Genomic DNA, 115,343 nt, shown 5'->3' with positions numbered 1-115,343 from the left:
TCCGCGCTCTATGCGCCTCGTCGAGGCCCAGGGCGACGGCTTCACCTTGTCGAAGACGACGTCCGGCAACTATACCAATCTCAACATGCGACTGGATATGGAGCCCGGCAACAAGCGGGACTTCATCGAGGGCATGAAGTATCTCGTCAACCGCGAACAGATCGTCAAATCGGCGCTACGCGGCCTCGGTGAAGTCGGCAACGATCAGCCCGTTTCACCTGCGAACTTCTATCATGACGCAGAGCTGAAAGCGCGGGCCTTCGATCCCGACAAGGCGAAGTTCCACTTCGATAAGGCCGGCGTGCTTGGCCAATCCATCCCGATCATCGCTTCCGATGCGGCGAGCTCGTCGATCGACATGGCCATGATCATCCAGGCGGCCGGCGCCGAAATCGGCATGAAGCTCGATGTGCAGCGGGTACCTTCCGACGGCTACTGGGACAATTACTGGCTCAAGGCGCCGATCCACTTCGGCAATATCAACCCGCGTCCGACCCCTGATATCCTCTTCTCCCTGCTCTACACCTCGGACGCTCCGTGGAACGAAAGCCACTACAAGTCGGAGAAGTTCGACAAGATGCTGATCGAGGCGCGCGGCTCTCTCGATCAAGACAAGCGCAAGACGATCTATAACGAGATGCAGGGCATGGTCGCCCAGGAAGCTGGTACAATCATTCCGGCCTATATCTCGAACGTCGATGCCACGACCGCCAAGCTCAAGGGCCTGGAAGCCAACCCGCTAGGCGGCCAGATGGGATACGCTTTCGCGGAATATGTCTGGCTTGAAGCCTGATACAGCAAAGCAGACTGGGGCTGCAGCCGCGCCCCAGTTCCTCCATCAGCATTGGTGGAACTCAACTCGAACGCAAAGGGAAGACGCCCGTGAACCGCCAGGTCTTATCCCTTGTACTGAGCAGATTGTTCGTCGCCGTGATCACCCTGGTGATCGTCTCCTTCGCCGTCTTCTTCGCGACAACGCTGTTGCCTGGAGATACGGCGACGATCCTGCTCGGCCAAGCCGCCACGCCGGAAGCCGTCGAAGGCCTGCGCAAGGCCATGCATCTCGACGAACCGGCGCTCTTTCGTTTCCTGCGCTGGTTAGTCGGGCTGCTGCAAGGCGACCTCGGCACGTCCTATGCCAACGAAATGCCGATCGCCGCTCTCATCGCCGGCCGCTTCGTCAACACGCTGAAACTTGCCGGCGTCACCGCGCTTTTCTCCGTACCGATCGCGCTGACGCTCGGGATCACCGCGGCGATGCTGCGCGGCACCCTTTACGACCGGATCGTCACCGTGATCACCATCGGCGTCATCTCCGTGCCGGAGTTCATGGTCGCGACCTCCGCAGCGCTCATCTTCGCCGTCTATCTGAAATGGCTCCCGGCGCTGTCTTTCGCCAATGAGGTCCACAGTCTGACCGACCTGTTGCGCGTCTATGCCATGCCGGTGATCACCCTCACCTTCGTCGTATCGGCCCAGATGATCCGCATGACACGCGCCGCTGTCATCGAGACGCTCAACACACCCTATGTCGAAATGGCATTGCTCAAGGGCGCCTCCCGGCCGCGCATCGTCTTTCGCCATGCGCTGCCCAATGCGCTGGGCCCGATCGTCAATGCCGTTGCGCTTTCGCTGTCCTATCTGCTCGGAGGCGTCATCATCGTCGAGACCATTTTCAACTATCCCGGCATCGCCAAGCTGATGCTGGATGCCGTCGCAACCCGCGACCTGCCGCTGATCCAGAGCTGCGCGATGATTTTCTGCCTGGGCTATCTGCTGCTGATCACCATCGCCGATATCATCGCCATCCTTTCCAATCCGAGGCTCCGATGACCATGACCAGTTCCAAAACCACCTCCGGCCGGCTGTCCGGAACCCGGTTTGGCTATCGCTTCAACATCGTCGGCGCGATCGGCTTCACTGTCATCCTCTTATGGGCGCTCGTCGCGATCTTCGCGCCATGGGTCATCCCCTACCCGGTCGGCGAGATTATCGATCTCGACTATTTCGGCCCGATGAGCCGGGAACTCTGGCTCGGCTCCGATTATCTCGGCCGCGACATGCTCTCGCGGATTCTGATGGGCGCGCGCTACACGGTCGGCATCTCGCTGGCGGCGGTCACGATCGCCTGCTTCAGCGGCGTGGTGCTCGGCATGATCGCGGCGGTCGCCGGCGGCTGGCTGGACACCATCCTCAGCCGCTTCCTCGACGCCCTCAACTCCATCCCGAGCAAGCTGTTCGGCCTGGTGGTTGTCGCTGCCGTCGGCTCCTCGGTCCCGGTGCTGATCATGACGCTGTCGGTGATCTACATCCCTGGCGCTTACCGTTTCGCCCGGGCGCTCGCGGTCAACATCAATGCGATGGATTTCATCACGGTCGCGCGCATCCGCGGCGAAAGCACCCTCTATCTCATTCGCTCGGAAATCCTGCCGAACATCGTCGGACCGGTACTTGCCGATCTCGGCATCCGCTTCGTCTTCATCGTTCTGCTGCTTTCCGGGCTTTCCTTCCTCGGTCTTGGCGTCCAGCCGCCCTATGCCGATTGGGGTGCGCTCGTACGTGAGAATATCGGCGGCCTACCGTTCGGTGCGCCGGCGGTGATGTTTCCCTCGCTTGCCATCGCCAGCCTGACGATCAGCGTCAACCTGCTGATCGACAACCTGCCGCAGAAAATTCGCGACCGGAGCACGTCATGAGCAATTTCATCGAAATCCGTGACCTGAAGGTCGAGGCCACCACCGATTCCGGCCGACGCGTCGAAATCATCAAGGGTGTCAGCCTCGATGTTGCCGAGGGCGAGATCGTTGCGCTGATCGGCGAGAGCGGCTCGGGCAAGACAACCATTGCCCTGACCCTGATGGGCCATACCCGTGCGGGCTGTCGTATCTCCGGCGGCAGCGTTTCGGTCGGCGGCAAGGACATGGTCACGCTCAGCGAGAAGCAGCGCGCCAAGGTGCGCGGTACCGAAGTTGCCTATGTGCCGCAATCGGCGGCTGCCGCCTTCAACCCGGCCACATCAATCATGGACCAGGTGATCGAAGTCACGCGTATTCACCAGCTGATGTCGCCGGACGAGGCGCGCGCCCGCGCCGTCGAGCTCTTCCGGGCGCTGTCCCTGCCGGACCCCGAGACGATCGGCAGCCGTTATCCGCACCAGGTTTCCGGCGGCCAGTTGCAACGTCTGGCTGCCGCCATGGCGCTGATCGGCGACCCGACCCTCGTCATCTTCGACGAGCCGACGACGGCACTCGACGTGACGACCCAGATCGAAGTGTTGCGGGCTTTCAAGTCGGTCATGAAGAAGGGGGGCATCGCTGGCGTTTATGTCTCGCACGACCTTGCCGTCGTCGCCCAGATCGCCGACCGCATCGTGGTCTTGAAAGGCGGAGAGACCCAGGAAACCGGCACCACCGACGAAATCCTCAACAATGCCAAGCACCCCTATACCAGGGAGCTGCTCGCAGCCTTCGAACCGAAACCGCGGGGCGCAACTGGCCTCGCCGAACCCGCGACGGCTCCCCTGCTGAGCATCGAAGATCTGGTCGCGGGCTATGGACAGCGCCAGGCTGATGGCCTGCCGCTCGTTCGCGCGGTCGAGCATGTGAGCCTGAAGGTGGAAAGAGGCCGTAATCTCGGCATTATCGGCGAATCCGGTTGCGGAAAGTCGACGCTCGCCCGCACAATCGCCGGCATCCTGCCGGCGGCCGTCGGCAAGATCGTCTTCGACGGCACGGAACTGCATCGCAACGCGCGCGAGCGCTCGCGTGATGAGTTGCGCGAGATGCAGATCGTCTTCCAATATGCCGATACCGCACTCAACCCGGCAAAATCGGTTGAGGACATTCTCGACAGACCTCTGGTCTTTTACCACCGCATGGATCGAAAGGCGCGGAACGCCCGGATCGATCAACTGCTCGACATGGTACGCCTGCCCCGCAACCTGCGCCATCGCCGGCCGGGCGAACTCTCGGGCGGGCAGAAGCAACGTGTCAACTTCGCGCGGGCGCTCGCCGCCGATCCGAAGCTGATCCTCTGCGACGAGATTACCTCGGCACTCGACACGGTGGTCGCCGCCGCGGTCATCGATCTGCTCAAGGAATTACAGCGCGAACTCGGCCTTTCCTACATCTTCATCAGCCATGACCTCTCGGTGGTAGAGGCGATCTGCGACGAGATCGTCGTGATGTATGGCGGCCGCAAGGTCGAGGAAATCACATCCCTGACGGTGAAGGCGCCGCAACACCCCTATTCGCAACTGCTCTTCTCATCGGTGCCAACGCTCGATCCGGCCTGGCTCGACGGGCTCCAGCAGGATCCGGAACTGGTGCGGGCTTATTGCCGGCACTGAGCGCCGATTCCACTGCGAAATTTTTCGGGTCGGATTTGCTTCAAGAAATTGTGCGGCAAACTGCTCTGCCCTCTTCGAAACCAAGAGTTGGGCGCTTGCCAGATCAAGCGCACCGGGTCAGGTCGTGCTCGAAAGCTTCGACTCCGCGGCAGGAACCCAGCAAGTGGTAGCGAACATGGCTTTGGAAGGTACGGCCGAAATTTTGTCGCAAGTCCTTCCAACTAGTAGATGCTTACAGTTATAGGGAGAACAACCTGCGACAGAGAGAACCTGTATCCACGCAGGACTGACGAGTGACGCAAAAACTGCGCACTTTTGCTAATGCGGAAATAGGGTGGTCAGCGGCATGTGGGCCTTGATGATCGGCGATTTCAGGACGACGAAGCTGAAATATTTGTCGATGCCGACGTCCATATCGGTGAGCCGCTCCATGATCGTCTGGTATTCGTCGATGCCGGCGGTGACGAATTTCAGCATATAATCGTAGCCGCCCGAAACCAGGTGGCATTCGATCACCTGATCGACTTTTTCGATCGCCGCCAGGAAGCGGGCGAAGTCGATCTGCCGGTGGTTCTTCAGGGTGATCTCGGTGAACACTGTCAGCGTCTGTCCGAGTTTGCTGACGTTGATCTGAGCCGAATAACCTTCGATGTAGCCCTCCGACTGCAGCTTCTTCACTCGCATCAGGCAGGGGCTTGGCGACAGATTGACCAGTTCGGCGAGTTCCACATTCGTGACGCGGCCATTCTTCTGCAGTTCGTAGAGAATTTTTACGTCGATCCGGTCGAGTTTCATCTCACACGCCCTCACTTGCTCGAGATCGCCAATCACACAGCATATTATGCTGCTACTTTCTGGCGCCAACCTTAACACATGATGCTGGCCTGTCGATCGCGTTGCGAGACAGGCCGAAGCACAAACGGCTGCTGGCATCCTCCCAACACGGAATCTTCTGCTGCCACCAACCGATCTCCGGCAAAGCCGTGGCGTCGGATCAGCTACACTACGGTTAAAACGGAGATTCTCCCATGCCCGCACCGCTCAATCGCATCGACACCACGCCGGAACTGCCTTCCAATGCTGATGTCGTGGTCATCGGCGGCGGCATCGTCGGCGTTTTCGCGGCCTATTATCTCGCCCGGCGCGGATTGAAGGTCGTCCTCGTCGAGAAGGGCCTGATCGGCGCTGAGCAATCAAGCCGCAACTGGGGCTGGTGTCGCCAGCAGAACCGCGACGCGCGCGAATTGCCGATGTCGACGAAGAGCCTCGACCTGTGGGAGCGCTTCGCCATTGAGACCGGGGAGGACACCGGCTTCCGTCGATGCGGCCTCTTTTATCTCAGCAATAGCGACGAGGAACTGTCCGGCTGGGCCCGTTGGCGCGATTTCGCCCGCTCGGTCGGCGTCACGACGCATATGCTGAGCAGCGCCGAGGCAACCGAACGCGGGCATGCCACCGGCACATCATGGAAAGGCGGGGTCTTTTCGCCGACCGACGGCACCGCCGATCCGGCGAGCGCTGCGCCGGCCGTCGCCCGTGCGATCCTGAAACTCGGCGGCACGGTGCATCAGTCGTGCGCGGCTCGCGGCCTCGACGTCGAAGGCGGCCGGCTCTCGGGTGTCGTCACCGAGCATGGTACAATCCGGACAAAGATCGCGGTGCTCGCCGGTGGGGCCTGGGCCTCCTCCTTCTGCCGCCAGTTCGGCATTCGATTTCCGCAAGCCTCGATTCGCTCCTCGATCCTATCCGTATCTCCAGGCGCAAGCAGCCTGCCGGATGCGCTGCACACATCAGCCGTTTCGGTGACGCGACGCCGCGATGGCGGCCACACACTGGCGATCAGCGGCCGCGCACGCGTCGATCCGACGCCACAGCAGTTCCGCTTCGCGCGGCAGTTCCTGCCGATGTTTGCCCGGCGCTGGCGCAGTCTCGCACCAGGCGGGCTGGAGGGCTTTCGCTCCGGCCACGAATCTCTGGCACGCTGGCGGCTCGACAGGCCGACGCCGATGGAGCGCATGCGCATCCTCGACCCGACGGTCGACGAGGCCACCATCGCCCTCACCCATGCGCGGGCGCTCGAGCTTCTGCCCGCCTTGAAGAAGACCGCCATCAGCGCGACCTGGGCGGGCTATATCGACAGCACGCCCGACGGCGTGCCGGGGATCGGCGAGATCGCCGCCTTGCCCGGTTTCATCCTCGCTGCCGGCTTCAGCGGCCACGGCTTCGGCATCGGGCCGGGCGCCGGCCATCTGATTGCCGATATCGTCACCGGCGATGAGCCGATCGTCGACCCCAGGCCCTACCACCCCGACCGGTTCGGGGGATCCGCCTGGGGCAAAGTGGCCGATTTTTGAGTGCGGCTCGGCTAGCCCCACTCGAACCTCGAACTGCGGCAGAAATGATCACTACCCGGATCGCACCGTGGACCCGTCATCCCGTGTTGCCTTGAACCAGCAGCCGAGCGCTTCCTCCAATCCGTCCATGCTGTCTTCCTCTTCAACCCAAGCAATACAGGCATCGGGACGGATCAGCAGCCAAGGCTCTTTATCGACGGCGACGCAATGTGTCCTCTGTGTAGCGGCTGCAACAAGTTTGGACGCCGCGCCCTCAGGTGAGGCGTCGAGAAAAACACCCGTGCCATCCAGCATCGGATCTTAGAGCGATCCGACAGCATCCTAGACTCATTGCCGCCAATAGCTTGTGCTCAGACCCAACCGTCTACATCCCAAGTCCCAAGGTTCTGCCCCGCTTCAGTGAGCGCCTCAACTCCATCTGCTTCGTGAGTTCTGCACGATGACTGCGCTCGACAAGGCGGGCAACTTGGCGCTGCGCGTCCTCTAAACATGCACCGGCGAACGTTGCAGCGAATGCTATCCCGCGGACGGCCGCGGAAATGAAATTGCTGGTATCGTCAACAGAGTTGAAACGATTCTGATCTGCCGGAGCTGTTTGACGTAAAACATCCGTTCCGAGCGGAAGTCCTACCCGCGATCGGACCGGCTCCGCACCCCAGGAGCTGATGCGGACCCGAGTTAGGCCCGCAGGGGGTCGGCGCCGCATCCGCCGGCCCCTGTTAAGTCAGGGAAGGAGCAGATCGTGAATTATGAGTATGGAATGACGGTTTTCTACGATCCGGTGACCAAAAATGTCATTGTGGTCTTTCGTGGCAAAACCACAATTCTTGAAGGCCCCTTTCAAGACCTCCGAACAGGGGTAACTGCTGGAGAAAAGCTATGCGAGGAACTCGGATGGCGATCAGGTATTGAAGAAACGCCAGACAAGTCGATCGACTGATGTTGCAATAGAAAGCCGGGTTATCTACATCTTCGGCAGAAGCACCTTGTCGATGACGTGGATGACGCCATTCGACTGCTTGACATCTGCGATCGTCACAGTTGCTGTTCCCCCTATCTCGTCAGCAAGGGTAATCTTGCCCATGCTTTCCTTGGCCCTGAGCACACAGCCGCCGACCGTGCTCGCCATCGCATCGGCAGCAACCACGTGGCAGGTCAGCAGCTTTGTAAGCTGAGCCTTATTCTCCGGCATCAGAAGCGTTTCCACGGTGCCCTCGGAAGCGCTTCGAACGCTTCGTTGGTGGGCGCGAAGACTGTGAACGGTCCTTTGCCTTGGAGCGTTGAAACCAAACCCGCAGCCTTCACAGCGGCGACGAGTGTCGTGTGATCCTTGGAGTTGGCGGCGTTCTCGATAATGTTCTTGTCCTCGTACATTGCGCCGACCTTCGGGTTTGCCGCGAGTGCCGTCACGGGAATGAATGCGGCCATAGCGAAGGCGAGTGCTGAAATGATCATAGACTTGTTCATAATACGTCTCATCTCGATGCCGGCCTTCTTGGCGCGGTGTCGATTTTTACGCACGAGTTGGCTATTGGTTTAGTACTTTATAACAAGATCGTTATTTCAGATATTTACGATCAAAAGGCGCTTTTCTGTGTGCTTCTCGATGTCGTGATTTCTATTGACGATCAGATGCCCAACAAAGGTTGCAGCCAGCGCACAAACCTGCTTTTAAAGCGCAGAGGCGCGTCAGTGACGGCAAGACATATGCAGTCTTTTCCGGCGCTGGCTCGTGGCTGATGCATGAGATCGCCATCTGCCATTTCGACGTCGCCTCGCGCGAACGTCGAGACTTCATCGCTGAAGCTGCCATCGAGAACAAGCGTCAGTTCAGAGCCCTCGTGGGAATGTTCCGGAACGGGCTGACCGGCAGGAATCTTCAGCAATCGAACGGTCGTCGTATTGTCGTCGGTCGGTATAATCATCTGCGCTGCGCCGCGGCCCAGTCTGCGCCACTTCAACCCGCCAGCTTGCTCGATATAAGACCTCAGGGGCTCGGGGTAAGTGTTGTTGGCGGTCGTGTGCTTCTTGATAGGCACGACTTTCTCGATCTCACCAGCTTCAATCCGCGCTCGGAGGCTTTGCCAACTTGCTGTCACATCGTCTTTGCCCGCGTCTTGGGATTCAAGAAAGTAGCCCCCCACGTTTTCGAGCATCGCAAGATTCGCGCGGCATGACGGGCAAAGTGCGAGGTGGGTCGCAACTGCGACGCTCCAACCCTCCGCCAGAGTCCCGGCGGAGTAGTGGAGGAGCATATCGTCGTCCAGATGATGTTCAATCATTTGGCATCGACCTGAATCGCCATCCGCAACTTCTCGCATGCAAGCCGTATCCTCGATTTTACCGTTCCAATTGGGAGGTTTAGTCTTTCTGCTATCATTGTGTGGGTCAGACCGTCGAAGAACGACATCCGAAGGACCTCCACGTACTTCTGTTTCAATGTGAGCATCGCATTATGCAGCTCCTGCGCGTTCTGTTGCCGCTGAATCTTGACGTCCGCCGCTTCCATCTCATCTGGCACAAATGCGGGGTCGTTAACGTCGAATTCGGGATGGGCACCTTTGCGGGCAGCATCGATCATTTGATTTCTCGCAATCGCAAATATCCAGGTCGATGCCTGCGCTTTTGATGAATCGAACAGCGCCGCCTTATACCAGACCCGCATCATGGTTTCCTGAGTCAGTTCCTCAGCGAGTATGCGATTGCCTCTCGTCAGACGGACCATGTAAGAACGGACGCGTGGGTAAAAGTGCCTGTACAGAATTTCGAATGAGTCGATGTCGCGCGATTTTCCTACGGCCGACATCAATGAATTGATCCGCGCGGCATCCAATTTTTGCTTCTCTTCCTCCAAGGCGCCGACCTTTCGTTCCAAACCCGGCATGTGCCAGGCGACTGCCTTAGCACGGGTCCCTCGACGTAATCCGGATCGGAACGGTAATCGCATGTTCATGAGGTGGATTACGCGTGAGAACCTGAGCGGATCAAAAAAGCGACATGAAAAATTTGAACAGGCGACGGATCATCTGCCAATGCGAAGTCAGCATATCCCCTACGGAACCTCATCACATCTTATCCAGTGTTCCCACAACGCGCTGCGTAATCCAAAAAGCCGCGCCGGCTGAAGCAGCCGATAAGGCACTACCCCAAAGCAAATCGGCCATCGTTAAAGTGGTCGACCAATTTTTAAGCGTTGACTGGTTTGTTAAGTCGTAGGTTGCGTACGCTGTGAAGCCAACGGCGGCGCCGTATAGAGCCGCCGTGACCACGGAGCCTGACATCAAGCCTGTCCTGACAGCCAGAAACGTCAGCCCGGCCGCGTAGATGAGGTAAAAGGCGACGGCCGGAGCGAGCCTGAATTCAGGGGCCAGCATTTCGCCCAAAGTCGGGCGATAGAGGCGATCTGCCATGCTGCCAAGCCAGACGAAATCAATTGCGACGAAAATGATCAGCGTTGCAAGATAGGCGACAATATAGGTTTTCACATTTTTTCTCATTACAAATTCTGCACCTCAGTCAATGCGCGTCCAGTCGATAGCTTTGCAAAGCAAACCGGCGACCACACAGCCTTTCGTGGTCATCTTGTTGCCGTCGACGGTGACCGTCAGCTTGTAGCTCATGTCACGTTGCGGATCGAAAGCAGTGCCCGAATAGCTACCCTCGGCGTCTGGTCTTATCGACATCACAAGCTTGTCGCCTTCCTTCTCCTTCGGCGTCCCCGGCTTGATCCAGGTGTTGACCGCGCAGAGATCCGAACCGCACGGTGCGATCTTCACCTTTGCATTTCCGTCTCCTCGCGCCCACTGACCGTTGATGTCAGCAGCCCCCGCCATGCTTGCAGCTCCAATAGCTAAAACTGCAACCATCGGCATCATCGGGTTCATACCATTTCTCCTTAAGGTGCGATTCAAGCATGTTCGATGCGCCCGAACATGGATGACTCTTAACGATGCGCGTTAGCCTGTGCCGTGCGTGACTTAGGTGGGTAAAAGCCGGATGACTGGGACTTGGTCGAAATTCCGGTGTCATGCGAGCACTGGCCCGTCGATCGGAACATCGATGGGCCTAATCAGCGGCTTGCGAATAATCCGGGCACTTTCCTGCGCCACCTGCCAGGGCCGGCGCAGGCCGCCGAGATCTTCAGCGACCGCGAGCCCGGCTTGAATGCCGTCTTCATGAAACTCTGACCCGAAATGCGCGCCGCAGAACCAGGTATTGCCTACCCCTTGCAGCGACCAGACTTCGTGCTGAGCTCTGTCTGTTCCAAGGTCGAAGACAGGGTGGTCGTAGACTTCACGCAGAATAACGCTGTCAGCGCGCGGCTCGCGACGTGGATTGAGGGTCACAAATATTGGAGGCGCTGCGCCAAGTGGCTGCAGCCTGTTCATCCAATAGGTGATCGACGGCTGTGCGGGTGCATCCTCGGTGTCGGCGATATAATTCCAACTTGACCACGCGCCGCGCCGCCTCGGCATGAGGCTGGCATCGCCGTGGAGCACGGCCTCGTTGCGCGAATATTGAAACGCACCAAGGATGCGCCGTTCGTCGTCCGTTGCATCAGTCAGCAGGCGGAGCGCCTGATCCGCGTGCGTGGCAATCACGACGTCGTCGAAGACTTGGTTTGCACCCCCCGCATCCCGGACTTCCACTCGCCCCGGCAACCGGCGGATGGCCGTCACCGGGGTCGAAAGCCTTATCCGGTCGGCGAAACAGCTGGCAATGCGCGACACATATTCACGGCTGCCACCCTTGACCGTTCGCCAGATTGGCCGGTTCCAGAGTTCGAGAAGGCCGTGATTGCGACAGAATTTCACGAAGCTGGCAGCAGCGTAGTTGCCCACCTCCATGGCCGCCGTCGACCAGATTGCCGCGGCCATCGGATAGAGGTGGTCGTCGCGGAAAGGTCGACCATAGCCGTTGCGGCACAGGTAGTCGTGAAGCGAGATATTGCCCATCATAGCAAGATCGCGCGGTGCGGTGCGATAGAAGCGAAGTAAATCCCGTATCATCGACCAGAAGCGCGCGTTGACGAGATTTGATCTTTGAGCAAATAAACCGAGGCGGGTGCCGCCGGAATATTCGAAGGCACCATCGTTCAGCGAGACGGCAAATGACATGTCGGACGCAGCCGTCGGCACGTCGAGCAGGCGGAACAAAGCTGCCAGATTCGGGTAGGTGACCTCGTTATAGACGATAAAGCCAGTATCAACCGCAACTGGCCCGCTCGCGCTCTCGAACTCCACCGTATTGCTGTGACCACCAATCCGGTTCGCAGCCTCGTAAACAGTAACATCGTGGCGGTGAGACAAAAGCCAAGCTGCCGAAAGGCCTGAAATGCCGGTTCCAACGACGGCTATATTCAGGCGCCGTCCGCCAGCGTTCCGATTATCAAATTCCATATAACCTCTCGGTGTGAGCCGTTGCCGGCTCTCAATGCAGTTGTTTTCAGACCGCCTCTACGAAGAGGAGCTCAGGTTAGTTTTGCTGGCTGCGCAATTTTTTGAGGAATTTCCAGGCGCGCGGAAAAACTGATCTGTGTGCAAGGCCGTAGAGAAGCTCGTTAACAATCCACCCGATGGAAAAACGATGGATTTGTCTCTTTTAGTTCTCATCGCGATCTTGTTGTCGCTTGCGATGGCCATCGCCTGGGCGATTCAGCGTGTTACGGGCTTGAGTGGCTGGATCGATACGATCTGGACCGCCGCGGTAGGCGTCGGCGGTATGACCGCGGCGCTTTTTTCGAATGGGGACGTTGATCGTCGCATCGCCCTCATGATTATCATCGCCGCCTGGGCACTGAGGCTCGGCGGCCATATCGGGTCACGTACCAGAGGCGGTAGCGAAGATCCCCGCTATGCAAGACTTATAGCGGAGTGGGGTGATAGCGCCGAATGGCGGCTATTCCTCTTTCTCCAGATCCAGGCGTTAGCGGCATTCGTGCTCATGCTGGCCGTCTATCTCGCAGCGAACAATGATATCGTGTTCCCAAGTTTGCATGATGGGGTCGCTGTCTTGATCGCTGCTGTTGCGCTGGTCGGCGAGGCGATCGCCGACGTGCAGCTGGCGCGCTTCCGGAAAACACCGCAGGCGAAGACAGAGGTCTGCGAGGCTGGCCTATGGCGCTATTCGCGCCACCCCAACTATTTCTTCGAATGGCTCTTCTGGTGTTGCTGGCCACTTTTCGCGATTGCAGCGCCAATCTCGAGCTGGCTGTCGATCTTCGCACCGCTGCTGATGTATTGGCTGCTCGTTCATGTCTCCGGCATCCCCCCGCTCGAAGAGCACATGCTGCGCTCGCGCGGCGAAAAGTTCCGCGCCCTACAGAGCCGCGTCAACGCCTTTTTCCCAGCACCTCGAAGACAGCGCCCACAAGGAGATGAGCGATGAATGTGATGGCTTTCGCTATCAAGACTGCCGAGCGAGCCCCGCTCAACGACAGCATGACGCTCGCAGGCATCGAGCTCCTCTGCAACCGCACCAAGCGCAGACTGGCGGCGACGTCAGCTGAGGCCGAGAGGATCTTTGTCGACACGATGGGGCATTTTCCGGTCGCCACGCATACTGACCAGGCCAACCGCCAACATTATGAAGTGCCGGCCGCCTTTTTCGCGCTGGCGCTCGGGGCGCAGAGAAAATACTCATGCTGTCTATACCCGACAGATACCACGACGCTTGACGAGGCCGAAACCTTTGCTCTTGCCGAGACCGTGAACCACGCCGCCATCGAAGATGGCATGAGTATTCTTGAACTCGGCTGCGGCTGGGGCTCGCTGTCGCTCTACCTCGCCACGCATTTCCCGAATTCGCGCGTCACCTCCGTATCAAACTCCGCCTCTCAGCGCGCATACATCCTTGCCCGCGCCGAAACACTCGGATTGATCAACCTGAGCGTCATCACCGCCGACATGAACCACTTTGCCACCGACCAGCGTTATGACCGCGTCGTCTCCGTGGAGATGTTCGAGCACATGTCGAACTGGCGGGCGCTTTTAGAGCGGGTGCACCGCTGGATCCAGCCTGACGGCAAGCTGTTCCTGCACATCTTCACGCACAAAGACCGATCCTATCGTTTCGACCGCGCCGACCCTGCCGATTGGATCGCCCAGCACTTCTTCACCGGCGGCATCATGCCGGCCCATGACCTGCCGCACCGTTTCGGCGATCTATTCCAAGTGGAAATGGAATGGCGCTGGTCGGGCACGCATTATCGCCGCACTTCTCTTGACTGGCTTGCCAATTTCGATCGGCGCATCGATCGCATCCAGCCAATCTTAAGGCAGATCTACGGCCGGGACGCGTCTCTATGGCAGCGCCGTTGGAGACTGTTCTTTCTTTCGACGGCTGGCATGTTCGGCCATGACAGGGGCGATATCTGGGGTGTCGGCCACTACCTTCTGGGACGAACACCATGATGGCAGTTGCACCTGCAAATCTTGATCCATTGACAAAGGCGTCCGTGACGGTCGCTTGGGTCATCCTCCTGAACAAGCCGTTTTACCCGCTCTACATTTGGTATTTGGTGGGTGATGGCGTGGCAGCTTCGCTTGGCACATTAGCCGCAGCGCCGCTCTTTCTGGCGATCCCTTTGATAGCCCGGCGTTCGCCGCTGTCGGCAAGGATCGCGCTTCCGCTGGTCGGTACGTTTGACACTCTGTTCGAAACGAAGCTCTTTGGCCAACACTCCGGTACTGAGTTGTTTCTGGCGGCCTGCTTAATGCTCGTTGCAGTCTCCTTTCGAGAAGACGAACACTGGTGGCAACGTGGAATGGCTGTCCTCGTTTTTGCCGCCTTCGTGTTTTCACGGGGTTTCATCGGCGCGCCGCTGCACGTTTGGACGCAAACAGACCTTGCGATACTCCTCAACTTGAACGCGTTCGCCGTGGCAAGTCTGATGGCCTTCGTAACGCTGCGATATGCGGGAACTTCACGCCAGTCGAGGCTTTATTCAGCGGTGCCTGAGCACCCGACACCGGGGAGGTATTCATGAAACATTGTCTCAATCGTGCGGGCCGGCTTCTGCTGGCGGTGCTCTTCATCCTTAGCGAAGCCGCCGCTGCGTACGCCACACCCAACGTGATTAAAGTGGGACCGGATCACTATCGCGGGACATGGCTGGAGGTCGGGCGGACACCGATGTTCCTGACCGACGGCTGCGTTGCGGGCTATTCGAGCTACCGACAAGGCAAATCGCCAGATGAGATTCTCATCGAAGACGGTTGTAGAGTCGACACGCCCCAAGGTCGACTGAAGACCGTCCGCGGCACCGGGACCATCCAGGATTTCGGGACAACAAATGCGAAGATGCAGGTTCGATACCCCTGGCTAATCACTTTCAACTATTGGGTTTTGTATAAATCTCCTGACAAATCCTGGTTTATCAGCGCCAACCCGTCGATGACGAACCTGTGGATTTACTCCAGGAACGTTCCCTCGAAAAACAAGCTGCATCGCATGATCAACAAGGCGAGCGAACTCGGCTACGACGTTCGCAAGCTTGAGTTTCCGCAGCAGTAAAGAGAAAACACAGACTGGCAATATCCCTTAACGCGCTGATGGACTTCCAGGAGAATTAGATACAATGCCCTCCTACCGCACAACCAGCGCAATGATGCTGGGCTTCTTTCTCCTTGTCGTGATCGGCGCCGGGCTGGTGATCGGTCTAACCATTCAACCAGGGGCCTGGTATGCCTCGTTGAACAAGCCGTTTTTCAATCCGCCAAATTGGATTTTCGGTCCGGCATGGACCACACTCTATATCCTTATTGCAATTGCGGGCTGGCGCACGTGGCTTATCGAGGGCGTCAAAGGCCGGGGCATCAAGATCTGGATTGGGCAGATGATACTGAACTGGCTGTGGACGCCACTATTCTTTGGGGCGCATGCAATGTCTTTAGGCCTGGCGGTCATCCTATGCCTACTGCTTCTCATCCTTTATTTTATTGCGATAGCAAGAGATAAGGTCGCGCGTTTTTGCTTCTTTCCCTATGCGCTATGGGTGGGATTTGCTTCCGTCCTGAACGCGTCTTTGCTTTGGCTGAACGGCTGAAACGTCATACCAAAAGATATCCGACAGGTGGCTTGAGCACTGGTTGCAGGTGACGGAACAAGTTAACAGGGTCCGCACTAAATCGACTGTCGCAATCACGACCTCTTCACCAAATCCAGGCCACCAGCGTATCCAGAACCAATCTGACAGTTGCGCTACTTTGCAGATCGGCAGTTTTGATCCGGAACCCGGCAAGGGACGTAAGCTAAGTCGCTTATTAATTCCGGAGAGATTTATGGATGCCATTGTCACCAATGCATGCCCGGTGGCTGCCTCGGAACGTCCAACTCAACACCAGGCTGAGGAAGCGGTGCGTACGCTAATACGCTGGGCCGGAGACGATCCATCACGCGAAGGTCTGCTCGATACTCCGAAGCGGGTGGCAAAGGCCTATCGCGAACTCTTCTCCGGATACGCGACGGAGCCTGAGGATGTGCTTTCGAAGACTTTTTCCGAAGTCGGTGGCTACAACGAGATGGTGCTCGTCAGAGGCATCGAGTTTCATTCCCATTGCGAGCACCACATGGTGCCGTTCCATGGGATTGCTCATATCGCATACATTCCCGAGCAGGGCGTGCTCGGTCTTTCAAAAATGGCAAGGCTTGTCGATCTCTATGCCCGCAGGCTGCAGACCCAGGAAACCATGACTGCTCAGATCGCGAGAGCTCTTGAAGAAAGTTTACGCCCGAAAGGTGTCGCCGTGATGATCGAGGCGGAGCACATGTGCATGGCGATGCGCGGCATTCGGAAGCAGGGAGGCAAGACGCTCACAACCGCGTTCGCCGGACAGTTCGAAGCATCTGTATCGGATCAGGCGCGTTTCATAATGCTGGCCCGCGGTTGAAACCGGCCTCCTGACGACAATGAATCGCAATCTGGAGAACCCCGGATGACCGAAACACTGATGCGATCATTAGATGCAGGGTATTCTGCCTTGGTCACTGGAGCCAGCGGAGGAATCGGAAATGCGATTTCGAGGCAGTTGGAAATGGACAGCAACTGCGCCAAGGTTGCCCGCCTTTCTCGTCAAGAGAACGGGTTCGACCTTACGGACGAGAATTCCGTGCAGCGCGCGGCGGACATGCTCAGGTCGAATGAGTTTGATCTCATCATCTGTGCCACAGGTGCTTTGACCATTGACGGCATGGGACCGGAGAAGTCGATACGCCAGATTTCGCAAAATGCCATGATGGCCCAGTTTGCCGTCAACGCCGTTGGACCCGCTCTCGTCGTGAAGCACTTCGTTCCGCTGCTCGCAAAAAAGAAGCGGGTAATTTTCGCCCTCCTATCGGCGCGGGTGGGATCGATCGGCGACAATGCGCTGGGAGGCTGGATTTCATATCGCTCGTCGAAGGCTGCGCTCAACCAGATCGTTCACACAGCCGCAATAGAAGTGGCCCGGGCGAACCCATTGTCCTTGATCGTTACAGTGCATCCCGGGACCGTCATAACTCAGCTTTCCGATCCATTTTCATCGGGTCACCAGCGTTCCGAGCCTGATGAAGCCGCCAAGCGCATCTTGCGGATGCTGGACGATTTGACACCCCACCATACAGGCGGGTTCTTCGCATATGATGGAACAACCATTCCATGGTAGCCACGATTGGTCCGACAGTCGCGCCACGGGCCAAACACCTCTTCAAGTACATAAGCGATCGCCATCAATCCGGAGCTCGGCACGACGTAGCTCTCGGACGACATCGACTGAAGCTCGATATCGATCCGGTCGTGGTGGCTGCGTGGTATGACCTTGAACACTTTTTCGGTCTCAGCGGCGAACATCGCAAGCTCTCCGGTATAGTCGTCGCAAAAGTCGTCCAGCGCCGGATCAAGTTTCGTCTTGAGTTCCATGAACTTCATTGCGTCCCGCACGCACCAAATCTCCGAGGCCGACGCTACCGCTGACTTTTCGTGCCACGAGCGCTCTCTAGCCATCGAGAGCTGCCGGCCGGCCGGTATTGTAGCCGCGACCACGTCGGTGCGGCAGCCACCCTTCCCGACAGACCAGCAATCGTTAAAGCGCACAACAAAATCGCAATCGTCGATGATAGCGGCTTCACGGCAACCGAAAGATGCGTTTCCAACGATGGATATCATTCGCGGCATGCGGCCCTCTTTTGAATAGTCAAAGTTTACGGGCGGCTGGTCAAAGCAGATCAAAACGCCGGTACACCAGAAAACAAAAAGCTTTTGATCCAAAGCTTCAATCCAGCGTAGTCACTACGACATATTTTGATTATCGATCGCGGTAAAAAGCAGCCTTTGATCGCCATGAGGAGGCAATGTCGAAGATACAAACGCTGGGACGGGGCCTCGCAATGATATGGAGGAAGCAGATGAACGCTGTGCAGAAAATCGCCATAATATCGATAATTTCTATTATATTCTCGGCGTGCTCGACCTATAACGGATCTAGCGAAAGATCTGTTGCACCCCATAGTACTTCTCCTGATAAAGAATCCGTAGAAAGACAAGGATGTCGCAGTAAGCCAAATTTTGAGGGAATGATGCGGACATTATGTTACTAGTCGGATAGATTTGATAGCATACGCATCCATCGCGCTGAAGCTTTATGAACCTCAGCCGTCTAATAGCTTAATCGAATTTTCTGTTTTTAGCTTCGTTATGCGATGATTGGCGGAAGTCTTGCGAAGATGATCTCTTATCATCGCGCAATGTTCGAAACCCGATGTGCTGCGCAAATCGGTGAACCGTCGTTTGAGAAACCTTGCAATTGCGCGCAATCACAGCGGCACTTTCGAATACAATCATTTCCGGCCGTTCTATAATCTGCCTCGCGAGCTGTTCGAGACTGTTTGGAAATACGATCTGCCGTTTGGCGATCAGGCACTTCAGTTCCTGCAGTGTCGCGGGAGGACGATGGCATCTATCCTGTAGCATTGCGCTTCACCTTCCAAAGATCCGTCTTCCGGCAATCTCGGTGCGACCCGGATGCATATTGGAAGGCGGCGCGTTATCCCCGATGGCGATGCGACAGTGTGAGGACATAGCCGCATCGCGTCGAAGCTTGCTAATCGACCTGCACCGGCCTGCCAGTCTGCCAGCTTACGGTGGCGGCCTCCGCCAGTTTCTGAGCCTGGAGGCCATCAACTCCGCCGGGCTTTGGCGAACGGTTGCCGCTGTCGATCGCATCGATGAAGGCATTGATCTCGTTGGCGTAGGCCTGGGCGTAGCGTTCAAGGAAGAAATATTGGACGGGATCGCCGCTGACACCATTCGCATTGGAAAGCTCGACGCTGGTTGCTTGGATATTCCTCGCCGCAAGCATGCCGGCAGCTCCGTGGACTTCGATGCGCTGGTCGTAGCCGTAAGTCGCCCGGCGTGAATTGGTGATAACGGCAATGCGCCCGGAAGCCGTCTGCATCTGCACCGCTGCAGTATCCACATCGCCTTCGGCGCCGATCGCCTTGTCGACGAGCGAAGATCCAAGTGCATTCACGACGACGAATTCTTCCCCTATGAGGAAACGGGCCATGTCGAAGTCATGGATCATCATGTCGCGGAACAGGCCGCCGGAGGATTTGACGTAATCAGCCGACGGCGGCGCGGGATCTCGGCTGGTGATCGTCACGATCTCGATTTCGCCGATATCCCCGCGGCGTAGGCGCGCTTCCACACTGGCGAAGTTCGGGTCAAACCGGCGATTGAAGCCGATCATCAAAGTCGACTTGTTCTTCTCGACGATGTCGAGGCAGGCATTGATGCGCTCGACCGACAGGGACACCGGCTTTTCGCAGAGAATAGCCTTGCCGGCCTTCGCGGCCGCCTCGATGAGATCGGCGTGGCTGGGGGTCGGTGTCGCAATCAGGATCGCATCGACACTTGAGGACTTGATGACATCCTCCGCATCGGCAACCTCGGCGCCCGTCTGCGCGGCAAGCGCCTCTGCCGATGCCTTGAAGGCATCCGCCACATAGACGAGCTTCGCCTTCGGGTTCGCCGCAATGGTCGCGGCATGCACCTTGCCTATCCGGCCGGCGCCGATCACTCCAAACCTGATCATTGATGTCTCTCCATGACGTGTAAGTGTTGACTATCGAAATCTTCAAACCGTGAAGGCGTCGCGGAAACGGGCAAGCGCCGTCTCATCGTCGCCGGAAGCCCAGGCCTCCATGCCGATCGTGCCGCGATAGCCCATATCCTTGAGTGCACGAGCAATTGCCTTGTAGTTGATCTCTCCGGTACCGGGCTCCATGCGGCCCGGAACATCCGCCACCTGGATTTCGCCGATATGGGGCAGAGCGCGCCGGCATAGCTCGATCAGGTTTCCTTCGCCGATCTGAGCGTGATAGAGGTCGAGATTGAGCTTCAGCGCCGGTCGGTTTACCGACGAAACAAGCGCAAGCGTATCTTCGGCCTTGGCAAACGGTGTCTTGGGGTGATCGACTGCTTCATTGAGGTTTTCGAGCACGAAGGTGACGCCCTCTTTCTCGCCGAGGTCGGCGATGCGGCTAAGCGTGTCGTGCGCCTTGAGCCACATGGCGCCCGTCACTTTGTCGGCCTTGACCACCGGCAGGCCCTGGCCGTCGAGACCGGTCCCATGCAGGTTGAGACGCGGGCAATTGAGCTCCCTAGCAATCGGGATTGATTGCTTCGCAGTTCGCAGCAATTCATCTGCGCCCTCGTCATCGGCAAGTGTGCCGGCCACATAGCCCGTCATCGACGTGAAGACTGCTCCAGATTTCGCCAGGGCGGCGATGTCATGTTTCGTCCAGTCCCAGATCTCGGCGTGAAAGCCAAGTTCTGTGATGCGCTTGAGCCTGTCGAGAACAGGAAGCGACTTGAAGACCATCTCGGCGCAAACTGCGAGCGTGAAGGGGGATGAGGCATTCGGCGAGCCGTCGTTCATGACCGTATTCCATGATTGATGATTGAGTGAAAGGCGGCGACGGCCCGTGAAAACCAATCGAACGCCGCCTCGGAAGCAAGCCGACTAGATCGTGCCGCCGAGTTCTTCGGACAATTGCTGCAGTTCCTTGCCGCCGGCCATGAGGTTCTGAAGCTCATCCATCGCGATGTCCGCTTTACCAAAGGTGCCAAGCGTCTGGCCGCGATTGAGGATGGTGAAACGGTCCGCGACGGCATAGGCATGGCGGACATTGTGGGTGATGAAAATGACGCCCAATCCTCTCTGTCGAACCTGGTGGATGTATTTCAGCACCATCGAGGTTTGCGCCACGCCGAGCGCCGAGGTCGGCTCGTCGAGAATGAGGATCTTGGCGCCAAAATAGACTGCGCGAGCAATGGCGACGCACTGGCGTTCGCCCCCAGACAATGTGCCTACCGCCTGATTGGGATCGCGGATATCGATACCGATCTTGTGCATCTCCTCACGCGTGACGTTGTTGCAGTGCGTAAGGTCGATGTGACGGAAGGGGAAGAAGCCCTTACGGGGCTCACGCCCCATGAAGAAATTGCGGGTGATCGACATCAGCGGGATCATGGCGAGATCTTGATAGACGGTCGCGATGCCAGCATCGAGCGCGTCGCGCGGGCTGCTGAAATTGACCGGCTTGCCTTCGACCAGGAAGGCACCGCCGCTTGGGCGGACAACGCCGGAGAGCGTCTTGATCAAGGTGGATTTGCCCGCGCCGTTGTCTCCGAGGAGGCAGAGCACCTCTCCGGCCGACACATGCATTGATACGCCGTTGAGAGCAATCACGGAGCCGTAGTGCTTGACAATCTCGGTCACTTCAATGATCGGCGTTCGATTGTTGACATCAGACATGATCAGCGCTCCCCGGTAACCTTGCGGCGGATGAAATTGTTGAAGAGAACGGCCAGCAGCAGCATCGAGCCCAGGAAGACCTGAAACCAGTCGGAATCGAACTTGGTGTAGGTCAGGCCGATCGAGACCGAACCGAAGATGATCGCGCCGAAGAAGGCGCCAATCGCCGAACCATAGCCGCCTGTCAGCAAGCACCCACCAATGACGGCGGCAATGATCGCCTCGAACTCTTTCTGAAAGCCGCGTCTGGCGTCAGTCGAGCCAGCATCGAGCACGGTGATGATGGCAACCAGAGCTGCCGCGCATGCTGTCAGCGCAAACAGGCCGGTCTTAACTCTGTGAACGGGGACGCCGGAGTTTCTCGCCGCATTGGGATCGCCACCGGCGGCAAAAATCCAGTTGCCCATGCGGGTGCGAAGGAGGACCCAGGTTGCAGCCAGGGCAAGCACGACAAACCACAATACGGAGACCGGGACGCCCGTGACCTTCGGCATGCCGTTGGGGAACTTGTCGATCAGATCGTGATCCGCGAGCCAGACAAATGCGCCCTTCAACGCATCGCCGGAAAAAAAGCCAAGCAGCGGACTGTCCTTGACACGGTCGCTGATGCCGCGAAGCTGCGTCGAACCGCCCGTTGCCCATTTCAGGCCGACGAGCGTCAGGCCACGGAGAATGAAGAGGAATGCCAGGGTCACGATGAAGGACGGAAGGCGCGTGTGAATGACGATCTGCCCATTGATCGCCCCCATGAACGCGGCGAAGAGCATCGTCATGACGATGGCAACCGAAAGCGGCTGGCCGAAATTCGTGAGGATGACGCCGAAGATCAGTCCGGCAAAGGCCACCATCGAGCCGATCGAGAGATCGAACTCTCCTCCGATCATCAGAAGCGCTGCTGCAATGGCAAGGATTCCCAATTGCGAGGCCGGCGCCATGATGGTCATCAGGCCGGAAAGCGAAAACATCGTCGAATCTGCGGTGAGAAAGAAAAAGACGATGACGAGAACAAGGCCTGCCACGGCACCAAGCTCGGGCCGCCGCATCAGATGCGTCAGAAAACTCACTTGTTTGACGCGCTCATCGGCCTTCGGCGCGGCCGCCGTTCTCTGCTCAAGCGAAGCCATAACTCCTCCCACGGATCATAATTTAGGGTAGCGTTAGCGCTGTTCGGCAGCGCGCTCGGTCAGCCAAAGCCCCTCCCCCATCAGGGGGGAGGAGATTCTGGGAGAATGCCTTTCGGCAATTCCGCTTAGCGAATGCCCTTGGCGGAAAGATCCACGACTTGGGCGGCCTTTTCCTTGGTGATAAGGTTCGGGCCGGACGGAACATTACCCCCCGGGATAAGCCCGTATTTGGCGTAGTTGGCCAAGAATACGACCGGCAGATAGCCCTGCAGGAACTGCTGCTGATCGATCGCGAAAGCAGCCTTGCCGTCGGCCACGGCCTTCAGGAAATCGGCTGAAAGGTCGAATGTCGCCACCTTGATCTTGCCAGTCATTCCGACATCCTCGACAGCAGCCAGGGACGGCTCGCCAGCAGTGCCGGCACCGAGCGCCATGACAGTGTCGACGGCAGTATTGGAACTCAGCGCCGCCTTGACCTTCGCACGGACATCAGCCGGATCGTTGCTGACGGGTAGAACCGTGACCTTGCCGCCGAAACCGTCGGCAAAGCCCTTGCAGCGCAGATCGAGCGAAACATTGCCGACCTCCTGGTTCACGCACAGGCCTTCCTTGCCGCCCAGCTCATGCAGTTTCCCACCGGCGGCTTTGCCGGCGGTATATTCGTCCTGGCCAACATGGAGAAGCGCTCCCAACTCCTTTGAAACGTCGGAACCGGAATTGATGGAAATAACCGGGATACCGGCGGCGACAGCCTTCTTGATGGATGGACCGAGTGCTGAGGCGTCTGGAATGGAGACGATGAGCCCATCGGGCTTCTGATTGACGGCAGCATCGATGAGCTGCCCCATCGACACCATGTCGAAAGTCTCCGGAGCGCGATAATCGACGCTAATACCCATGTCCTTCGCCGCTGCGTTGACGCCGTTCTTGACGACGGACCAGAAAGGATCATTGGCCTGGCCGTGGGTGACGGCGACGATGCGAATGTCAGCGGCATTGGCGATTGCCGAAGAGCACATGAGCGCAGCAGCAACGGCCGCGCCCGCGAGAAACGATTTCAAACCGAATTTCATTTTACCCTCCCAAAATAGTCCGCATTACGCGAACTTCCCAATGCTACCGATTGCAACTCCATTTGCACCCGGTAGCAAGCTCGATAAAACTACTTTATTGTCGACAGAAATCAAGCATCCATTCCATTTTTATTTTTTTGTGGAATATTCATTCCAATCAGGAGGAGACGGCCATGCGCAAACGGGCGACGGCGAAAGAGGTGGCGGAAGCCGCCGGCGTGTCGAAATGGACCGTCATTCGTGCGTTCACGCCCGGTGCGTCGATTACGGAAGCAAGCCGACAAAAAGTGCTTCAGGCGGCCGAGGTTCTGAACTATTCGCCTAACCTGCTTGCCCGCAGTCTTGCGACGAACACCACCCATCAGGTGGCCGTCTTCGTCGACGACTTCGCCAATCCGCACAAGCTTCCGGTTCTGGAGATGTTGACCGAGCGCCTGCAGGCGGAGGGTCTGCTGACCGTATTGATCAACATCAACCGCCATTTCGATCACGTTCACGCGTTGATCAACGCCGACCAACGACAATTCGACGCTGTTATCCTATTCGGTACCGCCTTTCGCGAGGAAACACTGGGTGATCGACGGCTTGGCCGAGGTTTCCCGCCGATGTTCGTTCTTGCGAGAGACAGCCAAATCCCCGGCGTTCCCGCGATTGCCTGCGATGCAGAGCTCGCTCTCAGCGAGATCGTCGATTACCTCTTCGACAAGGGCTATCGCCGCCCCGGCTTTATGACGGGGGCGAGAACCCTGTCGACGGCGCTGGGCAGGCGCCATCATTATGCAAGTTTCTGGCGAGGGAAAGGTGTCGAAGGCGTCATAGAATTGGCCGCGGAAAGATACAGCGCCCAGGCCGGCGCCGAAGCGGCACGTACTTATTTGAGTGCAACTTCGCCCGCGTCGCGCATCGATGTATTGATGTGTGAAAATGACATTCTGGCACTGGGAGCAATGGATGTCGCCCGGAGCGAATTCGGTCTTGGGATTCCGCAAGACTTGGCAGTCGTCGGCTTCGACAATATCGAACTCGGCGGGGCTCCTGCCTACGAACTAACCAGCTACGAACAGCCCACCGACGAGATGATCAACGCCATGGTCGCAATGATAGCGGGCAAGCGCGATGCCGAAATGGTTGTCATGCAGGGGCGGCTTGTGCCGAGGTCATCGGCATGAGTGTCCCCAGGATCGTCCGCCTTACGCCTGAGCAATCACCCTCTGCCTGCTTTCATTGAGCACGCAGATTCCATTGCATATTGGGGATGATTTCCGAAGGTATTCCCTCAGGAGACCAGGGACATCGGCGGGCGGGCGGCGGGCGATGCCTTGCGGATATCGGCGGTCTGAAAGTGGGAGATTCTTTCGTTCAACGCTTCCACCTGATGCCGGAGCCGATGAATCTCCGCGGTGTTTTCCTACACCATGGCGGCATTGTGCTGGGTGATGTGCTCGACATCGCGAACGGCGTTGTTGACCTCGTCGATCCCCTTGTATTGCGTGGTCGTCGAAGACGAGATGACTTGCACCAGCCCATTGATCGAGGTGAAGTGGTCCATGATGGATGACAGCGCCTGGCCGGTCTCCTCGACGAGCCGGACGCCGGCGCCGACTTGCGATGCGCTGGTGGAAAAATGAGGTGCTCAAGACCTTGGTATCGAGAAAGTCGACAAACGAGCGACCGAAGTCGCTAAGACGCGGCACTTCGGGACGGTATCGCCGCCCCCCTTGCTCCGCTACGCAATCCATGCGTCTATTTAACCTTTGAGGGGTGAGCTTCAACGTCATGGCATCACGCACGAAGATAGCCGCTTCGCGGCAGCTCGGAGCTGGGGTCGACCTCCATCCCCAAGGGACAACGGAAGACTTGAGGATGAGTGTTTTGCGCAAGAATTCAACTCGGGTTGGCCCCGGCTATCCACAGGTCGTTGTGCTTGTCGGCGCAACGGGCGATCTCTCACGGCGCAAGCTACTGACCGGGCTGTTCCACCTCACCAATGCGGGCTTCATTCCAGGGTGCCGCATTATCGGCGTCTCGCTCGACGACATCGACGCGGATGCCTTCCGCACCATCGCCCGTGACTCGCTGGACAAGTTCTTGACTCGCAAGTTCTCGCAGTCCGAATGGGAAGCGTTTGCCGCAACGCTCGACTATGTCCCGCTCGCAGCAGGCGCCAATGCTCTCAAAGAAGCGGTCGACAGGGCCGAGGAAGCACTGGGCGCCGAGACGCGGCGCGTGCATTATTTATCCGTGCCACCAAGTGCCGCCCTTCTGGCCGTGCAACTCCTCGCCCAGGCTGAGCTGACTGAACGCTCGCGTATCATTATGGAAAAGCCCTTCGGCACGGACCTTGCCAGTGCCGTTGCACTGAACAAGAAGCTGCACGAGGTGTTCGACGAGAAGCAGATCTTCCGCATCGACCATTTCCTCGGCAAGGAGCCGGCGCAAAACATCCTGGCCTTCCGATTTGCCAATGGCCTGTTCGAACCAATCTGGAACCGCAACTTCATCGACCATGTGCAGATCGACGTCCCGGAGACGCTCGGCCTTTCCACCCGTGCCGCCTTTTACGAGACCACCGGCGCCTATCGTGACATGGTGGTGACCCACCTCTTCCAGATCCTCGCCTTCATGGCGATGGAGCCGCCCACTGCCCTTGAGCCTGCGCCAATCTCGGAAGAGAAGAACAAGGTGTTCCGCTCCATGTTGCCGATTGAGCCGCGCGACGTGGTGCGCGGTCAATACATTGGCTACCGTAATGAGCCTGGTGTCGATCCCGAAAGCGACACTGACACCTTCATCGCCCTAAAATGCGCCATCGACAACTGGCGCTGGGCCGGAGTGCCCTTCTACCTGCGTACAGGCAAGCGCATGGCCGAGGGGCAGCGCATTATTTCGATCGCATTCCGCGAGCCCCCGAAATCGATGTTCCCTGCGGGATCTGGCGTGGGGGCACAGGGCCCTGACCACCTCACCTTCGACCTCGCTGATGCCTCCAAGGTCTCGCTTTCCTTCTATGGCAAGCGCCCTGGCCCTGGCTTCCGGCTCGACAAGCTCTCGCTGCAATTCGCCATGAGCGAAACCGGCCTGATTGGCGAAGTTCTGGAGGCCTATGAGCGTCTGATCCTCGACGCCATGCGCGGTGACCACACGCTGTTCACTACGGCCGAGGGTATTGAGCGGCTCTGGGAGGTTTCCCAATCTCTCCTCGATAACCCGCCGCCCGTACGCCTCTACGACCAGGGCGGCTGGGGGCCGAAGTCGATCCACCAACTCATTGCCCCCCACGCCTGGCGCCTGCCGTTCGAGCGCGCCTGGAGGGATGCGGCAAAAGGGTGATTGACGGTCAAAAGTTGGATCGATGCCGGCGACCGGAATGGCGCCGACCAATTGCGAACAATCCCAATAGAATGACGTTGTCAGAGATGTGCAGGAAACCGAGTTTCGACCGTTAATGCTCAGTTTCGGAGTGGCATTGGTGCGTGGACCTGCATTTGTGCTGATCTCGGTCTTTTGATACATCGTTTATTTCGTCGCCGCCGTTGGTACCTTGCAGCGAACGGATTTCGGGCGCAGGCGGGTGTTCGGTTCAGTATTGCAGCCGATCACAGCCTCTGTTTGCTGAGCGGCGAACGAGCTATGCATCCCGCTGCAACGTCGTCCTGGCAAGTGCTCGCTTCAGAGCTTCGATACAGGACAGATCGTGCGAATGCCCTCCCGTCCCGTAGGATCGCTATTGCCTTGCTGATTGGCATGGCAACTTGATACCGCCGGTCGGCCGCCTGGGTAAATTGGCTGGGCTGTGGTGATCGCGTCAGGACTCAATGATTGGGATTGCGGTCACGAAGGAGACCCTGCAAGCGGCCGCTCCGCTTTTAAGGGGCATGTCTTTGAACAACCGCGATATGAGGCGCGGTTGCAATCCTTGCCTCTCATCGATGAGGAGGAATGACATCCTCTTTATCTCGATCGTGATCACGCCTGCGTTGTCATGGCGACGATAATTCCCCGAATCCATCGCATGGAATCCATTTTCCACCGCCCAGGCGGCTATCATATCCGCGTTCATCAAGATCCTGCTTTACGAGAGCCGGACGTGCTGTCTCTAGCTGTCCCGCTCGCGCAAATCGCTTCGCAGTCCTACGGATACCGTAACGGAAACGCTCTAATCCAGCCAAATCCGTCCGTGATTCCAGTTCCCCACATAGGTGTTACGAGAAAGACCCGCAGCAACCGGTACGACTCAGCCGTAAGCCCCGCCCGTTTGGCGCTCTTGAAGAAATTCAAACCGTGGCAACAGACGCCGCGCAATTGGCCAATTGGATCAACTGAAGGGCCGAACACCCAAAACCAAGACGTCGCAAGGCTGGATGGCACCGGAACCGAACCGCGCCCGTCAATTGACGGACGCGGCTCAGCGGGAGGCGCCGGAGATCAACCTATCCGATTGCCTCCGGCGGAGAAGAGGTGGATTTTCTCGGATTTGGGCGCGAGGTGGATTTGCTGGTCGGGTTTTAAATCCACCCGCCGGTGCAGCACGATGGTTGCCGTCTGCGTGCCGACACGCACCGAAAGATGGGTCTCCGCGCCGGTCGGCTCGACAGTCAGCACGGTGGCCGGAATGCCCGTCTCGCCAATGTCGAGATCTTCCGGGCGGATGCCGTAGGTACGTGCCGCGCTTTGGCTCAATTGCGGCGGAAGCGGCAGGGAAACACCGCCTTCGATACGGAAGCTGCCGTCGCTGATGCCACCCTCGAAGAGGTTCATCGACGGCGAGCCGATGAAGGCGGCGACGAAGGTGTTATCCGGGCGGTCGTAGAGATCGAGCGGCTTGCCGATCTGCTCGATGCGGCCGGCGCGCATGACGACGATCTTGTCGGCCATGGTCATCGCCTCGATCTGGTCGTGGGTGACGTAAACGATGGTCGTGCCAAGGCGCTGATGCAGTTCCTTGATCTCGCTGCGCATGGTCACCCGCAGCTTGGCGTCGAGGTTGGACAGCGGCTCGTCAAAGAGGAACACTTTCGGATGGCGTACGATGGCGCGACCCATGGCGACGCGCTGGCGCTGGCCGCCGGAAAGCTGTTTCGGCAGGCGCTCCAGCAGGGGTTCAAGTGCGAGAATGCCGGCGGCTTCGTTCACCAGCTTGTTGATTGTCGCCTTATCGCGCCCCTGCAGCTTCAGGGCAAAGCCCATATTTTCGCGCACCGTCATGTGCGGATAAAGCGCGTAGGACTGGAACACCATGGCGATATCGCGCTCCTTTGGCGCGACGTCGTTCATGACGCGCCCGTCGATGCGGATTTCGCCGCCGCTGATATCCTCTAGACCCGCCAGCATGCGCAGAAGCGTGGACTTGCCGCAACCGGACGGCCCGACGAGCGTGACGAACTCACCGTCCTCGATATCTGCGGAAACCCCGTGGATAACGGAGGCCGCGCCGTATTGCTTCTGAACCCGGTCGATTGCTACCGATGCCATTGTCTGTCCTCCCTCACAATTTCAATTGCCAGACGCCGGCCTCGACGACGGCGCCGGTGAGCGTTGCCGAACGTGCGGCGGCAAAGCCCGGAATGCGTTTGGACCCCGTCCAGCGGCCGTTGTCAGCGAAGACCTCGATGGAGCCGGCATCGAGGAAGATGCGCAGGCTCGACGGTTTCGCGCCGGCGGCGACGTAACGTGGCGGCGTCAAACCGGTGCGGGCGTCGAAGACAATCGCCAGACCATCGGCATCGAGTTTCACGCCTAGATCGACATCCGGATGATCGAAGGTGAGATCGAAGGCGGCGCCCGGCGCGGTGAGATCAAGCACGATCTCGACGGCGCCGGTGCCGAGCGGCACGGTCTCACCGGCGGCAAGCGCGGTGTCGTCCAGCAACTGATGACGCAGGCTTTCGACGGCTGCGACCGGCGGGGTCAGCACGGTGTCGCCGTCGAGAAGCATGCGGCGCGGCAGGGTCATGGCCGTCGGGAAGTCGTCCTTCCTGGAAAAATCCGTCCAGTTGGCGAGCCAGGCGATGCCGACCGGCTCGTCGCCATCAACGAAGGCCTGGAAGGCATAGGCATCCGAACCGAAATCCAACTCCTGCACGAACTCCGCAGTGAAGGTGCGGCCATCGAAGCCGCCGACGGTGACAGAGGTGAGGTTGCGGCGGCCGGTGGGCGGGTCGCGGCTGGTGAGCAGACCGAAGATCAACGCCCAGCGGGTTTCTGCGTTTTTGCCGGAAAGCGGCACCATGCAGGGGCATTCCGCCGCCGTCATGCCGAAACCGTCCTCACGATGGAGGATGCCGAGGAAGGTCCAGCCATCGGCGCCTTGCGCGTCTGCCGTTTCATAGAGCAATACGACGCCGCCCTGCCTGTCGCGGCTGCCGAGCAGCATCTTCCAGCGCCCGTCCGGGCCTTTGAAGACATAGGGGTCGCGGAAATCGGTGGTGAGGTTCAAGCCTTCCGGGCGCAGCGGCATCACGATTTCCGACGGCCCGGCGACGATGCCGTCGCGGCTGACCGCGGAAAGCTGGATTTGCTCTTCCGGTTGCCGGTCACGAACATGCTCGGTGTAGAAGACCCGGATCTCCTCGCCTTTCGGGCCGGAGCCGGGGATCGCCGAGCCGGAGAAGGCACCGCCGCGGCCGTCGTCCTTTTCCGATAGATGCGCTGCCGGGAAGAGGAACATGGGCAGATGCCTCCAGCGGACGAAATCCTTCGAGACGGCATGGCCCCAGTGCATAGTGTTCCAGCGCGGCTCATGAGGATAATGCTGGTAGAAGAGGTGAGCGTTTCCGCCGAACCGTCCAAAACCGTTCGGATCGTTCATCCAGCCGAAGGGCGGGCGGAAATGGTAGCTGTCGGGCACCTCGGGGGCGGCGGTGCGGGCATCGCTGTACAGGACGCGGATGCCCTCCTTCATCACGGTTTCCGGCCGGAAGGAGTAAGCGACGGAGAGCGCTGTGGTTGTCGCATCATAGGACAGCGTGGCACGACCGCCTTTCGCGAGCGTCACAGCGAAGAACTCAAATTCCCCTGTGCGGCGGGTCGAGGGCTCGCCGATGTCGTTGCCATCAACGGCGACGAAGAGCTTCGCCTCGCCGCCGGCATGGCGCGCCTTCAGCCAGAGATGCAGCACCGTGCCTTCGGGCAGTTCCGCTTCAATGGTTTCAGGTGCTGACGTTTCGGATTTTGCCTGCAGAGACATGATCAACCTTTCACGGCGGAGCCGACGAATGAACTGACGAACCAGCGCTGGAAAGCCAGATAGAGAATGAGGACCGGGATCATCATCAGCACCGAGGCGGCCATGGCGCGGTCCCAGTAGATGCTGTCCTGTCCGAAGAAGGTGGCGATGGCGACGGCAATCGGCCGAGCATAGTCGGTCTGGGTGACCAGCGTCGGCCAGAGATACTGGTTCCAGCTTTCGATGCCCATGAGGATCGAGACCGTGGCGAGTGCCGGCAGGCTGAGCGGCATGTAGATCGACCGGTAGATGCGGAAGGCCGATGCGCCGTCCATTTCCGCCGCTTCATAGAGTTCTTTCGGCAGCTGCGCGAAGAACTGGTAGAAGAGGAAGACATAGAGCGGGCTTGCCACCCACGGTAGGATCTGCACCGCGAAAGTATCCGTCAGCCCCGCCCGCGACATCATGACGACGAGCGGCATGATGATGCTTTCCTGCGGGATGACATAGAGCGCGACGACCAGCGCCAAGAGCGCCGCCTTGCCGCGCAGCGAACCCCAGGCGAGAACGAAGCCCGCCATGGAATTGATGACCAGTCCCGAGACGACTGTGGCGACGAGGATCGCCAGCGAATTGAAGAGATATCGGCCATAGGCCAACTCGCCGGAGAAATGGGCGATCTCCTTATAGTTCGACAGCGTCGGGTCGCTGACCCAGAAGGCGCGGAAGCTGCCCATGTCGGCGAGGATGCGGAAGCGGTCGTCCTTCAGGCTGGCGATCAGCAGCATGAACAGCGGTGAGATCATCACCAGCGCGATGACCAGGATGCAGAGGCTCTGCACGATGCGCAGGCTTCTCTTGCCGTTGCCCCGTGCGATTGCCAGCGGGACGGGCTGGGTCAAAGCGAGATCAGACATCGAAGCGCCTCAGGAGTTTGCGTTGCAGGAGCGCGATCAGAAGAACGATGACGAAGAGGATGACGGACACGGCCGATGCGTAGCCGAGTTTCTGCTCCTCGAAGCCGGCGCGCACCATGTAGTGGACAACGGTTTCGGTGCTTTCGTTCGGGCCGCCCTGGGTGAGGATCGCCACCTGCGTATAGAGCTTGAAGGCCTGGATCGTGGTGATGACCAGCACGAAGACATGGGTCGGGCGAAGGCCGGGCATGGTGACGTGCCAGAAGCGGCGCAGCGCGCTTGCTCCGTCGATGCGGGCGGCATCGTATAGTTCTTCGGGAATGCCCTGCAGGCCGGCGAGATAGATGATCATCTGAAAGCCATAGGCCTGCCAGGCTGAAAGCAACACGATGGAGAACATCGCCCAGTTGGGGTCGCCGAGCCAGTCAATCGGCTGAATCGTGCCGCCGGAAAGGAACCCGACGATCTGGTTGAGCGGGCCGCTCGGGTACTGGAAAAGCGTGCCCCAGATGACGCAGACCACCACCATGGAGGTGATCGCCGGCAGGAAGAACAGGCCGCGCAGCAGGTTTTGCATCGGCAGCTTCTGATGCAAGAGTAGCGCGGTCAGGAAAGCGAGGCCGCACTGCAGCGGCAGCACCCAGACGGTGAAGCGCGTGACGTTCCACAGCGAGGTCCAGAACAGCGGATCGGTGAAAACGCGCTCGAAATTCAGGAGGCCGACGAAGCGCACCGGCGTCGGGCGCGGCACGAGCGGCTGGTTGGTCATCGCCGTCCAGAAGGACAAGAGGAACGGCGTGATCAGGAATATCGCCATAAGCAGAAAGGCAGGCGCGATCATCGCCATTTCCTGCCAGAGCCGCTTGTTGTCGCGGCGTTTCGCCGGACGTCGCAAAGCGGGCGTGGAGGTCTGTTGCAAAGTCATTGTTTCCTCCTCATCAGTCATCCTCCCGAGATAGTCCAGGGCCGGCAGGACGAGCCGGCCCCGTCAAAACCCCTCACTTCTGCTCGTCGAAGGGTGGGTAGCCGGCGTTGTCCTCGATATCCTCGTCGATCTTCTTGGCGGCGGCCGTCAGCGCTTCCTGCGCGTCACCACCGTTGAAGATCTTGTCGACGGCCTGCATGAAGGCCGAGGTGATCGTCGGGTAGGCCGGGTGCGGCGGCCGGGCGATCGCGGTCTTGGAAGCCTGCTCAAAGGCGACGGCGAGCGGACCGCCTTCCGCATAGAGCGGCGATTCGGCGGCGAAGCTCTTCAGGCCCGGATAGGCGGACTGGCTCTTGGCGTACTCCCGGTACTCCTTGTCCTTCAGCAGGAAGCTCAGGAACTTGCCGGCGATCTCAGGGTTTTCCGAGGTCGCGGAAATGCCCCAGATCCAGGTTCCGTTCGGGCTCACGCCCTTGTCGCCGATCTTCGGCAGCGGCATGACGACGATATTGTCCTTCATCGCTGCCGATGCCTCCGCGTAGAACCAGTGGCCGCCCATGGCGAGCGCGGCCGGCTGTCCCTCGGCGTAGAACTGGTTGGTGCCCGACGAAGTCGGTACGACCCAGCCCTTCTTCACCCAGTCCTGCATCATCGTCAGCGCCTTGACGCAGGCCTCGCCATCGAGCGTGCCGCTGGCCTTCCAAGTCTTGCGGTCGATCAGGTCGCAGCCGGCGCTTTCGAGCAGGGGGCCGTAGGCATAGGTGATCCATTCGGTCTTGATGCCGTAACCTCGGAAGGTGTCGATCGGCCACTTCACGCCTTCGAGCTTGGAAAGCTTTTCGAGATAGCCTTCGAATTCCTCGCGGGTCCAGGCATCATCGACCGATTTCGGAATGCGGGCGCCAATGGCTTCAAGATATTTCTTATTGCCGTAGAGCACGACCGAGGAGTCGGTGAGGCCGATCGCATAGAGGTCCTTGTCGATCGGATAGGTGCCCTGGGCGATATTCGAATCCGTCATGTCATCGAGCAGATCCTTGTCAATGAGCGGCTTGACGGGCTGCAGATAGCCGGACCAGACATAATTGGCGAGGAACGGAGCATCGAGTTCCATGATATCGGGCAGCTGCTTGGCCATGACGGCGGCGCTGAACTTTTCGTTATAGGCATCGTGCGGCGCGTAGATCATCTCGATGTCGACATCGGGATTGGCGGCCTCGAAGCGGGTGGCAACGTCGCCATAGGCCTTGACCCAGCCGGGATCGCCCTGGTGCATGACGTGGATGACGGTCTTCGCCTCGGCGAAGCCGGCGGTCGCGACCAGGGCAGCGGACGCTAAGAGTGCGGAAAGTAAACGATTACCCACAAAAATCCTCATTTCGTATTCTCCTCCTGTTTGGCACTATTCGATGTTCAGACGGATGCCCGTTCGACCAGATGGAACGGCAGTTTATGCAGATGCGGCGGTTCGGGCTGCTCGGCCAGGAGGATCTCCATGGCAAGGCGGCCCATGGCGCGGTGCGGCAAGGCCATCGTCGTCAATGGCGGGTCCAGCCGCGAGGCCAGCTCGACCTGGTTGTCGAAGCTTGCCACCGCGATATCGTCCGGAATGCGAAGGCCGGCGCGGGCAAGCGCCGCATAGACTTCCATCGCCACGCGGTCGTTACCGCACAAGATGGCGTCAGGCCGTTGACCGGATTTCAGAAGCGCCTCCACATGAGAGGCAACAAGGCTTGGCGCGCGGTCGCTGTAGACGCTGCGGCGCACCGCCGGCAACACGCCGACGGGGTCGATGCCCGCCTCCTCAAGCGCCGCACGAAACCCCATCTCGCGTAGCGTGCCGGCGAGAATGCCCGGCAGGTTGATGAAGGCGATGCGCCGGCGGCCGGCGGCGAGGAGATAACGCACAATCTCCCGTGCGCCGCCCTCTTCGTCCGGCACCAGCGCGGTGACGCGGCCGGCAGCCTCGCGGCAGTTGATCATGACGCCGACGGAGCCCGCCAATCTGTCCGGCAGGGCGACATCCTTGTGGTACATGGCGGCATAAGCAACGGCGCGCGGCCGGAACTGCTGCACCTCGTCGAGCACCGAGCCGATAGACTGGCCGCTGCGGTGGTTGACCGCAAAGACCGCCATGCCGGCACCGCGGGCCGCCCCGTCGAGGCCACGTACGATCTCGGTGGCGAAGGGCGAAGTGATGAGGCCGTCGGAGACGACGCCGACCAGCGGCAGCCAGCCCTGACGCACGCCACGCGCCGCAAGGTTAGTCACGTAGCCGAGCTCTTCCGCAATGGCCTTGATCTTCTGGCGCGTATCGTCCGACATGCGGGCGGAGCCGCCGTGCAATGCGCCGGAAACCGTCTTTGCCGAGACTCCCGCACGTTCCGCGATGTCAGAAAGAGATACTGCCACGATCCTCGCCATCCTCCTTGGGTGATCGATTACCCAATACTCGCGGCGGACGCGTTTTGTCAAGCGGCTTTTACGCGCAGTGCTCGCTGGCATTTGATGGAGGACACCAGCCTTTCTCGACGCGGTGCGCAAGTCGATGCGGCAGGTCGCCGCCCGCCTCGGGTAATCGATTGGCTAACTTCGGTTCTCCACGCGGTTTGTTTTGCGCCACTCTTCGTACTCTCCGCGGGCATCGTCATGCAGCGGATAGTAGCGCTGCAACGACCCGCCCTCCATAAGCTTCACTCGCGAGAACTCCTCCCAATCGTGGTGCTTTTGCGACTCTTCGATTACCTTCGAGGCCATTGCGACTGGAAGCACCACCACCCCATCATCGTCGGCGACGATGATGTCGCCGGGGATTACCGTGACACCGCCGCAGGCGATCGGAACGTTGACCGCATTCGGATAGATGCTGGTCTGCACATGATAGTTGGGAGTCCAGCCTCGTAGCCATAGGGGGAGATCTAGCTTCTCGACATTGGGCCGATCACGCATGCACCCGTCGATTACGATGCCAGCGCCGCCTCTGCCTTTGAAATAGGTCGACATCATATCGCCAAAGACGCCCGAGCTCATGTCGCCGCGCGCGTCGACCACGACCACATCGCCCTCCTGCGCGTGATAGAGCACGTGCCGGTGCAACTGCGTCTCCGGATCGGCATATTCTCCCTCGTTGAAGAGGTCTGGCCGCTGCGGCATGAACTGGAGCGTCAGCGCCGGCCCGACGATCGACTTCCCGCGGTTCTGCGGCACGGGACCGACCATGTGCGGATTGCGGAAGCCCATGTGGCCAAGCGTGCCGGCAACCGTCGCGGCGCCGATTTCCTTCAGTGCGTCGATCAGCTCTTTGGGGGGTCGCGTAATATCGGAAGTATGGGTCATTTTAGACTCCGGTGGATGAACTACCAGTTCGTAACAGAACCGTCGCGGCGCTTCAGGTGAGGCGCTTCCCAGAAACGAAAGCTCTCCGCCTTGACCGCCTCTTCGTTGACCTCGACGCCGAGCCCCGGCAGATCGCTGACCGGATAGTCGGGGCCGTCGAGCCGTGGTTGCACGGGGAAGAAGTCGGAATTGTCGAAGCCGAGCTTTGCTTCGGGCGCCCTGGTCTCGAGCCAAGCGAAATTCGCCACCGCGGCGGCGAGATGGATGGTCGCGGCCGTGCAGACTGGCCCGAGGGGATTGTGCGGCATCAGGTCCACATAATGCGCCTCGCTCCAACCAGCGACCTTCATCGCTTCAGTGAGCCCGCCAACGTTGCAAACATCGAGCCGGTTGAACTGATGGATGCCACGCTCGATATAGGGCAGGAATTGCCACTTGCTGGCAAATTCCTCGCCGATGGCGAACGGGATGTCGGTCATCGTGCGCAGGGATTCGTACGCCTCCGGTGTCTCGTCTCGTATCGGCTCCTCGAGGAAATCAAGCACGCCGCGGCCGAGCTTGTTACAAAAGCTCGCCGCCTCTGCCACCGACAGCCGATGATGATAGTCGATGCCGAGGACGACCTCGTCGCCCAGCGCCTCGCGCGCCTTGTTTAGCATGCTTGCTGTAGCGCCGATCGATTCGCGCGGCTCGAAGATGTCCTTGCTGTTTTGCCCGATAGGAAAGAAGCGGATCGTCTGCCACCCCTGTGCGCGTAGTTCGCGGGCCCGTTCGATGGCAACGTCGCCCTCGGCCTCGTCACCGGTCGAGGCGAAGGTAGGAATGCGGTCGCGCTGCTTGCCGCCCAACAGATCGTAGGCCGGCACCCCCAGCGCCTTGCCCTTGATGTCATGAAGGGCAATGTCGATGGCCGAAATCGCCGCCTGCAGAACGCGCCCGCCTTCGAAGTATTGGCTACGATAGACTTCTTGCCAGATCCGACCAATCTGCATCGCGTCGCGGCCGATGAGAAACTCGCGATAGTGCTCGATCGCGCCGGCCACCGCCTTCTCGCGACCGCTCAAACCGCTCTCGCCCCAGCCGAAGATGCCGTTGTCAGTCTCGACCTTGACCAGCATCTGGTTGCGCGTTCCTACCCATACCGGATAGGGCTTGATCGCCGTGATTTTTAGCTTCGTAGTCATCCACGCCCTCGTTTCACACGCATCCGCTTGGTCTCAGTTGGCCTTGAGGGCCATTTCTGTTTCGCCGTCGAACAGATGCATCCGCTCCTGGTCGAACTCGAGCCAAATCTGCTCGTCGGGCGCAACGGCAATGGTCGGCGGCACGCTAACGTTGACGATGGCGCCAGACAGCAACGCCTGTACGAAGGTGACGTCTCCGGTCGGCTCCACCGTATAGGCCTTGGCAGGTATGCTTCCTGGCACCGCACTCTTGTGCAGCTTGATCGCCGAGTGACGTGCGCCGAGCACGACTTTCTTGGTTGTTGCCCTTGAGACCTTCTGGGCGTTGTGTGGCGAGAGCTCGAAGTGCCAGCCCTCCGCGCTGGTCAACACAGTGTTGCCGCTTGCCGTTGATGCCTCCAGCGGAACAAGGCTCATCGCCGGGCTGCCGACGAAGCTGGCGACGAACATGTTCACCGGATCGGCGAAGACCTGCGCCGGCGAATCGTATTGCTGCAGGTAGCCGCCGTTCATCACCGCCATCCTGTCGGCCATAGTTACCGCTTCGAGCTGGTCGTGCGTCACGTAGATGATCGTCGCCTTGAGGTCCTGGTGGAAACGCTTGATCTCTGACCGCATCTGCACGCGCAGCTTTGCGTCGAGGTTGGAGAGTGGTTCATCCATCAGAAATACCGCCGGATCGCGAACGAGGGCACGGCCGAGCGCCACGCGCTGCTGTTGCCCGCCCGAAAGTTCGCGTGGCTTGCGCTCGAGCAGCTGCGTCATGTCGAGCACGCGCGCTGCTTCCTTGACCTTCCTGTCGATCTCGTCCCTTGGCAGTTTGCGCATCTGCAGCGGGAAGGCCAGGTTCTTGTAGACCGATTTCTGCGGATAGAGCGCGTAGTTCTGGAACACCATTGCGATGTCCCGGTCCTTGGGGTCGAGGTCGTTGACCACTCGGTCGCCGATGACGATGTCGCCAGATGTGATGGGGATGAGCCCCGCCACAAGATTGAGCGTGGTTGTCTTGCCGCAGCCTGAAGGGCCGACGAGCGCAACGAATTCGCCGTCGTTGACCGTCAGCGAAACGTTGTTGACAGCTTTGAAGCTGCCATAGGTCTTGACCAGATCGTTAAGAACCACGTGGGCCACCGTCAACTCCTCTAATGCTTGACTGCGCCCTCCGTGAGGGCGCGTACGAAGTATCGTTGCAGGACGAGGAACAGGACCACGACGGGCACGCTCATCATAAAGCTGGCCGCCATCAGGCCCGGAAAGTCCGTCGTATTTTCCGAGAAGAAGCGCTGGATGCCGACCGGCAGTGTCAACTGCTCGTTCTTGGAGAGGAAGGTGTAAGCGTAGATGTATTCGTTCCACGCGCCGATAAAGGAATAGATCGCCGTGGCGATGATTCCTGGCGTCGAGAGCGGCATCACGATCAGGACAAAGGCCTGGAACCGCGTCGCGCCGTCGATGCGCGCCGCCTGCTCGAGCTGCACCGGGATGTTGTCGTAGAAGCCCTTAAGGAGCCAGATTGCCAGCGGCAGGCCGAATGTGAGGTAGGTGAGGACGAGCGACGCATGCGTGTTCACCAGCCCGATCGCGCGCATCAGGATGAAGAGCGGCACGAGAAAGATCACGGCCGGGAACATGTTGCGAAGCAAGACGGCGAAGAACAGAAAGTTTCGGCCCGGGAAGGTGAAGCGCGAAAACGCGTAGGCCGCAGGTACTGCCACGATGACCGAAAGGATGGTCGTGGCGGTGGAGACGAAAAGGCTGTTCCAGAAGAAGCGGAGGAAGTCCTGGCCGACGCTGTTTTGCGGATCAAGCAGTTTCTGGTAGCTGGCAAGGGTAGGTTGATCAGGCCACCATTGCGGCGGGAATTGCATGGCCGCGAAGCCGGACTTGATCGAGGTGATCAGCATCCAGATCATCGGCAACGCGGTGTAAAGCATCATGAACACGAGGAAGATGCGTCCGCCCCACCGCCATCCGTCGATGCGCATACGGCGACGGGCCTTGCCTCGAGGAGCAGTCTCGGCAATCGTGCTCATGCGCTCCCATCCTTCCGCTCGTTGCCGCTCAGAGCACGGACGTAAAAGTAGCCGAACGACATCAGGATCAGGAACAGCAGCACCGAATAGGCCGATGCCACCCCCCAGCGCTGGCGGCCGAAGGCGAGCTCATAAATGTGGGTGATCCAGATATGCGATGCGTTCGACGGCCCACCGCCGGTCATGATCCAGGGGATGATGAATGAATTGAAGTTGGCCACGGCCAGCAGAAGGATCGTCACCGTCGAAACGTTTCTCAAATGCGGGAAAGTGACGTGCCAGAACCGCTGCCATGCATTTGCTCCGTCAACTTTTGCGGCGCGCAGCAACTGATCGGGAACCGTCTGCAGGCCGGCCATCATCATGATCATGGCAAACGGAAACTCCCGCCAGATATTGACGACGATCAGAGAGGGCAGCACTGTGCTGACGCTGTCGATGAAATTCGGAGGCCTGTCGGCCAATCCGAGGCCGACCAGCACCGCCCCAATGATTCCAAAGTCCGAATGGTAGATCCACTTCCAGATATAGGACGCGGCGACCGCGCTGATGACCCAGGGAATGATCAGGATGGCCCGCAGGAGGCCGCGACCGACAAAGTCGCGATGAAGCGCCAGGGCGCAGGCAAACCCCAGGACAAATGAGATCAAAGTGGATCCTAATGTCCAGATCAGAGTGTTCGAGGTGACTGTCCAGAACACCGGACTTGTGAGGATGGCGGTGTAGTTGTCGAAGCCGATAAAAATCTTGTCCCGGAGCTGCAGGCCCGGCGGTGTGTTGAAGAACGACAGCTCGATCGTGTAGTAGATCGGATAGGCTATGACGATGAGCATCACGGCGATCGCGGGAAGCACGTACGCGTAGTCAGCGCGATGCTCCCAAATCTTTCGCAACACGCCGTGCCCGTCAGGTTGCAGTCTTCGGCGCGCCTCGGCCTTGCCAGTCAAGATCGTCACTGTGCCCTGCCCCTATTCTTCGGAAGAAACCGGCTGCGATGGAGGCGCAGCCGATTAGTCGGCAGGCGCGGACTAGAGTCCGCCGTCCGTCAGGTCTTTGACCTTCTTGGCTGCGTCGTCGGCTGCCTGGTCGACAGTCATGGCTCCTGTGAGGGCATTCTGCAGCATGTCCGGGACGATGATGTTCATGATCTCGGGGGACTGTGGCAGCGCCGGAAACGGGATGCCGTATGGCAGCATCGAAGTCGTGACATCAAGGAACTTGATGTTGTCCAGACGCTCCTTCATCCATTTGGTCTTGAAGCCGTTGAGGTTCCCCGGGTTTGAGCCGGCATAAGCCATTTTCAGCGACCATTCGGGGCTCGCCCACATGCAACTGATAGCCTTTGCAGCCGGCTCGTCGACCTTGCCGCCTTCGACATATTCGGGCTTCAGGATGTGAATGTTCGAGCCGCCAAACACGACGGCACGCTTGCCGTCGGGGCCAGTCGGAATCAGGCCGTAGCGCATATTATCGATGACGGTCTGCGCTTTGTCCTTGTCGCTGCCCGTCGTCTTTTTCTGCAGGTCGAGCATGACGTTGTAGTCGGAGGGGTGCGAGACCATCATGCCGAGCTGGCCAGCGAGGAAGAGGGGTTGGTTATCTGCCTGCTGATTGGTGAGCGCCGAAACCGGAACCGACTTGTCGCGAACATACATATCGTAGGAGGCTTGCAATGCCGCTTTGCTCTGCGGGCTATCGAGCTGGACCTGCTTGTAGGTCGGATTGGCGGTGGCTTCGTCGAAGACGCCGCCGCCATAGGCCCACAGCTGCGGCATGAAGCGATACGGCGTATTGCCGGCGTTCTTGCGCGCCACGAGGCCGTAACCGGCAATGCCGAGCTTGTCGTGGATCTGCTTGGAATATTTGACGACGTCGTCCCAGGTTGCCGGAGCCTTTTCCGGATCGAGGCCTGCACGCTTGAAGACGTCGGCGTTCCAGATGAACGCCATCGTCTCGTTGTTGGTCGGGATGCCGTAGGTCACCCCCTCCCAGGTTACGGCCTTCATTGCACCGGGCCAGAAGTCCTCGGTCGAATACCCTACGTCCTCGGGCTTGAGGGGTTCCAGATAGCCCTTGGAGGCGAACTCGGTGCCGCCCAGGATTTGCAGACGCACCGCCATTGGCGCTGCATTGCCAAGGAGGGCGGTGCGGAATTTGTCCAACAGGTCGTTATAGGTAAGGGCTTGTTCCTCAAGCTGGATGTTTGGATAGGTCTTGCGGAAAGTCTCGAAGAACTCCTTGTAATACTGGCGCAGGAGGTCGGGGTCACCCTCGAACACGCCCTGATACCAGAACGTGAGTCGCCCCTTGTAGTCGAGGGGGGTGACCTTGGCGCAATCGCCCGCCGTGTCAAAGTCCTGTGTGCCGGCGATGGAGCGCACATATTCCGGCGACCACTTGCTCAAGTCGACCGGCGCACCCAGAGCGGACGCGGACATCAACGATACCATCAAAGCAGTGCAGACAGTGCCGCGCAGTACCGCACGGCCGAGTGAAATCCTCGTCATAAGGTATCCTCCAGCTTCTCCCATGCCGCTCTGCGTCGAGGCGAGCGGTCTTGCTCCCTGGCCGCGGGACTTTCCACCCAATGTATCCCTTTGGCCTAATCATACGTTTTCAGATTGTAGATTGCCTGTCAATTGATTAAATCGTACATTGTTTTGAGAAGGCTGGCGTGATATCCGAGCAATGTGTGTATTAATTTGGGGACAGCCTTGGCCGAAGCAAGCGATTTTAAAGCAAAGCCGCCCGAAGGGATCGACGCTATCGGTGCCTCCAGCGAGGGCGCGTCGCTTTATCAACTGATCAGGGAAGACATCATCGAAGGGCGGCTCGCTGCCAACGAGCGGCTTGTGGTCACCGATCTCGCCCGGCGCCACGGCACCTCAACCAACCCCGTGCGCGAGGCTCTGCAGCTGTTGCGTGGAGAGGGTTTTGTCACCCTTGTTCCCAACCGGGGAGCGCGCGTGCGGCCCATAGATCAGGATTTTGTTCGGGACATCTACGAGATCGGAGTCTTGATCGAGCCGGCACTGACGCGATGGTTCGTGAATATGGCCACCGTCGAGGACATTGCTGAACTCGAACGCATCCAAGGCCTCATTGAAGAGAACAACTTCGCCGACACGTTCAGGCACAGCGAGCTGGACACCGCCTTTCACACCGTCATGTACCAAAAGCACTACAACCGCCATGCCGCCGAGCTTTGGTGGAAGCATCGCGAAGTACTTCGAGCCGTGAGCCGGCGTTTCAACTTCACGCTCGCCCGGCGTGCCGCGATCCTTAGCGAGCATCGCGAGCTCATCGCGCATGTAAAAGCGGGAAATGCGAACGAGGCAGCCGAGCTCATTGCACGCCATGTCGAGGGCTCCGGCCGGCACATCCTCGAACACATGCGCGCGCGTAGCGCCGCTCGGGCAGGATAGAATACATAGCCTGAATTATCGCTATCCCGACCATTTCAGTAAAGGCAGTCGAGATGAAAATCACCAGCGTTCGGCCGTGGCTAATCAGATCCGATGCTTCTTATTGGGGAGAGTTTTTGTTCGTCGAAGTGACGACCGACGAGGGGGTGAGCGGCTGGGGAGAGATCACCACCACGACAAGGCTCGCCAATCGCGCCCTCTGCACGATCCTGCGGCAGATCGGTGCCGCTGTAACAGGCGAGGACCCGGCGCGTATCGAGTATCTATGGCACAAGATATTCCGCAGCTTCACCTACATGGGCAGTCGCGGCGCTGCAGTCGAATGCGTAAGCGCCATCGACATAGCCCTTTGGGACATTCGAGGCAAAGTCTTGGGCAAGCCGATTTACGAGCTGTTGGGCGGACCGGTACGGGATGAAATCGCGCTCTACACCCATCCCAACCAGGCCAAGTTCACCAGCAAAGACGCTGTGGTCCGGGAAATTCGAGACATCGTCGAGTCCGGCCATACTGCGCTCAAGTTCGATCCTTTCCCCCACCAGGGCCGCACCGCCGATGGACAGTCCCGCGAGCAGCGGGACGGCTACCTCGATGGCAGCATGACCCGCAAGGACGAGCGCGAAGCCGCCGAACTCACTGCTCTGATCCGCGAAACAGCGGGGGCTGATGTTGACATTCTCATCGATGCGCATGGCCGGTTCGACGTTCCCACCGCCATTCGCCTTTGTCGGAGCCTCGAGGAAGCTGGTCAGATCGACTGGTTCGAGGAGCCCTGTCCACCGGAGAGCCTCAACGCTCTCAGACAGGTCCGTGAGAAGGTCAGCGCCGCTATCTCGTGGGGCGAGCGCGGCCACACGAAGTGGGATTTCGTGCCGGTGCTCGAAAACAAGCTCGCCGACTACATCATGCCGGATGTCACCTGGACCGGCGGCATTACCGAACTGAAGAAGATTTCTGCCCTATGCGAAGCCTACTACATCCCGGTCTCGCCGCATGACGCCGCGGGACCGATCAACGTGGTTGCGGGAGCGCAGGTGATGATGACCGTTCCTAACTTCTACAAACTCGAAACGTCGGAGTGGAACCTGGACAAATACGATCACCTCATCGACAGACCACTCGATGTTTCGAACGGCAGCCTCAAGCTTGCGCCCAAGCCTGGCCTCGGCGTCGAAATGAACCGCGACTACCTTCAAAACCACGAGATAGAGCTGGATTAGCAACGCTCTATGCCGCCGCAGCCATGCGCGGAGACAAACCCAGCGACAGAACGAGGATAGATCATGCCAGAGGCAGATGGAGCCGACGAGGCGCTCAATCGGGTGAACACGCATTCCAAGCCATCCGACCTTCGCATCATCGACATGCGGGTAGCCGAAATTGTCGGCGCGCCGTTCACCTCAGCGCTGCTCAAGATTTACACCAACCAGGGCATCGTCGGGCTTGGCGAGGTGCGCGACGGCGCCAGCGCCACCTACGCGCTGATGCTGAAGAGCCGGTTGCTTGGCGAGAACCCTTGCAACATCGACCGGCTGTTTCGGCGGATCAAGCAGTTCGGCGGGCACGGCCGGCAAGGCGGCGGCGTATCGGCCGTCGAAATCGCGTTGTGGGATCTTGCCGGCAAAGCCTATGGCGTCCCCATCTACCAGATGCTCGGCGGCCGGTTTCGGGAAAAAGTGCGCGTCTACTGCGACACCGACGCCACCGTGCCGAGCGGCACCGAGACCGGTAGGCGCCTCAAGCAACGCATGGAGCTTGGGTTCACCTTCCTCAAGATGGATCTGGGGCTGATGCAGATCGCGGATGTGCCCGGTGCGGTCGTGTCTCCTGCCGGCTCACTTGAAGGGTACCGCGACCACCCCGGCCGCGGCCCGCTGAAAACCATTGAAGAGCGGCGCGTCCGCAACGCTACGTATGATTTGCATAACGTCCCGCACCCGTTTACCGGCCTCCACTTTTCCGACAAGGGCCTCGACTTCCTTGAGCAATACATTGCCGAGGTTCGTGAGGTCATCGGCATGGATATTCCGCTCGCCATCGACCACATCGGCCACATCTCGGTGCAGAACGGCATTCGTCTTGCCAGGCGAATTGAAAAATACGTGCCAGCCTGGCTCGAGGATGTGATCCCATGGCAGTATACCGAGCAGTACCGACAACTGCAGGACTCAACCACTGTGCCGATCTGCACCGGCGAGGACATTTACCTCAAGGAGGGCTTCGAGCCTCTGCTCAAGAGCGGCGGTATCTCCGTTATCCATCCGGACCTGCTCACCAGTGGGGGCATCCTCGAGACCAAGAAGATCGGCGACATGGCGCAGGACCATGGTATCGCCATGGCTATTCACATGGCAGAAAGTCCAATCGCCGCAATGGCCGCCGCACACGTGGCGACGGCGACTGAAAATTTCATGGCGCTGGAATACCATTCCGCCGATGTCGACTGGTGGGACGATATCGTCACCGGCCTTCCCAAGCCGCTGGTGAAGGACGGCTTTATCACTGTTTCGGATAAGCCGGGCCTGGGGATTGACGACGTCGTCGACGAGGTGATCTCGCAACATCTGCAGCCGGGCGTCACCGGCATTTGGCAGCCCACGGATCGCTGGGACGATGAATATTCCTGGGATCGCACCTGGAGCTGAGGCGAAAAGGAACGAAGATGAAGATCACCGATCTGCGCTGTGCCGTTATCGGCAAACACCCGATCGTCCGCATCGTCACGGACGAGGGCCTCCATGGCTTGGGTGAAGTCGAATTCACCAAGTCCTACCTCAAGCCCTTTGTGCTGCATTTCCGCGAGGCGCTGATCGGCGAGGACCCGACAGACGTCGAGAGAGTCATGCTGAAGATACGCCAACGCGGCTCTTTCAAGCCCTACGGCGCGGCGGTGAGCGCCATCGAGCATGCGCTGTGGGATATTGCCGGCAAGGCCGCGGGCGTGCCCGCCTATAAACTGCTCGGCGGCAAGGTGCGCGACAAGGTGCGCGTCTACAATGGCTCGATTCGCCAGAAACGCACGGGCGACCGGCCGGAGGATTACGCCGCTGACGTCAAATGGATGATGGAGCAGCCGCAGAACTTCTTCATGGTCAAGCAAGGCATCTCGTTCCACTCCAACATGAAGGACACCATCGAGGACTTCCACTACGGCGTGACGCAGAAGAAGGCCGGCTATCACGGTGCCATGGATCAGGGCATGATCAGCGAGCGCGGTTTCAATCACATGCTTGACTGCGTGATCGCGATGAAGGAAGTGCTGGGCGACAAAGTCAGCCTGGCGCTCGACTGCGGTCCGGGCTGGATGCTGCCCGATGCGATCAAGTTCGCTCGCGCGGTCGAGAAGTACAATTTGATGTGGCTCGAGGACATGCTGACTGGCGACTACGTGCCGTGGGTCAATCCGCAGGCCTATCGGGAACTGACCCTCTCCACCTCGACACCGATCCACACTGGTGAGCAGATCTACCTGCGGCACAATTTCAAGGAACTGATCGAGACGCAGGCGGTGCGCGTCATCGGCCCCGATCCGGCAGATATTGGCGGCATTGCCGAGCTCAAATGGGTCGCCGAGCACGCCTACATGCACTCGATCCTGATGGCACCGCACGGCACAGCCAACGGCCTGCTGGGGCTCGGCGCGTTGATCAATGTCTGCGCCACATTGCCGGCAAATTACGTCGCCTTCGAATATCCGAGCGCCTCCGACCCCTGGTGGGAGGAACTGGTAATCGGCTTGCCGCCGCAGATCGTGAAGGACAGCATGGTGGACCTACTGGAAGCGCCGGGTCTGGGAATCGATATCGACGCCGAAGCGGCCAGGAGATATCTCAGGGAAGAGGATGCGGGCTTCTTCGACTGAACCTCCCTCCACCTGCATGAGGTGAATCATCTACGCAAATGACTGGAATGACCCCCTTCGGGTCATGCAGCGCTCAGTAAGGCGCGCCGGATTGGGAAGAGGCCCTCTTTTCCGTCTGGAGTTTCGAGGACGCATTTTCAACGCCCTCGTCTTGTTACTCAGCCGATGGCCATGAGGCTTGCATTGCCGCCGGCAGCCGCGGTGTTAATCGACGTCGACACTTCCTCCAGCAACCAATTGAGGCAGTAGGCTTCGGGATCGCTCGCCAATTCCTCGGTCGTCGCGGCCTGGACCAGCAGAAGCGGACCGGGCAGGTGAGCGATCTTCTGATTGACAGCCAGAACCCTGTCGCGGTCCCCTTCGACGAGGGCACCCGAGAACGGTCCGTCCTTTTCCCAATCCGAGGTCCAGGAAATCCGGCCGGCGACAGCCGCCGGAAGATCCGCCAGGACTGACTTCGATAAGGAACCCGTGTCCACGACGATGTGGTTGCCGGTCGATAGGGCTGCGGCGATCTGGCGATGAAGCCCGCCCTCTGTCTGCGGCACGAGGAGAATACGGCCGCGGGGATGGAGCGCGTAGAGATTGAGCTCCCCGACCGGACCGGTGAGTTCGCGTTCGAGCCCGAGCGCCGAGCGGCTCGCATATCCACGCGCCACTTCCCCCTCGCCCGACAAGCCCTTCTTGTCGAGCCAGACGATGTAGTCGCGAAGAGCGAGGTCCGTATGAACGGAATCCTGCTGCGGCGGCACGGGCGCACGCTGCACCAGCCGGCCGATATAGAGCGGACCGCCGGCCTTCGGACCCGTTCCCGACAGGCCGCGGCCGCCGAACGGCTGCACGCCGACGACGGCGCCGATGATGTTCCGGTTGACGTAGAGGTTTCCAGCCTTGATGCGGCTGGTCACATGCGCGATCGTTTCATCAAGCCGGGTGTGAAGCCCGAATGTCAGACCATAACCCGATGCGTTGATGTCGTCGATCAGACGGTCGAGCCCGTTTCGCTTGAAACGGATAACATGCAGGACCGGGCCGAAGATCTCCCTCGTCAGGTCCGACAGCGACTTGATCTCAATGATCGTCGGCGGAACGAAGGTCCCCGCCGCAGCACTTTCGGGCAGCGGCAGCTGATCCACCTTGCGACCTAAGCCGCGCATCTGTTCGATATGCTGGTCGATCTCCGTCTTTGCGCTGTCGTTGATGACAGGGCCGACATCGATGCTCAGCTGATCGGTACGGCCGATCGTCAGTTCGCGGAAGGCGCCCTTCAGCATGGCGAGGGTCCTGTCGGCGACATCGTCCTGAAGGCAGAGAACCCTGAGGGCCGAGCAGCGCTGACCGGCGCTGTCGAAAGCAGAGGCAATGACGTCGGCCACCACCTGCTCGGCCAACGCCGAGGAGTCGACGATCATGCCGTTCTGGCCACCGGTTTCGGCAATCAGCGGAATCGGTTTCCCGGTCGCCGACAGCCGTTCGGCCAGTTGCGCCTGGATCATGCGGGCAACTTCGGTCGACCCGGTAAACATGACGCCTGCCGTCTCCTCCGCCCCGACCATGCCGGCGCCGAGACGGCCGCTGCCGGGCACGAACTGCAAGGCACCGACAGGCACGCCTGCCTCGTGAAGGATCTTCACACTCTCCGAAGCGATGATCGGCGTGACGCCCGCCGGTTTGGCAAGCACGGGATTGCCTGCAACCAAGGCTGCGGCGACCTGTCCGGTGAAAATCGCCAGCGGGAAATTCCACGGGCTGATGCAGACGACCGGACCGAGGGGGGCATGCGAGGGGCCGAGGGTCTTGCGAGCCTGTTCGGCATAGTAGCGCAGGAAATCGATGGCCTCACGCACCTCGCCGATGGCATTGGCCGCGGATTTGCCGGCTTCGCGCATGACGATCCCCATCAGCACCTTGATGCGGGCCTGCATGATGTCGGCGGCCCGCTCCAGGCAGGCGGCACGCTCGGCCGGCGGCACGGCGGCCCATTGCGGCGCATGCTCGGCCGCCATGCGAACGATGCGCGCAGCCTCCTCGACCTTCACTTCGGTCACCGTGCCGACAACATCCCGGTGATCGGCAGGATTGAGAACCTCCCGCGTCACCCCATCCGTCGAGCCGTCGGCAAGGATGGGAAGCGCATGCCATAGGCCCGCAGCCGTGGAGGCGAGCGCCTCAGCCAAATCCGAAAGCGTGGCCTCGTTCGAGAGATCGAGACCATCGGAATTGGCCCGGGCGTTGCCGTAAAGAGCCTTCGGCGAGGCGATCTGCGCGTGGGGCGCGCCAACGACAGGCATGGCTGCGACGATTTCGGCGGGATCTGCGATCAGAGCCTCGACCGAGACATTCGGATCGGAGATGCGGTGAACGAAGGACGAATTGGCGCCATTTTCCAGAAGGCGTCGAACCAGATAGGCGAGCAGCGTCTCATGGGTTCCCACAGGCGCATAGATGCGGCAGGGCCGGTTCAGTTTTTCCTTTCCGACCACCTCGTCATAGAGCGGTTCGCCCATGCCATGCAGGCATTGGAACTCGTATTTGCCGACAGCGAAATCAGGACCCGCCAGACGATAGATCGTGGCGAGCGTCTGCGCATTATGGGTAGCAAATTGCGGGAAGACCGCATCCGGAGCATCGAGCAGCTTGCGCGCGCAGGCGACGTAGGCGACATCGGTGTAGATCTTGCGGGTATAGACCGGATAGTCGTCGAGACCATCAAGCTGGGCCCGCTTGATCTCGGCATCCCAGTAGGCGCCCTTGACGAGACGGACCATGACCCGGCGCTCCGAGCGGCGTGCGAGATCAATGATGTAGTCGAGGACGAAGGGGCAGCGCTTGCCATAGGCCTGCACGACGAAGCCCAGCCCGTTCCATCCGGTAAGATCAGGGGCAAAGCAAAGCTCCTCGAGGAGATCGAGCGAAAGCTCCAGCCGATCGGCCTCCTCGGCGTCGATATTGAGGCCGAGATCATAGGTCTTGGCGAGAACGGCCAGCGCCTTGACCTTCGGCAGCAGCTCGCTCATCACCCGGCCGGCCTGCGACCTCACGTAGCGCGGATGCAGGGCCGAAAGCTTGATCGATATGCCCGGGCCGTCATAGATGCCGCGCCCGTCCGACCCCTTGCCGATGGCGTGGATCGCCTTTTCGTAATCTCGGTAATAACGCTCGGCATCGGCGCCCGTCGTCGCGGCCTCGCCCAGCATGTCGTAGGAGTAGCGGAAGCCGCGCGCTTCCAGCGGCCGGGCGCGTTTCAGCGCCTCCGCGATCGTTTCGCCGGTGACGAACTGCTCGCCCATCATGCGCATCGCCATATCGACGCCGCGACGGATGACCGGCTCGCCGGCGCGCGCGATCAGCCGCGTCAGCGCTGCGGACAGGCTTCGGTCGTTGACCGTCGACGTCAGCTTGCCGGTGACGACGAGACCCCAGGTGGCGGCGTTGACGAACATGGATTTTCCGCCGCCGATATGGGAGGTCCAGTTGCCCTCGGCGATCTTGTCGCGGATCAGCGCGTCCCGGGTTTCGGTATCGGGAATGCGCAGCAGCGCTTCGGCGAGGCACATGAGCGCCACGCCTTCCTGGCTGGAAAGCGAATATTCCTGCACCAGCCCTTCGACACCGGTCCCCTTGTGCTTGGCGCGCAACGCCTCGATCAGGCTGCGGGCCGTACTGCGAATGTCATAGCGTTTTGCCTCGGAGACACGCGCCGCGGCAACGAGCGGCGGCAGGCATTCGGTTTCCGGTCGGCGATAGGCTGCCGTGATGGCCTGGCGAAGTTCGGATTGCGGCCGGATCGGCGGCGCAAAGGCCGAGAATGGCGCGCCGTCGGCCGGATCATTGGAGGAGGCGGGGTCGATCACTGCGTTCAACATGAAAGTACCTATCAATCGAAATCTGGTTTAACGGATGAACGAGATGCCGGGCTCGTCGTCCCACTGTGCATCGTCCGTGCAGGCGGGGCCGGAATATTCCGTCTCTCGCAGCGGGCGCGCATCCGGTCTGTCGCGCTTGAGGGTGAGCGCCGCAGCCACGGCCCTGATCGCTAGCGGCCGGTAGTGAGCGAGCAGGTCCAGCGTCCGATCGTCATCCGCTTCTTTGTTATGCATGTATGATCCCCGTTTTGAGCGCGGCGCCGATACCGATTTCATCACTCTTCTGCCCGGCCTACAATCTACCACAGCCTCAAATCGCGATCTCACTTGATTTCAGCCGTTTCCAGGCTGTATGAACTTATTAATTCATCCTTGAGAGTTCGAATGGCCGCTGAAACCGACATCTTTAGTGAATTGGACCAGTTCGACAGAAAGATCCTCGCTGCACTCGCCGAGGAAGGAAGGCTGTCGATCACCGATCTTGCCGCGCGTGTCGGATTATCGAAGACGCCGTGCCAGATCCGCTTCAAGAGGCTGATCAGCGAAGGATATATCGAAGGTTTCAAGGCCATCCTCAATCCGTCGAAAATGCAGCTCGACCATATTGCTTTCGTCGAGGTGAAGCTTTCCGATACCCGCGAGGACGCGCTGAAGAGCTTCAACGATGCCATCAAGAAAATCAGCGAAGTCGAGGAGTGCCATATGATCGCCGGCAGGTTCGACTATCTGCTGAAGATCCGCACCCGTGATATCGGCCGCTACCGCCGCGTCCTCGGCGAGCGCATCTCGACACTGCCCCACGTTGCCAGCACATCGACGAATGTCGCCATGGAGACGATCAAGGAAGGCTGGGACAAGTCCGGTTCGAGTTTTTCGTGAATGTGATCCTTGAGATGACGAACTGCCGGTGAGTAGCCGCCGGACGAACTGCGATGTCTTCATTGTCGTCGCTTCGACAATGGCTTCGAGCCGTTGCTGCTGCGCGGCGAGTATCCGGTCCGCATAGAACGCATATGACAAGGGCTTTATGGCCGGAGATAGCAATTCGCCTTCCGCCCAAGCATGAAAGAACCCAATAAGACGAATTACCGCAATGGCCTATCAGAACCAGAAAGCCGCGGCAGGCTTAAGCCAGCAGAGGCGCTCGACGAGGCGCCTCCGTCTATTCAATGATCTCGACGCAGAAATCTATGAAGGCCCTGACCTTAGCCGGAACATGCTGACGCGAGGGATAGAAGGCGTAGAGCGGGAAGGTCTCGTCCGACCAGTCGGGAAAGAGGTTCACGAGCTGCCCATTGTTCAGATAATCCGCCATCCCGAGTGAGAAGACCTGCGCGATGCCTATCCCCGCAAGGCAGGTCGCCAAGGTCGTGCCGGCATCGTTGACTAAAATGCGGCTGCGGGTCTCGATCGAGACGACCTTTTCACCCCGCCGAAGCTCCCATTCGAAAGGCCTTGCCGTCAGCGGGTCCTGGAACTGGATACAGGTATGCTCGCTCAAATCCTGTGGACGGCTCGGCCGACCATATCGCTCGATATAAGCGGGAGCCGCAATCGTGATCACGCGCGTCTGCATCAACAGGCGCGAAATAAGCGACCGCTGTGCAGGCTCGCCAAAACGCACCGCGACGTCCATGCCATCAGCAACAAGATCGCCGATCTCGTTGCGGGTGATGACCTCGATCTGGATATCCGGATAACGATCGAGGAAGGCGCCGAGCCGCGGGCCGAGCACAAGGCGTGAGAAATATGGGTCGACATTGACTCGCAGTCGGCCACGCACCGCCTGTCTGGCGCCAACAGCTGTCTGCGCAGCCTCTTCGATGCCGCTCAAGAGTGGGGCCACCTGTTCGTAGAACCGCGCGCCGTCATCGGTCAGCCGCATCGTGCGTGTTGTCCGGTCGAGGAGCCGCAGACCGATCCGCCCCTCCAGTCGAGAAATGGCGCGGCTGACGCCCGACGCCGATAGTCCCATTAGCTCCGCCGCCCGCGCGAAGCTTCCGCTCTCGACAACGGCGGCCAGTACGCTCACGCCATTCAATAATCGTCCGTCAAACATCGCGCATCCGTGATTTTAAGTCACCAATCATGTGACAGAAGCGCGCTTCAGTCAAAGGCTGCCAAGGGACATGATCAGCATAACAAACCGCCAACATGCTGGCGGCGGAGGCGGCAAAGGAGTTTAGCCATGTTTATGATCACCGGAGTAACAGGCCAAGTCGGCGGCATTGTCGCCGCGCGTCTGCTGGAGGCGGGTGTGCCGATACGCGCCGTCGCGCGCAATGCGGAAAAAGCAGCGGAATGGAAGGACAAAGGCGCGGAACTGGCCTTGGCCGAGATGACCGACGCCGATGCGCTCACCAAGGCTTTCGCCGGCGCCGACGGTGTCTTTCTGTTGATCCCGCCGACCTTCGATCCGAACCCCGGCTTTATGGAAGTGCGCGCTGTCATTGCGGCCCTGAAAACCGCGCTTCTTTCGTCTCGTCCTGCCAAGGTCGTTTGCCTCTCCACCATCGGCGCGCAGGCCAGAGAACCTAACCTCTTGAGCCAGCTCGGTCTCGTCGAACAGAAGTTATCTGCCTTGCCAATGCCGATCGCCTTTCTGCGTGCCGGCTGGTTCATGGAGAACACGGCCTGGGATATCGCGCCGGCGCGCGAGACTTGTGTCCTCTCGAGTTTCCTGCAGCCGCTCGATCAGCCCTTTCCGATGGTTTCTGTCTTCGACGTCGGAGCCAAGGCGGCAGAACTGTTGCAGCACGAGTGGGTGGGCAAGCAGGTCGTCGAGTTGGTGGGGCCAGAGGGCGTCACGCCCAACGATATCGCCGCTGTTCTATCGTCCATCCTTGGCAGAACCGTCCGGGCGGAGCCGGTCGCCCGCGACACCTGGGAGCAGATTTTCACCGATCAGGGCATGCAGAACCCCCTCCCGCGGATGCGTATGATCGATGGCTTCAACGAAGGCTGGATCCGGTTCGAGGGCGAGCCGGTGAAGGGCACGACCACACTGGACACAGCCATCGGACGTCTGATTAGCCCCGTCCGATAAACAGCCGAAAGGCCGTGGCGAAGAGCAACCACGCCCTTTCTCATGCAGCCTCTGATAGGTTCGCCCCCGGATTTTGAACTTAACGGACTAGCCGAAGACTACCGGATTGGACGGCAGACATGCGGCCTAATGCGGTTTTTGAATTTCACAGTAGACAATGCTGCGGTTTGAGCCGGGCCAAACAGACACCTTCACATCCGCCCCAGTCACGCTTTCACTGGCGATCAAGCCCATCTCTCGTTCTGACCGCAACAGCAGCGCCCAGTTCATAAATGTCTCCATATAGCCATCGACGTCCGTCTCCGGGGAGAAGTTGGCGAATAGGAATGTGCCGCCAGGCTTAAGCATGCTGACGCACTTCTTGGTCAGCTTTACGGCTACCGCGTCCGGCAAATAGTCATAAAGACCGGCGGCATAAACGAAATCGAACATTCCCAGCGCATGCCTTCCACCGAGCAGGGATTTGACCGACCCGTTCACCGCTTCGACGGACGTGCCGGCGAAATCGCGGGCGACAGTTCCAACGCTTATCGGGTCTTGATCCAAAGCGACCCAGCGTTTGATCGCCCCGGCGCTGAGAGCGCCCGACAAGGGGCCTTCACGAAGATGCCCGGCGGCGATGGCGAGGACGTCGGTAGAACCGGGCCGGGCCGAAGCGATTTCGTCAACGCGGCGAGCCAGAATGTCTCGACGCTCCCTCACCGCGACGGATGACGAAGCATTTCGAGTGTAGGCGTAGATCGAGCGTCCCAAAGTGCTCGCTGATAAGACGGCGTCCTCAATCTCAGGTCGGCCGTAGATGAAGTCGAGAAGGCGTGCGTCGCCAGAATAGCCGCGCGGCTTTTCGAACGACCAGCGGGTCAATGGATCTTGATGAAGATAGTGAGCAACCGGATGAGATTGCGCGATCGGCACGATGACGTCCCACACCTCCGGATGAAAGCGCCGCCGTATCTGATGCAAGGCGTCGGTAAGACGCTCGATGATCGCATTAGGCTCGACGCCGGATTTGAACTGACGGATCGACACGTCAAGGCTGAGGGCAAGCTCGGCTCTGGCAACGATCAGGTGGCCGGGATCTGGGGTAGCAACCCTCCTTGCGACCCGAATTTCGCCGGGCGCAACAAGACTTTCACCGTCCAAGACCAGGCTTTGTGCCATTTCGAGACCCCCTTGATATAGCGTTAAGCATAATCAACCTCGAAATAGGATGCGACTAGAATCCACACGGGATAAGGGTAATTCTACTCTTGCGGGTCAGATGCTACCCCTCTAACAAAGCTAAGCAATAAGACAAACCGGTTGCAGATTGCCGAACGCGATTTTGGAGGGCGCCGAAGTATGGCTTACTTTTCAACATACTTTAGATGGTTGTCAGGCCGGTGTTATTGCATGATCGCGCCTTACGCTAATGTCCAACACGACGAATCCACCGCCAGTTTTTCATTCGCCGAGGCCCTCAAGTCTCTGAAAACTGAAAATGATGCTGTCCGAAGGCGGAGCTCACGGCATGGTCTTTGGATCGCGGTTGCCGTTTATGTGGCCTTCGCACTTCCCGACCGATGGCTGATCCCCGATGTTGCCCCTGTGACGATCGCCGCGCGATTCGCCATTGCAACGATCGCGCTGCTGGCGTTCGAAATCTTGCGACTGGCAAATGCGAAAACCGTCTGGCTTGACATCACATGCGCCGCTGCACTGCTTGTGGGCTATGTAGGCTGGCTTTACCCGGCGATTGCCACCCGCGACGTCACCGCCATGTCATACTACATGATATTCGGCGCCATCTTCATGATGGGCGCCAACCTGTTTTTCAGTTTCCCGTTTCGGCTTTCGGTGATCACCTCGAGCCTCGTTCTATGCGCATTTTTCATTACGATCGTGGAATTTTTTCCTTCAAGCGAAACTTACAAGCTTGCCTTCGGGATGTTCTACATTTCGTGCTTTGTCTTCACGTCTTTTGTCAATTGGCGATTGAACGTGGAGCGTCGAAACGTGTTGCTGAACGCGGCAGAAGCTCGCCACCAGCACTGGGAGGCGTCCGAACGCGGAAGGTCACTGCTCGAGCTTTCACATACTGACTACCTGACAGGCATAGGCAACAGACGCGCGCTGGATCGGCGGCTCGACGAATGCTGGGCCGCCTGGAAAGACGAACGCCGCGACTTCTCCGTTTTCCTCATCGACGTCGACTTTTTCAAACGCTTCAATGACCGCTACGGACATCAGGAAGGGGACCGATGCCTGACTGTCATCGCCAATGCGCTGAAGGCGGTTGTCGGGTCGTCCGATGGCATGATCGGCAGGTATGGTGGTGAGGAGTTTATCGTGGTCTTGCCGGCTGCCCTTCCCAAGGTTGCGATGACTCTCGCCGAGAAAATCAGAATGGAAGTCGAGTCTCTTGCGATTGCTCACGACGAACGACCTGATGATATGTCGACCGTAACCGTCAGCATCGGCGTCGCCTTCACCCGCGAGAAAGTTGGAGAGAAAGTTGAACGAATAGTCCGTGAAGCCGACCTCGCTCTCTACAATGCCAAAGCAAGTGGCCGAAACTGCATTCGCAGTTTTGATCCGTTTTTGCCTCGCCCCGACGACCATGCTGGCAAACTCGTCCCGCTGCTGGCGGCCGCCATCGATCGCAAACTGGTCTCGCTCGTGTACCAACCGATCTTCGACGTGACGAACGGGAAAGCAAGAGCTGTCGAGGCTTTGATGCGCCTCAGGATGCCGGACGGCACCGCGGTTTCGCCGAAGACATTCATTCCCATTGCGGAACGAAGTGGAGCTATCCTCGAACTGGGCAGGTGGGCGATCGAGACGGCATGCCGGGATATACTGATGACCGATCGCATGGCGACCGTCAGCGTCAACGTGTCGCCGATACAACTGCGTTCCCCTGGCTTTGCTGCCAGTGTCGCTGATATCCTTGCTCGGTGCGGGGTCTGCGGGTCGCGACTAGCCTTGGAAGTCACCGAGGGCCTGGATATGGATATGCAGGCCGAGGTGCTTAAATGCATTGCCGATCTGCGGGCACTCGACGTCGAAATCTGGCTCGACGACTTCGGCTGCGGCTTCGCGGGCCTCTCATGGCTGAGGGCAATCGAGTTTCAGACGGTCAAGGTCGATAGAACCTTCCTGCACGACTGCTCGAACCCACGCGGTCTGATGATGCTTCAGGACATGATTGCTCTCATCCGCAATCGTGGGAATACGATCCTGGTGGAAGGCGTCGAAACTGCAGCACAATTTTCCCTTCTCAAGGATCTTCGCATCGACCGCGTCCAGGGCTTTCATATGGGAATGCCGGTTAGCGCTGAACTTCTGAGCGCGGCATAACTCGACCTCAAGATTTCCAGATGGCTCAGCACGTTGCCGATGATCGGTGCGTGGCGCATGACGTCGCTGCGGAATGCGAATTCGGGCGCCTCGGCCGAACCGACTACCTATACGGCAACCAAAGCAACTGGAGCCATCGCAACGGGGGCTGTGCCACCATTGTCAGAAGTCTTGCTTTTAGACGGATCACGCCGTCTGATGCAGCGAGGCAACGGATCGCTGAAGGCTGACGAATATTCGGCGGTTGAACCTGACAATGAGGATCGAGATGGATCACGCCAACAGCCCGCAAGCATCGGCGAGCGAAGATAAGGAAGCGCGCAGGCTTCAATACCTGACCTGGGAACATGTTGCGTCGGACCTTGATCATCCCGCTCACCTCTCTCGCAAGGCGGGACTCAGGAGATCATGCGGTGCGGAGTTGGCTGAGACGTCCTATATCGCCGAGCATGCCGCAGTCTTCACCGAAAGCCTGACGATGGGCGAGCGGTCCTGGATCGCCGGGCACGCGCTCGTTCGCGGCCATGTGATCCTCGGCGACGATTGCACCATAAATCCCTATGCCTGTGTTTCCGGGAAGGTCACGTGCGGCAATGGCGTGCGGATTGCTTCGCATGCCTCGATCGTCGGCTTCAATCATGGCTTCGACGATCAGACTATCCCTATTCACCGCCAGGGTGTCGTCAGCATCGGCATCGTGATCGGCGAAGATGTCTGGATCGGCGCCAATTGCGTGATCCTCGATGGCGCTACGATTGGAAATGGTGCGGTGATCGCCGCCGGAGCGGTGGTCACGGGAGACATTCCCGCCATGGCGATTGCCGGTGGCGTACCCGCCCGGGTGCTGCGGAGCCGGGGCTCGGCGCCGAAGAAATCCGGCACTGGCGACATCGAAGATCAATTGGTCAGGCTCGACCGGAAAGCGCAGGACCAGTGGCCGGACATTCTGGCACGCTGGAAAACGCAAGGGTCCTATGAATCGCTGGAAGCAGACGGCATCCGCAGACCGGCGATCCGGCATCTCTGCGATGCAATCGAGATCGCTGCCGGCTTCGGCCACCTGCCGCCCGATCTCGATGCGGCGGAGACCGTCGAGCGTCTCCAAGGTCTTCAGGACCGAGAGACCGGCCTTTTCCCGGAAGAACATGCGCACATGCATGGCAAGGCGCTGAGGGATGATCCAAAGGCGCTCTATAACGTCCTTGCGGTTGGCTATGCACTTGAACTGCTTGGTTCAGGTCCGCGCCAACCGGTCCATGCGGTCGAGCTCGAGGCCGGGGAACTGGATGAATGGCTGAGCGCCCTGCCCTGGTCGACCCGGGCATGGCACGCAGGAAGCGTTGTCGATGCGATCGGAACCGCCATGTACTTCAATGCGAAGTATTTCGGCATCAGGAATTCCCGGCAGGAACTCTTCGAGTGGCTGAGCCGCAATGCCAACGGCGTTTCGGGGCTCTGGGGTGAGCCGACCGCGGTGGAAGGATGGCTCCAACCGGTGAACGGCTTTTATCGCCTGACGCGCGGCACCTACGCCCAGTTTGGCGCGGCGCTTCCCCACCCGCACGCCTCACTCGAAACGGTTCACCTCAATTATCGCAACCACAAGGGCTTCGTTGCTGCGAAATACAATGCGTGCAACCTGCTCGATACGATTCATCCTCTGCTGCTGATTGCCCGGCAGACCGACTACAGGCGGGCCGACGGCGAGGCGATCGCCCGCAAGGTCATCTCAAGGGCGCTGGATAGATGGCGGGATGGCGAGGGATTCCCGTTTGCCGACGGTGCTGAACCGAGCTTGCAGGGAACGGAAATGTGGCTTTCCGTCATTCACCTGGCGGCCGATTTCCTGGGACTGGCAGATCGCTTCGCTTTCGTCCCGAAAGGCGTTCACCGGACGGCAACCGTGGGGCTGGGTTTGTGACCACGCTTCGATCACCCGTGCAATGATGCCGTCAGCCAGGCGGCGGCAAGGTCGCGTGCGTTGCTTCGCTTGGCTTTGACGGGCACGATCACATTGTAACGATCTTCCGCCGCGAGTTCGCCGCCGTCGACCTGCACCAGGGTTCCATCCTCCAGAAAGGTGCCCACCAGCATACGCCATCCCAAGGCAATTCCTTGGCCTGCGCGCGCGGCTGCGATGGTTTCGGTATAGTGGTTGAACCGAAGCGACGGCTTTATCTCGAGGTTGGCGCCGGTGAGCGAAAACCACTGCGCCCAGCTATACCAGGAACGATCGAGAACGTCCGTTTCGATGAATTCGTCGGCGGAGCCGAGCGCCCCATTTCCGCGACGCCTGAGATAGTCGGGAGAGCAGACGGGACAGATGACGTCGCCATGCGATGCGATGACTGTGCTATCGCTGAAGGGAGGCACACCATATCGAATTGCCACATCGACTTCTCCGTCATCGAGTGCGATCGGGCTGTCCTGGGATATCACCCGCACCAGGATGCCGGGGTTCGCACGGCGAAACTCGGCCAGCCGCGGCAACAGCCAGAAAGAAGAGAATGCAACGGTCGCCCCTATGGTCAACATGTCCTGGCTGCGCGACTGGAGCGCTTCCACGCTCTCGGCAATATCTGCAAAACTCTTGGCCAGCGTGGCTCCGAGGTTGGTGCATGCCGCCGTCGGCTCGATTGCCCGATGCTTGCGCACGAATAAGGGCTGGCCGAACTCCTCCTCCAGCAATGCAATCTGCCTGCTGACAGCCGCCTGGGTGACACCAAGTTCGGTCGCAGCCGTGGTGAAGCTCTTCTTTCTGAGCACCGCCTCCAGGGTCACCAGTGCCGTCAACGACGGGATCCGTCTTCTAAAGTGCATCACAGAACCCCTCATCGCATGATAAAAACTTATGCGAACCTAATTTTTTATGCCGTTGAAACAACCGCGTTGCAAGGGCAATCTAGGGAAACTCTCGCATAAGAGGTTCTGATGCTAAACAAGCTCCCATCGTCCATTTCGGCTCTTCTCGACGCTCGTGCCAACGGTCACTCGCTGCCGGCCGGTCTTTACGTCAGAGAAGACGTGTTCGAAGCAGACATCGACGTCTTCTTCCACAATCACTGGATCTGTGTCGGTCTCGATTGCGATGTCCCCGAACCCGGCGACGCCACGGTGATCGATATCGGCAGGACGAGCCTGATCCTTCTGCGCGACGATGACGGAGAAATTCGCGTCCTGCACAATGTCTGCCGCCATCGCGGCTCCCGCCTTCTCGATCCGGGCAAAACGATCGTCTCAAAACTTGTCTGTCCCTATCACACCTGGACATACGAACTGACGGGTGAGCTCAGCTACGCGCCTCACATGGGCAAGGACTTCGACAAGGAGTGTCGGAGCCTTAAGCCCGTCACTTTCAAGTCGATCGGCGGACTGATTTATGTCTGTCTTTCCGACAATCCGCCCGAGGACATCGCTCTCCTCGAACAGGCCATGACCGAGCGCCTTGCCCCCTACGACATCCGGAACGCGAAGGTTGCCTTCCAAACCGATGTCATCGAGGATGGCAACTGGAAGCTCACGATGGAAAACAATCGCGAATGCTACCATTGCTCCGCGAACCATCCGGAGCTCTGCGTCTCCTTCGTCGACCTCGACTTCGGCTTCGACCCGGAGACGCTGAGCCCGGAGGATCGCGAACAGGCCGAGGAGCATTTCAGGCTGTATGAAGAGCAGACGAAGGCGTGGGAGTCTGACGGCTTCCCCTCGGCTGCCGTCGAGCAGCTCGCCGATTGCGCCACCAACTTCCGCACCCAGCGGCTGATCATATCAGGCGCCGGTGAATCCCAGACCCACGATGCCACCGCCGCGTCCTCCAAGCTTCTTGGCCACATGACCCGCAAGGATCTCGGCGACATGCATCTTTGGGGCCACAACAGCTGGAACCACTTCATGGGCGACCATGCCGTGGTGGCAACCGTCATTCCGCTCTCCGCAGGCAAGACACTGGTCAGAACCAAGTGGCTGGTCCACAAGGACGCCGTCGAAGGCGTGGATTACGATCTCGACAAGCTGACGGATGTCTGGGTGGCGACGACCGACCAGGACGCCGATCTGGTTGCGCGCTCTCATGCCGGCGCGACGGATCCCGCCTACCAGCCGGGCCCGTATTCCCGCTTCTCCGAAACGAACCTCGACAAGTTCGCCAACTGGTACATCGACCGGATGCGCGCCCATGGATACTAGGAGTCCACAGACGCCCCTAGCCAGGGCCGCCCTTCATGACGTCTGGAATCCCGAGGAGGACGACGCGCTCGTCTGCCTCGACGTCCAGCAGGAGACCCACGACGTCAAAACATTCACCTTCGCCTCCCATGAGGGCAAGCGGTTTGCGTTCAAGGCCGGGCAGTATTTTCTGTTCGACCTCGAACACAACGGAGAGGCCGAAAACAGGTGCTACAGCATCTCCTCCTCGCCGCATCGGACGAACGCCTTCTCGGTGACGGTGAAGCGCGTTCCCGGCGGAAAGATCTCCAACTGGCTTCACGACACCCTGGTTCCCGGGGCATCAGTCAAGGCGAACGGCCCGCTCGGCCATTTCGTCAGGCCCGAGACGTCGGGACGTCAGCTTCTGCTTTTGTCCGGCGGATCCGGCATCACCCCCGTCATGTCCATCCTGCGTGAGATCGCCGACAGTTGCGAACCCGCCGACGTCGTCTTCATGCATGCCGGCCGGACGCCGCAGGATCTGATCTTTCGCGACGAACTGGCCTGCATCGCCCGCAGGCTGAAAGGCCTTCGCCTCCATTTCCTCCCGGAGACCGTAGCCGGCGAGCCGTCCTGGCCCGGTCTGACCGGTCGCATTTCGAAAGACTACATCCGGCTTGCGGTTCCCGATATCGCCGACCGAACCGTGATGTGCTGCGGCCCCGCCCCGTTCATGGCCGCCGCACGCACCATTGCCGCCGAGCTCGGCGTCGCCGCCTCGAATTACCTGGAGGAAAGTTTCGACGCCGCGGTGATCGACGAAGCCGAGATCCCTGCGGTCCAGGAGGCAGCGGCGAGGATCTTTCAGGTCACCTTCTCGAAGCAGGCCCGCAGCATCGAGGTAACAGGCGACCAGAGCGTGCTTTCTTGCGCGAAGAAGTCAGGCGTCAGGATCCCGTCCTCCTGTGCGAATGGCGTCTGCGGCACCTGCAAGTCGAAGCTGACGTCAGGCACGGTCGACATGAACCACAATGGCGGAATCCGTCAGAGGGAAATCGACGCCGGCTTCTTCCTGCCGTGCTGCTCAAAACCACTCAGCGATCTGGTCATCGAGCGCTGAACGCCGGCCACGTCACTCCCCATAACAGGCACTTGCTTAGATGTTGCAAGATCGCGAGTTCAGTGCGTTCTCAAAGCGGCTGCTCGATGCTGTGAGGGGGTCTGCCCAAATGTGCGCTTGAAGGTTCTCGTGAATTGCGAGGCGTTTTCAAAGCCGACGTCCAGCGCGATCTCGATCATCGGCGCCTTCGACTGGGCAAGGATCGATTTCGCCCGCTCCATACGAACACGATTATAGGCCTTGGCGGGAGACATTCCCGTCTTGTCGATGAAGATCCTCTCCAACTGCCGCCGTGACAGGCCAACCGTGGCGGCAAGCTTCTGTATAGACATGCTGCCATCGACGAACTGTTCCATCGTAATCATCGCCGCCTTGACGCGGGCGTCGTCATAGTCGTCGTAGAGCGGACGCCGGGGCTGTATGTCCGCTGAAGTCCGGGCCTTTTCGATCTGAAGGACCTCCAGCGCATTTCGTTCGGCGTCGCGGCTGATACATTTCCTGACCAGCAACGCCGCCATGTCGGCCGAACTGCTACCGCCTGCGCACGATCCGCGCTGGCGATCGAGATTGAAGAGCCGGTCGGAACGAACGCTGAGGTCAGGAAACCGCTCCCGAAACTCCTTGTAATGCAGCCAGCTCACACAGCATTCGTGCCGTTTCATCAGGCCTGCCGCAGCAAGAATGAACGAACCCGTGCACACGCCGATCAGCGGCACCTTCTTGGCGTCGGCCTGCTTGAGAAAGGTGATGGTCTGCTGGTCGACAGGGTTCTCCACCGTCAGAAGGCCGCCGACGACCACGATGTAATCGAACTTCGACGGATCGACGAAATCGGACGTCGGAGCGACCTGGACACCGCAACTCGCGGTGATCAGGTGCCGCGTGCTGCCGATCACCTGCCAGTCTGCAAGGACCCTTCCGGAACGATCCTGCTCGTCGCTGGCAAGCCGCAGCGTGTCCACGAAGAGCGCGAAAGCGGACAGCGTGAACGATCGCGCCAGAACGAAGCCTACCTTGAGCCGACCGGCCGACTTTGCGGCGTCGTCTGCCCGTCGATGCTGCTCGGGTCGCATAGTCATCTCCTTGCCGCTTGTAAGAGCGTGCTCATCGAATCCGAATGACATCCGCTAGAGCATGATGCCGAAAAGTGTGAAGCGGTTTTCGGGCGACATCATGCTCTAACCCTTTAAATTAGAACAGGATTCAGATTTTAGGCCGACCCGGCCTAAAATCATCCTGTTCTAGCGGATCATGATCGTCAATGAAAATGGTTTATCCAATGTTTCCATCGGCTTCGATCCGGCTAGCCTGAGCCGCCGGCAGGCCATCACGGAGTATCTCGATATCCGGAGCGCGGCGTTTTGTCGGGGAGCGCCGGCTCGGCGTTCCCCGGGGTCAATCACGCGGCCAGAACGCCGCTCTTCTTGGCCATCCATGTTGCGATGTAGTCCATCAGGCCAGGGTTTAGGCAATCGTAAGGCTCGAGACCTGATGTCCTCAACTGCGCCCTGACGGCGTCCATCTTCGCGGGGTCGAAGCCGCTTTCGATGATCGACGACACGAAGGCCGCAAAGCCCGGCTTCGCCCAGCCGCTCTCCTGAAAGCGTTCCGGATGGACGAACGACAATCCTTGGAACGGATGTTCGCGCACGACCGGCCCATACATATGCACGCCGCACTCCTTGCAGGCGTGGCGCTGGATCAAGGCGGTGGAATCGACGACGGCGAGCTTATCGCCATTCTCCTGAACTTCGACGCTTTCGGTCGGCGCGACCGCCACGACTGAAAAGACGAAGCCCTCGGGCTTCCAGCACTTCGTGCAGCCGCAGGCATGATTATGGGCGATATCGCTCTTGATCCTGACCCTCACGGGGTTGCTGGCGCACTTGCAGACGAGCGTCCCGCCTGCGAAAGCTGCGTCAGTCGCCCGAAAGCCTGAATCCACTGCCGGATGTATGGCTATGCTGGTCATGGGTTTCTCCTCCCCTTCTGGGCCGTTTGCGATATGCCCGGCCAAGCTCTGCAATCAGTCTCCCAATCTCCGCGCGTGCCAGCGCAGATGGTCTTCCATGAATGTCGAAATGAAGAAGTAGGAGTGGCCGTAGCCTTCCTGCATGCGAAGCCGCAGGCTGATGCCGGCCGTCTCGCAGGCCTGCCTGAGCTCTTCGGGGCGCAATCCATCCTCCAGGAAGCTATCCGCCGTGCCCTGGTCGACGAGGAATTCCGGGAACCGGTGCCCGTCTTCGATCAGCGAGCAGGCATCGTATGCCCGCCAGGCCGTTTCATCCGATCCGAGGTATTTCCGGAATGCCGGCTTTGACCAGCCGGAGACCGAGGGATGGCTGATCGGCGCGAAGGCCGAGCAGCTGCCGAAGCGTCCGGGGTTCTTGAGCGCAATTGTGATCGCGCCGTGTCCGCCCATCGAGTGACCGAAGATGCCCTGTCGCGTCATGTCGACCGGAAACTCGGCCGCGATAAGCTTGGGCAATTCATCGACGACGTAGCTGTACATCCGATAGTTCTGTGCGAATGGCGGCTCGGTGGCGTCGACGTAGAAGCCGGCACCCTTGCCGAACTGCCAATCGCCAGGTTCGTCCGGGACGGCATCGCCGCGCGGACTGGTGTCGGGGCAGACGACAACCATGCCGAGTTCTGCGGCTAGACGCCGATACTCTCCCTTTTCCATGACGTTCGCATGGGTGCAGGTCAGACCGGAAAGGTACCATAGAACCGGCAGCTTGCGTGCTTTGGCCTGCGGCGGCAGGAATACCGCAAAGGTCATGTCGCAGTCACAGACCTCCGAGCGATTGATGTAAACGCCTTGGGTGCCGCCATGAGAATTTTCGGTCGAGATCGTCTTCATGGCTTAGTACACGACCACGCCGCGGATGCTTTCGCCCTTGTGCATCAGCTCGAAACCCTTGTTGATGTCTTCGAGCGGCATGGTGTGGGTGATCATCGGATCGATCTGGATCTTGCCCTGCATGTACCAGTCGACGATCTTCGGCACATCGGTGCGGCCGCGGGCGCCGCCGAAGGCGGTGCCCATCCAATTGCGGCCGGTGACCAGCTGGAACGGACGGGTGGAGATTTCCTGGCCGGCGCCGGCAACGCCGATGATAATCGACTTGCCCCAGCCGCGGTGCGATGCTTCCAGCGCCTGACGCATCACCTTGGTGTTGCCGGTGCAGTCGAAGGTGTAGTCGGCGCCGCCGATCAGATCGCCGTGGCGCTTCGTCAGGTTGACGAGATAGGGCACGATGTCGTCGCCGACCTCCTTCGGATTGACGAAGTGGGTCATGCCGAACTTTTCGCCCCAGGCCTTGCGGTCAGGGTTGATATCGACGCCGATGATCATGTCGGCACCGGCAAGCTTCAGGCCCTGCAGCACGTTGAGGCCGATACCGCCGAGCCCGAAGACGATGGCCGTCGCGCCCATCTCGACCTTGGCGGTGTTGATGACCGCACCGATGCCGGTGGTCACGCCGCAGCCGATGTAGCAGATCTTGTCGAACGGCGCGTCGGGATTGACCTTGGCAAGGGCGATCTCCGGCAGCACGGTGAAGTTCGAAAAGGTCGAGCAGCCCATATAGTGATGGATCTTGTCCTTGCCGATCGAGAAGCGCGAGGTGCCGTCCGGCATCACGCCCTGGCCCTGGGTCGCGCGAATCGAGGTGCAGAGATTGGTCTTGCGCGAGGTGCAGGAATAGCATTCGCGGCATTCCGGGGTGTAGAGCGGAATGACGTGGTCGCCCTTCTTCACTGAGGTGACGCCCGGACCGACATCGACGACGATGCCGGCGCCTTCATGGCCGAGGATCGCCGGGAAGAGACCTTCCGGATCGGCGCCCGACAAAGTGAAATCATCGGTGTGGCAGATGCCCGTCGCCTTGACCTCCACCAGCACTTCGCCGGCCCGCGGCCCTTCCAGCTGCACGGTCATCACTTCGAGCGGTTTTCCTGCCTGAACGGCAACGGCGGCGCGAACGTCCATTTTGATATCCTTCCTCTTAAATTGAATTCTGATGCTACATATTCGAAGGGGCGGCTTCTCACCGATCTGCTGCTGCGTCACAGCCGAGATTTCATGCTCTCGCCTTCGCGCTTTTCATTCATCTCAGGCTCATTGTCGCCAAGGACCCCATCACCTCTCCCGCTCAACCTGGCACCAGACCGCTAGCAGCGGCCGGGCTGTGCATCTTATCGCGAAGGATTCGCCGGCGTCATTCGCAAAGACCGTACCGATATCGGCGGAGAACCACTCGGAATCGCCAAGACGGATTTCACCCGGCGAAAGCAGAATGAAGGCGCGGGGCTGCGTCTGAACATGGTCGGGAAATCTTGTATAGCGATCCATATAGATCACGCCGACCCTGAGATCGGCGCGTTCCTCCATGCCGCCGGGACCGACCAAGACTGCATGGGAGTGCGTATTGCCAAAATTCAGGCTTGCGAACGGACCGGAGCGGCCGCGTCTCCAGAGCAGCTTATCGGCGAGACTCTGGAACTGGCCGGCGATCGCCTCGTATTTCCGTCCCGATTTTGCAAGATGGCCGATGGCGTCATCAAGCCCTTCCGGCGCACCGGGAAGAGGCCCGCCCTCCGGACGCACCTTGCCGGTCTTGAGCAGTCTCTGGAGGACCTTGCCCGCGACGAAGCTGGCAACGGCAGGAGCCTCGGCCGACAACATCAGCCCGCCGACATCATTGAGGAATTCCTGCAACGGCCGAGAACGTCTTTCCCTCCCGATGTCGTGCAGCCGTATGTATGCCGGCTTCTCGTCATCGTGCAGGAGAAGGTCGGCACCAGGTTTGATTGGACGTCCCACGACGCGCGCCACGTTCGGTCTCCCCCGCTAGAGCGCCTTTTGCAATTCCGGCAGGGCGTCGAAGAGATCGGCGACCAATCCGTAGTCGGCGACCTGGAAGATCGGCGCCTCCTCGTCCTTGTTGATGGCGACGATCACCTTCGAATCCTTCATGCCGGCCAGATGCTGGATGGCGCCTGAAATGCCGCAGGCGATATAGAGCTGCGGCGCGACCACCTTGCCGGTCTGGCCGACCTGCCAGTCGTTCGGCGCATAACCGGCATCGACGGCGGCTCTGGATGCACCGACGGCAGCGCCGAGCTTGTCGGCCAGCGGCAGGATGACCTCCTTGAACTTCTCCGCCGAGCCGAGCGCACGGCCACCGGAAATGATGATTTTGGCAGAGGTCAGTTCCGGGCGATCGGAGGCCGACAGCGCGTCCCTGACGAAGGTCGACAGTCCCGGATCGGAAACCGCCGGGATCCCTTCGACGGTGGCCGAACCACCCTCCGGCGCAGAGGCGAAGGATGCGGTGCGCACGGTGATGACCTTCTTGGCATCGCTCGCCTGTACCGTCTGGATGGCATTGCCGGCATAGATCGGCCGCTTGAAGGTATCGGACGAGATCACCTCGATGATCTCCGAGACCTGGGCAACGTCGAGAAGAGCAGCGACGCGCGGCAGAACATTCTTGCCGACCGAGGTGGCAGCCGAGATAATCGTGTCGTAGCTTCCCGCCAGCGAGACGATCAGGTCGGCCAGCGGTTCGGCCAGATTGTTGGCGAGTTCATCGCTTTCGGCCAGCAGCACCTTGGAGACGCCGGCAAGCTTGGCGGCGGCATCGGCAGCAGGCTTGGCAGCCTTGCCGGCAACCAGCACATGCACGTCACCGCCGATCTTTATCGCTGCCGTCAGCGCCTTGGCGGTCTGATCGGACAGGCTTGCATTGTCGTGGTCAGCCAGAAGAAGAATGGTCATGATGATGGCTCCTGTTCCAGGCTGATTACAGCACGCCGGCTTCGTTTTTAAGCTTGTCGATGAGTTCGGCGACCGACTTGACCTTGACGCCGGCCTTGCGGCCCGACGGCTCCTCGGTCTTCAACACCTTGAGACGTGGCGTGGTGGAGACGCCGAAATCGGCCGGGCTCTTCTTGTCGAGCGGCTTCTTCTTCGCCTTCATGATGTTCGGCAGCGAAGCATAACGCGGCTCGTTCAAGCGCAGATCGGTGGTGACGACCGCCGGCAGCTTGATCTCGATCGTCTGCAGGCCGCCATCGACTTCGCGGGTGACCTGAGCCTTGCCGTCCCCGATCTCGATCTTCGAGGCGAAGGTCGCCTGGGCAATTCCCATCAGTGCTGCCAGCATCTGGCCGGTCTGGTTCGAATCATCGTCGATCGCCTGCTTGCCGACGATGATGAGGCCGGGCTGTTCGGCATCGGCGACAGCCTTGAGGATCTTGGCGACGGTGAGCGGCTCGACTTGATCGTCGGTCTCGACCAGGATCGCCCGGTCGGCGCCCATGGCAAGTGCCGTCCGCAGCGTCTCCTCAGCCTTGGCAAGACCGATCGAAACGACCACCACTTCCTCGCACTTGCCGGCTTCCTTCAGACGCAGCGCCTCTTCTACCGAGATCTCGTCGAACGGGTTCATCGACATCTTCACATTGGCAAGCTCGACACCCGTGCCGTCCGGCTTCACCCGGATCTTCACGTTGTAGTCGACAACCCGTTTGACTGGGACGAGAATCTTCATGGGCAACCCCCCTTTATTTCTAAACTGCTGGCCGTTCGGCAAGTAATGCCCAGAAGGCGAAGAGCGGCGTGTCGAGCGACCTCATGGCATGCTTGATGCCAGGGACATTGTAGAAGGATCCGCCGATACCAGGCGAAAACCAGTTCCCTTCCCCCTGCTGGAACTCTCCCTCGGAAAGCACGAGATAGACTTCCTCGGGCGAATGGTCGTGATCGGGATAACGCACGTGGGGCGCCATCAACGTCACGCCGATCCACAGGTCGCTCCGCTCCTCTAATCCTCCCGGGCCGATAATCATCGCATTGGCATGCCCATCGACAAAATTGTCGCTGGCCGTGTGGTCATACTTGGTGCGCCGACGCCATTCAAGCATTGGCTCGATGCCTTTGAACCCCTCGATCAAACGCATCAGCGAAGGATAGGACGTATCGACGGAAAGCGCCACATCAAGGAGAGCGCACACAGGCAATCGGCCTCCCTCGCCCGCACGCGCGGTTCCCGGGCGCTCCAGCGCCGCAGAAATCTGACGAATCGAGCGGCGAGCCTCCGGGGTATTCGTGAACTGGTCGAAAGCCACGGAAGCCGCATCCAGGAAAATCTGGAGGCTTTCATTGCGTAAACTCATGTCATCACCTCCCGAGACCCACTCTTGCGATCAGATATCTTTCGCGATGCGCAGCCCGTCATAGACGGCGGCATGCGTGTTGCGAGCGGCGACCGCGTCGCCGATCCGGAACAGCTGGAACTTGCCATCAGGATTGCGGATCACGGACTGAGGTTCTCCGGAAAGAAGCTGGTCGTGCGACATCTCGCCGAGATTGCTCGAGCTGGGTTTCAGTTCGAAATAGAGTTCGTCGAGCGGAATGGTCCCATGATTGACGACGATCTGGTCGAAGCTGTGCTGCCTGGCAATCCCACCGTAATCGCTGCCGACATGGGCGACGAGCTGGTTGCCGCTCTTTTCGACGGCTTCCAGACGGTAGGTGACGGTGAAGGTCACGTCATGCTTCTGGAGAGACCGCATATAGGGCACCAGGTTCATGGCCATGACTTCGGGCGCGAAGGACCGGTCCGGCGTCATGATCTCGACCTTGGCGCCTGCCTTGGCGAGAAACTCGGCCGCCTGAAGGCCGGCATGATCGCCGGCATCGTCGAAGATCAGCACGTTCGTTCCAGGCTTCACGTCGCCGGAGATAATGTCCCATGACGAGACTACCAGCTCATTGCCGCTCGTGAGAACCTCGGTATGTGGCAGGCCGCCGGTCGCGATGATGACGACATCGGGGTTCTCTGCCTCGATGGTGTCGGCTTCCGCCCAGGTGTTGAAGTGGAAGGTGACGTCGTATTTTTCGCACTGGCTCATGCGCCAGTCGATGATGCTGATCATTTCCCTGCGGCGCTCGCTTTGAGCAGTGAGCCGGATCTGACCGCCGGGATTGTTCGCTGCTTCGAAAACGACGACCTGGTGGCCGCGTTCTCCGGCGACGCGCGCCGCTTCCAGGCCGGCCGGGCCGGCGCCGACGATGACGACCTTTTTCTTGGCGCCAGCCTTCGCCACGATATGCGGCATGGTCAGTTCGCGGCCGGTGGCGGCATTGTGGATGCAGAAGGCCGCCCCGCCCTGGTAGATGCGATCGAGACAGTAATTGGCGCCGACGCAGGGACGAATATCGTCTTCCCGCTTTTCGATGATCTTGCGGACGATATGCGGGTCGGTCATGTGGGCGCGGGTCATGCCGATCATGTCGACTTTGCCGGAGGCGATCGCGTGGCGCGCGGTGGCGACGTCAGGGATTTTCGCCGCGTGGAAGGTCGGAAAGTTGGTTGCGGCGCGAATTTCCCCGGCGAAATCGAGATGCGGTGAATTCGCCATGCCCTGGATCGGGATCACGTCAGTGAGGCCCGCATCGGTATCGATGTGGCCGCGAATGACGTTCAGGTAATCGATGAGGCCGCTTTCCTTCAGGCGCTTGGAGATTTCCAAGCCTTCGGCCTTGCCGGTACCGCCCGGAAGACATTCGTCGGCGGTATAGCGCACGCCCAGAATGAAGTCGTTCCCCACTCTTTGCCGGATCGCCTTGAAGACGTCGAAACAGAAGCGCAAACGGTTATCGAGCGAGCCGCCGTAGGGACCGTCGAGTTCGTTGGTAAGCGGCGACGTGAACTGGTCGATCAGATGGCCGTAGGCCTCCAGTTCGACACCGTCCATGCCGCCCGCCTTCATGCGTTCCGCAGCGTCGGCGAAATCCTTGATGATGCGCTCGATGTCCCAATCTTCCACCTTCTTCGGGAAGGCGCGGTGGGACGCCTCGCGCTGATGCGATGGGGCGACCACAGGCAGCCAGTCGCCCTTGTCCCAGCGCGTGCGCCGGCCGAGATGGGTGAGCTGGATCATGATCGCAGCCCCCTCTTCATGCACGGCGTCGGTCATTTCCCGGATCCAGGGCACGATCTCGTCCTTGTAGGCGAGCAGGTTGTTGAAGACCGGCGGGCTGTCCCTGGACACCGCAGCCGAGCCGGCCGTCATCGTCAAGGCCACGCCGCCCTTTGCCCGCTCCACCGTATAGGCGCGATACCTGTCCTTCGGCATGCCGTCTTCCGGGTAGGCCGGCTCGTGGGAGGTGACGATGATACGGTTGCGCAGCGTCAGATGCTTGAACTGGTAGGGCTGAAGAAGGGGATCGTTCGACATGGGCCGTGGTTCCGGATTAAAAACGTCAGAGGAAACGCTAAGCACAATGTACATATGTGTCAACATTGAAAACAATTGGGTCGCTATTTTCGACACTGGTGTACATTTTTCTTGTGCGCCGCCTCCCAATTTGATAGGAAATAATCCATGGATCAGGCTCTGAACGACACTGGCTGGCGCGGTTCACAGGAGGGATGGCTGGAAGCGGCGTACCACTCGCTGCTGGAATCCGGCGTGGATTCGGTGAAAATTCTGCCGCTTGCGAAGAAGCTCAACCTCTCGCGCACGAGCTTCTACTGGTTTTTCAAGGACCGGGAGGAACTGCTGGCCGGGCTCGTGGCGCGCTGGCGCGATAAAAACACCGGCAACATCGTCAAGCAGTCCGAAGCCTACGCGGAATCGCTTGCCGAGGCGATGCTCAACGTCTTCGACTGCTGGCTCAACAATGATCTGTTCGACGCCAGGTTCGAATTCGCCGTGCGCAGCTGGGCACTGCAGTCCGACGAGATTCTCGCCGAGGTCCGGCAAGCCGACCAGCTCCGGCTTGATGCGCTCAAGCGGATGTTTATCCGCTTCGGGCTACCAGAAGCGACATCAGATGTCCGAGCGCGAACAACTTACCTCGTGCAGATCGGATACATCTCTATGCAAGCCAGGGAGGAACTCGCCGTCCGCATGAAACGGATTCCCGAATATATCGCCATCTACACCGGCGAAGTGCCGCAGCAAAGGGAGCTCGATCGCTTCTTCTCGCGGCATGGCTACAGGCCGGGTTAGGGAAAGCGGGATGAGCGTTTCCTTGAGGATCGGGATCATTGGCGGCGGCGGCTGGCTTGGCGGAGCAATCGCCGGCTCGATCCTAGATGCCGGCCTGGTCGAACCTCGAAATCTCTCCCTCTCCTATCGCAGCGAGCAGCCGCGCCGCTTCCCGAATTCTTTCCTGACCACCGACAATCAGGCGCTTGCCGATCGCTCGGACGTGATCGTCCTTTCCGTCCGTCCCGATGACTGGCATGCTCTTGATGTCGATGCTGGCGGCAAGCTCGTCGTCTCAGTCATGGCCGGCATCCGCCTGCACGCACTTTCCGAGCGCCACAACACCGATCGCGTCGTCCGCGCTTTGCCCAATGCCGCCGCCGAAGTGGCCAAGTCCTATACGCCGTGGATTGGCGCGAGCGATGTCACCGAAGACGACCGAGCCCTCGTCCGCGCGATTTTTCAGGCATGCGGATCTGAGGACGAGGTCGCAAGGGAAAGCGACATCGATTACCTCACCGGCCTTTCCGGGTCTGGACCGGCATTCCCGGCGCTGCTCGCCGCCGCCATGATGCGCGACGCCGTCGCCAATGGCCTGCCGGCGGAGATTGCGCGCCGCGCCGTCAACACGGTGATCACGGGCGCCGGCCGCCTGTTGGAGCGCCAAGACGAATCTCCTGACGATGTCGTTCAAACCTTTCTTGGCTATCGCGGCACCACTGCGGCGGCCATCGAAGGCATGCGCGCTGCCGGGTTCGACGCTTCGGTTGCGGAGGGACTATCGGCAGCATTCAAGAAATCGGTGAGTATGGGAGACGCTTCCTGACAACCGTTGGAGTGGGTCCTGCGGCGCCCCGCTCAGCAAAACCGGCCGCTAAACAGAGGGAACGAGAATGAAAAAACTACTCGCATCGACATGTCTGACGTTCGGCCTGATTGGCGGGGCGTCTTTCGCCAGCGCCGCCGAATGCGGCACGGTGACCATCGCCAGCATGAACTGGCAGAGTGCAGAGGTTCTCTCCAACCTCGACAAGTTCATCCTAAACGAAGGTTATGGCTGCGCAGCGGAAATCACCGTCGGCGATACCGTCCCGACGATTACCTCGATGGCCGAAAAGGGCCAGCCGGATATCGCGCCGGAAGCCTGGATCGACCTGCTGCCCGACGTCGTCAAAAAGGGAACCGATGAAGGCCGGATCGTCCAGGTCGGCTCCCCCTTGCCCGATGGCGGCGTCCAGGGCTGGTGGATTCCCAAATATCTGGCCGACGCCCATCCCGATATCAAGACCATCGGCGACGTGCTGAAGCATCCGGAACTCTTCCCCGCTCCTGAGGATGCGAAGAAGGGCGCCATCTACAACGGTCCGCAGGGCTGGGGCGGCACCGTGGTGACCACGCAGCTCTACAAGGCCTTCGAAGCCGACAAGGCCGGCTTCACCCTCGTCGATACCGGCTCGGCTGCCGGCCTCGATGGTTCGATCTCCAAGGCTTACGAACGCAAGGAAGGCTGGGCCGGTTATTACTGGGCGCCGACCGCGCTGCTCGGCAAGTATGAAATGGTCAAGCTCGAAGCCGGCGTGCCGAACGACGCCGCCGAATGGAAGCGCTGCAACACCGTCGCCGATTGCCCCGATCCGAAGCCGAATGCATGGCCGGTCGACAAGATCGTCACCCTCGTTGCAAAGCCTTTCTCGGAAAAGGCCGGGCCTGAAGTCATGGACTACCTGACGAAGCGCTCCTGGAGCAATGACACGGTCAACAAGCTGATGGCGTGGATGACCGACAACCAGGCGACCGGCGAGGACGGTGCCAAGCACTTCCTCAAAGAAAACAAGGACCTCTGGACCAAGTGGGTCTCGCCTGAGGCAGCCACGAAGATCGAAGCGGCTCTCTAGAACAGGATGATTTTAGGCCTGTTCGGCCTAAAATCTGAATCCTGTTCTAAGTTAAATAGTGAGAGCATGATGTCGTCCGAAAACCGCTCACACTTTTCGGCATCATGCTTACGCCGACTACTGCGGTGCGCTTAATGCGCACCGCCTCTCGCTGCCGATAAAATCAAAAAGACTGCCACGGCTCTTTGAAGAAAAAGGGGAACCGAATGGAATGGTTTTATAAATTCCCGCATATGGATGACGATGCCCTTCGCAATCTGAAGAAGGCGATCGATGACGGTTTTCGCGCATTTACCCGCAGCTACGGCGACGCGATCGAAAGCCTGTTCTCGCCGCTGCAGCATTTCCTGATCGCCGCCGACCGCTTCATGACGCAGACGCCGTGGCCGATCATTACGGCAATCATCCTTGTCATCGCATGGTTTGGGAGCCGCAGCCTGAAGATCGTCCTTGGCTGTCTCGTCACACTGCTGTTGATCGGCTATTTCGACATGTGGGACGATACGATGCGGACGGTCTCGATGATCTTCGTCTGTACCGTTCTCTCCATCGCCATCGGCATTCCGATGGGGATATTGATGGCGCGTTCCGACCGGCTGCAGCGCGTTATCAACCCGATCCTCGACGTCATGCAGACGATGCCGAGCTTCGTCTACCTGATCCCTGTCGTCATGCTGCTCGGCATCGGCAAAGTGCCGGGACTGATCGCCGTCGTCATCTACGCCATCCCGCCGATGATAAGGCTGACCGACCTCGGCATCCGCCTGGTCGACAAGGACGTGCTCGAGGCAGCCGATGCGTTCGGAACGTCGAGCTCGCAGAAGCTGTTCAAGGTCCAGCTGCCGTTGGCGCTTCCCACCATCATGGCCGGCATCAACCAGACCATCATGATGGCGCTCGCCATGGTGGTCGTCGCCTCGATGATCGGCGTCCAGGGCCTTGGCCAGCCGGTTCTGAAGGCCATCGCCAACCAGTACTTCACCCTGGGTATTTTCAACGGCCTTGCCATCGTCGGCATTGCCATCATCTTCGACCGGGTCAGCCAGGCATATGGCAAGCGGCTCCAGAAGCATCGGGAGATCGTCCATGGCTGATCATCGTTTCGGCGGCATCAAGATTCGCCATCTCTACAAGATCTTCGGTCCCAATCCTGCCGCTCATGTCGATGCCGTCCAAAAGGGATTGTCGAAGACCGAGCTCAACGAAAAGCACGGCCACGTGCTGGGCCTGAAAGATATCAATGTCGAGATACCCTCGGGCCGCATCCAGGTCATCATGGGCCTTTCGGGCTCGGGCAAGTCGACGCTCATCCGCCACATCAATCGCCTGATTGATCCGACCGCTGGCGAAGTGCTGGTCGACGGCGTCGATGTCGTGAAAATGAACGAGACCGAATTACGGGCGTTTCGTCGGCACCAGACGGCAATGGTGTTTCAGAAGTTCGCGCTTCTGCCGCATCGGAATGTTCTCGACAATACCATCTTCGGCCTCGAAGTGCAGGGCATGGAGCGCTCGAAAGCCGCCGACGTCGCCATGGGGTGGCTGGAGCGGGTCGGCCTGAAGGGCTTCGAGAGCAAATATCCCAACCAGCTATCGGGCGGCATGCAGCAGCGCGTCGGGCTGGCGCGAGCCCTCTCGAACGATGCGCCGGTTCTGCTGATGGACGAGGCCTATTCGGCGCTCGACCCTTTGATCCGCACCGATATGCAGTCGGTCCTTCTCGACATTCAGAAGGAGATCAAGAAGACCATCGTCTTCATCACCCATGACCTCGATGAGGCCCTTCGGCTGGGCGACCAGATTGCGATCCTGCGCGATGGCGAAGTCATCCAGCAGGGCACCAGCCAGGACATCGTTCTGCGTCCGGCAGACGCCTACATCGCCAACTTCGTCAAGGAGGTCAATCGAGGCCGGGTCATCCAGGTCGATGCCGTCATGACATCCTTGCATTCCGGTGCGGCGCCAGGCGGATTGACGATTGCATCAGGCACGACCGTCGAAGATGCCGTCCGCATCCTGGCATCGGCGGCGCACGACGACGCCAGGGTGGTTTCACCGTCCGGGGAAGCGTTGGGGCTTGTCACCTTCCGCCAGCTCGCGGGCGCGATGGTAAACTCGCAGGAGGCGGCTACCCGACGCGACAGCGCCCTCTCGGTCGCACTCTGAAGCTGCGCTTGCGGCCGTCTCTCCGTTTCGTTGGCGACACCGATATCAAGCACGTCGCCATCTCAGGAGCTGGAAAGTCGGCCGCCGGAGACAGAACAATGCCCGCGAGCGTCGCGCAAACCGATAGTCTTGACGTCGACATAGGCGTGCTGGAAACGATCCGTCGCTTATGCCTTCAGTGAGAAAATCATTGCTCAGCTCTAAGAACCGAATGCATCGTGTCCCGCGGCATCATGCCGAAGTATCCACTTTCCACAGCTCGTTGCGCAAGACAGCCGGCTTTCAAGCAAGTGCTTACCTATACATTTTGCGCAAGACCAGTCCAGACTGCGTCACGAAAAGCCGATCGGCCGACAATATCGGGACCTGACAATTGCTCCATAGCTAAGGAACAGTAAGATGAAACCCGACCAAGGCCATGATGGTTTGCGGTCCCAAAGCCTAGCCCGTCCATCCTTTACCCCCAAAGGATGGAAGGGATCGTACATACGCACTCCATCCCGTGCGTATGCTTGCATGCCTGTCTGCCTGCCGAAGGCCATCTTTAAGCGGTCCACTAAGAACCTTCGGCAGGCGACTGCGCGGCTCTCGAATGGGGCGCTCTCCATAAGCTTCAGATGATGCGCATCTTGGCCAGATCGCCGCGGTTGAACCTGTGGTGTAGCGGATACAGCTCTAAAATCGCTCCTTCAGCGTAATCGTTTTATCAGCGGGTTGTCGTCATCGCCGGCAGCGTGACGCCTTGCCAATGGCCGCGGGTTCTGTCAGTTCCTGATCTGGATGGGAACTAATGCATTCAACGGGTTGGTCTTTCTGACGTTTACCATGCCCGAATTCGGCCTGCATCAGCTGGCACAAACCGCTGATCTCAATGCCGGTATCACGCGGATATCCACCTGCTCCGCTGTAAGCTGCTGCACTCTATCCAACAATCGTCTAATATACCTCCAAGGCCGCTCATCCATGCCGTTTACAGGCTCTGATGAAGCGCCGCGGCGCAGGACGACCATCCATGACGACTGGCAAGGCTGGCAGAGGTACGTGCACCAATCCGACACTCTCGCCGGCGCCGCGTCGCGCCAGCACCTGCGAGCGGTGGAGAAGGGTATGTCGAAACAGCCACATCGAACAATGGGAGCAGGATGACAGAAAATAGCGCTGCACCATTCTCATTTCGATTTAGCGGTTCGTCCTTCGACAACATGGTCGAAACGCTGGGGGGCGCTTTCGGTGCGTTTGATGCAGAGCCTGTCGGCCGCGCCCGGGACTTCCATTGGGGACTGGATTTCTCCGTCTGCGACAAGGCCGTCCTGCTCACGGGTTATCACGAGGCGGAGTTTCAGTTCAACATCGAGCCGACCGTCGATACGGCGGAGTATCTGTCGATCGTCGTGCCACGCAGCGGCGGCATGGGGGTAACCTACGGGTCCCGCGTCGCCGAGGCCGGGCAAGGAAAATTGCTTCTCTATAACAATTTCGAACCCAATAGCGTTATCATGCATGGGCAATCGAACGTCATAGACGAGTTGCTGATCAACTGGCCTGTCATCCTGCAGACGATCGGCCAGACATTCGAGATGCCGTTCAGCGGCTCTCTCGACCTGCTGCCGGAACTGGATCTGTCGAAGCCAGCCGGTCGGTTGATCGGCAATCTCACGGAAACGATCATCTCAGGCATGCGCGACGATGGCCCCTTGCTGCAATCGCCGATCGCCATGGCGCATATGACGCAGGCGCTGGCCGATCTGGTGGTGCGCCTGGTGCCGCACCGGCTGTCGCATTTCCTGGAGAACGGCCATGCCCTGATCGCCCCCCGGCACGTCCGCAGGGCGATCGAATTCATGCACGCCAATATCGACCAGCCGATCACCATGCCGAAGGTGGCCGAAGCCGCCGGCGTATCCAGCCGGGCGCTCGAGACCGGTTTTCGTGCGTTCAGGGGAACCTCTCCCGCCGCCTATCTGCTGACGCTTCGGCTGCGTGCGGCGCGCCAGGATCTGCTCGATCCCGAGAGCAAGGAGACCATGAAGGCCATCTGCCTCAAATGGGGCTTCTTTCATTTCGGCCGGTTTTCCGCAGTCTATAAAACCACCTACGGAGAATACCCTTCCGACACCAGGAAGCGCGTGATGCGTCGATAATGGCTGTGGCTTCCGGTGAAGAGGCGATTGGCCGACCCCGAACCCAAGCGGTGTTTACGCCTCGTCCCACGGCCGCAATGTGTAGTGCACTCTCATGGTCCTTAGATCCCGCTTCACAATCTGCAGCACCCCTTCGCGTTCCGCCAGGCCGTTGAGCTCCCTGAGCACGAGAGAATGCGCGATCCCCAGCATGCGCGCAAAGGCGCGGCTGTCATGGGCAACCCCCAATTCCGCCGCGACAAGGAGACCCGCCTGGATGGGTGTCAGCCTGTTATCCCTGCCTTGCGCCGCAGCGACGAGAGCGAGAAAGCGATCGATCTCGGGCGCCTCTTCACTCACGCGGCTTGTCGCCGGCGGAAGGACACCATGATCGATTTCGAGGTGGGCGTATCGCTTTCCCTGCCCGCGCTGCCAAGCGGCACGAGCACGTTCAGTTCGGGATAATAACCCGCTATGCTTCCTCGCGGAATGTCATAGGGCACAAAGCGGAAATTCTCAGCGATGCGCTCGATACCGTCATCATGCTCGCCGACCACGTCGACCCGGTCACCGGCCTCGGCATTCATCGCCTTGAGGTCAGCTGGATGAATGAAGATGACCTGCCGTTCCCCATAGACGCCGCGATATCTGTCATCGAGACCATAGACCGTCGTATTGTATTGATCGTGCGACCGGAACGTCTGCAGGGCGAAACGCCCCTCGCCCTTTCGCGCCCGCTGATGCACCGTCTCGTCGGGAAGCGCTTCGCAGGAAAATGATGCCTTGCCTGCCAGAGTATCCCACTCCCGATGGGCCGCCGTGTTGCGCAGGTGGAAACCGCGCGGCTTGCGCAGGCGCGCATTGTAGTTTTCGAAGCCTGGAATAGTCGCCTCGATATGATCGCGGATGCGGTCGTGGTCGTCGGCGAGCTCTGCCCAGCCGACCACGTCGGAGCCGACCGTCGCCTGCGCAATGCCGGCGATGATGGCAACTTCCGAGAGGAGGTGCGGCGAGGCCGGACGATTGATGCCGGCAGACCCATGCACCATGCTCATCGAATCCTCGACGCTCACGAGCTGGGAATTGCCCGCCGTGTTCAGATCCATCTCGGTGCGCCCTAGGCACGGCAGGATGAAGGCCGTCTCGCCGGGCATGAGATGCGAATGATTGGGCTTGGTCGCGATGTGCACCGTCAGCTTCAGCCGCCGCAGCGCCTTTTCAACGAGCGCGCTGTCGGGCGTGGCGCGGGCAAAATTGCCGCCAAGCCCGATGAAGGCCTCAGCCGAGCCGTCGAGCATCGCGCCGATCGCGGCAAGGACATTGTGTCCATGTTCGCGGGGAACAGTGAAGCGGAAGTGCTTCTCCAGCGCATCGAGGATATCGTCCGATGGCTTTTCGTTGATGCCGACGGTGCGGTCGCCCTGCACGTTGGAATGGCCGCGAACCGGGCACAGGCCGGCACCCGGCCGGCCGATATTGCCGCGCAGGAACATGAAGTTGGCGATCTCGCGGATCGTCGCCACGGAATGCAGATGCTGAGTCACACCCATCGCCCAGGTGCAGATGACCCGTTCGGCGTTGATATAGACATCGGCCGCCCGTTCGATCTCCTGCCGGCTCAGTCCCGACTGGTCCTCGATGTCAGCCCAGCTCGTCGCCTCGACCGCCGCCCGGTATTCTGCAAAACCCGCGCAATGTTCGGCGAGAAATGCGTGGTCGAGAACGGAGGGCAGTCCGGCGGCGACGGCTGCGTCTTCCGTGGCCAGCACGGCCTTTGCCATCCCGCGCACCGCGGCCATGTCGCCGCCGAGTTGCGGCTGCAGATAAAGGCTGGCGATGTCAGTCGAACCACCCTTCAGCATCTCGATCTTGTCCTGTGGATCGGAGAAGCGCTCCAGGCCGCGTTCGCGGATGGGATTGAAGACGACGACGCGCGCACCGCGGATCGCCGCCCGGCGCAAGTCGCCGAGCATCCTCGGATGGTTGGTGCCCGGGTTCTGCCCAATCACGAAGATCGCGTCGGCCTCTTCAAAATCCTCCAGCAGCACGGTACCCTTGCCCACGCCGACCGCCTGACGCATGGCGATGCCGCTTGCCTCGTGGCACATGTTGGAGCAGTCGGGAAAATTGTTGGTGCCGTAGACCCGCACGAACAGCTGGTAGAGGAAGGCGGCCTCGTTGCTCGCCCGGCCCGACGTGTAGAATTCCGCCCGGTTGGGATTATCAAGGCCCGTCAGAATGCTGCCGATCTCGGCAAAGGCATCCTTCCACGCGACCGGCAGGTAACGGTCGCTCACCGCATCGTAGCGCATCGGATGCGTGAGGCGGCCGTTGAGCTCCAGTTCATAGTCCGTCAGCTGGCGAAGCTGCGATACAGTCTTTTCCGCAAAGAAGGCGGGCGTGGCCCGTTTCTCCGTCGCCTCCCAGGCGACGGCCTTCACGCCGTTCTCGCAGAACTCGAACGACGATCCGTGCTCCGGATCGCCCCAGGCACAGCCCGGACAATCGAAGCCATCCGGCTGGTTCGCCTTCAGCATGGTCCGCGCCCCTGAAATCGGCATGCCGCTTTGAAGCAAACGCTTGCCGCAGCTCTTCAAAGCGCCCCAGCCGCCGGCTGCTGCCGATTTCTTACCGATGAATTTTGTGTCCATGCGCCCTGTATTGTCAAAGCGGGGAAAACATCAAGGCCGCATGAGCGATGGATCGATAGGAAAAACCTATCAAGGATTCTAACCGACGTCCTTCATGGCATGCCGCTCGTCGGGCGAATGGGCCAGGATGCGATTGCGGCCTTGGGTCTTGGCGTCGTAGAGCGCGGCATCGGCCTCGGTCAGGAGGCGGTTCGGGTTGACCCTCAACGTGACCCCCGTCGCGCAGGATATGCCGATGCTGGCGGTTACCCGTCCGAATTCGCTGCCCGTATGAACGATATTCTCCTGGCTGAGGAGACGCGCGAATTGCTCGGCAACGATCATTGCCCCTTTCGCACTGGTTGCAGGCAGCAGAACCACGAATTCCTCTCCGCCGTAGCGTGCGACGATATCGGCCGGCCGGCTTACCGACTGGCGCAGACACCTGCTGACGATACGCAGGCATTGGTCTCCGGCGGGATGACCATAGGTGTCGTTATATGCCTTGAAGCGATCGATATCGACCATCAGAAGGCTGAACGGCGTGTTTTTCCTGGCGCTGCCGGCGGTCTCACGGGCGAAAGCTTCGTCGAAGGCCCGGCGATTGACCATGCCGGTGAGCCCATCGGTCTCGGCAAGGGACTTCAGCTGCTCCGCCGACAGCCTCAGCGCAATTTCCGCCTGCTTCGTCGCGGTGATGTCGGAGACGACGGCCATCGCCGTGCCGTCTTCCGCAAGCCGTGTCCGGATGCTGCGCCAGTCGCCGTTGTAAAGCTGAACCTCTTCGTCCTTGTTGCTGTGCAGCGCAGCGGTGGCGACCTTGATCCACTCTTCGCAGTCATTGTCCGGGATACCGGTGCGCTCGGCCGTTTCGGCGACGCGGCGGAGGATGTCGCTGATATGCGCGCCAACCACGCGGGCATCTCCGGATAGCGGAAAGGCGGTGCGATACTGGTCGTTGCAAAAAACAAGAAAACCCTTGCTGTCGTACATGGCAATACCATCAGACATGCCGGCCATCGCATGCGACAGCAGGTTCTTGCTTTCGCGCAATTCCCGCTCCAGGACAGTACGCTCCGTCACATCGCGCGTTACGCCGGCAAGGCCGATCACCCGCCCCTGCCTATCCCTCAGCGGCACCTTGGAGGCGAGCAGGGATCTGCCTTCGATATGCTCGACGGAGTCGATCAGAGGCACGCCGGTGTCCATGACCTGCTGTTCGAGATAATACAACCCTTCGGCAAGCGGCCGCGACAGCAGATTAAAATCCGACAATCCGGTCATCTCTGCCGTCGTCTTGAAACGATAGAGGCGGATCATATTTTCGTTGACGGTGATGAACCGGCTGTTTCGGTCCTTCACGTAGAGATAGTCGGGCGACTGCGAAAATGCGGTCACCAATATGCTTCGTTCCAGCGCCCATTGCTGCGTCTTCAACAGAATGAAACCACACAGCACAGTCGCCAGGCAATTCAATACGGTCATAGGCAGACCGATGATGGCCAGCACGCGGGCGTGCACCAGGGTAGGAAGCGTTGCCATCGATACAACAAGTACGCCGCCGAGTGCGAGGCTCAGCAGCGCAACGTCCATCAGCGCGGGAGATCTTTTGCGGATCCAGACATTGGCAACCAGGCCGATGCCGGTCGCGGCGGAAATTGCTACGATCCCGTCGATCATTGCTACGCCGCCGACACAGAAGCGGAAGGCCATTGCCATTAACACCGCAAAAGCCGCCGCGATCGGTCCGCCAAACATGCCCGCCAAAGCAAGCGGCGAGAAGCGCAAGTCGATATAGAGGCCAGGATTGAATTCGACGGCCAGCAATATCGATCCGATCGAGGCGGCGCCGGCTACGATTCCGAAGGCGATTTTTTCCTGTGTGGCCGAACGACGCTGAAATTGGATCGAGAAATGCGCCCAGAGCGAAATCGCCAGGCACACGAATGACAGGTTGCCACCGAATTGCGTCCAGATGCCATTCACTGCGTTGGATCCACCTTCCAATACATGTACCGAACCAATCATAAGGCGACACTGGTTTGAGCTTCGTTAAATCGGAGACCTATCGGGCTAGATTCGTTCGCACATGCGTCTCCAGGCCAGTCGGCAGCATCATGTCCGCAACGCCCTGCGGTTCAACGACTAGCACTCGATGCGGTAAGGCATGCTTAACAACCGCATCCTGTGCCTCAGGACCCGTATCCAGATAGCGCAATAGTTGCGCTATCTGGATACGGTTGCCCAATCGGACTATTTATTGCCAAGTGAAAACGGTCGTAAAGCTAAGACGGAGATCGCCCCGCTACTTTTCGCAACGCGCCCTCAGTCACCATCCCGCTCGCCGGCTCATTCGTTACTTGCAGATCGCCGCCGCCAAGAAGCCGCGCATCGCATCGCCATAGGGCGGCCGCATCATGTATTCCGCTTCCACCATCCTGCTCTGGTGATAGACGGCGCGCGGATGCGAGAAGGCGAGGAAGCCGAACTTGCCGTGATAGGCACCCATGCCCGAGTGGCCGACGCCGCCGAAGGGCAGGCCTTCCGCCGTGACGTGGCTCATGCAGTCGTTGACCGTCACCCCGCCGGAGGTCGTATTGTCGAGAACGCGGGCCTCCTCCTGCTGATCCTGGCTGAAATAATAGAGAGCGAGCGGGCGCGGCCTGGCATTGATACGATCGATGACGTCGGCGATATCGCGATAGGGAAGGACCGGCAACACCGGTCCGAAGATTTCTTCCTGCAGCACGCGCATCTCTTCCGTCGGATCGAGTATTAAGGTCGGAGGCATGCGGCGAGCCGATTGCTGGGAGAAATTCTCTGCCGCCGGGTTGATCTCGACGACCCTCGCGCCCTTGGCCCTGGCATCGTCGATCAGGCCCTGGATGCGGGCGTGATGGCGGGCATTGACGATCGAGGTGTAATCAGGATTTTCCTTCAGCGCCGGATACATCGCGCCGACCGCCGCGACCGCGTGTTCCGCAAAGGCCTTGACGCTTTCCTCGGGCACATAGACATGGTCCGGCGCCAGGCAGATCTGGCCGGCGTTCAGCGTCTTGACGGTCATGACGCGGCGTGCCGCGTCTGCGAGGTCGGCCGAGCGGCCGACGATAACGGGCGACTTGCCGCCGAGCTCAAGCGTCAGCGGCGTCAGGTTTTCCGCCGCCGCGCGCATGACATGATGGGCGATCGCCGTTCCGCCGGTGAAGATCAGATGGTCGAAGGAAAGCGATGTAAAGGCCGTGCCCGTCGCCGGTCCGCCCTGAACGACTGATATTTCCGTTTCGTCGAAGGCGCCGGCAATGAGGTCCGCCATCAAGGCGGCCGAAGCCGGCGTTACCTCAGACGGCTTGATCATGGTGCGGTTGCCGGCGGCAAGAATGCCGGCAAGCGGCGCCAGGGCGAGCTGATAGGGGAAATTCCACGGGCTGAGGATTCCGACAACCCCCTTCGGCTGATAGACCACTTTGGCCACAGCGTCCGGGAACAATGCCTCGTGCTGCTCGGGCTTCAGCCATTCGGCCAGATGGGCCTTGGCATATTTGAGCGAACCGACGCAGGTAAAGACATCGAGCAGCAGGCTCGCCTCGACGCTACGGCTGCCGAAATCCTCCGACAGGGCAGCGGCAATCGCATCCTTATGATCGACAAGAAGGGCGATGACGCGGTCGATGCGATCGATGCGGGCGTCGATGCCCGGCGGCCCGTCCCTCAGGAAAGACGCCCTTTGCCTGTCAAGCAGCGCCTTCATGACATCGAAGCTGGTATCGGTGGCGATTGCGGTGATGGCGTTCATTGTTTCCTCCCTTGAACGGTGTCAGACGGCCGGCTGACGCACGACCGGTTTCAGCACGATGCCCTTTTCCGAATCCTCCACCGCCTGGTTGATGTCGGCGAAATCATAGAAGGTGATGAGCCTGTCGAAGGGGAAGCGGCCCTGCCGATGCAGGTCGATCAACAGCGGGATCAGCACGTCGGCATTGGAATCGCCCTCGACGATGCCGCGGACCCGGCGCCCGCCGGACAGGATATGGGTGAGGTCGAGCGTCAGCGTCGCGCCATGGGGCGAGGCCCCGACGATGCCGCAGGTGCCGCGCGGCGCCAGCACCCGCACGCACTGGTCGATGACGGCAGGCACGCCGGAGGCATCGATCGAATAATCGACGCCGGCGCCGGTCAGCGCCATGATCGCGGCGACCGCGTCACCCGCCTTGCCGTTGACGATATCAGTCGCGCCGAGTTCCGCCGCAAGCGCCAGCCGCGTCTCGTTGACGTCGACGGCGATGATCCGTGACGCTCCGACGATCCGCGCCGCCATCACGGCAGCAAGACCGACGGAGCCCATGCCGAAAACCGCGAGCACCTTTCCCGGCTCGACCTTCAGCGCGTTCATGACCGCGCCGGCGCCGGTCTGGATGCCGCAGGCGAGCGGCCCGAGCAGCGCCAGATCCGCATCCTCAGGCACTTTCACGATATTGCGCTCATGGCACAGCGCGTGACTGGCAAAGGAGGATTGGCCGAAAATATTGCCGTGAACCCGCTCTCCCTCGCATGAGAGCCCGCTCGAACCATCGGCGCGCGCACCGAAGAAGTTGCGCGGGAAGAATTCGTGGCAATAGGTCTCCTCATGATCGTTGCAGCTCGGGCAATGACCGCAGGAATTGAAGGTCATGACCACGTGATCGCCGGGTTTGACCTTGGCAACGCCCGGCCCGACACGCTCGACGATGCCGGCGCCTTCATGGCCGAGCACGACCGGCTGCGGCACCGGCAGGTGCTGGTCGCGCATGACGATATCGGTGTGGCAAACCCCTGTTGCCACGACGCGAACCAGGATTTCACCCTCGCGCGGCTCCTCCAGATCGAGCCTTTCCAGCGAAAACGGCGTATGGGGCGTACGCGCCACCGCGGCATGGATTTTCATTGCTTTCCTCCTCCCGATGATCGGCTCGTGAACGGCCCGGCGAACCGGAGCCGTGCTCAGCGGTCGCGCTTATAGGCGCCGAGCCCCGGCTGATAGGTCTTGTCGTCGAGGAACTGCTTCAGCCCCTCCTCGCGTCCCTTGGTCTTGTCGAGAAACAGCATCTGTTCCAGCTTGGCGTAGATGTAATCGTCGGCCAGATCCCATGGCAGGTTGCGCACCCGCTTGTAGGTGTCCTTGGCAGCCTTCAGCGTCACCGGGTTCTTTTCGAGCAGGCTGGCGCAGATCTTGCGGACCCGGGTTTCCAGCTCCGCCAGCGGCACGGCCTCGTTGACGAGACCCATTTCCGCGGCCTTGCGTCCGCCGAACAGTTCGCCGGTCATGATGTAATAGAGAGCGTCGCGATGGCGCATCACTTCGGCGACTGCGCGGGTGACATTGCCGCCCGGCAGAATGCCCCAATTGATCTCGGAAAGGCCGAAATTCGCCTCCTCGGCGGCGATGGCGAGATCGCAGGAAACGAGCGGCGTGAAGGCGCCGCCGAAGCACCAGCCGTTGACCATGGCGATCGTCGGCTTTTCGAAATACATCAGCCGGCCCCACCAGTTGCCGGACTGGCGCCGCGCCTTCAGCGTGACGTCACGCGGCTTGTCGTCATTGTCGCGGAAATATTCCTTCAGATCCATGCCGGCGGACCAGGATTCGCCGGCGCCGCGCAGGACGAGGACGCCGCAACGCTGGTCGCCCTCGAGCTCGTCGAGCACTTCGAGCATCCTGATATTCAGGGCCGGATTCATCGCATTGCGCTTTTCCGGACGGTTGAGGGTCACGAAAGCGATGCCGTTATCGAATTCGACCAGAACCGGCGATTGCATATCGGTCATGAGGTTACTCCATGGGTTTCGGCGCGAATGCCGGGGGCCGCTTCACAGGGCCTGTCGTTGAAGGGTTTCATCGGAAGGGAACTGGCGCAGGACATGTTTCTGCACCTTGCCGGAGGCAGTGCGGGGAATGGCCGCGACGAGGAGGATGCGCGCCGGGCGCTTGAAGGCGGCGAGCCTTGCCGCGCAATGGCCGGCGATCTCATCGCCCGTTGCCGCAGCGCCCGGCCGCAACACGACATAAGCGAGGCCGCATTCGCCCCATCGGATATCGGGAATGCCGACGACCGCGGCCTCGAGGATATCGGGATGACTTGCGAGTGCGGCTTCGACCTCGGCGGGATAAACATTCTCGCCGCCGCTGATGTACATGTCCTTCAGCCGATCGACGATGCGATAGAAGCCGTTCGCTTCGCGTCGGCCGAGATCGCCGGTGCGGTACCAGCTGTCGGTGAAGGCGGCAGCGGTTTCCTGAGGTTTGTTCCAGTAGCCCGGCGTCACCGCCGGCCCGCGCAGCCAGAGTTCGCCGATCTCGCCTTCACCAACCTCGCGGCCGTCCTCGCCGACGATGCGAATGTCTAGCAAGGGTGCCGGAAGACCGACGCTGCCGGGATTGTCCTGCACGGCGCGCCGATCGATCGGCACGTGCAACACCGTTCCGGCCTCGCTCATGCCGTAACCGTTGACCAGCGCAACACCGTCATCGAGATAGCTTTCGATCAGCGCCTGCGTCAGCGGCGCGCCGCCGACGAAGAGCGCATGCAGGCCGGCGAGCGCCGCGGCGCTATAGGCGGGATCGTTGCGCAAGGCGAGCGCGATCTGCGGCACAGCGAAATAATGGGTGATGGCACGCTGACGGTCGGCAAGGGCTGCGAGTGTGCGCGCCGGCGTGAAGCGGTCGGAAACGACAAGCGTGCCGCCCATCATCAATGTGGTGCGCGCGACGGCGATCAGCCCGATCGTGTGGAAGAACGGCAGGTCGCACAGGGCGACGGATCTCGGCCCGATTTCTCCGACGACGGAAAAGTTGATGGCGGCAAAGAAGGCGTTACGGCGGGTGATGACGACGCCTTTCGGCTGTCCCGTCGTGCCCGAGGTGTAGAGAAGGACGCAGGGTCCATCGGCATCGACGGACACCGGAGCGGCCGGAAGGCTCGCCTCGATCCGTGCGGCGAGGCCGGCCGGGCCGTCGGCCGTCGATATCACCGCCATCTCAGGATCGGCGCTCGCAAGGCTGGCGACGGTTGCCGCGAACTCCTCGTCGTGAACGAGCAGAGCCGGCGCGCAATCGGCAAGGATCGGCCGAAGCTCGGCGGCGTTGAGGCGCCAGTTGAGCGGCACGTAGATGGCGCCGGCACGCTGGCAGGCGAAGGCAAGCACGATCGAATCCATCGAGTTGCGCGCCAGCATGGCGACACGCGCCCCATCGCGGCGCACTCCGAGCACATCGCTCAGCAAGCCCGCGCAACAGGCGATCCGCGCATCGAGTTCGGCATAGGTGAGCTGCCGGCCGGTAGCGATCTCGAACAGAGCTGGACGGTCCGGTGCGACGCGGGCGCGGTAAAGGATCGGATCATCCGTCACCAGTCCGCAATCCGCCGACGAAGCCATCCCGGAAAAGGAATGCGCCATTTTCTCCTCCCATGCCTACCGCTCCCCGCGACAGGCATCAAATTTGTATGCAACACATACTAATATCTTTTTCCCGCGATGCAAGAGGCTGTTTGAGGCAAATCCGATCGATCGAATGGCGCGGGGAAATCCGCCCTACGGATATTGACTAACCTGCTGATTTTGATGGTTATGGCGCCTGGACGAGGCGAGAACGAACGATGGCGACAAAATCACCGCAGGACGATTTCGAGGGCGAAGATGCGCCCGCGACGCCGGGCCTCGACGTCGGCCGGCTTGGCGACCTGCTGGGATTTCATCTGCGCATGGCGCATGTCGCGATCTATCGCGACTTCGCCGAAACCATGGAGGAACTGGCGCTGACGCAGAAGCAACTGGCGGTGATGGAACTTGTCGCCGGCAATCCGGGCGCATCGCAGATCGACCTTGCCAATACGCTCGGCACCGACCGGGCGACGATGATGGCCCTCGTCAACCGGCTGGCAGCCCGCGACCTGATCGAGCGCCGCCCCTCCGCGGCCGACCGCCGTCGCCAGGAACTTCATCTGACGAAGGCGGGACACGCAATGCTCGCCCGGGCGCGTGCGCTAATCGATAGGCACGAGCAGCGTTTCATCGAGCTGTTTTCGCGCGACGAACTGGATGCGCTGCTAGCTGCGCTGAAGCGGATATACAAGAGAAACTGAAACGCTGCCTAGGAACGACAGCTGATGATCGACCTGCGGGGTTAAGGTCTGGGGATGGCCCCACACCGGGCCCTCGCGGGCCCATTGCATGCTCTCCAGAATCAGGCCGGGACCAAGCCACGCACCACACGGAACATCATGGGAAATGACCGGGGTCCATCGGGCAAGCCAACCAGATACCCGGCACGAACATGCTGTTCGATCGAACCGCGGGCGTCGTCCGAAAGTGCCATCAATATGCTTGTGATGCTGCCTGGGCCGTCGGTGAACGTAGCCCAATAATCCGCGAAGGACGCATACTCGCAATCCACGACAACGGGAACCTCCGTCACGTCGACGAGGCCGATCTTCCGCCACAACGTCGCCTGACCATTAGGCCAGAAGAGCTGGCGCCCCGCCCGCATGGATCTCAGCCTGGCGAAGTCGGCCTCAAGCACGGCGCCGGTGTTAATGACGAGATCGAAGGCGGGCATGCCGCCCAAGAACTGAGTAACGGCGGACGCGACCACGCCGCCTGGACGGGTGACGCGCATCATCTCGGCAACGACCTGTTCAATTTCCGGGATAACGTCCAGGGCCAGCGTGGAAACGGCCGCATCGAAAAAGTTGGTGTCGAACCGCATGTGCCGGACATCGCCGTGTTCATATGCGATATTGGGGTGGGATCGTCGACGGCGGGCTCCTTCCAGGTATCCCTCCGATGCGTCAACACCGATCACATGCGCTCCCGCCTCGGCCAGTGCTTTCGACAACACACCTGTCCCACATGCTACATCGAGCACGCGACTGCCCGGAGCAATATTGGCACGGGTGAGAAATGGGCTCGCCAGATGTTCGCTCCAGCGCCCTATGAATGTCTCGTAGACGTCGGGATCGGCCCAATTATATCGCAATTCTGCGGCTTCCATGGCTTGCCATCCTCTCTCGATCAAGAATGGACCGTAACACGGCCATTCGGGTCGCGCGTATCGCCGTCACGCCGGGCAATCCAGCGAAACCTTTTTAACGCTTCTCAAGAAAATATGACACAGCGGCAGCCCCTGAAATCACACTGGCCTTCCCCTCGGGGCTCCGAGGTGCCGCTTGGTTGGTTTGACTAAAGCATGTCGCGCAAAAGTGTGCAGCGGTTTTGCGGCAACGACATGCGTAAAACAAAGAGCTGAAGCGCAAGGAGCGAATCTTAAAGATCGCGATGCGCTTTAGTGTGATCCGCGTAGGTCGCACTGTGGGAGCCCGCTTCGCCCATTAACTGCGATCCTTCAGTCCGGCCGTGGCCAACAGGATCAATTGCCAGCCAGGAGCAGCGGAACGCTGGACACCGTCCGCTATTAGCGCGAGAATCCCGTTGCTGAATGACTGCTAGGGGGCGCAAAGCGGTCAAGACCGCCGTTGGCCCGTTTGCTGCCGTTCGAGGTCGATCCGAGGAACGTGCGGTATGTGTTAGAGCGGTTCAGCTTTTAACGGAAGCGCAGAACCGCTCTATCCTTTTGTTTTTACGCAATTCCGGACGGAAAACCGCTTCGCACTTTTCCTGGAATTGCTCTAGGATGCGGCCCGAAGGCGGAATGCGACGGACGCACTGCGAGGGGCGGTGTGATCGCACCGGAATTCGCGCAACCGAGAGCCGACGTTGTGCTCTTGAAAGGGGAGACGAGGATGCCGACACCACAGCAACCCAGCCTGATAGTTCGACAGAAATCCCCACAGAATATCGAGTTTCCGTTTTCGTCGCTCTCCGATTGGCTGATCCCAACCGAGCTGTTCTTCGTGCGAAACCATTTCCCGTCGCCGGACCTCGATGCGCGAGACTGGCGCTTGCGCGTTGGCGGGGCCGTAGAGCGGCCGATCGAACTTGACCTCGACAGCATCAAGGCGATGCGGAGCACGACTTTCACCGCCGTCGTCGAGTGCGCAGGGAACGGGCGCGTCTACTATGAGCCGCCGAAGGAGGGGTTGCAGTGGCAGAACGGAGCCGTCGGCAATGCCGCGTGGACAGGTGTTCTTCTGCGCGAGATTTTGGAAATGGCGGGCGTTAAGCGAACCGCATGTGAGGTCCTGCTCGCAGGCGCCGACAGCGGCGTCGTCGACGCGAACAAGAAAACAGCTTCTCCCGGCCCCATCGCTTTTGCGCGCAGTTTACCGCTTGAGAAGGCCGTCGCTGACAGCACGATCCTTGCCTATTCGATGAACGAGGAGCCGTTGACGCGCGATCACGGCTACCCGCTACGCGCGGTCGTGGGTGGCTGGTTCGGCATGGCTTGGGTCAAGTGGATCACTGATATCACGGTTGTGGAACAACCGTTCCTTGGCTACTGGCAGGCGCGCGACTATTTCCGTTGGGAGCGCAGCCTCGGGGAACCCAGGCTGGTCCCCCTTGCGGAGATGGAGGTCAAAGCGCAGATCGCGCGTCCCGTACAGGGGGCGCGTCTCATCGCCGGCCAACCGTACCGGATTTTCGGAGCCGCCTGGAGCGGAGAGGCTGGTATCCGGCAGGTGCAGGTCTGCACTGGAGATGGCAGGGGCTGGCGCGAGGCAAGGCTCCTCGAAACAGAACATCCCTTTGCATGGCGCTTGTGGGAGTACATGTGGACCCCTGAAGAAGTGGGGCGATATACACTGCGATGTCGCGCGATCGATAAGGCGGGATGCGTGCAGCCCGACCTCCAGCGTTCCGACTGCGAGAGCTACGCGGCCAATTGGATCGTTCCGGTGGAGGTTACGGTCGTTCCCGAGCCACAGACGTACGAGGAGGAATTCGTGATCTAGAGCCTTTCCGGGTTGGATTGAAGCATTCTGCCGGAGCAGGTCTTCGTCAGGGCAAAGGTGATTGGCGATGGGCATACCCCAAGGTACGTCCGAGCCGATCGCCTTTGATCCTGGCGGAAAGATGCCCGGCGCTAGAAAATCTTCTCGGTGGGAAGTCCGAGCGCGAATGAACCCGCGTATTGCGCCTGGGCTCCGGGCTGCATCGGATGATAGCGAGCGCCCTGTATGTCACGGAAGCAGCGCTCCAGCCCGTTCTCTCGATAGAATGCCGCGCCGCCTGCGACCTCCATTGCAAGCTCCGTCACCTCGATAGCGTGCCGTGCGACCAAGGAACGGCCGATCATAACCTCGTTGACGGTTTCCGCCGACGGTTCGTTTCGAGCAACGACCTCTAACATCCAGCGATGCGCGATCTGTGCGGCCCTCAGAGACGTTTCCATGCGCCCGACCAACCCGATCACATGGTCGCTGTTGGCCTTGCTACGGACCATCTTGACTGCGATGTCGCGGGCGCTCTCGGCGATGCCAAGATAGACCGCGTAGATCAGAGGAAACGCGATCGTGCCGATGACTTGAAATACCGGATGCCATTGCCCCGCGCTCCTGGAAAATGCGACACTGGCATCCGGCACGAAGAGGTTTTCGATGATGACATCGTTTGACCCGGTTCCCCTCATTCCAAGTGTTCGCCACGTATCCTCAATTGATACCTCTGGCGATGCCATCGGAACGCCGAAATGGATGACGGAGCGCGCGCCATCCGGTTCTTCATACACAGCACCGGTCATCAGGATGTTTCCCGCCGCCGCGCCGGAAGTGAAGCGTTTACGCGCGGTGATCCGGTATCCGCCATCAACTTTCAGGGCCTTGCCCGATCCGCCGATCCAGTCCGATCCGCCGCTCGAGAGCAATATGATTTGCTCCGATGCAACACGTCTCAGGAGCGGCTCCACCGCGGCCACCTTTTGATGCCGCCAGCGCCAGGCGGGGATGGCGACTTGATGGGTATGCATGGAAAAGGCAAGCGCAGTGGACCCACATGCACGAGCAATGGATTTGAGCATCTCAGAAAGTTCGGGCACTTCCGCGCCCATCCCGCCCAATTCGATTGGAACGCCTGCCCGCACGAGTCCAGATTCCTTTAGAAGCGCGTAATTCTCGGCGACGAAGGTGTCGCTCTCGTCGATCGATGCGGCGCGTTGCGCGATGGTGGGCAGGACCGAATTGGTTAGTTCGACAATGGTCCGACCGCCGGCAAGGTTCTGTTTTGGTTCTGCAGGCCCGAGCATATCAATGCCTCCTATCTCGTGAGGATTGAGACTCTGCGCTCGTTTCACAATTGCGGCTAGTACACGAACTGTACTGAACGCCGCCGCCGTATGGCCAGGCAAGGAGCGTTTGGCGGACCGGTTGTTTTGCAATATTGTGCCTGATCCAGACCGGTGGAGGTCCCTATGGGAGAGCGTGACGGCTACGGGCAATTCTGTCCCGTATCAATGGCGTCGGAAATCCTCTGCTCGCGGTGGACGACCTTGGTCGTCCGCGAACTCCTTTGCGGATCGACGCACTTTAATGAGTTGCGTCGCGGTCTACCAAAAATGTCTCCGGCACTCCTATCAAAACGACTGAAAGAACTGGAACAAACGGGCGTCATCACGGTGACAAGGAGTGCGAACGGCACGACCCATTACCAACTCACGGCATCGGGCGAAGAATTGAGACCTCTGATCATGGGTCTCGGAAATTGGGCTCAACGGTGGATGGAATCGCGACTTTCCTTGAAGAATCTCGACCCTTCACTGCTCATGTGGGACATGCGGCGGAGCCTCGATACAAGAAGACTTCCGACCCGCCGTTGTACGATACAGTTTCTGTACCCGGAACTTTCGGCCGCGCAAAAGAGCTGGTGGCTTGTGGTCGAAAACGGAAAAGTCGATCTCTGCAACTTCGATCCGGGCTATGATGTAGACCTTCTCGTTGAAGGGCCGCTCCGTTCGATGACCGCAATTTGGATGGGCCTCACGACCATACGTCAGGAAACCGATGCAGAAACGCTGAAACTTGAAGGGGACAGGGTCCTCGCGCGCGACATGCAGGAATGGCTCGGTCTTAGTGTGTTTGCCAAAACGCCCCGGATGAGGGCTTGAACCATCGAAGGCGAGTGGTTCTGACGGATACAGCCCAGCAACGAAGCCCCGTCACCCAGCCGGAAAATCGGCACGCACGCCTGTCAGGAATCGTCGGCTGCGGCGCTCTACAAATGAACAGTCCAAGTCGCTTGGGCAGCAGGCAGCGTCCAAGCCTATAGATTTCTATTGGGACGTTCCCGTGTTATGATCCCGGCCCTGGCGTCGTCCGCCGTGGGTTCTGCACACGGAGACTTGTCTGATGAGCGAAGTGGACGTCCTTTTTGCCTCCCTGCGACAGGCGGCTGACGCGCAGACGGTTGAGTGCATCGAAAACGTCGTCACGCATGGCTCGGATCGTGAGCTCAATCGCATCAATGCACTCGCTTTCGCCGATAAGCATGATCTCGACCAAGAGAAAACCATCGCCGCGTTTCTGCACGCAGCCCGCATAGGCGCATTCGAGATGACCTGGAATGTCCTTTGCCCAGGATGCGGCGGCGTCCTCGACAGCGGCGCAACCCTCAAAACCGTCGTCCACGAGACGTATCATTGCGCGCTCTGCGCGGCCGGATACGAGCCGACCCTCGACGAGATGGTCGAGGTCACGTTTACGGTCAGCCCGCGCGTGCGCAGGATTGCCGGTCACGATCCCGATCGGTTGCCGCCGCTCGAGTACTACCGCCAGATCTTCTTCAGCTCCGGCGTCGACCTGCCTGACGATCTCGAAGCGAGGTTTTCGCGCATCCAGCTGGAGATGATCGAGTTGGCTCCGGGCGAGAAGGCTTTCGTCTCGCTGCAGCTGCCGGCGCAATTCGTCATCATCTTCGATCCGGTGACACACTCGGCGCAGTTCATCGACGTGCAGGGTGAGCCCACCGACGAACGTCAAACCCTCTCGATGATCATCAGCCGGACGCATGCGCTGAACGAAACGCTGACCCTGCGCCCCGGCTCACTGCGGCTGACGCTTGAGAACCACACAGATCGCAGAGTGGTGCCGAATGTCTGCATCGCGGGAGAAGAGCTGCACGACTTGCTGGGCCGCAGGCGGCCTTTCCTGACAGCCAAGCGTCTGCTGACGAACCAGAGTTTCCGGGACATCTATCGGACCGACACACTCGACGTCGACCAGCGCCTCAAGATCACCAGCCTGACTTTCCTCTTCACCGACTTGAGGGGCTCGACCGCGCTTTACGAGCGCGTCGGAGATCTTGCCGCTTTCGATCTGGTGCGCGCGCATTTCCGGGTTCTTCACGAGATCGTCGCCACAGAGGCCGGAGCAGTCGTCAAGACCATCGGCGATGCGGTGATGGCGACCTTCCCGAGCCCGGACCGCGCGGTGGCGGCGGCACTCAAGATGCGGGAGGCGATGCTTCGGTTAAATGCCGAACACGGCAGCGACGACCTTCTCCTGAAGATCGGGATCCATGAGGGACCATGCCTCGCCGTCAACCTGAACGACCGGCAGGACTACTTCGGCCAAACCGTCAATATCGCCTCCCGCGTCCAGGGCCTTGCCGATCCCAATGTGATCATGACGACGGAGGCGATCGTCGACGATGCCCAGGTTTCAGAGATCCTGCGCGACAGCGGCATCACCTCGGCCTCCCGAATGGCGGAGCTTCAGGGCATCGGGAGAGAGGTAAGGATTTTTGCGCTGTCGTGAGCTTGGTCTGCTCGTCGGCGTCGAGCCAACTGTAGCGGTTTCCGCTTCGGCGAAGCGAACTTTTTTCGTTGTCGAAGGATAAGGCTGCTTTTCGCCCGCTTTAGTCTCCAACCCCAAAAACCGCCCATTCACCTAACTGCCCATCAACTGCCGCTACAGGGCGGAACAAGCACACGTTGGTCGACATCGCTTCTGTACACATGCGACGGCTTCGAGCGCGCGGGGTCTTGTCGTGCAGCGATGTACCTCAAATATAATGTCTGAACGGCAACCATGAACGTCCGCCGTCGGGGCCTGCTGTGAGGATTTCTCCCACCAAGTCCGCGAACCGCAATGTCACCGGCAGCCCATCGGAGAACCCGGCGCTGTTGTAGTTGAGTTTGGTCAAGGCCATCAGGTCCTCGAGCACTATCTCTATTTTGGCACTGCCGCGACGGATCTTAACCGTCAACGGATTAGGCACCTCACGCCCAGGATAGGTCTCAAGCCGTGGCGTGTAGCCGGCGGTCCACAGGTAGGCGCTGTTGTCGTCGACGAGGATCGCAGTGCCCCGAAGAACAGGATTCTGGCCGAACCTAAACAGCTTGATCTCCTGCTGGCGCTTTATCTGCACACCAACCAAGTTGGTCTCAGTCGGAACCGTGCTGGTGAAGCCTTCCCATTCATCATCGCCAAATTCGATCTTACCGTGAATGAAGAGTTCCTTGGGATAGCGACCATGCATATCCTTGTAGCCTTCGACGATCATGCTCATCAGGTTGGCGGCCTGGTCGCGGTCTAGTTTAAAACTTTTGTTGCTCTCGGAATACCAGGGGCCGACAGCGCCCTTGAAGACTATCCCCTCACCGGTGTTAAGGAACATCTGAGCGCCGCAGCAGGCATTACCTTGCCCCTGCTCGCCTCGAGCTTTTTGAACACCAGGCCGACGTAGCAGACGCCTTCCCGCACATTCGCCAAGCGCCATGGCGTGCCACTAGACTTGTAAAATGAGGTCGAGCCGAGGTTCCAGGCCACCGAGGCAGGATCCTGCAGCGAGCGTCGGCGGACATCCGGATCGCGCAAAATTTCCAGAGTGGTCTCCCGAACCACTTGAATGACCTGCTTAGTGTCCAGGAGGCGGGCCTTGAGCTGGTTGTGGAAGTTGGCTTCGTATTCGAATGGCTTCGCCTCATCGTTGAACTCCTCGAACATCGTCGGCTGCTTAATGAGACGCAGGGCAGCAGCCTTCTTAATGCCGATGGGCGAGACAATCCGTTCATCCTTCGGCACGACCGATTGCGGTCGGCCATACTTGTAGACATCCTCTGGCACGATGGCGAACCACACCCTGGGCGACGCCTCCTCTTCCCGAAGGTGCTTTCGCAGTGCTTTCTCATAGATGTCGACAGTCTTGAATATGCGCTCATGAGGCATGCCCGTCCTGATCGCCGTTGCGATCTCGTCGGCATCGACCCTGCAATACCCATATGGTTGCTCCGGCCAGGAAGCATTGAAGGCTGCCTCAAAGCCGGGCCACATGTATTTATTGGCCTCCTTGCCTTTATCAGGCGAGGCGATAGTGCCATTGATGCTCTTGACCCAAAACTGATAGAGCCGAAGGCCTTCCTCGGTCGCGATGACGCCGACTTCCATCCGCTTCGGATTAAGATTCACCGATGGCGGCCCATAGAGGAAAAGACCGTCCTTCGGATGCGCAGCGGTCTGGCCGTGTGCGAAGACGAGCTCGGGCTCCTCAATGTGAACGACGCGCCATTGCTTCATGCTGCGTCCTCCTCATCGACGTCAATGGAATCAATATCATGGTCGTCGTCGGGATCGTCTAAAGGTTCCTCGGGGTCTTCGGGCAGATCGTGGAACTCGATGTCATTGACCAATCGCCTGACGCCTTCCACCTGCCAAAGTTTCCCACTGACCTCGAGCTGTTCAGGTCCATCGAGAGCTATGACGATCTCATCGTCACCATTGCTGAGGAAGGTGATGAATGCCTGCTGCAACTGGCGCCACTGCCTATTCCACCAGGTTTTGCAGAAACGACGACGAATTGCGCTGGTGCGCTTGGGATCGGTGATGAGCGTTCCGTTCTCGGAGAAGCAAATGTACGGCTTGAATCTGATGAAAGCCGGCGGCCCAATGTCGATGTTGACCATCATCGCCAGATGCCAATGCACTTTGTACTTCTCGCTCCTGCCTGTGATAGCCTTCCTGGCCTGTCCGCCATCGGGTTTGGTATACGAGACCTTGCCACCTTCGACGAGGTCCAGAGGGAAATAGAAGGCACTGCCGGACGAGCGTTCGAAGACCTTCAGCCCTTTGTCGGCAAGGAATCGCTCGACATGACGGCGAACGAGATTGCTGAGGATATTGCGGGCCTCACGCCACTCCGGGCCCGTCTCGCCGCGCTGAGGGCCCTGCAGGAAATCCTTGAGGTTGATCCGCTTGTCCAGCGACAGAGTGAACTGAGGCGGCATCTTCAATTGCAACTCGGTGATATCGGCGAATGAGATGATCAGTCTTGCGAACCGGACGTACGGGATACCGGTGCAGTCCATCGCGGCCTTGATCTCGGTGTTAGGTCCGTTGAATTCGTAGAAGCTAATCTGTTTCGGGAATTCCTGTATGGACAACAGGTTGGTCAGAAGCAGCTCGGAGCCAACCTCGACCTTCGGTATATCCCGGCTGGTTCGCTCCATCCAGAACGCCATGCGCTCATCGACATGCGCGGAATTAGTAGGGACGGATGCCTTCTCCAAGGTTTCGAGCAGCTTGGGCAACATACCGCCCCAACCAGAGGAAAAGTCGAGAGCGTTCAGCTGCAGGACTGGGATCGGAAAGTCGTTGAAGTCGACCTTGTCGATACGGACGGGGATAATGAATTCCGTATCCTTCAATTTCTTGCCCATGCCATCGGCGGCTGCCAATTCGTCACGGACGCCCTTCCGGTTAGGATTCACACTGGCGGTCGAAGCGACATAGATCACCTTCAGAGCTCTCTGACGGATCGCCTCTTCAATGTTCTTCCAAAATGGAGTGCCGCCCTTCAGCTCAAAGACGTCGGCCCAAACGTCGTAGCCCAGCCCTATCAGCCGGGCGCCCAGCCACTTGACGAAGTCATTGTCCTCTGGAGTCGCATGGGAGATGAACACCACCTCGCGAACAGGATCACTCATCGGCTTTCCTTCCTGGTCAGCGAATGCAGCACCTCCTTGACGGACGGTTCGTCGTCCTGTGCTTTGTAAGTCTGTTCTGGAAGCTGAATTGCCAACTCGCGATCACTGTAACAGATGACCAACTTGGAGACAGTTGTAACACCCATCCTGTGAGCATTCGAGATTATGGCCGGGAGCCCCAGCACTGTCCTGATGCCATTAGGACCCATTTCCAAATCTCTCCCGTCCGATGCTCGACCAATCTTATGCATGCGGAAATCGTGCTTCCACCAATGCGATCCCATTTTTTGGGTCCGCGCCTGAGCTGAGTAGTTCCTGACGCACCATTTTCGCGCAGTCCCCAAACTTTACGGTAGAAACGGCGATTGGTTACGGACACGCTATACGCGCGAATCAGAATACGATGAATGTCCAGCGCACGAAAGAACGTAACGTCTGAAACACACTCCAAATAGTCGAGCAAAAACTCATGAAGTCCGATTGGTGGCCAAAACTCCTTCAGTTCATTCCAAAAGAAGACCTCTGGGCTGAGGCCAAAGTGCCAGTCGCAAGATTGTTCACTATTGAGAACGAGCGTTACCATCCAGGAGAATTCCGAAGCTTCACTGCCTTGGTGCCCGCCGCTGATCTATCTGCAGTACTGTCCTTACCGCGCGGACTGGAGCACGAAGTATCTGCGAGCGGACCGAGGCCATGGGGTGGTGCAGCGCCCACCTATGATCCTTCATTCTGGGTTCGCGCGCACAATTTGCCGGCAAAGCGATATGAGCCTCTAATACTGTCTTGGCGCTCTAACGATCAGACAGTTCTGGTCCCAGATCCACGTTTCCTTATGACCTACGGGCTGGTGCCGCGAACTCTTAGCAAAGGCAAGATTGCCTTTGACGATCCACAGGCGCCCGCATTTGACGTCGTCGAGGTGGACCCGCCATCGGTGTGGGACTTCCCAAAAAGGACATCATCGTCGGCCAGGATCTCACGCGATCACCTCCAAGATTACCTGACGCTCCGGGGCATGGCTTTGTTCGAGGTGTTTTATGCCATCGTCACAGGAGAGCCCGACCAAGAAAGTTTAGATCAGCTTGGAGGCCGCGAAAACGTTGACTTTGAGTTCGATGATCGCACGGTCAATCTCATTCACTCCGTGGAGAGAGGAGCGCAATCCATTACAGCCCAGGTGTGGGGAGCGCGTTTCATAGCGGGGCCTAATGACCTCCCAATCACAGCGGATCCGTTAGAAACGACTGGGCTGGTCTGGCCTGGATATGCCGCCGCGATAAATTCCCGAGAGGCGACGCGCCTTGGCATCGCCGACTACATCTACGTCGATGATCGGGTCTTGGCGCCATATGAGGGAAAGAACGGATTCAGCATCAATCCTGAGACAGGCAGCGTGAGCTTCGGCAACCAGTGGAGCGTAGGCTTCTGCGACCGAGTGGGACGCAACACCATCAGATTGGAACTAAAGAAACTATACGAAGGCGCACCACCAACTGCCATCAGAAGTTGGCATGCCCATGTAGTGAACCCGACCCCAGCCATTCTTTCCCCAGCGGCGCGCAGTGATCGCAATATCGGTATGCGGGCGAAAGAACTTGTGCTGTCTTGGTCATCGATCGGCACGTCGTTGGGTGCTTTGGCAGGTTCGCTTGGTGCTGCCGATTGCAGTTCCACAAAGTTCGTCAAGCTCGATCGTGCCCAACTCGATTATTATGGCTGGTGCTCTCCATCGTCCGTGGAGCCGATAACCAGGCACGTCTCACTCGATATGGACCAGAGCGAATTTCTTCTGCGCTGCATCGCACTGAACAATTTGCTTACGGAAAGCCTCGGCGAGGCAGCATTCCGAATGGTTCTCAGCCGACTGAGAGTGCCCGAAAAAGATTACAAGGCGCTGAGAGGCCTGAAGCTGCTGAACGAGGTAGTCTCATTGGCGCAAGTGGCACGGGCGGCGGGGCTGTCACTGTCCCAAGATGCGGAACAGGTGAGGCGGGAACTCAAATCGAACGGTACTGACCCCGCTCGCCCCTTAGAAAACCTCTTTGCCCTATATGACCTAAGAATCGTTGGCTCACATACTAGCAGCGACCCCGCGCGAGAACTGGAAAACCGCTTGTCCCGATTTGGCATCGAACCCGGAGATTATGTCGGAGGCTTCGGCACTTCATTGGACCGCATATATGATGATCTAGCCCGCGAACTGGCGACAGTAGCGGATACATTGGCAGCTACATGCTGAGGAGAGAACGCTGGGCAGCTGTTCTTGTCCGGAACGCGCCCTCATGTCGGACGTGCCGCCAAAGTGGCTTAACAACTGAAAGCTGACGTTGGGTTGCTACGGTGTCAATTGGCGTCTCGAATCAAACGTCCGCATCGGCAGGGCTCTCAAAAAAATAAGTTCCGCTTCGTTCGAGAAGAAGCGGTCTGCCGAGGTTCGAACTGAACTGCTGTCAACGATCGAGAGCTTCGGAAACTTCAATCTCCGGGAAGCGCGTAGTCGTAAGGGCCTTCGTCGTACACGCTGTCATACTCTGATAAAGGGCTCGAATATAACGCGGCTCGGCTAACCCTGACATATTCGACGTTCACTATGTCTGCAGCGTTCGTGTCGAAAAGCACAAAATTCTTTCCCGATCCCATCGCGCTTGGATAGATGCATCCGTCATATCCGGCCTGCTGGATCATCAAAGCCAGGAGCTGTGTCGGCTTGTAGAGCACATCCTGCTCGTGCGGCATAACGGGCCGGGACATATCTTGTCCGAGACGGTACAGCAGGCCGGCCAGTTCTGATCTCCATTTTAGGAGTTCGACAAAGAACGGACTCTTGACCAACTGGCGCTGTACGAGGTCAACAAGGATCAATCGCCGGTTCGTAACCACAGTAGCAAGCGCTACCGCGGCCCCCTTCCACGGCCGCACCTCCGCAAGGGCGGTGGATTTATTGTGCGCCAAATAGAGGACCGGTCGATTCGCCTGATTGGCCCGTGCGGCCTTCACCTTTTCTGCCGGCGGCGCGCCAACCTCCGCAGCTGTAAATCGGCTGGTCCGAAGCCGGTCCTCGTGAATTCTAGCGCGATAGAGTGCCTGCCCCGGCTCAAGGATTATCGAGATATCTTCGAACGCAATCGCAAGCGAACCCGGCGGCTCGTCCGCAATCCGGGTATCGTCGGGGCCTTCGACAAGGCCCTTCGATAATTCTCCTTGCAGCGCCGAATAGGCGCGCTCATCCCACGCATCCTGCAATGACGAAGGCTGGCGGCAAAACAGCCCGCCGAAATCGGGGTAATCCAAACGCGACTTCCCCGACAAATCGGCCTGCAGAATCGATGTCAGTAGCTCTTGGGCTCGATCCAAGGATTGAATTTCGTCCGAAAATACTTCCCAGTCCTCGTCGAACAACATGCTTAAAAGTTCGCCGATCTCAAAGGCGTCAGGACCAGTGGCCTCAACATAAATATCGGCAACCTCCCGAAAGGGCGGCGCAAGCTTCTCCAGAGGGACCAGATACCCGCGCCGCCCGCACCACGGGCATGTGCCGCGATCGGTAGACTCGTCTCTCATCCATGCCCGAAGTGTCCGGCCCCGGAAACAGAGGTGGCATGCGACTGCGTCCTGCCCGTGCATTTCAATACCTGAAAGTTATCGTGTCTGACGGCAGTGTTCTCTAAACCTTACGATCCTCACCGCTTATGTCTACAGGCCTATCATTCTCCTGGAGACAAATACGCGGGCGGACAAACCAGGCCAGCACGATTTGCGATCCAAGATTGGCAAATTCTAGCGTTGACCAATGAGCCCCGAGCCTAAGGCCAATCCGCATAGCCCGAAGACAGCATGCTGTTTTCCGAGCCGGCCGAGGCGCGGGCGATTTCGCGGTAGCCGGCGGGGGAAAGGCCGGTCTTGCGCTTGAAGAAATGGCTGAAATAGGTCGGGTCGCGAAAGCCGAGGCTGTCGGAGATTTCCTGGATATTGCGGGCCGATCGCTCCAATCTGAGCTTCGCCTCCTGCACGACGCGCTCGTGCAGGAGCTGGATCGGCGAGCGGCCTAGCGCCCTTTGGCAGGTGGAATGCAGCCGGTCGGCCGTGACGCCGAGTTCCGCGGCATAATCGCTGATCGGCCGGTGCTGGCGGAAACCGGCCTCGACCAGTTGCCGATATCTCTGCAGGATCGATCCCACTTCGCCCTGCCCGCGCTGCTCGCCTCTTTCGCCATCGGAGCCGCGCCAAAGCGCCATCAGGATGAGCCTGATATAGGCGGATGCGACCATCCAGGAGGAGCGGGAGGGATCGCCCAGTTCCCGCACGAAGCCGGAAATCAGCGGGCTGATTTCAGTGACCGTCAAGGGATCCAATGCCTCGACCAGCTTGCGCTGTTCGGTGAAGATGCGCAGCGAATAGGATTCTACCTTGTCGCCGATCGCATCGACCATGATCTGCGGCGAGGCCCCGACCAGATGAGCCGCGGTTCCGGCTGATATCGACAGGTCGCATCGCGCCTGCGGCGGCAGGAAGGCAAGCAGCGGTCCGTGCAGCGGCCGATGTTCGCCATTGTCGAAATGAAGCTCCCCACTCCCCTCCCCGAGCAGAAGGAAATGGTGGAAATCGGCATACAGCCCTTTTTGAAAACGGATACGCCGGTGCGACAGCGACGGCCCGTGCCACTCGCCCCTGGCATAGTGATGAATCCCCCCGTCAGTCGCCAACGCTTCTCCTCCACTCACCACGTCAAACAATGCTGATATCACCGGATAATTACAATATTAACCCAATAAATCGCATTCCATCCGCACCAGATCGGCGTAACCTCTTCTTCACCAGCCTTTGGGAGGAGGCTCTTCAACAGATGCAGGAACCGTCAGGCGACCCTCGTGGCGCCGCGTCCGCTCGTTTTCTCCCATGGCAACAATGCAAGCGTCATCACGTGGAACCAACGCGTGGGGAATGGGTGAAACGGTGTTTTCGGCACAGCTGATGATCAACAACGAGGCGATGGATGCTTCCGAAGGGGCCACCTTCGAACGCGTCGATCCGTTGACCGGCGATGTCGCAACCATCGCCTCGGCAGGATCCATTGCCGATATGACGAGGGCAGCCAATGCGGCAGCAGCGGCCTTTCCGGACTGGTCGCAGACCGGCCCGGGCGAACGGCGCAGACTTCTGAATGCCGCAGCCGATATCCTCGAGGCCCGCACATCCGAACTCGTTGCCGCCATGACCGGCGAAACCGGCGCCACCGCGCAATGGGCGGCGATCAATTGCGGCCTTGGCGCCGATATTCTTCGCGAGGCGGCGGCGATGACCACGCAAATATCAGGCGAGCTCATTCCTTCCGGCATTCCGGGAAGCCTCGCCATGGCGGTCCGCCAACCGGCCGGCGTCTGCGTCGGCATTGCCCCCTGGAATGCACCTATTATCCTCGGCACCCGCGCCGTTGCCATGCCGCTTGCCTGCGGCAACACGATCATCCTGAAGGCGTCCGAACTCTGCCCGAAGACCCACGGCCTGATCGGCGACGTCCTTCGTGACGCCGGCTTTCCGCGCGGCGTCGTCAATGTCGTTTCCAATGCGCCGAGCGATGCCGCCGCTGTCGTCGACGCCCTGATCGCCCATCCTGCCGTCCGCCGCATCAACTTCACCGGCTCCACGCGTGTCGGCAGGATCATCGCCGAATCCGCGGCAAGGCATCTCAAGCGCTGCCTGCTCGAGCTCGGCGGCAAGGCGCCGTTCATCGTCCTTGCCGACGCCGATATCGACGAGGCCGTGCGTGCGGCCGCCTTCGGCGCCTTCATGAACCAGGGCCAGATCTGCATGTCGACCGAGCGGATCATCCTGATGGACGAGATCGCCGACGGCTTCGTCGGCAAGTTCCGGACGAAGGCCGCAACCCTCGTCTCCGGCAATCCCAGGGACGGCAACACGCCGCTCGGCACGCTGATCAACACTGAGGCCGTCCGCCGCGTCCGGTCGCTCGTCGATGATGCCCTGCAGAAGGGCGCTGTTCTCGTCTGCGGCGGCCAGGCCAACGGCACGCTGATGGACGCGACCGTCATCGATCACGTGACGCCAGCCATGCGCATCTATCGCGAGGAGAGCTTTGGACCGGTCGCGGCGATCGTCCGGGTCGGCAGCGTCGACGAGGCCGTGACGGTTGCCAACGACAACGAATACGGGCTGTCGGCCGCCGTTTTCGGCGCCGACGTCAATGCGGCGCTTGCCGTCGCCATGCGGCTTGAATCCGGCATCTGCCACATCAACGAGGCGACAGTTTCCGACGAGCCGCAAATGCCATTCGGCGGCGTCAAATCAAGCGGCTACGGCCGCTTCGGCGGCAAGGCGGCGATCGATGAATTCACCGAGCTCAGATGGATCACCATGGCCTCGGGAAAGCGGCACTACCCGATCTGAATTGAGATCGGCGGAATGAACACAGGGAACGGGCTTGGAGGCCCACATCAAGAGGGAGGAATGACTTCATGAACGGCATTTTCCGCAGCGGAAAATTCAACGCGGCATCGCTGAGCCGCCGCTCTTTCATCGCATCGACCGTGGCGGGCGGCGCGGCGCTGGCGCTTTCCGGCCGCACGGCCTTCGCTCAAAGCAGCGATACGCTGAAGGTCGGCTTCATCAGCCCGCGCACCGGCCCTCTCGGCGGCTTCGGCGAAACGGACGGCTATGTGCTGGAACTGGCGCGCAAGGCGCTGGCGAACGGCCTGCAGGCGGGCGGCAAGACCTGGAAGGTTGAGATTCTCGACCAGGATACCCAATCCGATCCCTCGCGCGCCGGCCAGCTGGCGAAGGACCTGATCAACAATCAGTCGATCGACCTGATGCTTGTCGTCTCGACGCCCGAAACCATCAATCCGGTGGCCGATGCCTGCGAAGCGGCGGGCATTCCCTGCCTCTCGACGGTCATGCCCTGGGAAGCCTGGTATTTCGGCCGGGGCGCCAAGCCCGGGGCGCCCTCGCCGTTCAAGTGGACCTATCATTTCGGCTTCGGCGTCGAAGAATTCCACAAAGCCTATGTTTCGCAGTGGAACTTGATCGAGACCAACAAGAAGGTCGGCGTCATGTATCCCAACGACGCCGACGGCAATGCGATCCGCACCCATCTGGCGCCTGCGCTCGCCAAGGAGGGCTTCACCATCGTCGATCCCGGCGCCTATGAAACCGGAACCACCGATTTTACCGCACAAATCGCCCTCTTCAGGCAAGAGGGCGTGGAGATCTTCAATTCGTTCCCGATCCCGCCCGACTTCGCCGCCTTCTGGCGTCAGGCCGCGCAGCAGGGTCTCACCCAGCAGATCAAGATCTGCCAGATCGCCAAGACGGGCCTGTTTCCCTCCGACATCGAGGCGCTTGGCGACCTCGGCCTGAACATCGGCAGCGCCGCCTACTGGCACAAGGCTTTCCCCTACAAATCGACGCTGACGGGTGTCTCCGGAACCGAACTCGCCGACGGCTATGAGACGGCAAGCGGCAAGCAGTGGACGCAGCAGCTCGGCGCCAGCCTTGCGCTTCTCGACGCGGGCTTCGATGCGCTGAAAGCCAGCGCCGACGTCAAGAGCAAGGAGGCGGTCGCCAAGGCGCTCAGCACGCTGAACACCACGACGATCGCCGGCAAGGTCGACTTCACCAGCGGTCCCGTCGCCAACGTTTCTCCCGGGCCGATCATCGGCACGCAATGGGTGAAAGCGCCGGAGGGCTCGAAATTCGCGCTCGACTATGTCGTCACCGAAAATGCCACCGACCCCAATGTCCCGGTCGGCGCCAAGCTCACCGCTTACAATGGATAACCAAGTGCAGCGACAGGAAGCGCAAAGACGGCCGGGGGGAGCCTTTCTCTCGGCCAAGGGGATCCACAAGCGGTTCGGCGCGCTCGTGGTCTTGGAGAATCTGGATTTTTCCATGGGCGATGGCGAGGCGGTCGGCATTGTCGGGCCGAACGGCGCGGGCAAGACGACCCTGCTCAGCGTGCTCGCCGGCGCATTTCCGCCGAATGAGGGAAGCATTACCTTCGATGGCGCCGACGTCACGAACCGGACGGCGGCGGAACGCTGCCGCTCCGGGCTCGTCCGGACCCATCAGATTCCCAAACCCTTCAGCGGCATGACGACCTTCGAAAATGTTTTCGTCGCCGCATCACACGGCAGTGCCGCCAGCCGCGACGAGGCCTATGAGCGCGTGGTGGATTCGCTTTCGCTCTGCGGCATGCTGGGCGTAGCCAACCGCCCCGCCGATACGCTTGGCCTCTTGGATCGCAAACGGCTGGAGCTTGCCCGAGCGCTTGCCACGCAGCCGAGGCTATTGCTGCTCGACGAGATCGGCGGGGGCCTGACCGATGGCGAAGCGAGCGAGCTTGTCGAAACCATCCTCGAATTGCGCCGCCGGGGCATCGGCATCGTCTGGATCGAGCATATCGTTCATATCCTCCTGCAGGTGGCGGAGCGGCTGATCTGCATGGACGCCGGCAGGATCATCGCAGATGGCGAACCAAAAATGGTCATGAGCAATGCGGAGGTGGTCAAGGCCTATCTCGGAGGGACACCCGCATGAGCCTTCTCTCCATCCGCGACCTCGACGTCCGCCACGGCCTGCTCCAGGCGGTACGAGGCGTCAGTTTCGATCTTGCCAAGGGCGAGGTACTGGCGCTGGTCGGCGCAAATGGCGCGGGCAAGACGACGCTGCTGCGATCGATCGCCGGCGCCCATCTGCCATCCTCCGGCCGCGTCCTTCTTAACGACGAAGATCTGGCCGCCGTCCCCTCCCACAAGCGGATCGCCAAGGGCATCGCCCTGGTGCCGGAAGGCCGGCGCCTGTTTTCACAGATGACGGTGGAGGAAAACCTGCTACTCGGAAAGACCTGCGGCCGCAGGGGCGATTGGAGCATCGATCGTGTCCTCGACGCCTTTCCGAACCTGAAACCCCGCCGTCACGCCAAAACAGGACACCTCTCGGGCGGGGAACAGCAGGCGACCGCGATCGGCCGGGCGCTGATGAGCAATCCCGATATTCTTCTCCTGGACGAGGTCTCGCTCGGGCTTTCGCCTCTGGTCGTCGATCGCGTCTACGCCCAGCTGCAGGTACTGCTCACGTCGGGAACGACCATCGTGCTCGTCGAGCAGGATCTCGCCCGCGCCATGAGCGTGGCAAGCCGTGTCATCTGCATGCTGGAAGGACGCATCGTCCTCGACAGGCCGGCGGCGGCCGTCACGCGCGAGCACGTCACCCAGGCCTATTTCGGATTGCACCGGGCAACCGGCGAAAGGAGCGCATCGTGATCAACACCCTGCTGCAGGGCATCCTGCTGGGCGGTTACTACGCCGTTATCGCCTGCGGCCTGTCCTTCATGTTCTCCGTCATGCGGATCATCAATCTCGCGCATGGCAGCCTGGCGGTCGCAGCCGCTTACGGACTGTGGCTGCTCGCCGCCAAAGCCGGCATTCCACCTTTCGCCGGCCTGCTGATCGTGCTGCCCATCATGGCGGCCGCCGGCTGGCTGTTGCAGCGCTTCATTCTGGAGCGCAGCGCCCGCGGCGGCACGCTCCTGCCGATCCTGACGACCTTCGGCCTGTCGATCGTCATCGACAACCTGCTGTTCGAGCAGTTCGGCGCCGACACCCGTTCGCTCGCGCCGTTCATCGGCAACCTGTCCTATGCCTCCTGGCAACTGCCGGGCCACATCTTCGTCGGCAAGCTTGCCGTCATGATGATGGTGACGGCAGTCGTCGTTCTCGGCGCGCTGCAGTTCTTCCTCAGCCGCTTTGCTCTTGGTCGCGCGATCCGCGCCACGGCGGAAGATCCCGATACGGCAGGACTGGTCGGCATCGACGCCCGCAGGGTCAACGCCGTCGCCACCGCGATCACCATGGTCACGGTCGGCATCGCCGGTGCTTTTCTCGGGATGCGGGCAACCTTCAGCCCCTATGCCGGCGGCCCGCAGCTTCTCTTCGCCTTCGAGGCGGCCGTCATCGGCGGAGCGGGATCGCTATGGGGAACCCTTGCCGGCGGCATCGTTCTCGGTCTTGCCCAATCGCTCGGCGCGCAATTGCATCCGCAAGGCTTCCTGATCGGCGGCCATGCCGTGTTCCTGCTGGTGCTTTTCGTCAGGCTATCCCGGTTCGGCATGCCGGTTCTCGACAAACTTGCCGCCTCCCTGCGCACCCGTCTCCGGAGCCCGACATGAGCCCTAACGCGACCCTTGCCTCCAAAGGAATATCGATAGAGCGCTGGACGAAAGCGTCGCGAGTGGCGCTCGGCTCCATGGCCGCGGTGCTCGCCCTGCTGATGTTTGCCCCCGCTGTCCTTGGCGCCGGCGCGATCGACCGCATGACGGCCCTGTTCATCTACGTGATCCTTGCCGCCATGTGGAATGCGCTTGCCGGTTTCGGTGGGCTCGTCTCGGTCGGCCAGCAGGTGTTCTTCGGTCTCGGCGCCTATTTCACCATCCGGCTTGCGGATGCGGGGCTCAATCCTTTCGTCGCGCTCTTTGCCGCCGCGATCGTGACCGGCGCGCTGTCGATCCCGCTTTCGCTGTTCATGCTGCGCCTGAAGGGCGGCGAGTTCGCAATCGGCATGTGGGTCATCGCCGAACTCGCCCATCTGCTCGTCAATCTCGACCGGCTGATCCAGGGGGAAACGGGAACCTCGCTGATCTCGCTGAATGTCTATGACGGCAACACGCGGCGGGCGACGATCTACTGGCTCGCCTTGACGGCCATGGCCGCCCTGCTCGGCGCGCTCTTCATCCTGATGCGCAGCCGCGCAGGTGCTGCGATGCAGGCGATCCGCGACAATGAGGAGGCGGCAACCTCGGTCGGCGTGCGGGTGATCGCGACGAAGAGGCTGCTCTTCGTGCTCGCCGCCTTCGGCATTGCGGTCGCCGGAGGCCTATGGCTGGCGACCGCCACGACCTTCCAGCCGAAGACCTATTTCAGCGTTCAATGGACGGCCTACATGATCTTCATGGTGCTGGTCGGCGGGATCGGCAAATTCGAAGGCGCGATCCTTGGCGCCATCCTGTTCTTCGTGATCGAGACCGTCTTCGGCTCAGCCGGCGTCTGGTACCTGATCGGCCTCGGCGCCACCGCCCTGATTTTCTCGCTCTACCTGCCGCGCGGCCTTTGGGGCGAAATCGAGCGCCGTTTCGATTTTCAACTTCTGCCCGTCGGCTACCGGCTGAAATTGCCCGGTCCGCATAAAATCAAATGGGAAGAATGAGTCGGCTTATTTCCGGATTCTCTTGAGAAAGGTGACGTTCATGCTTTTTGGTAAAACGATCCTGGTGACCGGCGTGGCTTCCGGCATCGGCGCCCGCACGGCGGAGCTGGCCGGCCAGATGGGTGCCGAGGTCATCGGCGTCGATGTGCGCGAACCGGTGGGTGGAAGCGCTGCCTTCATCAAGGGCGATCTTTCGACCGCCGCTGGCGTTGCCGAGATCGTCGCGCAGCTTCCGGCGCGCCTCGACGCACTCGCCAATGTCGCCGGCCTCTCCGGCAACACCGGCGTCGTCTCGACACTCGCCGTCAATTTCTACGGCCTCCGCGCCCTGTCCGAAGCCGTGGCGCCCCGCCTGCGCGAAGGCGGCGCCATCGTCAACGTCGCCTCGATCGCCGGCTACGGCTGGCGCGCCAATCTCGAGCGGGCAAAATCGCTGACATCAATTGAAGGCTTTCCCGAAGTGGCGGCGGTCGTCGCTGAGAACCATCTCAAGGATGAGGAAGGCTACCCGCTCTCCAAGGAGCTGCTGCTGCTCTGGACCATGCGCGCCGCCCATCAGCCACGGTTCAAGAACCGCGGCATCCGGGTCAATGCGGTCAGCCCCGGGCCGGTGGAAACGCCGATCCTCAAGCAGTTCCGCGCCGTTCTCGGCGACGCCAGGGTCGATAGCGACATTACCCGCGTCGGCCGCGCCGGCACCTCCGCCGATATCGCGCCCGCCGTGCTCTTCCTCTGCTCGGATGGCGGCCGCTGGATTAACGGCGCCAATCTTGCCGTCGACGGCGGCCTCGAAGCTTCCATCAACGCCGAAGTCCTCGGCTTCTAGTTCTTGTCCCAAGGAGACCTCCGATGAATATTTCCCTCCTCATAAACGGCGCCGACCGCGCAGCCTCCGGCGGCCGGACCTATGATCGTTTCGATCCCTTCACCGAGAAGCTCGCAAGCCGCGCCGCCGCGGCAAGCCTGGACGACGTTGCCGCAGCCGTCGATGCCGCCGCCGCCGCCTTCGGCACCTGGTCGAAGACCGGCCCCGGCCAGCGCCGCGCGATCCTGATGAAGGCTGCCGATATCATGGATTCCAAAGTCGGCGAGTTTACCCGGCTGATGATCGAGGAGACCGGCGCGACCGCGCCCTGGGCCGGCTTCAATGTCATGCTCGCCGCCAACATCCTGCGCGAGGCTGGCGCCATGACGACGCAGATATCAGGCGAAATCATCCCTTCCGACAAACCCGGCACGCTCGCCATGGGTGTTCGCCAGGCCGCCGGCGTCTGCCTGGCGATCGCTCCCTGGAACGCGCCCGTCATCCTCGCCACCCGCGCCATCGCCATGCCGATTGCTTGCGGCAACACCGTCGTCCTCAAGGCATCCGAACAATGCCCCGGCACACACCGGCTGATTGCCACTGTGCTGACCGAAGCGGGCCTGCCGGCCGGTGTCGTCAATGTCATCACCAACGCGCCGGAGGATGCGCCTGAGATCGTCGCGGCGCTGATTGCCCATCCGGCCGTCAAGCGCGTGAACTTCACCGGATCGACCAAGGTCGGCAGGATCATCGCCGAGACCTGCGGCAAGCATCTCAAGCCCGCCCTTCTTGAGCTCGGCGGCAAGGCGCCACTCGTCATCCTCGACGACGCCGATATCGACGGTGCCGTCAATGCCGCCATTTTCGGCGCCTTCATGCATCAGGGCCAGATCTGCATGTCGACGGAGCGCATCATCGTCGACGAGACGATCGCCGATCAGTTCGTCGCCAAACTGGCCGCCCGCGCCAGCCAGCTGCCGGCCGGCGACCCACGTGGCCACGTCGTTCTCGGCTCGCTGATCAGCCTCGATGCGGCGAAGAAAATGGAGGAGCTGATCGCCGATGCTACTGCCAAGGGTGCAAAGCTCGTGGCCGGCGGCAAGCGCTCGGGAACCGTGGTCGAGGCGACGCTGCTCGATCACGTCACGCCCGAGATGCGTGTCTACTCGGAAGAATCCTTCGGCCCGGTCAAGCCTATCATTCGCGTCTCCGGCGAGGATGAAGCCATCCGCATCGCCAACGACACCGAATACGGCCTATCGGCGGCCATCTTCAGCCGGAATGTCCAGCGGGCAATGGCGGTTGCGGCACAAATCGAATCCGGCATCTGCCACATCAATGGCCCGACCGTGCACGACGAGGCGCAAATGCCTTTCGGCGGCGTCAAGGGCAGCGGCTACGGCCGCTTCGGCGGCAAGGCGGCGATCGCCGAATTCACCGACCTGCGCTGGATCACGGTCGAGGATTCCGCCCAGCACTATCCTTTCTGAGGTCGACAGCGGCGAAGGGCAGATCACGCCAATTCAAGCGATAGAGCGTCCTGTCGGACACGCGGCGCTCTATCGCAGTTGTAGCCCGGTCATTGCGGTCATCACCCGGCCTGGACCAAGATCCTCTTACTCATCGCGCTTCAGATCTTTGGGAACGGTATATTTCGATCCGTCGTAACGCAGCCGGTGTTTGCCAATCGTCGTTTTGTCTTCGCTCTGGCAATCACCATCCTTTCCGATCGTGGCGACGGAGGTGGTGGTTTTTTCGGCTACGACTATGTCGGCAAACACGCCTTTTGCTGGTGAACCCATTGAAAGCGTGCGCGTGGTTTCATTGAACTCACCGGCACAGGCGGTATCCCATTCTCCGTGGTTCTCGCTGACGACAATATTGTCGAGAACCGGCTTCAGCCCATCAGCGTCGACTGAGAAGAGCCATAAGGTCGTTTCGCCGAATGGATTGGCGCGCGAGCTACCTTCCAGCGTAACACGCAGTCCAAAAGCCGTTTTCCCAGGAGCGAGTTGATAACGTGCGGTATCGAAGGCGACGCTTTCTACATGAATGGCATCGTCGGACATCAGTCCCTGAAGACGCAGGCGCTGCTTTACATGAAGATTGGTGCTGTCGACCACGAGCAGTTCGATGTCCCCCTCGTTTTCCGAATCCGACTGCTCTGTCATCAATGGGACAGCAACAAGCGTCAGTTGCGGTTGAGCTGGCCAGATCCGGCAAATCACCCGACGCGGATCGCCGTCGACATTGTCGTCTGTCGGCAATGTGATGGTTGCGCCCTCAAACAGAAAAGCGTCGTCGGCGTTGTTGGCACCCGGATAGGCAAGACGGATGATGTCTGAGGCGCGGCCGGCGCATTCGTTCTGGCCCGCCGATGCCGCTGGAGCGCTGACGGCAACGCCGAGCCCGATCAGAACGATCAGTTCGAAGAATGAAGCGCGGGCGTTCGAAAGCTGCGTCAATTGCAAATCCCTCCACAAAGCCACAGGCATATTCGAAACGTGACATTTGGCAATATTGGGAGAATCGAAAAATATCAGCGGCCAAGGACCGAACAACGTCAGTTGGCCGCGACAATGCTACAGCAATCGGAGGCGTTCATCTGTGGCCGACCGACAACCTATATTCCTAAGTTGAGTGCGATGGCTGCCTGTGCCACGCACCAGATCGAGCTGCGGGCTCAAGCCTGGAACCAAAACCCTGTCACGCGTATTCGTCTAGTTTTCGAACTTATGTCGGGTGGACAAATGGCCTTGCACCTCAAACGAATCTACGAGCCGAAAGACGACAAGGACGGCACGCGCATCTTGGTCGACCGGCTGTGGCCGAGATCACCCAGTCGATGCGCAAGGACGAGCAGATCATCATCGTCCAGGGCCATAGCCCGATCCGTTGCGGCCGGGCGATCTATTTCCGGCGAGAGGATATGGACGCGCAAGCAAAGGCCAATCGCTTCGTGCGGACTTGACGATCTCACACGTTCAGCAGTGCCGTCCGAGTTGCCTTGGGTAACGTCTGCGATAAGCGCCTTTGCACACCGCTCTCGCACGGAAGGCGCCAAGGACTTCTGAGGAACCGAGGCGAACATGGCCGCTGAAATCGCGAATACAACTATGAAATGGCGTCCGGCTTCGGAGATGACAGCATCCGGCTCCGTTGACCTTCAAATCCTAGATGACGGTGACCGAGTCACCATCGGCCGCGCACCGAGTTCGTGCGCAAACCCTGATTCGAGCTCTCAGCGCCCGCTCAGCGGAATCGGCTGACCTCCGTGGCCGACTTGCGGAGACGGATGAACTCGCGCAGCAGCGGCAGGAAGAATGCTGACGCTTGCGGTCTGGATGAGCTCGTAATTCATGAGCGGCCTGTCTCGTCCTCGCTGGCGTAGGCCTCGACGGCGTTTTCGAACTCGGCAAACAGTTCATCGGGCATCGTTTCGATGGTACCGGCGGCGCGCCGATCCGACTGCCTCATCAGCCGCTGGTAGTCTTCGATATTGAGGAGGATCAGTCGGGGTTTATTCCGCTGGGTGATGGTCACTGGATGGCGCAGGGCTTCGGCGATGATGTCGCCAGACTTACGGGAGAGGTCGCTGGTTGAATAGGAACCGCTTGACTTAGACATATGGGTCACCTTGTTGCTGTATTTGTTGTAAAATACAGCATTTCCAACAGTGCTGCAAGTTTGCTGGTTGGAGACGTTACGATCATGCCTGGAAAGTAGCCGTGGGTGTCCCGTCATTGCCGTTCAGCCTCAGACGACTGAGCCATCGCCAATTGGCGGCGGCCGTCGTCCGCCGTCTCTCAGCATCTGAAGCGTCTTTACCACGAGGATCAAATTGCGCGCACCGCATGAACGGGGATATCAGTTTCTAGCGTGATTTCCTGAATTATCGAGGCCAGTGAACCGAGTTCATCGTCGGTCAACCGAACCAATGTCGGAAACTTGACCTTGACCCCACCGTCATCGGCCATCAAAGCGTTGATCCAGTTGCCGCCGTTGATGCGGTATTCATGCGTGTCGTCGTCGATCTCCAAATCATCCAGCAGATTGATGGTGAAGTGCCCGAATATCTCGGTCTCGCCCTGCAGCTGACAGGCAATGAATTCGTCATCTCCGACGAGAAGGTTTCGTTCCAATTCCATGATGACAAGGATCCGAGCGATTGCCGCCTCGAGCCCTTCAATCAGGCAGTCATGAAGCTCTCGCGAGAAATCGGTGTCGTCGCCGAAGCGGTTTGCGAGGACGACGAGCCGGAACCCGGCAAGCTTGGTGTACAGCGTGAGGGTGTTTCATCAGCAGGAGCGGGAGGGAATAGCCACCCGCCGGGCGGCGGCCTTGGCTCCTGCCCATACCGCCAGTTCCGGGCCGCGGAAACTGATGATGACTGTGGCGGAGGTGAAGGAGTTCAAGGCTTCCCGGGGCGGCCAGAAAATCGTCGTTCGTCACCTTCCCTTCCCCTTTATGATCGAGGAACGGACCTGGAAGCGGTTAAGCGCCAGATATGAGACGGAGCTGGAACTCTGGCGGTCGAGCGAGGACTTCCATCTGACTATGATTGCGACCTTCGGGATATCAGGCGCGGGGATCGCG

100 protein-coding genes and 9 pseudogenes (2 of these 109 cut by a window edge) are annotated in these 115,343 nt (G+C 59.9%); 49 read left to right on the top strand and 60 right to left on the bottom strand.

The window, feature by feature from the left end; translation table 11 throughout:
• The 4 genes from RLCC275e_RS27340 to RLCC275e_RS27325 form a co-directional block, all read left to right on the top strand.
• Positions 1-793 carry the final stretch of an ABC transporter substrate-binding protein gene (locus RLCC275e_RS27340; RefSeq protein ID WP_033183370.1) on the top strand. Its footprint begins 818 nt before the window's first position, so the window shows 793 of its 1,611 coding nt (coding positions 819-1,611); its start codon lies beyond the left edge, outside the window; its stop codon occupies positions 791-793.
• Positions 794-882: 89 nt separating this feature from the next.
• Positions 883-1,833, top strand: a complete 951-nt coding sequence (locus tag RLCC275e_RS27335) for an ABC transporter permease (protein WP_028742929.1) — start codon at positions 883-885, stop codon at positions 1,831-1,833.
• Positions 1,830-2,696 (top strand): ABC transporter permease, encoded by an 867-nt coding sequence (locus RLCC275e_RS27330; RefSeq protein WP_033183371.1) that lies wholly within the window; start codon positions 1,830-1,832, stop codon positions 2,694-2,696. Before RLCC275e_RS27335 ends, RLCC275e_RS27330 begins: the two co-directional genes overlap by 4 nt.
• Positions 2,693-4,348: an ABC transporter ATP-binding protein gene (locus tag RLCC275e_RS27325; RefSeq protein WP_130670713.1), complete on the top strand. Its 1,656-nt coding sequence runs from the start codon at positions 2,693-2,695 to the stop codon at positions 4,346-4,348. The genes RLCC275e_RS27330 and RLCC275e_RS27325 overlap by 4 nt, the downstream gene beginning before the upstream one ends.
• Before the next feature lie 318 nt (positions 4,349-4,666).
• On the opposite strand, the gene RLCC275e_RS27320 is transcribed toward RLCC275e_RS27325, so the two are convergent.
• On the bottom strand, positions 4,667-5,143 hold the full coding sequence (locus RLCC275e_RS27320; RefSeq protein WP_033183372.1) for an Lrp/AsnC family transcriptional regulator: 477 nt from the start codon (positions 5,141-5,143) through the stop codon (positions 4,667-4,669).
• 233 nt (positions 5,144-5,376) lie between these two features.
• Between RLCC275e_RS27320 and RLCC275e_RS27315 the strand changes: the two genes are divergently transcribed.
• Positions 5,377-6,702: an NAD(P)/FAD-dependent oxidoreductase gene (locus tag RLCC275e_RS27315; protein WP_033183373.1), complete on the top strand. Its 1,326-nt coding sequence runs from the start codon at positions 5,377-5,379 to the stop codon at positions 6,700-6,702.
• A gap of 51 nt (positions 6,703-6,753) precedes the next feature.
• Here the strand turns inward: RLCC275e_RS27315 and RLCC275e_RS27310 are convergent, their stop codons facing one another.
• Positions 6,754-6,996 carry an aromatic-ring hydroxylase C-terminal domain-containing protein gene (locus tag RLCC275e_RS27310; RefSeq protein ID WP_033183374.1) on the bottom strand — a complete coding sequence of 81 codons (243 nt, stop codon included), beginning with the start codon at positions 6,994-6,996 and terminating at the stop codon, positions 6,754-6,756.
• Between the two features lie 466 nt (positions 6,997-7,462).
• Between RLCC275e_RS27310 and RLCC275e_RS27305 the strand changes: the two genes are divergently transcribed.
• Entirely contained in the window at positions 7,463-7,642 is a 180-nt protein-coding gene (locus RLCC275e_RS27305; RefSeq protein ID WP_210274339.1) for a hypothetical protein, read from the top strand.
• A gap of 24 nt (positions 7,643-7,666) precedes the next feature.
• On the opposite strand, the pseudogene RLCC275e_RS27300 reads toward RLCC275e_RS27305, so the two are convergent.
• The 6 genes and pseudogenes from RLCC275e_RS27300 to RLCC275e_RS27275 all read right to left on the bottom strand — a co-directional run bounded on the left by RLCC275e_RS27300 (position 7,667) and on the right by RLCC275e_RS27275 (position 12,101).
• Positions 7,667-8,169: pseudogene (locus RLCC275e_RS27300) on the bottom strand (fasciclin domain-containing protein).
• A gap of 161 nt (positions 8,170-8,330) precedes the next feature.
• A complete protein-coding gene (locus RLCC275e_RS27295) occupies positions 8,331-8,984 on the bottom strand; it encodes a ChrR family anti-sigma-E factor (protein WP_033183375.1) in 654 nt (217 codons plus the stop codon).
• Positions 8,981-9,586: a sigma-70 family RNA polymerase sigma factor gene (locus tag RLCC275e_RS27290; protein WP_317278930.1), complete on the bottom strand. Its 606-nt coding sequence runs from the start codon at positions 9,584-9,586 to the stop codon at positions 8,981-8,983. The genes RLCC275e_RS27295 and RLCC275e_RS27290 overlap by 4 nt, the downstream gene beginning before the upstream one ends.
• Before the next feature lie 181 nt (positions 9,587-9,767).
• Positions 9,768-10,187, bottom strand: coding sequence for a DUF2177 family protein (locus RLCC275e_RS27285; protein WP_033183506.1), 420 nt, complete (start codon positions 10,185-10,187; stop codon positions 9,768-9,770).
• A 27-nt stretch (positions 10,188-10,214) separates the two neighbouring features.
• A complete protein-coding gene (locus RLCC275e_RS27280) occupies positions 10,215-10,586 on the bottom strand; it encodes a DUF2147 domain-containing protein (RefSeq protein ID WP_033183376.1) in 372 nt (123 codons plus the stop codon).
• A 141-nt stretch (positions 10,587-10,727) separates the two neighbouring features.
• Entirely contained in the window at positions 10,728-12,101 is a 1,374-nt protein-coding gene (locus RLCC275e_RS27275) for an NAD(P)/FAD-dependent oxidoreductase (protein WP_033183377.1), read from the bottom strand.
• Positions 12,102-12,288: 187 nt separating this feature from the next.
• Between RLCC275e_RS27275 and RLCC275e_RS27270 the strand changes: the two genes are divergently transcribed.
• The 7 genes from RLCC275e_RS27270 to RLCC275e_RS27240 all read left to right on the top strand — a co-directional run bounded on the left by RLCC275e_RS27270 (position 12,289) and on the right by RLCC275e_RS27240 (position 17,345).
• Complete coding sequence (locus RLCC275e_RS27270; protein WP_033183378.1) at positions 12,289-13,089, top strand: DUF1295 domain-containing protein; 801 nt, start codon at positions 12,289-12,291, stop codon at positions 13,087-13,089.
• Positions 13,086-14,114: an SAM-dependent methyltransferase gene (locus RLCC275e_RS27265; RefSeq protein WP_033183379.1), complete on the top strand. Its 1,029-nt coding sequence runs from the start codon at positions 13,086-13,088 to the stop codon at positions 14,112-14,114. The genes RLCC275e_RS27270 and RLCC275e_RS27265 overlap by 4 nt, the downstream gene beginning before the upstream one ends.
• Entirely contained in the window at positions 14,111-14,689 is a 579-nt protein-coding gene (locus RLCC275e_RS27260) for a hypothetical protein (protein ID WP_033183380.1), read from the top strand. The genes RLCC275e_RS27265 and RLCC275e_RS27260 overlap by 4 nt, the downstream gene beginning before the upstream one ends.
• A complete protein-coding gene (locus RLCC275e_RS27255) occupies positions 14,686-15,216 on the top strand; it encodes a lipocalin family protein (RefSeq protein WP_033183381.1) in 531 nt (176 codons plus the stop codon). Before RLCC275e_RS27260 ends, RLCC275e_RS27255 begins: the two co-directional genes overlap by 4 nt.
• A gap of 64 nt (positions 15,217-15,280) precedes the next feature.
• A complete protein-coding gene (locus RLCC275e_RS27250; protein WP_033183382.1) occupies positions 15,281-15,748 on the top strand; it encodes a TspO/MBR family protein in 468 nt (155 codons plus the stop codon).
• 235 nt (positions 15,749-15,983) lie between these two features.
• Positions 15,984-16,592 carry a GTP cyclohydrolase I FolE gene (gene folE, locus RLCC275e_RS27245; RefSeq protein ID WP_033183383.1) on the top strand — a complete coding sequence of 203 codons (609 nt, stop codon included), beginning with the start codon at positions 15,984-15,986 and terminating at the stop codon, positions 16,590-16,592.
• Positions 16,593-16,637: 45 nt separating this feature from the next.
• The gene (locus RLCC275e_RS27240) at positions 16,638-17,345 is read left to right on the top strand and encodes an SDR family NAD(P)-dependent oxidoreductase (protein ID WP_245494089.1); all 708 of its coding nucleotides are present in this window, start codon (positions 16,638-16,640) and stop codon (positions 17,343-17,345) included.
• Here the strand turns inward: RLCC275e_RS27240 and RLCC275e_RS27235 are convergent.
• The 7 genes and pseudogenes from RLCC275e_RS27235 to RLCC275e_RS27205 form a co-directional block, all read right to left on the bottom strand.
• Positions 17,228-17,947, bottom strand: a complete 720-nt coding sequence (locus tag RLCC275e_RS27235) for a Urease operon accessory protein (RefSeq protein ID WP_130708013.1) — start codon at positions 17,945-17,947, stop codon at positions 17,228-17,230. The two genes, RLCC275e_RS27240 and RLCC275e_RS27235, sit on opposite strands and share 118 nt — an antisense overlap.
• Positions 17,948-18,327: 380 nt before the next feature.
• Positions 18,328-18,649 (bottom strand): annotated as a pseudogene (locus RLCC275e_RS27230) (MurR/RpiR family transcriptional regulator).
• 130 nt (positions 18,650-18,779) lie between these two features.
• On the bottom strand, positions 18,780-19,772 hold the full coding sequence (gene iolG / locus RLCC275e_RS27225) for an inositol 2-dehydrogenase (RefSeq protein ID WP_033183385.1): 993 nt from the start codon (positions 19,770-19,772) through the stop codon (positions 18,780-18,782).
• 42 nt (positions 19,773-19,814) lie between these two features.
• Positions 19,815-20,618 (bottom strand): TIM barrel protein, encoded by an 804-nt coding sequence (locus tag RLCC275e_RS27220; protein WP_033183386.1) that lies wholly within the window; start codon positions 20,616-20,618, stop codon positions 19,815-19,817.
• Positions 20,619-20,702: 84 nt separating this feature from the next.
• Positions 20,703-21,497: an ATP-binding cassette domain-containing protein gene (locus RLCC275e_RS27215; protein WP_033183387.1), complete on the bottom strand. Its 795-nt coding sequence runs from the start codon at positions 21,495-21,497 to the stop codon at positions 20,703-20,705.
• Between the two features lie 2 nt (positions 21,498-21,499).
• The gene (locus tag RLCC275e_RS27210; protein ID WP_033183388.1) at positions 21,500-22,621 is read right to left on the bottom strand and encodes an ABC transporter permease; all 1,122 of its coding nucleotides are present in this window, start codon (positions 22,619-22,621) and stop codon (positions 21,500-21,502) included.
• A gap of 125 nt (positions 22,622-22,746) precedes the next feature.
• The gene (locus tag RLCC275e_RS27205; protein ID WP_033183389.1) at positions 22,747-23,694 is read right to left on the bottom strand and encodes a sugar ABC transporter substrate-binding protein; all 948 of its coding nucleotides are present in this window, start codon (positions 23,692-23,694) and stop codon (positions 22,747-22,749) included.
• 173 nt (positions 23,695-23,867) lie between these two features.
• Here RLCC275e_RS27205 and RLCC275e_RS27200 point away from each other — a divergent pair, with 173 nt between their 5' ends.
• The gene (locus RLCC275e_RS27200; protein WP_033183390.1) at positions 23,868-24,863 is read left to right on the top strand and encodes a LacI family DNA-binding transcriptional regulator; all 996 of its coding nucleotides are present in this window, start codon (positions 23,868-23,870) and stop codon (positions 24,861-24,863) included.
• Between the two features lie 107 nt (positions 24,864-24,970).
• On the opposite strand, the pseudogene RLCC275e_RS27195 reads toward RLCC275e_RS27200, so the two are convergent.
• Positions 24,971-25,315, bottom strand: a pseudogene (locus tag RLCC275e_RS27195) (methyl-accepting chemotaxis protein); the annotation flags it as partial.
• Between the two features lie 242 nt (positions 25,316-25,557).
• On the opposite strand from RLCC275e_RS27195, the gene zwf reads away from it, so the two are divergent.
• The gene (zwf, locus tag RLCC275e_RS27190; RefSeq protein ID WP_033183391.1) at positions 25,558-27,024 is read left to right on the top strand and encodes a glucose-6-phosphate dehydrogenase; all 1,467 of its coding nucleotides are present in this window, start codon (positions 25,558-25,560) and stop codon (positions 27,022-27,024) included.
• A gap of 482 nt (positions 27,025-27,506) precedes the next feature.
• On the opposite strand, the pseudogene RLCC275e_RS27185 reads toward zwf, so the two are convergent.
• From RLCC275e_RS27185 to RLCC275e_RS27125, 13 genes and pseudogenes are all read right to left on the bottom strand, one after another.
• Positions 27,507-27,754 (bottom strand): annotated as a pseudogene (locus tag RLCC275e_RS27185) (hypothetical protein).
• 365 nt (positions 27,755-28,119) lie between these two features.
• Entirely contained in the window at positions 28,120-29,166 is a 1,047-nt protein-coding gene (locus tag RLCC275e_RS27180; protein ID WP_033183392.1) for an ABC transporter ATP-binding protein, read from the bottom strand.
• A gap of 13 nt (positions 29,167-29,179) precedes the next feature.
• Positions 29,180-30,880, bottom strand: coding sequence for a beta-fructofuranosidase (locus tag RLCC275e_RS27175; protein ID WP_033183393.1), 1,701 nt, complete (start codon positions 30,878-30,880; stop codon positions 29,180-29,182).
• A gap of 2 nt (positions 30,881-30,882) precedes the next feature.
• Complete coding sequence (locus RLCC275e_RS27170) at positions 30,883-31,776, bottom strand: carbohydrate ABC transporter permease (protein WP_033183394.1); 894 nt, start codon at positions 31,774-31,776, stop codon at positions 30,883-30,885.
• Positions 31,769-32,701, bottom strand: a complete 933-nt coding sequence (locus RLCC275e_RS27165; RefSeq protein WP_003550718.1) for a carbohydrate ABC transporter permease — start codon at positions 32,699-32,701, stop codon at positions 31,769-31,771. The genes RLCC275e_RS27170 and RLCC275e_RS27165 overlap by 8 nt, the downstream gene beginning before the upstream one ends.
• 73 nt (positions 32,702-32,774) lie before the next feature.
• Positions 32,775-34,079, bottom strand: a complete 1,305-nt coding sequence (locus tag RLCC275e_RS27160) for an ABC transporter substrate-binding protein (protein ID WP_130708014.1) — start codon at positions 34,077-34,079, stop codon at positions 32,775-32,777.
• Between the two features lie 35 nt (positions 34,080-34,114).
• Complete coding sequence (locus tag RLCC275e_RS27155; RefSeq protein WP_033183395.1) at positions 34,115-35,125, bottom strand: LacI family DNA-binding transcriptional regulator; 1,011 nt, start codon at positions 35,123-35,125, stop codon at positions 34,115-34,117.
• Between the two features lie 162 nt (positions 35,126-35,287).
• Entirely contained in the window at positions 35,288-36,037 is a 750-nt protein-coding gene (locus tag RLCC275e_RS27150) for a ribonuclease activity regulator RraA (RefSeq protein WP_033183396.1), read from the bottom strand.
• A gap of 20 nt (positions 36,038-36,057) precedes the next feature.
• Positions 36,058-37,221 (bottom strand): mandelate racemase/muconate lactonizing enzyme family protein, encoded by a 1,164-nt coding sequence (locus RLCC275e_RS27145; RefSeq protein ID WP_033183397.1) that lies wholly within the window; start codon positions 37,219-37,221, stop codon positions 36,058-36,060.
• Positions 37,222-37,254: 33 nt separating this feature from the next.
• Positions 37,255-38,352: an ABC transporter ATP-binding protein gene (locus RLCC275e_RS27140; protein WP_033183509.1), complete on the bottom strand. Its 1,098-nt coding sequence runs from the start codon at positions 38,350-38,352 to the stop codon at positions 37,255-37,257.
• 11 nt (positions 38,353-38,363) lie between these two features.
• Positions 38,364-39,254, bottom strand: coding sequence for a carbohydrate ABC transporter permease (locus tag RLCC275e_RS27135; RefSeq protein WP_033183398.1), 891 nt, complete (start codon positions 39,252-39,254; stop codon positions 38,364-38,366).
• Entirely contained in the window at positions 39,251-40,210 is a 960-nt protein-coding gene (locus RLCC275e_RS27130) for a carbohydrate ABC transporter permease (RefSeq protein ID WP_082229837.1), read from the bottom strand. The genes RLCC275e_RS27135 and RLCC275e_RS27130 overlap by 4 nt, the downstream gene beginning before the upstream one ends.
• A gap of 72 nt (positions 40,211-40,282) precedes the next feature.
• Positions 40,283-41,761 (bottom strand): ABC transporter substrate-binding protein, encoded by a 1,479-nt coding sequence (locus RLCC275e_RS27125; protein WP_033183400.1) that lies wholly within the window; start codon positions 41,759-41,761, stop codon positions 40,283-40,285.
• A 207-nt stretch (positions 41,762-41,968) separates the two neighbouring features.
• Here RLCC275e_RS27125 and RLCC275e_RS27120 point away from each other — a divergent pair, with 207 nt between their 5' ends.
• The 4 genes from RLCC275e_RS27120 to RLCC275e_RS27105 all read left to right on the top strand — a co-directional run bounded on the left by RLCC275e_RS27120 (position 41,969) and on the right by RLCC275e_RS27105 (position 46,541).
• Positions 41,969-42,679, top strand: coding sequence for a GntR family transcriptional regulator (locus tag RLCC275e_RS27120; protein WP_033183401.1), 711 nt, complete (start codon positions 41,969-41,971; stop codon positions 42,677-42,679).
• Between the two features lie 53 nt (positions 42,680-42,732).
• Positions 42,733-43,899 (top strand): mandelate racemase/muconate lactonizing enzyme family protein, encoded by a 1,167-nt coding sequence (locus tag RLCC275e_RS27115; RefSeq protein ID WP_033183402.1) that lies wholly within the window; start codon positions 42,733-42,735, stop codon positions 43,897-43,899.
• Positions 43,900-43,962: 63 nt separating this feature from the next.
• On the top strand, positions 43,963-45,324 hold the full coding sequence (locus RLCC275e_RS27110; RefSeq protein ID WP_033183403.1) for a mandelate racemase/muconate lactonizing enzyme family protein: 1,362 nt from the start codon (positions 43,963-43,965) through the stop codon (positions 45,322-45,324).
• A 17-nt stretch (positions 45,325-45,341) separates the two neighbouring features.
• On the top strand, positions 45,342-46,541 hold the full coding sequence (locus RLCC275e_RS27105) for a mandelate racemase/muconate lactonizing enzyme family protein (RefSeq protein ID WP_033183404.1): 1,200 nt from the start codon (positions 45,342-45,344) through the stop codon (positions 46,539-46,541).
• A gap of 158 nt (positions 46,542-46,699) precedes the next feature.
• Here RLCC275e_RS27105 and putA read toward each other — a convergent pair whose 3' ends face one another.
• Together putA and RLCC275e_RS27095 are read right to left on the bottom strand one after the other, a co-directional pair.
• Positions 46,700-50,407, bottom strand: coding sequence for a trifunctional transcriptional regulator/proline dehydrogenase/L-glutamate gamma-semialdehyde dehydrogenase (putA, locus tag RLCC275e_RS27100; RefSeq protein WP_033183405.1), 3,708 nt, complete (start codon positions 50,405-50,407; stop codon positions 46,700-46,702).
• 27 nt (positions 50,408-50,434) lie between these two features.
• Entirely contained in the window at positions 50,435-50,641 is a 207-nt protein-coding gene (locus RLCC275e_RS27095) for a hypothetical protein (RefSeq protein WP_033183406.1), read from the bottom strand.
• Between the two features lie 150 nt (positions 50,642-50,791).
• On the opposite strand from RLCC275e_RS27095, the gene RLCC275e_RS27090 reads away from it, so the two are divergent.
• Both RLCC275e_RS27090 and RLCC275e_RS34720 read left to right on the top strand, forming a co-directional pair.
• Positions 50,792-51,286: an Lrp/AsnC family transcriptional regulator gene (locus tag RLCC275e_RS27090; RefSeq protein ID WP_033183407.1), complete on the top strand. Its 495-nt coding sequence runs from the start codon at positions 50,792-50,794 to the stop codon at positions 51,284-51,286.
• Positions 51,287-51,355: 69 nt separating this feature from the next.
• Positions 51,356-51,424, top strand: a pseudogene (locus RLCC275e_RS34720) (cyclophilin-like fold protein); the annotation flags it as partial.
• A gap of 145 nt (positions 51,425-51,569) precedes the next feature.
• Here RLCC275e_RS34720 and RLCC275e_RS27085 read toward each other — a convergent pair.
• Positions 51,570-52,466: a LysR family transcriptional regulator gene (locus tag RLCC275e_RS27085; protein ID WP_033183408.1), complete on the bottom strand. Its 897-nt coding sequence runs from the start codon at positions 52,464-52,466 to the stop codon at positions 51,570-51,572.
• Positions 52,467-52,595: 129 nt separating this feature from the next.
• On the opposite strand from RLCC275e_RS27085, the gene RLCC275e_RS27080 reads away from it, so the two are divergent.
• Positions 52,596-53,453 (top strand): NmrA family NAD(P)-binding protein, encoded by an 858-nt coding sequence (locus RLCC275e_RS27080; RefSeq protein ID WP_130708015.1) that lies wholly within the window; start codon positions 52,596-52,598, stop codon positions 53,451-53,453.
• A gap of 126 nt (positions 53,454-53,579) precedes the next feature.
• Here RLCC275e_RS27080 and RLCC275e_RS27075 read toward each other — a convergent pair whose 3' ends face one another.
• A complete protein-coding gene (locus RLCC275e_RS27075; RefSeq protein ID WP_033183410.1) occupies positions 53,580-54,614 on the bottom strand; it encodes a class I SAM-dependent methyltransferase in 1,035 nt (344 codons plus the stop codon).
• Between the two features lie 180 nt (positions 54,615-54,794).
• Between RLCC275e_RS27075 and RLCC275e_RS27070 the strand changes: the two genes are divergently transcribed.
• Together RLCC275e_RS27070 and RLCC275e_RS27065 are read left to right on the top strand one after the other, a co-directional pair.
• Complete coding sequence (locus RLCC275e_RS27070) at positions 54,795-56,792, top strand: putative bifunctional diguanylate cyclase/phosphodiesterase (RefSeq protein ID WP_033183411.1); 1,998 nt, start codon at positions 54,795-54,797, stop codon at positions 56,790-56,792.
• A gap of 268 nt (positions 56,793-57,060) precedes the next feature.
• Entirely contained in the window at positions 57,061-58,713 is a 1,653-nt protein-coding gene (locus RLCC275e_RS27065; RefSeq protein ID WP_033183412.1) for an acyltransferase, read from the top strand.
• A gap of 11 nt (positions 58,714-58,724) precedes the next feature.
• Here the strand turns inward: RLCC275e_RS27065 and RLCC275e_RS27060 are convergent, their stop codons facing one another.
• Positions 58,725-59,612 carry a LysR substrate-binding domain-containing protein gene (locus RLCC275e_RS27060; protein WP_033183413.1) on the bottom strand — a complete coding sequence of 296 codons (888 nt, stop codon included), beginning with the start codon at positions 59,610-59,612 and terminating at the stop codon, positions 58,725-58,727.
• A gap of 111 nt (positions 59,613-59,723) precedes the next feature.
• Between RLCC275e_RS27060 and RLCC275e_RS27055 the strand changes: the two genes are divergently transcribed.
• Both RLCC275e_RS27055 and RLCC275e_RS27050 read left to right on the top strand, forming a co-directional pair.
• Positions 59,724-60,977, top strand: coding sequence for an aromatic ring-hydroxylating oxygenase subunit alpha (locus RLCC275e_RS27055; RefSeq protein WP_033183414.1), 1,254 nt, complete (start codon positions 59,724-59,726; stop codon positions 60,975-60,977).
• Complete coding sequence (locus RLCC275e_RS27050) at positions 60,967-62,058, top strand: FAD-binding oxidoreductase (protein ID WP_033183415.1); 1,092 nt, start codon at positions 60,967-60,969, stop codon at positions 62,056-62,058. Before RLCC275e_RS27055 ends, RLCC275e_RS27050 begins: the two co-directional genes overlap by 11 nt.
• Before the next feature lie 59 nt (positions 62,059-62,117).
• On the opposite strand, the gene RLCC275e_RS27045 is transcribed toward RLCC275e_RS27050, so the two are convergent.
• The 9 genes from RLCC275e_RS27045 to RLCC275e_RS27005 form a co-directional block, all read right to left on the bottom strand.
• Entirely contained in the window at positions 62,118-63,131 is a 1,014-nt protein-coding gene (locus RLCC275e_RS27045; protein ID WP_033183416.1) for a GlxA family transcriptional regulator, read from the bottom strand.
• Between the two features lie 326 nt (positions 63,132-63,457).
• On the bottom strand, positions 63,458-64,030 hold the full coding sequence (gfa, locus tag RLCC275e_RS27040; protein WP_033183417.1) for an S-(hydroxymethyl)glutathione synthase: 573 nt from the start codon (positions 64,028-64,030) through the stop codon (positions 63,458-63,460).
• A gap of 54 nt (positions 64,031-64,084) precedes the next feature.
• Positions 64,085-64,921, bottom strand: a complete 837-nt coding sequence (gene fghA, locus RLCC275e_RS27035; RefSeq protein ID WP_033183418.1) for an S-formylglutathione hydrolase — start codon at positions 64,919-64,921, stop codon at positions 64,085-64,087.
• Positions 64,922-64,924: 3 nt separating this feature from the next.
• Positions 64,925-66,052, bottom strand: coding sequence for an S-(hydroxymethyl)glutathione dehydrogenase/class III alcohol dehydrogenase (locus tag RLCC275e_RS27030; protein WP_033183419.1), 1,128 nt, complete (start codon positions 66,050-66,052; stop codon positions 64,925-64,927).
• A 150-nt stretch (positions 66,053-66,202) separates the two neighbouring features.
• Entirely contained in the window at positions 66,203-66,898 is a 696-nt protein-coding gene (locus RLCC275e_RS27025; protein ID WP_033183420.1) for a dimethylsulfonioproprionate lyase family protein, read from the bottom strand.
• Positions 66,899-66,913: 15 nt separating this feature from the next.
• A complete protein-coding gene (locus RLCC275e_RS27020) occupies positions 66,914-67,843 on the bottom strand; it encodes an electron transfer flavoprotein subunit alpha/FixB family protein (RefSeq protein WP_033183421.1) in 930 nt (309 codons plus the stop codon).
• 25 nt (positions 67,844-67,868) lie between these two features.
• A complete protein-coding gene (locus tag RLCC275e_RS27015; RefSeq protein ID WP_033183422.1) occupies positions 67,869-68,618 on the bottom strand; it encodes an electron transfer flavoprotein subunit beta/FixA family protein in 750 nt (249 codons plus the stop codon).
• Between the two features lie 19 nt (positions 68,619-68,637).
• Entirely contained in the window at positions 68,638-69,243 is a 606-nt protein-coding gene (locus RLCC275e_RS27010; RefSeq protein ID WP_033183423.1) for a dimethylsulfoniopropionate lyase, read from the bottom strand.
• Positions 69,244-69,273: 30 nt separating this feature from the next.
• The gene (locus RLCC275e_RS27005; protein WP_033183424.1) at positions 69,274-71,310 is read right to left on the bottom strand and encodes an NADH:flavin oxidoreductase; all 2,037 of its coding nucleotides are present in this window, start codon (positions 71,308-71,310) and stop codon (positions 69,274-69,276) included.
• A 147-nt stretch (positions 71,311-71,457) separates the two neighbouring features.
• Between RLCC275e_RS27005 and RLCC275e_RS27000 the strand changes: the two genes are divergently transcribed.
• The 7 genes and pseudogenes from RLCC275e_RS27000 (at position 71,458) to RLCC275e_RS26975 (ending at position 78,268) form a co-directional block, all read left to right on the top strand.
• A complete protein-coding gene (locus tag RLCC275e_RS27000; RefSeq protein ID WP_033183425.1) occupies positions 71,458-72,087 on the top strand; it encodes a TetR/AcrR family transcriptional regulator in 630 nt (209 codons plus the stop codon).
• A gap of 10 nt (positions 72,088-72,097) precedes the next feature.
• Positions 72,098-72,892 carry a pyrroline-5-carboxylate reductase family protein gene (locus RLCC275e_RS26995; RefSeq protein ID WP_033183426.1) on the top strand — a complete coding sequence of 265 codons (795 nt, stop codon included), beginning with the start codon at positions 72,098-72,100 and terminating at the stop codon, positions 72,890-72,892.
• Positions 72,893-72,959: 67 nt separating this feature from the next.
• Entirely contained in the window at positions 72,960-73,961 is a 1,002-nt protein-coding gene (locus RLCC275e_RS26990) for an ABC transporter substrate-binding protein (RefSeq protein WP_033183427.1), read from the top strand.
• A 206-nt stretch (positions 73,962-74,167) separates the two neighbouring features.
• A complete protein-coding gene (locus RLCC275e_RS26985; protein ID WP_012755274.1) occupies positions 74,168-75,055 on the top strand; it encodes an ABC transporter permease in 888 nt (295 codons plus the stop codon).
• Positions 75,048-76,127 (top strand): quaternary amine ABC transporter ATP-binding protein, encoded by a 1,080-nt coding sequence (locus RLCC275e_RS26980; RefSeq protein ID WP_033183428.1) that lies wholly within the window; start codon positions 75,048-75,050, stop codon positions 76,125-76,127. The genes RLCC275e_RS26985 and RLCC275e_RS26980 overlap by 8 nt, the downstream gene beginning before the upstream one ends.
• A gap of 71 nt (positions 76,128-76,198) precedes the next feature.
• Positions 76,199-76,309: pseudogene (locus RLCC275e_RS34805) on the top strand (Ldh family oxidoreductase); the annotation flags it as partial.
• 960 nt (positions 76,310-77,269) lie between these two features.
• The gene (locus RLCC275e_RS26975; RefSeq protein ID WP_033183429.1) at positions 77,270-78,268 is read left to right on the top strand and encodes an AraC family transcriptional regulator; all 999 of its coding nucleotides are present in this window, start codon (positions 77,270-77,272) and stop codon (positions 78,266-78,268) included.
• A gap of 54 nt (positions 78,269-78,322) precedes the next feature.
• On the opposite strand, the gene RLCC275e_RS26970 is transcribed toward RLCC275e_RS26975, so the two are convergent.
• From RLCC275e_RS26970 to RLCC275e_RS26940, 7 genes are all read right to left on the bottom strand, one after another.
• Complete coding sequence (locus RLCC275e_RS26970; RefSeq protein ID WP_033183430.1) at positions 78,323-78,607, bottom strand: hypothetical protein; 285 nt, start codon at positions 78,605-78,607, stop codon at positions 78,323-78,325.
• Positions 78,604-80,898 carry an FdhF/YdeP family oxidoreductase gene (locus tag RLCC275e_RS26965; protein ID WP_033183431.1) on the bottom strand — a complete coding sequence of 765 codons (2,295 nt, stop codon included), beginning with the start codon at positions 80,896-80,898 and terminating at the stop codon, positions 78,604-78,606. The genes RLCC275e_RS26970 and RLCC275e_RS26965 overlap by 4 nt, the downstream gene beginning before the upstream one ends.
• A gap of 78 nt (positions 80,899-80,976) precedes the next feature.
• The gene (locus RLCC275e_RS26960; protein WP_050516846.1) at positions 80,977-82,905 is read right to left on the bottom strand and encodes a diguanylate cyclase; all 1,929 of its coding nucleotides are present in this window, start codon (positions 82,903-82,905) and stop codon (positions 80,977-80,979) included.
• A 328-nt stretch (positions 82,906-83,233) separates the two neighbouring features.
• The gene (locus RLCC275e_RS26955; RefSeq protein ID WP_033183433.1) at positions 83,234-84,673 is read right to left on the bottom strand and encodes a coniferyl aldehyde dehydrogenase; all 1,440 of its coding nucleotides are present in this window, start codon (positions 84,671-84,673) and stop codon (positions 83,234-83,236) included.
• A 21-nt stretch (positions 84,674-84,694) separates the two neighbouring features.
• Entirely contained in the window at positions 84,695-85,801 is a 1,107-nt protein-coding gene (locus RLCC275e_RS26950; RefSeq protein ID WP_033183434.1) for an NAD(P)-dependent alcohol dehydrogenase, read from the bottom strand.
• Between the two features lie 56 nt (positions 85,802-85,857).
• The gene (locus tag RLCC275e_RS26945) at positions 85,858-86,682 is read right to left on the bottom strand and encodes a p-hydroxycinnamoyl CoA hydratase/lyase (RefSeq protein WP_033183435.1); all 825 of its coding nucleotides are present in this window, start codon (positions 86,680-86,682) and stop codon (positions 85,858-85,860) included.
• Between the two features lie 42 nt (positions 86,683-86,724).
• Complete coding sequence (locus RLCC275e_RS26940) at positions 86,725-88,311, bottom strand: AMP-binding protein (RefSeq protein WP_033183436.1); 1,587 nt, start codon at positions 88,309-88,311, stop codon at positions 86,725-86,727.
• A 200-nt stretch (positions 88,312-88,511) separates the two neighbouring features.
• On the opposite strand from RLCC275e_RS26940, the gene RLCC275e_RS26935 reads away from it, so the two are divergent.
• On the top strand, positions 88,512-88,997 hold the full coding sequence (locus tag RLCC275e_RS26935; RefSeq protein ID WP_033183437.1) for a MarR family winged helix-turn-helix transcriptional regulator: 486 nt from the start codon (positions 88,512-88,514) through the stop codon (positions 88,995-88,997).
• A gap of 101 nt (positions 88,998-89,098) precedes the next feature.
• Here RLCC275e_RS26935 and RLCC275e_RS26930 read toward each other — a convergent pair whose 3' ends face one another.
• Complete coding sequence (locus tag RLCC275e_RS26930) at positions 89,099-89,905, bottom strand: class I SAM-dependent methyltransferase (RefSeq protein WP_033183438.1); 807 nt, start codon at positions 89,903-89,905, stop codon at positions 89,099-89,101.
• A gap of 748 nt (positions 89,906-90,653) precedes the next feature.
• Here RLCC275e_RS26930 and RLCC275e_RS26925 point away from each other — a divergent pair.
• Complete coding sequence (locus RLCC275e_RS26925) at positions 90,654-91,763, top strand: sulfite oxidase (protein WP_130708018.1); 1,110 nt, start codon at positions 90,654-90,656, stop codon at positions 91,761-91,763.
• A 131-nt stretch (positions 91,764-91,894) separates the two neighbouring features.
• Here RLCC275e_RS26925 and RLCC275e_RS26920 read toward each other — a convergent pair whose 3' ends face one another.
• Positions 91,895-93,052, bottom strand: a complete 1,158-nt coding sequence (locus RLCC275e_RS26920; RefSeq protein WP_033183440.1) for an acyl-CoA dehydrogenase family protein — start codon at positions 93,050-93,052, stop codon at positions 91,895-91,897.
• A gap of 165 nt (positions 93,053-93,217) precedes the next feature.
• On the opposite strand from RLCC275e_RS26920, the gene RLCC275e_RS26915 reads away from it, so the two are divergent.
• Together RLCC275e_RS26915 and RLCC275e_RS26910 are read left to right on the top strand one after the other, a co-directional pair.
• Complete coding sequence (locus tag RLCC275e_RS26915; protein ID WP_033183441.1) at positions 93,218-93,910, top strand: winged helix-turn-helix transcriptional regulator; 693 nt, start codon at positions 93,218-93,220, stop codon at positions 93,908-93,910.
• A gap of 241 nt (positions 93,911-94,151) precedes the next feature.
• Positions 94,152-95,558, top strand: coding sequence for an adenylate/guanylate cyclase domain-containing protein (locus tag RLCC275e_RS26910; protein ID WP_033183442.1), 1,407 nt, complete (start codon positions 94,152-94,154; stop codon positions 95,556-95,558).
• Between the two features lie 247 nt (positions 95,559-95,805).
• Here the strand turns inward: RLCC275e_RS26910 and RLCC275e_RS34400 are convergent, their stop codons facing one another.
• From RLCC275e_RS34400 to RLCC275e_RS26900, 3 genes are read right to left on the bottom strand one after another with little or no spacing between them, the layout of a single operon-like run.
• Positions 95,806-96,420: an argonaute/piwi family protein gene (locus tag RLCC275e_RS34400; RefSeq protein ID WP_245495384.1), complete on the bottom strand. Its 615-nt coding sequence runs from the start codon at positions 96,418-96,420 to the stop codon at positions 95,806-95,808.
• Positions 96,393-97,319 (bottom strand): argonaute/piwi family protein, encoded by a 927-nt coding sequence (locus RLCC275e_RS34395; protein WP_245495385.1) that lies wholly within the window; start codon positions 97,317-97,319, stop codon positions 96,393-96,395. The genes RLCC275e_RS34400 and RLCC275e_RS34395 overlap by 28 nt, the downstream gene beginning before the upstream one ends.
• A complete protein-coding gene (locus RLCC275e_RS26900) occupies positions 97,316-98,725 on the bottom strand; it encodes a toll/interleukin-1 receptor domain-containing protein (protein ID WP_050516847.1) in 1,410 nt (469 codons plus the stop codon). The genes RLCC275e_RS34395 and RLCC275e_RS26900 overlap by 4 nt, the downstream gene beginning before the upstream one ends.
• 469 nt (positions 98,726-99,194) lie before the next feature.
• Here RLCC275e_RS26900 and RLCC275e_RS26895 point away from each other — a divergent pair, with 469 nt between their 5' ends.
• Positions 99,195-100,964 (top strand): hypothetical protein, encoded by a 1,770-nt coding sequence (locus tag RLCC275e_RS26895; RefSeq protein ID WP_130708019.1) that lies wholly within the window; start codon positions 99,195-99,197, stop codon positions 100,962-100,964.
• Between the two features lie 236 nt (positions 100,965-101,200).
• Here the strand turns inward: RLCC275e_RS26895 and RLCC275e_RS26890 are convergent, their stop codons facing one another.
• Positions 101,201-102,286: an RES family NAD+ phosphorylase gene (locus RLCC275e_RS26890; RefSeq protein ID WP_165418939.1), complete on the bottom strand. Its 1,086-nt coding sequence runs from the start codon at positions 102,284-102,286 to the stop codon at positions 101,201-101,203.
• 242 nt (positions 102,287-102,528) lie between these two features.
• The gene (locus RLCC275e_RS26885) at positions 102,529-103,428 is read right to left on the bottom strand and encodes a helix-turn-helix transcriptional regulator (RefSeq protein ID WP_033183446.1); all 900 of its coding nucleotides are present in this window, start codon (positions 103,426-103,428) and stop codon (positions 102,529-102,531) included.
• Between the two features lie 238 nt (positions 103,429-103,666).
• Here RLCC275e_RS26885 and RLCC275e_RS26880 point away from each other — a divergent pair, with 238 nt between their 5' ends.
• The 8 genes from RLCC275e_RS26880 (at position 103,667) to RLCC275e_RS26845 (ending at position 112,237) form a co-directional block, all read left to right on the top strand.
• Positions 103,667-105,130 carry an aldehyde dehydrogenase gene (locus RLCC275e_RS26880; protein WP_033183447.1) on the top strand — a complete coding sequence of 488 codons (1,464 nt, stop codon included), beginning with the start codon at positions 103,667-103,669 and terminating at the stop codon, positions 105,128-105,130.
• Between the two features lie 68 nt (positions 105,131-105,198).
• On the top strand, positions 105,199-106,518 hold the full coding sequence (locus RLCC275e_RS26875) for an ABC transporter substrate-binding protein (RefSeq protein ID WP_130708020.1): 1,320 nt from the start codon (positions 105,199-105,201) through the stop codon (positions 106,516-106,518).
• Positions 106,511-107,278, top strand: coding sequence for an ABC transporter ATP-binding protein (locus RLCC275e_RS26870; protein ID WP_033183449.1), 768 nt, complete (start codon positions 106,511-106,513; stop codon positions 107,276-107,278). The genes RLCC275e_RS26875 and RLCC275e_RS26870 overlap by 8 nt, the downstream gene beginning before the upstream one ends.
• A complete protein-coding gene (locus RLCC275e_RS26865; protein WP_033183450.1) occupies positions 107,275-108,003 on the top strand; it encodes an ABC transporter ATP-binding protein in 729 nt (242 codons plus the stop codon). The genes RLCC275e_RS26870 and RLCC275e_RS26865 overlap by 4 nt, the downstream gene beginning before the upstream one ends.
• Complete coding sequence (locus RLCC275e_RS26860; RefSeq protein ID WP_033183451.1) at positions 108,000-108,908, top strand: branched-chain amino acid ABC transporter permease; 909 nt, start codon at positions 108,000-108,002, stop codon at positions 108,906-108,908. The genes RLCC275e_RS26865 and RLCC275e_RS26860 overlap by 4 nt, the downstream gene beginning before the upstream one ends.
• Entirely contained in the window at positions 108,905-109,942 is a 1,038-nt protein-coding gene (locus RLCC275e_RS26855; protein ID WP_033183452.1) for a branched-chain amino acid ABC transporter permease, read from the top strand. Before RLCC275e_RS26860 ends, RLCC275e_RS26855 begins: the two co-directional genes overlap by 4 nt.
• A gap of 40 nt (positions 109,943-109,982) precedes the next feature.
• Positions 109,983-110,768, top strand: coding sequence for a coniferyl-alcohol dehydrogenase (locus tag RLCC275e_RS26850; RefSeq protein WP_033183453.1), 786 nt, complete (start codon positions 109,983-109,985; stop codon positions 110,766-110,768).
• 23 nt (positions 110,769-110,791) lie between these two features.
• Positions 110,792-112,237 carry an aldehyde dehydrogenase gene (locus tag RLCC275e_RS26845; protein ID WP_033183454.1) on the top strand — a complete coding sequence of 482 codons (1,446 nt, stop codon included), beginning with the start codon at positions 110,792-110,794 and terminating at the stop codon, positions 112,235-112,237.
• Positions 112,238-112,363: 126 nt separating this feature from the next.
• Here the strand turns inward: RLCC275e_RS26845 and RLCC275e_RS26840 are convergent, their stop codons facing one another.
• Positions 112,364-113,212, bottom strand: coding sequence for a PA3715 family protein (locus RLCC275e_RS26840; RefSeq protein WP_033183455.1), 849 nt, complete (start codon positions 113,210-113,212; stop codon positions 112,364-112,366).
• A 285-nt stretch (positions 113,213-113,497) separates the two neighbouring features.
• On the opposite strand from RLCC275e_RS26840, the pseudogene RLCC275e_RS26835 reads away from it, so the two are divergent.
• A pseudogene (locus tag RLCC275e_RS26835) lies at positions 113,498-113,593 on the top strand (DUF488 family protein, N3 subclade); the annotation flags it as partial.
• Positions 113,578-113,718: pseudogene (locus RLCC275e_RS26830) on the top strand (type IV secretory system conjugative DNA transfer family protein); the annotation flags it as partial. The pseudogenes RLCC275e_RS26835 and RLCC275e_RS26830, both read left to right, overlap by 16 nt.
• 386 nt (positions 113,719-114,104) lie before the next feature.
• Here the strand turns inward: RLCC275e_RS26830 and RLCC275e_RS26825 are convergent.
• Positions 114,105-114,374 carry a type II toxin-antitoxin system prevent-host-death family antitoxin gene (locus RLCC275e_RS26825; RefSeq protein ID WP_033184543.1) on the bottom strand — a complete coding sequence of 90 codons (270 nt, stop codon included), beginning with the start codon at positions 114,372-114,374 and terminating at the stop codon, positions 114,105-114,107.
• A gap of 209 nt (positions 114,375-114,583) precedes the next feature.
• Positions 114,584-115,030, bottom strand: a complete 447-nt coding sequence (locus tag RLCC275e_RS26820; RefSeq protein ID WP_033184499.1) for a hypothetical protein — start codon at positions 115,028-115,030, stop codon at positions 114,584-114,586.
• A gap of 4 nt (positions 115,031-115,034) precedes the next feature.
• Here RLCC275e_RS26820 and RLCC275e_RS26815 point away from each other — a divergent pair.
• Positions 115,035-115,343, top strand: a pseudogene (locus tag RLCC275e_RS26815) (DUF1173 family protein); its annotated part runs 321 nt beyond the window's last position; the annotation flags it as partial.

This window comes from Rhizobium brockwellii, from assembly GCF_000769405.2.
Classification (GTDB): Bacteria; Pseudomonadota; Alphaproteobacteria; order Rhizobiales; family Rhizobiaceae; genus Rhizobium; species Rhizobium brockwellii.
Note: the sequence above shows the minus strand (reverse complement) of the source record. Positions and strands in the feature narration are given on the sequence as shown.

Coding starts and splice junctions, on each gene's coding strand:
- iolG (WP_033183385.1), bottom strand. CDS start 19,772: ATGATCAGGTTTGGAGTGATCGGCGCCGGCCGGATAGGCAAGGTGCAT.
- RLCC275e_RS26955 (WP_033183433.1), bottom strand. CDS start 84,673: ATGAACGCCATCACCGCAATCGCCACCGATACCAGCTTCGATGTCATG.
- RLCC275e_RS26895 (WP_130708019.1), top strand. CDS start 99,195: ATGAAGTCCGATTGGTGGCCAAAACTCCTTCAGTTCATTCCAAAAGAA.
- RLCC275e_RS27020 (WP_033183421.1), bottom strand. CDS start 67,843: ATGACCATTCTTCTTCTGGCTGACCACGACAATGCAAGCCTGTCCGAT.
- RLCC275e_RS27070 (WP_033183411.1), top strand. CDS start 54,795: ATGGCTTACTTTTCAACATACTTTAGATGGTTGTCAGGCCGGTGTTAT.
- RLCC275e_RS27170 (WP_033183394.1), bottom strand. CDS start 31,776: ATGTCTGATCTCGCTTTGACCCAGCCCGTCCCGCTGGCAATCGCACGG.
- RLCC275e_RS26930 (WP_033183438.1), bottom strand. CDS start 89,905: ATGGAAGCCGCAGAATTGCGATATAATTGGGCCGATCCCGACGTCTAC.
- RLCC275e_RS27320 (WP_033183372.1), bottom strand. CDS start 5,143: ATGAAACTCGACCGGATCGACGTAAAAATTCTCTACGAACTGCAGAAG.
- RLCC275e_RS26865 (WP_033183450.1), top strand. CDS start 107,275: ATGAGCCTTCTCTCCATCCGCGACCTCGACGTCCGCCACGGCCTGCTC.
- RLCC275e_RS27015 (WP_033183422.1), bottom strand. CDS start 68,618: ATGAAGATTCTCGTCCCAGTCAAACGGGTTGTCGACTACAACGTGAAG.
- gfa (WP_033183417.1), bottom strand. CDS start 64,030: ATGACCAGCATAGCCATACATCCGGCAGTGGATTCAGGCTTTCGGGCG.
- RLCC275e_RS27030 (WP_033183419.1), bottom strand. CDS start 66,052: ATGGACGTTCGCGCCGCCGTTGCCGTTCAGGCAGGAAAACCGCTCGAA.
- RLCC275e_RS27145 (WP_033183397.1), bottom strand. CDS start 37,221: ATGACTACGAAGCTAAAAATCACGGCGATCAAGCCCTATCCGGTATGG.
- RLCC275e_RS26855 (WP_033183452.1), top strand. CDS start 108,905: ATGAGCCCTAACGCGACCCTTGCCTCCAAAGGAATATCGATAGAGCGC.
- putA (WP_033183405.1), bottom strand. CDS start 50,407: ATGTTGAACGCAGTGATCGACCCCGCCTCCTCCAATGATCCGGCCGAC.
- RLCC275e_RS26870 (WP_033183449.1), top strand. CDS start 106,511: ATGGATAACCAAGTGCAGCGACAGGAAGCGCAAAGACGGCCGGGGGGA.
- RLCC275e_RS26960 (WP_050516846.1), bottom strand. CDS start 82,905: ATGATTGGTTCGGTACATGTATTGGAAGGTGGATCCAACGCAGTGAAT.
- RLCC275e_RS27315 (WP_033183373.1), top strand. CDS start 5,377: ATGCCCGCACCGCTCAATCGCATCGACACCACGCCGGAACTGCCTTCC.
- RLCC275e_RS27220 (WP_033183386.1), bottom strand. CDS start 20,618: ATGAACGACGGCTCGCCGAATGCCTCATCCCCCTTCACGCTCGCAGTT.
- RLCC275e_RS27310 (WP_033183374.1), bottom strand. CDS start 6,996: ATGCTGGATGGCACGGGTGTTTTTCTCGACGCCTCACCTGAGGGCGCG.
- RLCC275e_RS26975 (WP_033183429.1), top strand. CDS start 77,270: ATGACAGAAAATAGCGCTGCACCATTCTCATTTCGATTTAGCGGTTCG.
- RLCC275e_RS26850 (WP_033183453.1), top strand. CDS start 109,983: ATGCTTTTTGGTAAAACGATCCTGGTGACCGGCGTGGCTTCCGGCATC.
- RLCC275e_RS27215 (WP_033183387.1), bottom strand. CDS start 21,497: ATGTCTGATGTCAACAATCGAACGCCGATCATTGAAGTGACCGAGATT.
- RLCC275e_RS27095 (WP_033183406.1), bottom strand. CDS start 50,641: ATGCATAACAAAGAAGCGGATGACGATCGGACGCTGGACCTGCTCGCT.
- RLCC275e_RS27210 (WP_033183388.1), bottom strand. CDS start 22,621: ATGGCTTCGCTTGAGCAGAGAACGGCGGCCGCGCCGAAGGCCGATGAG.
- RLCC275e_RS27325 (WP_130670713.1), top strand. CDS start 2,693: ATGAGCAATTTCATCGAAATCCGTGACCTGAAGGTCGAGGCCACCACC.
- RLCC275e_RS26875 (WP_130708020.1), top strand. CDS start 105,199: ATGAACGGCATTTTCCGCAGCGGAAAATTCAACGCGGCATCGCTGAGC.
- RLCC275e_RS26925 (WP_130708018.1), top strand. CDS start 90,654: ATGCCGACACCACAGCAACCCAGCCTGATAGTTCGACAGAAATCCCCA.
- RLCC275e_RS27085 (WP_033183408.1), bottom strand. CDS start 52,466: ATGTTTGACGGACGATTATTGAATGGCGTGAGCGTACTGGCCGCCGTT.
- RLCC275e_RS27180 (WP_033183392.1), bottom strand. CDS start 29,166: ATGGCATCGGTAGCAATCGACCGGGTTCAGAAGCAATACGGCGCGGCC.
- RLCC275e_RS27090 (WP_033183407.1), top strand. CDS start 50,792: ATGGCCGCTGAAACCGACATCTTTAGTGAATTGGACCAGTTCGACAGA.
- RLCC275e_RS27115 (WP_033183402.1), top strand. CDS start 42,733: ATGAAAATCACCAGCGTTCGGCCGTGGCTAATCAGATCCGATGCTTCT.
- fghA (WP_033183418.1), bottom strand. CDS start 64,921: ATGAAGACGATCTCGACCGAAAATTCTCATGGCGGCACCCAAGGCGTT.
- RLCC275e_RS26965 (WP_033183431.1), bottom strand. CDS start 80,898: ATGGACACAAAATTCATCGGTAAGAAATCGGCAGCAGCCGGCGGCTGG.
- RLCC275e_RS27010 (WP_033183423.1), bottom strand. CDS start 69,243: ATGAGTTTACGCAATGAAAGCCTCCAGATTTTCCTGGATGCGGCTTCC.
- RLCC275e_RS27295 (WP_033183375.1), bottom strand. CDS start 8,984: ATGATTGAACATCATCTGGACGACGATATGCTCCTCCACTACTCCGCC.
- RLCC275e_RS27155 (WP_033183395.1), bottom strand. CDS start 35,125: ATGGCGAGGATCGTGGCAGTATCTCTTTCTGACATCGCGGAACGTGCG.
- RLCC275e_RS27175 (WP_033183393.1), bottom strand. CDS start 30,880: ATGTCTCTGCAGGCAAAATCCGAAACGTCAGCACCTGAAACCATTGAA.
- RLCC275e_RS27260 (WP_033183380.1), top strand. CDS start 14,111: ATGATGGCAGTTGCACCTGCAAATCTTGATCCATTGACAAAGGCGTCC.
- RLCC275e_RS27065 (WP_033183412.1), top strand. CDS start 57,061: ATGGATCACGCCAACAGCCCGCAAGCATCGGCGAGCGAAGATAAGGAA.
- RLCC275e_RS27290 (WP_317278930.1), bottom strand. CDS start 9,586: ATGCCGGGTTTGGAACGAAAGGTCGGCGCCTTGGAGGAAGAGAAGCAA.
- RLCC275e_RS27060 (WP_033183413.1), bottom strand. CDS start 59,612: ATGCACTTTAGAAGACGGATCCCGTCGTTGACGGCACTGGTGACCCTG.
- folE (WP_033183383.1), top strand. CDS start 15,984: ATGGATGCCATTGTCACCAATGCATGCCCGGTGGCTGCCTCGGAACGT.
- RLCC275e_RS26990 (WP_033183427.1), top strand. CDS start 72,960: ATGAAAAAACTACTCGCATCGACATGTCTGACGTTCGGCCTGATTGGC.
- RLCC275e_RS27135 (WP_033183398.1), bottom strand. CDS start 39,254: ATGAGCACGATTGCCGAGACTGCTCCTCGAGGCAAGGCCCGTCGCCGT.
- RLCC275e_RS26910 (WP_033183442.1), top strand. CDS start 94,152: ATGAGCGAAGTGGACGTCCTTTTTGCCTCCCTGCGACAGGCGGCTGAC.
- RLCC275e_RS27005 (WP_033183424.1), bottom strand. CDS start 71,310: ATGTCGAACGATCCCCTTCTTCAGCCCTACCAGTTCAAGCATCTGACG.
- zwf (WP_033183391.1), top strand. CDS start 25,558: ATGAGTGTTTTGCGCAAGAATTCAACTCGGGTTGGCCCCGGCTATCCA.
- RLCC275e_RS27330 (WP_033183371.1), top strand. CDS start 1,830: ATGACCATGACCAGTTCCAAAACCACCTCCGGCCGGCTGTCCGGAACC.
- RLCC275e_RS34395 (WP_245495385.1), bottom strand. CDS start 97,319: ATGAAGCAATGGCGCGTCGTTCACATTGAGGAGCCCGAGCTCGTCTTC.
- RLCC275e_RS26985 (WP_012755274.1), top strand. CDS start 74,168: ATGGAATGGTTTTATAAATTCCCGCATATGGATGACGATGCCCTTCGC.
- RLCC275e_RS26935 (WP_033183437.1), top strand. CDS start 88,512: ATGGCGACAAAATCACCGCAGGACGATTTCGAGGGCGAAGATGCGCCC.
- RLCC275e_RS27250 (WP_033183382.1), top strand. CDS start 15,281: ATGCCCTCCTACCGCACAACCAGCGCAATGATGCTGGGCTTCTTTCTC.
- RLCC275e_RS27280 (WP_033183376.1), bottom strand. CDS start 10,586: ATGAACCCGATGATGCCGATGGTTGCAGTTTTAGCTATTGGAGCTGCA.
- RLCC275e_RS27270 (WP_033183378.1), top strand. CDS start 12,289: ATGGATTTGTCTCTTTTAGTTCTCATCGCGATCTTGTTGTCGCTTGCG.
- RLCC275e_RS27050 (WP_033183415.1), top strand. CDS start 60,967: ATGGATACTAGGAGTCCACAGACGCCCCTAGCCAGGGCCGCCCTTCAT.
- RLCC275e_RS26890 (WP_165418939.1), bottom strand. CDS start 102,286: ATGAGAGACGAGTCTACCGATCGCGGCACATGCCCGTGGTGCGGGCGG.
- RLCC275e_RS27105 (WP_033183404.1), top strand. CDS start 45,342: ATGAAGATCACCGATCTGCGCTGTGCCGTTATCGGCAAACACCCGATC.
- RLCC275e_RS27240 (WP_245494089.1), top strand. CDS start 16,638: ATGACCGAAACACTGATGCGATCATTAGATGCAGGGTATTCTGCCTTG.
- RLCC275e_RS27275 (WP_033183377.1), bottom strand. CDS start 12,101: ATGGAATTTGATAATCGGAACGCTGGCGGACGGCGCCTGAATATAGCC.
- RLCC275e_RS27305 (WP_210274339.1), top strand. CDS start 7,463: ATGACGGTTTTCTACGATCCGGTGACCAAAAATGTCATTGTGGTCTTT.
- RLCC275e_RS27265 (WP_033183379.1), top strand. CDS start 13,086: ATGAATGTGATGGCTTTCGCTATCAAGACTGCCGAGCGAGCCCCGCTC.
- RLCC275e_RS27125 (WP_033183400.1), bottom strand. CDS start 41,761: ATGACGAGGATTTCACTCGGCCGTGCGGTACTGCGCGGCACTGTCTGC.
- RLCC275e_RS26880 (WP_033183447.1), top strand. CDS start 103,667: ATGGGTGAAACGGTGTTTTCGGCACAGCTGATGATCAACAACGAGGCG.
- RLCC275e_RS26940 (WP_033183436.1), bottom strand. CDS start 88,311: ATGGCGCATTCCTTTTCCGGGATGGCTTCGTCGGCGGATTGCGGACTG.
- RLCC275e_RS27075 (WP_033183410.1), bottom strand. CDS start 54,614: ATGGCACAAAGCCTGGTCTTGGACGGTGAAAGTCTTGTTGCGCCCGGC.
- RLCC275e_RS27165 (WP_003550718.1), bottom strand. CDS start 32,701: ATGACTTTGCAACAGACCTCCACGCCCGCTTTGCGACGTCCGGCGAAA.
- RLCC275e_RS26995 (WP_033183426.1), top strand. CDS start 72,098: ATGAGCGTTTCCTTGAGGATCGGGATCATTGGCGGCGGCGGCTGGCTT.
- RLCC275e_RS26950 (WP_033183434.1), bottom strand. CDS start 85,801: ATGAAAATCCATGCCGCGGTGGCGCGTACGCCCCATACGCCGTTTTCG.
- RLCC275e_RS26915 (WP_033183441.1), top strand. CDS start 93,218: ATGGGAGAGCGTGACGGCTACGGGCAATTCTGTCCCGTATCAATGGCG.
- RLCC275e_RS27205 (WP_033183389.1), bottom strand. CDS start 23,694: ATGAAATTCGGTTTGAAATCGTTTCTCGCGGGCGCGGCCGTTGCTGCT.
- RLCC275e_RS26980 (WP_033183428.1), top strand. CDS start 75,048: ATGGCTGATCATCGTTTCGGCGGCATCAAGATTCGCCATCTCTACAAG.
- RLCC275e_RS27110 (WP_033183403.1), top strand. CDS start 43,963: ATGCCAGAGGCAGATGGAGCCGACGAGGCGCTCAATCGGGTGAACACG.
- RLCC275e_RS26900 (WP_050516847.1), bottom strand. CDS start 98,725: ATGAGTGATCCTGTTCGCGAGGTGGTGTTCATCTCCCATGCGACTCCA.
- RLCC275e_RS26945 (WP_033183435.1), bottom strand. CDS start 86,682: ATGACCGATATGCAATCGCCGGTTCTGGTCGAATTCGATAACGGCATC.
- RLCC275e_RS27045 (WP_033183416.1), bottom strand. CDS start 63,131: ATGCGACCCGAGCAGCATCGACGGGCAGACGACGCCGCAAAGTCGGCC.
- RLCC275e_RS27055 (WP_033183414.1), top strand. CDS start 59,724: ATGCTAAACAAGCTCCCATCGTCCATTTCGGCTCTTCTCGACGCTCGT.
- RLCC275e_RS26845 (WP_033183454.1), top strand. CDS start 110,792: ATGAATATTTCCCTCCTCATAAACGGCGCCGACCGCGCAGCCTCCGGC.
- RLCC275e_RS26920 (WP_033183440.1), bottom strand. CDS start 93,052: ATGCTCGGGCCTGCAGAACCAAAACAGAACCTTGCCGGCGGTCGGACC.
- RLCC275e_RS27255 (WP_033183381.1), top strand. CDS start 14,686: ATGAAACATTGTCTCAATCGTGCGGGCCGGCTTCTGCTGGCGGTGCTC.
- RLCC275e_RS26825 (WP_033184543.1), bottom strand. CDS start 114,374: ATGTCTAAGTCAAGCGGTTCCTATTCAACCAGCGACCTCTCCCGTAAG.
- RLCC275e_RS27080 (WP_130708015.1), top strand. CDS start 52,596: ATGTTTATGATCACCGGAGTAACAGGCCAAGTCGGCGGCATTGTCGCC.
- RLCC275e_RS27150 (WP_033183396.1), bottom strand. CDS start 36,037: ATGACCCATACTTCCGATATTACGCGACCCCCCAAAGAGCTGATCGAC.
- RLCC275e_RS27200 (WP_033183390.1), top strand. CDS start 23,868: ATGCGCAAACGGGCGACGGCGAAAGAGGTGGCGGAAGCCGCCGGCGTG.
- RLCC275e_RS34400 (WP_245495384.1), bottom strand. CDS start 96,420: ATGTTCCTTAACACCGGTGAGGGGATAGTCTTCAAGGGCGCTGTCGGC.
- RLCC275e_RS27000 (WP_033183425.1), top strand. CDS start 71,458: ATGGATCAGGCTCTGAACGACACTGGCTGGCGCGGTTCACAGGAGGGA.
- RLCC275e_RS27160 (WP_130708014.1), bottom strand. CDS start 34,079: ATGAGGATTTTTGTGGGTAATCGTTTACTTTCCGCACTCTTAGCGTCC.